General features: G+C 62.5%; 108 protein-coding genes, 2 tRNA genes and 1 riboswitch (2 of these 111 running past the window's edge). Of the genes, 43 read left to right on the forward strand and 67 right to left on the reverse strand.

Features of this window, described 5'->3' with window-relative positions; genetic code table 11:
• From BR24_RS12845 to BR24_RS12855, 3 genes are all read right to left on the reverse strand, one after another.
• Window positions 1-260: the 5' portion of an Hsp20/alpha crystallin family protein gene (locus tag BR24_RS12845; protein WP_496541882.1), read on the reverse strand. Its footprint begins 151 nt before the window's first position; the window shows 260 of its 411 coding nt (coding positions 1-260); the start codon lies at window positions 258-260; its stop codon lies off the left edge, out of view.
• Between the two features lie 151 nt (window positions 261-411).
• The gene (locus tag BR24_RS12850; protein ID WP_496541883.1) at window positions 412-600 is read right to left on the reverse strand and encodes a Trm112 family protein; all 189 of its coding nucleotides are present in this window, start codon (window positions 598-600) and stop codon (window positions 412-414) included.
• A 66-nt stretch (window positions 601-666) separates the two neighbouring features.
• A complete protein-coding gene (locus BR24_RS12855; RefSeq protein WP_496541884.1) occupies window positions 667-1,626 on the reverse strand; it encodes a chemotaxis protein in 960 nt (319 codons plus the stop codon).
• Between the two features lie 119 nt (window positions 1,627-1,745).
• Between BR24_RS12855 and BR24_RS12860 the strand changes: the two genes are divergently transcribed.
• Window positions 1,746-2,618: a PHP domain-containing protein gene (locus tag BR24_RS12860; protein WP_496541885.1), complete on the forward strand. Its 873-nt coding sequence runs from the start codon at window positions 1,746-1,748 to the stop codon at window positions 2,616-2,618.
• Window positions 2,615-3,388, forward strand: a complete 774-nt coding sequence (locus tag BR24_RS12865; protein ID WP_496541886.1) for a DUF362 domain-containing protein — start codon at window positions 2,615-2,617, stop codon at window positions 3,386-3,388. The genes BR24_RS12860 and BR24_RS12865 overlap by 4 nt, the downstream gene beginning before the upstream one ends.
• Before the next feature lie 55 nt (window positions 3,389-3,443).
• Here BR24_RS12865 and BR24_RS12870 read toward each other — a convergent pair whose 3' ends face one another.
• Complete coding sequence (locus BR24_RS12870; protein WP_496541887.1) at window positions 3,444-5,420, reverse strand: methyl-accepting chemotaxis protein; 1,977 nt, start codon at window positions 5,418-5,420, stop codon at window positions 3,444-3,446.
• A gap of 245 nt (window positions 5,421-5,665) precedes the next feature.
• Here BR24_RS12870 and BR24_RS12875 point away from each other — a divergent pair, with 245 nt between their 5' ends.
• Window positions 5,666-7,045, forward strand: coding sequence for a peptidase U32 family protein (locus BR24_RS12875; protein ID WP_496541888.1), 1,380 nt, complete (start codon window positions 5,666-5,668; stop codon window positions 7,043-7,045).
• 754 nt (window positions 7,046-7,799) lie between these two features.
• Here the strand turns inward: BR24_RS12875 and BR24_RS12880 are convergent.
• Window positions 7,800-8,057, reverse strand: coding sequence for a hypothetical protein (locus BR24_RS12880; RefSeq protein ID WP_496541889.1), 258 nt, complete (start codon window positions 8,055-8,057; stop codon window positions 7,800-7,802).
• 147 nt (window positions 8,058-8,204) lie between these two features.
• Window positions 8,205-9,032 carry an alpha/beta hydrolase gene (locus BR24_RS12885; RefSeq protein WP_496541890.1) on the reverse strand — a complete coding sequence of 276 codons (828 nt, stop codon included), beginning with the start codon at window positions 9,030-9,032 and terminating at the stop codon, window positions 8,205-8,207.
• A 151-nt stretch (window positions 9,033-9,183) separates the two neighbouring features.
• Between BR24_RS12885 and BR24_RS12890 the strand changes: the two genes are divergently transcribed.
• Window positions 9,184-9,858, forward strand: coding sequence for a CBS and ACT domain-containing protein (locus tag BR24_RS12890; protein WP_496541891.1), 675 nt, complete (start codon window positions 9,184-9,186; stop codon window positions 9,856-9,858).
• A 179-nt stretch (window positions 9,859-10,037) separates the two neighbouring features.
• Here the strand turns inward: BR24_RS12890 and BR24_RS12895 are convergent, their stop codons facing one another.
• From BR24_RS12895 to BR24_RS12945, 11 genes are all read right to left on the reverse strand, one after another.
• Window positions 10,038-10,682, reverse strand: a complete 645-nt coding sequence (locus tag BR24_RS12895) for a TPM domain-containing protein (RefSeq protein WP_496541892.1) — start codon at window positions 10,680-10,682, stop codon at window positions 10,038-10,040.
• 56 nt (window positions 10,683-10,738) lie between these two features.
• The gene (locus BR24_RS12900) at window positions 10,739-11,506 is read right to left on the reverse strand and encodes a TPM domain-containing protein (protein ID WP_496541893.1); all 768 of its coding nucleotides are present in this window, start codon (window positions 11,504-11,506) and stop codon (window positions 10,739-10,741) included.
• Window positions 11,507-11,521: 15 nt separating this feature from the next.
• Entirely contained in the window at window positions 11,522-12,121 is a 600-nt protein-coding gene (locus BR24_RS12905) for a LemA family protein (protein WP_496541894.1), read from the reverse strand.
• Between the two features lie 107 nt (window positions 12,122-12,228).
• Complete coding sequence (locus BR24_RS12910; protein WP_496541895.1) at window positions 12,229-12,432, reverse strand: hypothetical protein; 204 nt, start codon at window positions 12,430-12,432, stop codon at window positions 12,229-12,231.
• 88 nt (window positions 12,433-12,520) lie between these two features.
• A complete protein-coding gene (gene murI, locus BR24_RS12915) occupies window positions 12,521-13,357 on the reverse strand; it encodes a glutamate racemase (protein ID WP_496541896.1) in 837 nt (278 codons plus the stop codon).
• A gap of 5 nt (window positions 13,358-13,362) precedes the next feature.
• Window positions 13,363-14,409 carry a selenide, water dikinase SelD gene (gene selD, locus BR24_RS12920; RefSeq protein WP_496541897.1) on the reverse strand — a complete coding sequence of 349 codons (1,047 nt, stop codon included), beginning with the start codon at window positions 14,407-14,409 and terminating at the stop codon, window positions 13,363-13,365.
• 61 nt (window positions 14,410-14,470) lie between these two features.
• Window positions 14,471-15,709: an EAL and HDOD domain-containing protein gene (locus BR24_RS12925; protein ID WP_496541898.1), complete on the reverse strand. Its 1,239-nt coding sequence runs from the start codon at window positions 15,707-15,709 to the stop codon at window positions 14,471-14,473.
• 79 nt (window positions 15,710-15,788) lie between these two features.
• Window positions 15,789-16,763, reverse strand: coding sequence for a signal peptide peptidase SppA (gene sppA / locus BR24_RS12930; protein ID WP_496541899.1), 975 nt, complete (start codon window positions 16,761-16,763; stop codon window positions 15,789-15,791).
• An 11-nt stretch (window positions 16,764-16,774) separates the two neighbouring features.
• Window positions 16,775-17,266, reverse strand: a complete 492-nt coding sequence (locus BR24_RS12935) for a hypothetical protein (protein WP_496541900.1) — start codon at window positions 17,264-17,266, stop codon at window positions 16,775-16,777.
• Between the two features lie 110 nt (window positions 17,267-17,376).
• Window positions 17,377-17,991: a YigZ family protein gene (locus tag BR24_RS12940; RefSeq protein WP_496541901.1), complete on the reverse strand. Its 615-nt coding sequence runs from the start codon at window positions 17,989-17,991 to the stop codon at window positions 17,377-17,379.
• A gap of 38 nt (window positions 17,992-18,029) precedes the next feature.
• A complete protein-coding gene (locus BR24_RS12945; protein WP_496541902.1) occupies window positions 18,030-18,452 on the reverse strand; it encodes a cereblon family protein in 423 nt (140 codons plus the stop codon).
• Between the two features lie 37 nt (window positions 18,453-18,489).
• On the opposite strand from BR24_RS12945, the gene BR24_RS12950 reads away from it, so the two are divergent.
• Both BR24_RS12950 and BR24_RS12955 read left to right on the forward strand, forming a co-directional pair.
• On the forward strand, window positions 18,490-18,783 hold the full coding sequence (locus tag BR24_RS12950; protein WP_496541903.1) for a hypothetical protein: 294 nt from the start codon (window positions 18,490-18,492) through the stop codon (window positions 18,781-18,783).
• Between the two features lie 61 nt (window positions 18,784-18,844).
• Window positions 18,845-21,655, forward strand: a complete 2,811-nt coding sequence (locus tag BR24_RS12955; RefSeq protein ID WP_496541904.1) for a response regulator — start codon at window positions 18,845-18,847, stop codon at window positions 21,653-21,655.
• Here BR24_RS12955 and BR24_RS12960 read toward each other — a convergent pair.
• From BR24_RS12960 to ftsE, 4 genes are all read right to left on the reverse strand, one after another.
• Window positions 21,652-22,551, reverse strand: a complete 900-nt coding sequence (locus BR24_RS12960; RefSeq protein WP_496541905.1) for a DMT family transporter — start codon at window positions 22,549-22,551, stop codon at window positions 21,652-21,654. The two genes, BR24_RS12955 and BR24_RS12960, sit on opposite strands and share 4 nt — an antisense overlap.
• Before the next feature lie 92 nt (window positions 22,552-22,643).
• Window positions 22,644-22,916, reverse strand: a complete 273-nt coding sequence (locus tag BR24_RS12965) for a DUF4911 domain-containing protein (RefSeq protein WP_018124207.1) — start codon at window positions 22,914-22,916, stop codon at window positions 22,644-22,646.
• 1 nt (window position 22,917) lies between these two features.
• The gene (locus BR24_RS12970; protein WP_496541906.1) at window positions 22,918-23,793 is read right to left on the reverse strand and encodes a cell division protein FtsX; all 876 of its coding nucleotides are present in this window, start codon (window positions 23,791-23,793) and stop codon (window positions 22,918-22,920) included.
• Complete coding sequence (gene ftsE, locus BR24_RS12975) at window positions 23,787-24,491, reverse strand: cell division ATP-binding protein FtsE (RefSeq protein ID WP_496541907.1); 705 nt, start codon at window positions 24,489-24,491, stop codon at window positions 23,787-23,789. The genes BR24_RS12970 and ftsE overlap by 7 nt, the downstream gene beginning before the upstream one ends.
• Window positions 24,492-24,618: 127 nt before the next feature.
• On the opposite strand from ftsE, the gene BR24_RS12980 reads away from it, so the two are divergent.
• The 3 genes from BR24_RS12980 (at window position 24,619) to BR24_RS12990 (ending at window position 26,457) form a co-directional block, all read left to right on the forward strand.
• Window positions 24,619-25,356, forward strand: coding sequence for a substrate-binding periplasmic protein (locus tag BR24_RS12980; protein WP_496541908.1), 738 nt, complete (start codon window positions 24,619-24,621; stop codon window positions 25,354-25,356).
• Complete coding sequence (locus tag BR24_RS12985) at window positions 25,337-26,086, forward strand: SIR2 family NAD-dependent protein deacylase (RefSeq protein WP_496541909.1); 750 nt, start codon at window positions 25,337-25,339, stop codon at window positions 26,084-26,086. Before BR24_RS12980 ends, BR24_RS12985 begins: the two co-directional genes overlap by 20 nt.
• A gap of 104 nt (window positions 26,087-26,190) precedes the next feature.
• Entirely contained in the window at window positions 26,191-26,457 is a 267-nt protein-coding gene (locus BR24_RS12990) for a Nif11-like leader peptide family natural product precursor (protein ID WP_496541910.1), read from the forward strand.
• Here the strand turns inward: BR24_RS12990 and BR24_RS12995 are convergent.
• The 16 genes from BR24_RS12995 to BR24_RS13070 form a co-directional block, all read right to left on the reverse strand.
• Entirely contained in the window at window positions 26,454-27,185 is a 732-nt protein-coding gene (locus BR24_RS12995) for an ATP-binding protein (RefSeq protein ID WP_496541911.1), read from the reverse strand. The two genes, BR24_RS12990 and BR24_RS12995, sit on opposite strands and share 4 nt — an antisense overlap.
• On the reverse strand, window positions 27,186-27,503 hold the full coding sequence (locus BR24_RS13000) for a hypothetical protein (protein WP_496541912.1): 318 nt from the start codon (window positions 27,501-27,503) through the stop codon (window positions 27,186-27,188).
• The gene (locus tag BR24_RS13005) at window positions 27,493-28,467 is read right to left on the reverse strand and encodes a metallophosphoesterase (RefSeq protein WP_496541913.1); all 975 of its coding nucleotides are present in this window, start codon (window positions 28,465-28,467) and stop codon (window positions 27,493-27,495) included. The genes BR24_RS13000 and BR24_RS13005 overlap by 11 nt, the downstream gene beginning before the upstream one ends.
• Window positions 28,457-29,830 carry an AAA family ATPase gene (locus tag BR24_RS13010; protein WP_496541914.1) on the reverse strand — a complete coding sequence of 458 codons (1,374 nt, stop codon included), beginning with the start codon at window positions 29,828-29,830 and terminating at the stop codon, window positions 28,457-28,459. The genes BR24_RS13005 and BR24_RS13010 overlap by 11 nt, the downstream gene beginning before the upstream one ends.
• Window positions 29,831-29,839: 9 nt before the next feature.
• Window positions 29,840-30,739, reverse strand: coding sequence for a C-GCAxxG-C-C family (seleno)protein (locus BR24_RS13015; protein ID WP_496541915.1), 900 nt, complete (start codon window positions 30,737-30,739; stop codon window positions 29,840-29,842).
• Window positions 30,736-31,482 carry a tRNA1(Val) (adenine(37)-N6)-methyltransferase gene (locus BR24_RS13020; RefSeq protein WP_496541916.1) on the reverse strand — a complete coding sequence of 249 codons (747 nt, stop codon included), beginning with the start codon at window positions 31,480-31,482 and terminating at the stop codon, window positions 30,736-30,738. The genes BR24_RS13015 and BR24_RS13020 overlap by 4 nt, the downstream gene beginning before the upstream one ends.
• Window positions 31,479-33,023, reverse strand: coding sequence for a murein biosynthesis integral membrane protein MurJ (murJ, locus tag BR24_RS13025; protein WP_496541917.1), 1,545 nt, complete (start codon window positions 33,021-33,023; stop codon window positions 31,479-31,481). The genes BR24_RS13020 and murJ overlap by 4 nt, the downstream gene beginning before the upstream one ends.
• 312 nt (window positions 33,024-33,335) lie before the next feature.
• A complete protein-coding gene (gene mutM / locus BR24_RS13030; protein WP_496541918.1) occupies window positions 33,336-34,175 on the reverse strand; it encodes a bifunctional DNA-formamidopyrimidine glycosylase/DNA-(apurinic or apyrimidinic site) lyase in 840 nt (279 codons plus the stop codon).
• Window positions 34,176-34,224: 49 nt separating this feature from the next.
• Window positions 34,225-34,686 (reverse strand): hypothetical protein, encoded by a 462-nt coding sequence (locus tag BR24_RS13035; protein ID WP_496541919.1) that lies wholly within the window; start codon window positions 34,684-34,686, stop codon window positions 34,225-34,227.
• Window positions 34,683-35,864 carry a ChaN family lipoprotein gene (locus BR24_RS13040; protein WP_496541920.1) on the reverse strand — a complete coding sequence of 394 codons (1,182 nt, stop codon included), beginning with the start codon at window positions 35,862-35,864 and terminating at the stop codon, window positions 34,683-34,685. Before BR24_RS13040 ends, BR24_RS13035 begins: the two co-directional genes overlap by 4 nt.
• A 17-nt stretch (window positions 35,865-35,881) precedes the next feature.
• Complete coding sequence (locus tag BR24_RS13045) at window positions 35,882-36,619, reverse strand: DUF429 domain-containing protein (RefSeq protein ID WP_496541921.1); 738 nt, start codon at window positions 36,617-36,619, stop codon at window positions 35,882-35,884.
• A gap of 133 nt (window positions 36,620-36,752) precedes the next feature.
• Window positions 36,753-37,580 (reverse strand): nitroreductase family protein, encoded by an 828-nt coding sequence (locus tag BR24_RS13050; protein WP_496541922.1) that lies wholly within the window; start codon window positions 37,578-37,580, stop codon window positions 36,753-36,755.
• 170 nt (window positions 37,581-37,750) lie between these two features.
• Window positions 37,751-38,347, reverse strand: coding sequence for a hypothetical protein (locus tag BR24_RS13055; RefSeq protein ID WP_496541923.1), 597 nt, complete (start codon window positions 38,345-38,347; stop codon window positions 37,751-37,753).
• Window positions 38,323-39,534 carry a bifunctional phosphopantothenoylcysteine decarboxylase/phosphopantothenate--cysteine ligase CoaBC gene (gene coaBC / locus BR24_RS13060; RefSeq protein ID WP_496541924.1) on the reverse strand — a complete coding sequence of 404 codons (1,212 nt, stop codon included), beginning with the start codon at window positions 39,532-39,534 and terminating at the stop codon, window positions 38,323-38,325. The genes BR24_RS13055 and coaBC overlap by 25 nt, the downstream gene beginning before the upstream one ends.
• Window positions 39,534-40,013, reverse strand: coding sequence for a hypothetical protein (locus BR24_RS13065; protein WP_496541925.1), 480 nt, complete (start codon window positions 40,011-40,013; stop codon window positions 39,534-39,536). Before BR24_RS13065 ends, coaBC begins: the two co-directional genes overlap by 1 nt.
• 14 nt (window positions 40,014-40,027) lie before the next feature.
• Window positions 40,028-40,678, reverse strand: a complete 651-nt coding sequence (locus tag BR24_RS13070) for a hypothetical protein (RefSeq protein WP_496541926.1) — start codon at window positions 40,676-40,678, stop codon at window positions 40,028-40,030.
• A gap of 185 nt (window positions 40,679-40,863) precedes the next feature.
• Between BR24_RS13070 and queA the strand changes: the two genes are divergently transcribed.
• Genes queA through BR24_RS13095 form a run of 5 tightly spaced genes read left to right on the forward strand, consistent with a single transcriptional unit; the run spans window position 40,864 to window position 44,604 of the window.
• On the forward strand, window positions 40,864-41,952 hold the full coding sequence (gene queA / locus BR24_RS13075) for a tRNA preQ1(34) S-adenosylmethionine ribosyltransferase-isomerase QueA (protein ID WP_496541927.1): 1,089 nt from the start codon (window positions 40,864-40,866) through the stop codon (window positions 41,950-41,952).
• A gap of 35 nt (window positions 41,953-41,987) precedes the next feature.
• Entirely contained in the window at window positions 41,988-42,224 is a 237-nt protein-coding gene (locus tag BR24_RS13080; protein WP_496541928.1) for a 4Fe-4S binding protein, read from the forward strand.
• Window positions 42,225-43,289: a 3-methyl-2-oxobutanoate dehydrogenase subunit VorB gene (locus BR24_RS13085; RefSeq protein ID WP_496541929.1), complete on the forward strand. Its 1,065-nt coding sequence runs from the start codon at window positions 42,225-42,227 to the stop codon at window positions 43,287-43,289.
• 2 nt (window positions 43,290-43,291) lie between these two features.
• The gene (locus BR24_RS13090) at window positions 43,292-44,059 is read left to right on the forward strand and encodes a thiamine pyrophosphate-dependent enzyme (RefSeq protein WP_496541930.1); all 768 of its coding nucleotides are present in this window, start codon (window positions 43,292-43,294) and stop codon (window positions 44,057-44,059) included.
• On the forward strand, window positions 44,059-44,604 hold the full coding sequence (locus tag BR24_RS13095) for a 2-oxoacid:ferredoxin oxidoreductase subunit gamma family protein (protein WP_496541931.1): 546 nt from the start codon (window positions 44,059-44,061) through the stop codon (window positions 44,602-44,604). The genes BR24_RS13090 and BR24_RS13095 overlap by 1 nt, the downstream gene beginning before the upstream one ends.
• A gap of 95 nt (window positions 44,605-44,699) precedes the next feature.
• Here the strand turns inward: BR24_RS13095 and ychF are convergent, their stop codons facing one another.
• Window positions 44,700-45,800: a redox-regulated ATPase YchF gene (ychF, locus tag BR24_RS13100; RefSeq protein ID WP_496541932.1), complete on the reverse strand. Its 1,101-nt coding sequence runs from the start codon at window positions 45,798-45,800 to the stop codon at window positions 44,700-44,702.
• A gap of 162 nt (window positions 45,801-45,962) precedes the next feature.
• On the reverse strand, window positions 45,963-47,132 hold the full coding sequence (locus tag BR24_RS13105; protein ID WP_496541933.1) for a methyltransferase: 1,170 nt from the start codon (window positions 47,130-47,132) through the stop codon (window positions 45,963-45,965).
• Window positions 47,133-47,865: 733 nt separating this feature from the next.
• Between BR24_RS13105 and proV the strand changes: the two genes are divergently transcribed.
• Genes proV through proX form a run of 3 tightly spaced genes read left to right on the forward strand, consistent with a single transcriptional unit; the run spans window position 47,866 to window position 50,975 of the window.
• Window positions 47,866-49,068 (forward strand): glycine betaine/L-proline ABC transporter ATP-binding protein ProV, encoded by a 1,203-nt coding sequence (gene proV / locus BR24_RS13110; RefSeq protein ID WP_496541934.1) that lies wholly within the window; start codon window positions 47,866-47,868, stop codon window positions 49,066-49,068.
• A gap of 26 nt (window positions 49,069-49,094) precedes the next feature.
• Entirely contained in the window at window positions 49,095-49,928 is an 834-nt protein-coding gene (locus tag BR24_RS13115) for an ABC transporter permease (protein ID WP_496541935.1), read from the forward strand.
• A gap of 18 nt (window positions 49,929-49,946) precedes the next feature.
• On the forward strand, window positions 49,947-50,975 hold the full coding sequence (proX, locus tag BR24_RS13120; RefSeq protein ID WP_496541936.1) for a glycine betaine/L-proline ABC transporter substrate-binding protein ProX: 1,029 nt from the start codon (window positions 49,947-49,949) through the stop codon (window positions 50,973-50,975).
• A 55-nt stretch (window positions 50,976-51,030) separates the two neighbouring features.
• On the opposite strand, the gene BR24_RS13125 is transcribed toward proX, so the two are convergent.
• Together BR24_RS13125 and BR24_RS13130 are read right to left on the reverse strand one after the other, a co-directional pair.
• A complete protein-coding gene (locus BR24_RS13125) occupies window positions 51,031-51,387 on the reverse strand; it encodes a hypothetical protein (RefSeq protein WP_496541937.1) in 357 nt (118 codons plus the stop codon).
• A gap of 51 nt (window positions 51,388-51,438) precedes the next feature.
• The gene (locus BR24_RS13130) at window positions 51,439-52,713 is read right to left on the reverse strand and encodes a terminase large subunit domain-containing protein (RefSeq protein ID WP_496541938.1); all 1,275 of its coding nucleotides are present in this window, start codon (window positions 52,711-52,713) and stop codon (window positions 51,439-51,441) included.
• A 56-nt stretch (window positions 52,714-52,769) separates the two neighbouring features.
• Here BR24_RS13130 and BR24_RS13135 point away from each other — a divergent pair, with 56 nt between their 5' ends.
• Entirely contained in the window at window positions 52,770-53,696 is a 927-nt protein-coding gene (locus BR24_RS13135; RefSeq protein ID WP_496541939.1) for a tetratricopeptide repeat protein, read from the forward strand.
• On the opposite strand, the gene BR24_RS13140 is transcribed toward BR24_RS13135, so the two are convergent.
• Together BR24_RS13140 and BR24_RS13145 are read right to left on the reverse strand one after the other, a co-directional pair.
• Entirely contained in the window at window positions 53,678-53,875 is a 198-nt protein-coding gene (locus tag BR24_RS13140) for a hypothetical protein (protein ID WP_496541940.1), read from the reverse strand. The two genes, BR24_RS13135 and BR24_RS13140, sit on opposite strands and share 19 nt — an antisense overlap.
• Window positions 53,872-54,279, reverse strand: a complete 408-nt coding sequence (locus BR24_RS13145; RefSeq protein WP_496541941.1) for a hypothetical protein — start codon at window positions 54,277-54,279, stop codon at window positions 53,872-53,874. The genes BR24_RS13140 and BR24_RS13145 overlap by 4 nt, the downstream gene beginning before the upstream one ends.
• Window positions 54,280-54,445: 166 nt before the next feature.
• Here BR24_RS13145 and BR24_RS13150 point away from each other — a divergent pair, with 166 nt between their 5' ends.
• Entirely contained in the window at window positions 54,446-55,642 is a 1,197-nt protein-coding gene (locus BR24_RS13150) for an HD domain-containing phosphohydrolase (RefSeq protein WP_496541942.1), read from the forward strand.
• Window positions 55,643-55,713: 71 nt separating this feature from the next.
• Window positions 55,714-56,475, forward strand: coding sequence for a YbaY family lipoprotein (locus tag BR24_RS13155; RefSeq protein ID WP_496541943.1), 762 nt, complete (start codon window positions 55,714-55,716; stop codon window positions 56,473-56,475).
• 9 nt (window positions 56,476-56,484) lie between these two features.
• Here the strand turns inward: BR24_RS13155 and BR24_RS13160 are convergent, their stop codons facing one another.
• From BR24_RS13160 to BR24_RS13185, 6 genes are all read right to left on the reverse strand, one after another.
• Window positions 56,485-57,651, reverse strand: a complete 1,167-nt coding sequence (locus BR24_RS13160; RefSeq protein WP_496541944.1) for a geranylgeranyl reductase family protein — start codon at window positions 57,649-57,651, stop codon at window positions 56,485-56,487.
• Between the two features lie 6 nt (window positions 57,652-57,657).
• Entirely contained in the window at window positions 57,658-58,440 is a 783-nt protein-coding gene (locus BR24_RS13165) for a tetratricopeptide repeat protein (protein ID WP_496541945.1), read from the reverse strand.
• Between the two features lie 18 nt (window positions 58,441-58,458).
• Window positions 58,459-60,894 (reverse strand): DNA gyrase subunit A, encoded by a 2,436-nt coding sequence (gene gyrA / locus BR24_RS13170; protein ID WP_496541946.1) that lies wholly within the window; start codon window positions 60,892-60,894, stop codon window positions 58,459-58,461.
• Window positions 60,895-60,918: 24 nt separating this feature from the next.
• Window positions 60,919-63,309, reverse strand: a complete 2,391-nt coding sequence (gene gyrB / locus BR24_RS13175; RefSeq protein WP_496541947.1) for a DNA topoisomerase (ATP-hydrolyzing) subunit B — start codon at window positions 63,307-63,309, stop codon at window positions 60,919-60,921.
• Window positions 63,310-64,479 (reverse strand): DNA polymerase III subunit beta, encoded by a 1,170-nt coding sequence (gene dnaN, locus BR24_RS13180; protein WP_496541948.1) that lies wholly within the window; start codon window positions 64,477-64,479, stop codon window positions 63,310-63,312.
• Window positions 64,480-64,621: 142 nt separating this feature from the next.
• Entirely contained in the window at window positions 64,622-65,932 is a 1,311-nt protein-coding gene (locus tag BR24_RS13185) for a DnaA ATPase domain-containing protein (protein WP_496541949.1), read from the reverse strand.
• Window positions 65,933-66,172: 240 nt separating this feature from the next.
• On the opposite strand from BR24_RS13185, the gene BR24_RS13190 reads away from it, so the two are divergent.
• Complete coding sequence (locus BR24_RS13190) at window positions 66,173-67,342, forward strand: homocysteine biosynthesis protein (RefSeq protein ID WP_496541950.1); 1,170 nt, start codon at window positions 66,173-66,175, stop codon at window positions 67,340-67,342.
• 509 nt (window positions 67,343-67,851) lie between these two features.
• Here the strand turns inward: BR24_RS13190 and BR24_RS13195 are convergent.
• Both BR24_RS13195 and BR24_RS13200 read right to left on the reverse strand, forming a co-directional pair.
• Window positions 67,852-67,929, reverse strand: a tRNA-Glu gene (locus BR24_RS13195).
• 51 nt (window positions 67,930-67,980) lie between these two features.
• A tRNA-Lys gene (locus BR24_RS13200) sits at window positions 67,981-68,056 on the reverse strand.
• A gap of 202 nt (window positions 68,057-68,258) precedes the next feature.
• Here BR24_RS13200 and BR24_RS13205 point away from each other — a divergent pair.
• Window positions 68,259-69,524 (forward strand): phenylacetate--CoA ligase family protein, encoded by a 1,266-nt coding sequence (locus BR24_RS13205; protein ID WP_496541951.1) that lies wholly within the window; start codon window positions 68,259-68,261, stop codon window positions 69,522-69,524.
• A gap of 77 nt (window positions 69,525-69,601) precedes the next feature.
• Here BR24_RS13205 and BR24_RS13210 read toward each other — a convergent pair whose 3' ends face one another.
• The gene (locus BR24_RS13210) at window positions 69,602-71,854 is read right to left on the reverse strand and encodes a vitamin B12-dependent ribonucleotide reductase (protein WP_496541952.1); all 2,253 of its coding nucleotides are present in this window, start codon (window positions 71,852-71,854) and stop codon (window positions 69,602-69,604) included.
• 442 nt (window positions 71,855-72,296) lie between these two features.
• Between BR24_RS13210 and BR24_RS13215 the strand changes: the two genes are divergently transcribed.
• The 4 genes from BR24_RS13215 to BR24_RS13230 all read left to right on the forward strand — a co-directional run bounded on the left by BR24_RS13215 (window position 72,297) and on the right by BR24_RS13230 (window position 76,391).
• On the forward strand, window positions 72,297-73,610 hold the full coding sequence (locus BR24_RS13215; protein WP_496541953.1) for an NfeD family protein: 1,314 nt from the start codon (window positions 72,297-72,299) through the stop codon (window positions 73,608-73,610).
• A gap of 14 nt (window positions 73,611-73,624) precedes the next feature.
• The gene (locus BR24_RS13220; RefSeq protein ID WP_496541954.1) at window positions 73,625-74,419 is read left to right on the forward strand and encodes a slipin family protein; all 795 of its coding nucleotides are present in this window, start codon (window positions 73,625-73,627) and stop codon (window positions 74,417-74,419) included.
• Entirely contained in the window at window positions 74,420-75,433 is a 1,014-nt protein-coding gene (locus BR24_RS13225; protein WP_496541955.1) for an NAD-dependent epimerase, read from the forward strand. It begins immediately after the preceding gene.
• 190 nt (window positions 75,434-75,623) lie between these two features.
• Window positions 75,624-76,391: a ParA family protein gene (locus BR24_RS13230; protein WP_496541956.1), complete on the forward strand. Its 768-nt coding sequence runs from the start codon at window positions 75,624-75,626 to the stop codon at window positions 76,389-76,391.
• A gap of 29 nt (window positions 76,392-76,420) precedes the next feature.
• On the opposite strand, the gene BR24_RS13235 is transcribed toward BR24_RS13230, so the two are convergent.
• Window positions 76,421-76,837, reverse strand: coding sequence for a hypothetical protein (locus tag BR24_RS13235; protein WP_496541957.1), 417 nt, complete (start codon window positions 76,835-76,837; stop codon window positions 76,421-76,423).
• A gap of 106 nt (window positions 76,838-76,943) precedes the next feature.
• Here BR24_RS13235 and BR24_RS13240 point away from each other — a divergent pair, with 106 nt between their 5' ends.
• Entirely contained in the window at window positions 76,944-77,861 is a 918-nt protein-coding gene (locus BR24_RS13240) for a ParB/RepB/Spo0J family partition protein (protein ID WP_496541958.1), read from the forward strand.
• 45 nt (window positions 77,862-77,906) lie between these two features.
• On the forward strand, window positions 77,907-78,911 hold the full coding sequence (gene rfaE1, locus BR24_RS13245) for a D-glycero-beta-D-manno-heptose-7-phosphate kinase (RefSeq protein WP_496541959.1): 1,005 nt from the start codon (window positions 77,907-77,909) through the stop codon (window positions 78,909-78,911).
• Window positions 78,912-78,990: 79 nt separating this feature from the next.
• On the opposite strand, the gene BR24_RS13250 is transcribed toward rfaE1, so the two are convergent.
• The 4 genes from BR24_RS13250 to BR24_RS13265 all read right to left on the reverse strand — a co-directional run bounded on the left by BR24_RS13250 (window position 78,991) and on the right by BR24_RS13265 (window position 82,038).
• Complete coding sequence (locus tag BR24_RS13250) at window positions 78,991-79,395, reverse strand: hypothetical protein (RefSeq protein WP_496541960.1); 405 nt, start codon at window positions 79,393-79,395, stop codon at window positions 78,991-78,993.
• 4 nt (window positions 79,396-79,399) lie between these two features.
• Window positions 79,400-79,621, reverse strand: coding sequence for a helix-turn-helix domain-containing protein (locus BR24_RS13255; protein ID WP_496541961.1), 222 nt, complete (start codon window positions 79,619-79,621; stop codon window positions 79,400-79,402).
• A gap of 199 nt (window positions 79,622-79,820) precedes the next feature.
• Window positions 79,821-81,425 (reverse strand): ArnT family glycosyltransferase, encoded by a 1,605-nt coding sequence (locus BR24_RS13260; protein WP_496541962.1) that lies wholly within the window; start codon window positions 81,423-81,425, stop codon window positions 79,821-79,823.
• Window positions 81,426-81,546: 121 nt separating this feature from the next.
• Window positions 81,547-82,038 (reverse strand): MarR family winged helix-turn-helix transcriptional regulator, encoded by a 492-nt coding sequence (locus BR24_RS13265; RefSeq protein ID WP_496541963.1) that lies wholly within the window; start codon window positions 82,036-82,038, stop codon window positions 81,547-81,549.
• Window positions 82,039-82,121: 83 nt separating this feature from the next.
• On the opposite strand from BR24_RS13265, the gene BR24_RS13270 reads away from it, so the two are divergent.
• The 14 genes from BR24_RS13270 to BR24_RS13335 all read left to right on the forward strand — a co-directional run bounded on the left by BR24_RS13270 (window position 82,122) and on the right by BR24_RS13335 (window position 98,294).
• On the forward strand, window positions 82,122-82,964 hold the full coding sequence (locus BR24_RS13270; protein ID WP_496541964.1) for a ChbG/HpnK family deacetylase: 843 nt from the start codon (window positions 82,122-82,124) through the stop codon (window positions 82,962-82,964).
• 11 nt (window positions 82,965-82,975) lie between these two features.
• The gene (locus BR24_RS13275; protein ID WP_496541965.1) at window positions 82,976-83,980 is read left to right on the forward strand and encodes a glycosyltransferase family 2 protein; all 1,005 of its coding nucleotides are present in this window, start codon (window positions 82,976-82,978) and stop codon (window positions 83,978-83,980) included.
• 75 nt (window positions 83,981-84,055) lie between these two features.
• Entirely contained in the window at window positions 84,056-85,447 is a 1,392-nt protein-coding gene (locus tag BR24_RS13280) for an MATE family efflux transporter (RefSeq protein ID WP_496541966.1), read from the forward strand.
• Between the two features lie 376 nt (window positions 85,448-85,823).
• Window positions 85,824-86,489: a DUF3431 domain-containing protein gene (locus BR24_RS13285; protein WP_496541967.1), complete on the forward strand. Its 666-nt coding sequence runs from the start codon at window positions 85,824-85,826 to the stop codon at window positions 86,487-86,489.
• A complete protein-coding gene (locus BR24_RS13290) occupies window positions 86,489-87,709 on the forward strand; it encodes an ABC transporter permease (protein WP_496542009.1) in 1,221 nt (406 codons plus the stop codon). The genes BR24_RS13285 and BR24_RS13290 overlap by 1 nt, the downstream gene beginning before the upstream one ends.
• 152 nt (window positions 87,710-87,861) lie before the next feature.
• On the forward strand, window positions 87,862-88,362 hold the full coding sequence (locus tag BR24_RS13295; RefSeq protein WP_496541968.1) for an SH3 domain-containing protein: 501 nt from the start codon (window positions 87,862-87,864) through the stop codon (window positions 88,360-88,362).
• Between the two features lie 10 nt (window positions 88,363-88,372).
• Complete coding sequence (locus tag BR24_RS13300) at window positions 88,373-89,263, forward strand: M48 family metalloprotease (protein WP_496541969.1); 891 nt, start codon at window positions 88,373-88,375, stop codon at window positions 89,261-89,263.
• 1,019 nt (window positions 89,264-90,282) lie between these two features.
• The gene (locus BR24_RS13305) at window positions 90,283-91,317 is read left to right on the forward strand and encodes an efflux RND transporter periplasmic adaptor subunit (protein WP_496541970.1); all 1,035 of its coding nucleotides are present in this window, start codon (window positions 90,283-90,285) and stop codon (window positions 91,315-91,317) included.
• The gene (locus BR24_RS13310) at window positions 91,317-94,520 is read left to right on the forward strand and encodes an efflux RND transporter permease subunit (protein WP_496541971.1); all 3,204 of its coding nucleotides are present in this window, start codon (window positions 91,317-91,319) and stop codon (window positions 94,518-94,520) included. Before BR24_RS13305 ends, BR24_RS13310 begins: the two co-directional genes overlap by 1 nt.
• A 40-nt stretch (window positions 94,521-94,560) precedes the next feature.
• A complete protein-coding gene (locus tag BR24_RS13315; RefSeq protein ID WP_496541972.1) occupies window positions 94,561-95,058 on the forward strand; it encodes a KdsC family phosphatase in 498 nt (165 codons plus the stop codon).
• Between the two features lie 129 nt (window positions 95,059-95,187).
• Complete coding sequence (locus BR24_RS13320) at window positions 95,188-96,615, forward strand: DNA integrity scanning protein DisA nucleotide-binding domain protein (RefSeq protein WP_496541973.1); 1,428 nt, start codon at window positions 95,188-95,190, stop codon at window positions 96,613-96,615.
• A gap of 99 nt (window positions 96,616-96,714) precedes the next feature.
• Window positions 96,715-96,942, forward strand: coding sequence for a competence protein ComEC (locus BR24_RS13325; protein WP_496541974.1), 228 nt, complete (start codon window positions 96,715-96,717; stop codon window positions 96,940-96,942).
• A 21-nt stretch (window positions 96,943-96,963) separates the two neighbouring features.
• Entirely contained in the window at window positions 96,964-97,983 is a 1,020-nt protein-coding gene (locus BR24_RS13330) for an HD-GYP domain-containing protein (protein WP_496541975.1), read from the forward strand.
• Window positions 97,984-98,153: 170 nt separating this feature from the next.
• A complete protein-coding gene (locus tag BR24_RS13335; protein WP_496541976.1) occupies window positions 98,154-98,294 on the forward strand; it encodes a hypothetical protein in 141 nt (46 codons plus the stop codon).
• Here the strand turns inward: BR24_RS13335 and BR24_RS13340 are convergent.
• From BR24_RS13340 to BR24_RS13360, 5 genes are all read right to left on the reverse strand, one after another.
• A complete protein-coding gene (locus BR24_RS13340; protein ID WP_496541977.1) occupies window positions 98,291-99,316 on the reverse strand; it encodes a hypothetical protein in 1,026 nt (341 codons plus the stop codon). The genes BR24_RS13335 and BR24_RS13340 overlap by 4 nt on opposite strands.
• Before the next feature lie 48 nt (window positions 99,317-99,364).
• Window positions 99,365-100,408: a GGDEF domain-containing protein gene (locus BR24_RS13345; RefSeq protein ID WP_496541978.1), complete on the reverse strand. Its 1,044-nt coding sequence runs from the start codon at window positions 100,406-100,408 to the stop codon at window positions 99,365-99,367.
• A gap of 64 nt (window positions 100,409-100,472) precedes the next feature.
• A complete protein-coding gene (locus tag BR24_RS13350; RefSeq protein ID WP_496541979.1) occupies window positions 100,473-101,396 on the reverse strand; it encodes an HD-GYP domain-containing protein in 924 nt (307 codons plus the stop codon).
• Window positions 101,397-101,552: 156 nt separating this feature from the next.
• Window positions 101,553-102,368, reverse strand: coding sequence for a glycosyltransferase family 2 protein (locus BR24_RS13355; RefSeq protein ID WP_496541980.1), 816 nt, complete (start codon window positions 102,366-102,368; stop codon window positions 101,553-101,555).
• Window positions 102,365-106,477, reverse strand: a complete 4,113-nt coding sequence (locus BR24_RS13360) for a PAS domain S-box protein (RefSeq protein WP_496541981.1) — start codon at window positions 106,475-106,477, stop codon at window positions 102,365-102,367. The genes BR24_RS13355 and BR24_RS13360 overlap by 4 nt, the downstream gene beginning before the upstream one ends.
• Window positions 106,478-106,689: 212 nt before the next feature.
• Between BR24_RS13360 and BR24_RS13365 the strand changes: the two genes are divergently transcribed.
• Window positions 106,690-107,862, forward strand: coding sequence for a pyridoxal phosphate-dependent aminotransferase (locus BR24_RS13365; RefSeq protein ID WP_496541982.1), 1,173 nt, complete (start codon window positions 106,690-106,692; stop codon window positions 107,860-107,862).
• Between the two features lie 80 nt (window positions 107,863-107,942).
• On the opposite strand, the gene BR24_RS13370 is transcribed toward BR24_RS13365, so the two are convergent.
• The 5 genes from BR24_RS13370 to cobS form a co-directional block, all read right to left on the reverse strand.
• Complete coding sequence (locus BR24_RS13370) at window positions 107,943-108,833, reverse strand: universal stress protein (RefSeq protein ID WP_496541983.1); 891 nt, start codon at window positions 108,831-108,833, stop codon at window positions 107,943-107,945.
• A 9-nt stretch (window positions 108,834-108,842) separates the two neighbouring features.
• Window positions 108,843-110,267, reverse strand: a complete 1,425-nt coding sequence (locus BR24_RS13375; RefSeq protein ID WP_496541984.1) for an SLC13 family permease — start codon at window positions 110,265-110,267, stop codon at window positions 108,843-108,845.
• Window positions 110,268-110,314: 47 nt separating this feature from the next.
• Window positions 110,315-110,953: a thiamine phosphate synthase gene (gene thiE, locus BR24_RS13380; RefSeq protein WP_496541985.1), complete on the reverse strand. Its 639-nt coding sequence runs from the start codon at window positions 110,951-110,953 to the stop codon at window positions 110,315-110,317.
• Between the two features lies 1 nt (window position 110,954).
• Window positions 110,955-111,752 carry a sulfide-dependent adenosine diphosphate thiazole synthase gene (locus BR24_RS13385; RefSeq protein ID WP_496541986.1) on the reverse strand — a complete coding sequence of 266 codons (798 nt, stop codon included), beginning with the start codon at window positions 111,750-111,752 and terminating at the stop codon, window positions 110,955-110,957.
• Window positions 111,753-111,873: 121 nt separating this feature from the next.
• Window positions 111,874-111,974: riboswitch (TPP riboswitch) on the reverse strand.
• Between the two features lie 69 nt (window positions 111,975-112,043).
• Window positions 112,044-112,183 carry the 3' portion of an adenosylcobinamide-GDP ribazoletransferase gene (gene cobS / locus BR24_RS13390; protein ID WP_496541987.1) on the reverse strand. Its footprint extends 598 nt past the window's final position, so only the last 140 of its 738 coding nucleotides appear in the window; the start codon falls outside the window, past its right edge; it ends in the stop codon at window positions 112,044-112,046.

Genomic DNA, 112,183 nt, shown 5'->3' on the forward strand with positions numbered 1-112,183 from the left:
CGCTCCTGCCTGAAGTAGCGGCCCGTGGGGGCGGTGCGCTCACCCTTGATCACCAGCGTCTTGTCCGTGAGCGTCAGCTCAATGTCGTCCATGTTCATGCCGGGGATCTCGGCGCGTACATGGACGCTGTCGTCGTCGCTGCTGAGATTCAGGGGCGGATAGCCCAGCCTGCGGGTGTCCCCGAGCCGGGGGCGAACCATTTCCTCGAACAGTTTATCGAGATTGGGAAGAGTCTGGAAGGTGTTGAAGTCCAGTACCATGACTAAAAACCTCCTGCTGTTTGTCTATTCGCTTAACTAGCCATTACAGCGAATCTGTCAACAGGCTGAAGGCGAAAAAATGTGGAGAAAAAGAAAATCCCCCGGCACACTGTGCCGGGGGATTCGAATTCGCTCGCCGGAGCCGGGGCTGTTACGCCTTGCCGGTCCAGTCCTTCTCGGGCACGGATTGGTCCGGCAGCATGATGGGAATATCGTTGCGAACGGGGTAGACGACCTTGCATGCGGGGCACTTGAGGCCCTTCTGCGCGTCCACCGGCTCAACGCCGCCCTTGCATACGGGGCAGGCGAGAACTTCGAGCAGTTCCTTTTTCAGACTCATGGGTTCTTCCTCCTTGCGGGATGATCGGGTCTGCATACACCCTTGCTCCGCGTTGGGCAACATCCCCTAGGTGGAAACCTGCGTCTTGCCGCCGAGCAGCTCGATGGCGATGCCCGCCATCTGGTCCATGTCCGGCTTGGAGACCTGCGCGTCCGCCCGGACGGAGTCGCCCTTGTGGCGCAACTCGTCGGTAATGATGGAGGAGTACAGGATGACGGGCAGGTCGCCCAGCTCATCGTCCTCCTTGATGTTCTTGGTCAGGGTGAACCCGTCCATGCGCGGCATCTCGATGTCCGAAATGACGATGTTCACGAAGTCGGTGATGGGCCGCCCCTCGCTCTCCGCCTGTTCCTTCATCTGATGCAGCTCCTTGAGGGCGTCCTCACCGGTGTGCACCACGCGGGTCAGGAAGTTGGCCGCTTCCAGATTGTTGCGAAGCATGGCGCGGATGGTCGCGGAATCGTCCGCCACCAGCGCCTTGGGAGCACCCTGCGCCTGCACTTCGGCCGTCCATGCCGCCACGCCGGAGCTGGGGTCGAGGTCGGAAATGATATGCTCGAGGTCCAGCAGCTGTATGAAGTGCTCCTGAATGTCCACCAGCCCGATGATGGTGTCCGCGTCGAGGCTGCCCAGCAGGCCCTGCGACGGAATGACCTCGCTCCAGCCCACGCGGTGGATCTCGGTGACGCCCGAGACGAGGAACCCCGTCACGGTCTGGCTGAACTCCGTGACAATGACCACGTCGTCCGGCCCGGGCTTGCGGTCCATGCCGAGCCAGATGGCCAGGTCGAGCACAGGAAGGATGTGCCCGCGCAGAGGAATCGTGCCCAGATAGCACTCGTGCGGGGCGGACTCCGGCGGCTCCAGATCGGGGCTCTCGATAACCTGCATGACCTTGGCCACATTGACCCCGAAATAGCTGCGGACCGGCTTGCCGTCCAGCTCTTCATCTATGCAGAATTCCAATATTTCGAGCTCGTTGGTACCGGTTTCCAGCAGGATTTCCCTCTTGGATTTCTCGGCCATGACGCCTCCATGGTTTGAATTGCCTACACGCCCTCACTACGCCATTGCTTTTTTTCAGGCAATTATTCTCGCAGAAAGGGCCACTTTTCCGTGACGTTGATACGTGATACCGTCACGCCATGAGCATTGATCTGCATACACACACCACCGCGTCGGACGGCACGCTGACCCCGGCCCAGCTTGTGGAGCACGCCGCCGGCGTCGGGCTGGAGGCCGTGGCCGTCACCGACCATGACACGGTGGACGGCATAGAGGAGGCCCTTGAGGCCGGCAAACGTTTCGGCGTCGAGGTCATCCCGGGCTGCGAACTCAGCACCACCTCCCCGCAGGGGTCGGGGTGGCTGCACATCGTGGGGCTATGGGTCCCGTCCGAGCCGCAAGAACTGCTCGACGCATTCGAGTGGCTGCAGAAGGGACGCTACGAGCGCAACCATGAAATAGTGGAAAAGCTGCGCCGTAACGGCATCTCCATCACCTACGACAAGGTGGCCGAGCGCGCCGCCGGGACCATTGGCAGGCCGCACTTCGCGCAGGAGCTGGTGGCGCTAGGCGTGGTCTCCAATCCGGAGCAGGCCTTTCGCGAGTGGCTGGGCGAGCGGGGCAAGGCATACGTGCCGAAGCGCAAGCTCAGCCCGGAGCAGGCCATCGAGACGCTGCACAAGGTGGGCGCCACCTCGGTCTTGGCGCACCCCTACATTCTGGGCATGAGCATGAAACGTCTCGAACAGCTCTGCACGCACCTTCGCGACAACGGACTGGAGGCCATAGAGGTGGACTACACCGAGCACACCTCCCAGCAGCGGGCGGCCTACGGCGAGATGGCTGACAGGCTCTCGCTGATGCGCAGCGGCGGGTCCGACTTTCACGGCGAGGTCAAGCCGCTGGTCAAGCTCGGCACCGGCCGGGGCGACGTGGACGTCCCCTACAGCGTGCTCGAGACCCTGAAGCGCTACCGATCGGAAAAGGGGCTCTGGGTAACGGAGCGGCCATGACCCCGAAAGCCTGCCTCGTTCTGGATCATATCTCCGACGCAGAGTCGGTTCCGGCCGCCCTTGAGGCTTCCGGGGCCGCCGAAGCGCTGCGCGGTCGCGACGCCCTGCTGCTCAAGCCCAACCTCGTGAACGACTCGCCCTTTCCCGTGACCACGCGGCCCGAATTCTGCGCCGAGATCGTCCGCTGGCTTCGCGGCCGACTGGATGCTCAGGTAGTGATCGCGGAAGGCTGCGGCTCATGCTCGCTTGAGACGCCGGAAGTCTTCCGCAGGCTCGGCTACGAGGACATGGCCCGCCGGGAGGGCGTCGAGCTCGTGGACCTGAACACCGCCCCCACCGTGACCCGGAGCAACCCCGACTGCACCGTCTTTCCCGAAATGGAGCTGCCTGAGATGGCCTTCACCCACGCCATCGTCTCGCTCCCGGTGCTCAAGGCACACTCTCTCGCGGGCATTACCGGAAGCCTCAAAAACATGATGGGCTTTCCGCCGCCCTCACGCTATTCCGGCGCGGGGGGCAGCTGGAAAAAGGCCGTGTTCCACCGCCGGATGCAGGCCTCCGTGACCGACCTGTGCCGGTACGTCATGCCCGCCTTCACTCTCATGGACGCCAGCGTGGGGCTTGCCGACTACCACCTCGGAGGGCCGACCCTCTCCCCGCCGGCCGGAAAAATCATCGCCGGGACCGACGCCTTCGCCTGCGACCGCGAGGCCGCCGCACTGCTCGGCAAGAACTGGCGCGACATGGCCCACCTGCGCGACATGCCATAAAAAAACGGCCGAAGGCGTTCGCCCCCGGCCGTTCGTTTCCTGTGATCAATCTTCCCTAGAAGCGTTCGAAGTCATCGTCGTTCGGTGTCTCGTCGTCTTCTGCCGCGGGAAGCGCCCGGACCTGCGTACGGGGCCGGTTTCTCGGGGAATTCGCATCCACGCGGAACCACTCCATGGTGGCCTGAAGCTGCTCGCTCTGTCCGGCAAGCTCCTCGCTGGTGGAGGCCACCTCTTCCGAAGACGATGCGTTCTGCTGAATCACGCTGTCCAGCTGCTGCAGGGCCGTGTTGACCTGCTCGGCCCCGGCCTCCTGCTCTTCGCCCTGCGTGACGATGCCTTCCACGAGTCCGGCGGTTTCCCGGATGTCCGGGACGAGCTTGCCGATCATCTTGCCCGCGCGCTCGGCCACCTCCACGCTGGAGCTGGAGAGCTCCGCGATCTCGGCGGCAGCGGCGCCCGAGTTCTCGGCCAGCTTGCGCACCTCGGCGGCCACCACGGCGAATCCCTTTCCGGCCTCGCCGGCGCGGGCCGCCTCGATGGCGGCGTTGAGGGCGAGCAGGTTGGTCTGCCGCGCGATCTCCTCGATGACGGAGATCTTGTCCGCGATCTGGTTCATGGCCTGCACGGTCTCCTCCACGATGCGCCCGCTCTCTTCAGCCTGCCCCGAGGCGCTGTTGGCGATGCCGCGCGTCTTGCGGGCGTCCTCCGTGTTGCGCTGGATTCCGGCGAGCAGCTGCTCCATGCTGGCGGAGACCTCCTCCACCGACGCGGCCTGCTCGGTGACCCCCTGCGAGAGCGTCTCCGAAGAAGCCGAGAGCTCCTGACTGCCGCTGGCCACGTTTTCGGCTCCGGAGCGGACGCCGGCCACCACGTCGCGCAGCTTGTCCACCATCTCGGCGAGGGAACCGCACATGCGGCCCACCTCGTCGCGGCGGTCCACCTCGATGTTCACGGTGAGGTCGCCCTGCGTGATGCGCAGGACGTTGCCCATGCTCTTGTACAGCTGGCCGATGATGCCTCTGGCGATGATGAAGGCCAGCAGGATCGCCAGCGGCACCGCAACGGCCACGAGGACGAGAACGCTGAAGCGCGTGCTGTCTGCCTCTTCAAGCATCGCGGCGTCGGTCATGATGTTCTCGTTGACCGTATCGCGGATATTCCCGAGCGTGCGCTGAACCTCTGCCAGCGCGGGAAGGGTCTGGTTCGAATAGATGGCGCGCGCCTTGTTCTGGCCTTCCAGCTGTTCATCGTGCCAGGCGATGACCCCGTCCAGGGCTCCGAGCGTTTCCTCGGCCTTGGGCTCGGTGATGTCGTTGTAGATGGTCAGGGCCTGCGGACGGAGGCCGGAGGACAGGGCGCTGTTGAGCGCCACGACGCTTTCATGCAGGGCCTTGTGGGGACTGTAGACGGCGTCGACTCTCTGCGCGAAGACGGGGTGGTCGCGCTTGTACCGCTTCACGCGATCCGAATACAGCCACTTGCCGAGGCCGCACTTCGTGTGGTCAGTCTGCACGTCGGCACGGGTAATCGCGGGATCCAGCAGCGCTTCGTCGACGGCACGCAACCACGCAAGGTGGTCCACCTTCTTTTCCCTAAGGAAGCCGCCCATCTCGCGGTCCACGTTGATGAAATTCTCCTGAAGCAGCACGGCGGAACGGTGCAGCCGGTCATGTGCGTCCTCTATGCCGTCAAGCATGGGCGCTATGGCGGGCACCAGCTCCTCGGCATGCTCCCGGCCCTGTCCGTAATACCACTTGCCGAACCCGCACTTCGACGGATCTGTCTGCACTTCCAGCGTGGTGACGGTGTCGTCGTTGAGAAACTCGTTGACCTTGTTGCCCCAGTTGAGGTGGTCAATGACTTTCTGCAGGAACTCGCCCTTGAGCTTGTTCCCCTGGATGACTTCTTCGGCGTTGTTGACGATCCCGCCGATGCCCGTGACGGAGCGCGTGCCCACGGCCACAAGCATGACGATAAGCAGGCCGAAGCCGATACCGAACTTCCATTTCAGCGAAAGGTCTTTCCAATTCACAAATACCCCCTCCTTTATACGGCAATAACGGCTACGCCCCTAAGCTCTCATTACCGCATTGAGTATAACCAACCATTATAATAATGTATCCTCGCTTTTGGATATGTATTATCTGATCGACCCGTCCTGCGACCAAAAAATCCCCTTCAACCAATATCCAATCATTTCAGTCAGAAAGAGCCTCTGGCGCTCCAGCTTGGATTGCGTTATCAAAAGCCGTCGAACTTGTCACCCATGGAGCCCCGATGAAGCCGCCTCAAAAACACGTCCCGGAACTGCTCGCCCCGGCGGGCAACATGGAAAAACTGGAAACAGCCGTCCGCTACGGCGCAGACGCCGTCTACATGGGCGGCGGCAGCCTGAACCTGCGCGCCGGAGCGCACGGTTTTTCTTTTGAAAAACTTGAGGACGCGCTCAAGCTGTGCCGCGACTACGGAGTGAAGGCCTACTTCACGCTCAACGCCATGCCGCGCGAAGACATGCTGCCCGAAGTCCACGGGTATCTGGAGCGGCTGGAGACCCTGCGCCCGGACGGCGTAATCGCTTCGGACCCCGGCGTCATGGCCATGCTGCGACGCAGGCTGCCGGACATCCCGTTGCACGTCAGCACGCAGGCCAACACCTGCAACTCCGAATCCGTGCGATTCTGGAAGGAGTTCGGGGCGCGGCGGGTGAACGTGGCCCGGGAGGTGCGCTCGCAGGAGCTGTTGCAGATGCTCGCCATCTGCCGCCGGGAGATTTCGGACATGGAGCTGGAAGTGTTCGTGCACGGCGCCCAGTGCATGGCGGTTTCCGGGCGGTGCTACATGAGCGCCTACCTCAACGACCGGCCCGGCAACCTCGGCCAGTGCTCGCACCCCTGCCGCTACGAATACCGCCCCGCCAGCATCAGCGTGGAGGAGGCCACCCGCCCGGGCGAGGACTGCTGGGTGGTGCAGGAGTTCAAATACTCGGACGAGGGGGACACGTTCACCTTCGAGGAGGAGGATGAGTTCACCTTCCACGAGGAGGAGACCGAAGCGCCCGCCGAACCCGCCCTCACGCTCGGCGCTTCCACGGGCGGCCACACGACCTTCTTCGCCGCACAGGACCTGTGCCTGCTGCACTACCTGGAGTGGTTCTCGCGCATGGGGGTGGCGTCCATCAAGCTGGAGGGACGCGGCAAGAGCTCATCGTATCTGGCGCAGGTGGTTGACGCCTACCGCACCGCGCTGGACCACGTGAAGAGCGGCGAGTTCCGGCCGGAGCTATACATGCCCGAACTGGTCAACGCCGCCAGCCGACCGCTGACGACCGGCTTTTTCGACCCCGACAGGGTTGCGCCCATCGCGATGCCGCCGGATTCGGACGAAAAGAGACCCGTGCTCGGCAGGATTGGCGACCGCCGCGAAGACGGCCTCCGGGAACTGGAGGTCAAGGCGAGGTGGGACGCCTCGGAGACGGTGGAGATACTCGTGCCCGGGCTGGAGCGCCCGCAGCTGGAGCCGGGCGACTACCGGCTGGAATCCATGGAAGGTGAAACGCTCGAGGTAGCTCATCCGGGTATGCGGTGCCTGCTGCGTTGTGACCACCCGCAGGTCGACGCGCGCCTGTTCATACGGTCACACCGCGAATCGTCAGACTAGTTTTTCAAACAAAAAAATACGTGCGCCTCTGCCGGAGATCCGGCCGTTTCCGCCATGATGGTCGGGAAACTTCAGCGCACGTTTTCGCGTGTCTTCGGCATCTGGTGCCGGTGTATGGTGTTTTGGCCTTTTATCGAGCTACCCTCCGTTGACGGTTTCAGGTTCCTCTATGTCATGGGCCCTTGTACAATATAAATAAGCATCCTCACCTTCGTGTCCACCCCCTGCATGCATTTTTCTTTGCTTTTGGAAAAAGGCCGAAAAAATGTGCGCCCGGCCGGGTTATCCCGGCAAGTCTCCTTCCGCTGATCCGATCAGCCCTGGAAACCTCTTCTGTGGCGCACTGCGCTTTTTCTTTTACGGGGCGACTCTGTTCGCCGATATGACTCGAACCAGTCGGTGTCGATTATTTCCCCCTATCCTCCGTTTGCGGTTACTGTCCGGTCGGCTGGTGCCGACCCCTCAACCTTTGATTTCAATATAAGTGCGCGGCCCTCCCCTGTCCAGAGAAAACCGCGCACAATTTCAAAATTTATTCTTTTATTTCAGCATTTTCATTCAAGCAAACATCTTATTTTACGCCTGCCTTTTTCGAATGACAAGCACTTCCGGGACCACTTTCCCGGCCGTGTCTGAAAGATTCCGGTTTCATTAAGAAACGGGGAACAATTATCTTTACCAGCCATGCGCCGCGAGCCGGCAGGGATTGCCCTGCCGGCTCGCGGCGCATGGTGAGCGGTTGCGTTGCCGGGGTCTATTCTTCCGCGAACGGATCTGCGATCAGCGCGGCCACCCTGTTCTCGTCAAGGCTGTGCGCGGCCCCGATGGCCTGACCGAGCTGCATGGCCTGCTCGTCCGCGACCTGCTTCCTGGCGGCGATCTTGGCCTCGACGATGGAGGCTGCCTGATCCAGCTTGGCTTCCATGGGGTCGGTGTCCCGCTCCGCGTCACGGTCGGCACGTCCGATCGACACTCCCGCCGTCAAATTGCGAATACTTTCGATTCCATTCATCGCGTAATCCTCCTTGATAGTGCTCCACTACTTTACAAGGGACGTGCCGCAGAACGATTTATGAAATGATTTCAAGGCATGAAACGTGAGCTAGGCAGCTTTTGCATGGTGGAGACAGCCGCAGCGCAGGGCTTCGCGCGGACGAAATCACCGTGACTCGGCATCTATTTCCCGCAGGAAGCGGGCCAGCCCGCGCAGATAGGCTTCCCGCGAGTCCAGATAGCCCGCGTTGTGAGAGCCGTGAATTTCGAGAAAGGACGGCTCGCCCGGCAGGGCTTCCAGCAGCCCGCGCCCGAGCTTCCACGGCACGATCTCGTCGTCGCGGCTGTGGATGACCAGCGCGGGCACGTCCAGCCCCGCGACCTTGGAAGCGGAGTCGTAGCGGAAGCGCGAGAGCAGCCCCACCGGGAGCCATGGATAGTGCGCCTTGCCCACATCCACCATGGAGGTGAACGTGGACTCCAGCACCAGCCCCGCCGGGGAGACCCCTTCGCGGGCCAGCTCCGCAGCCAGCGACACCGCCACGCCGCCGCCGATGGAGCGGCCGAAGAGCACCACGTCATCCGGGGCGAGCCCCGAGCGCATCAGATAATCCCACGCGGCACGGGCGTCCGCCTCCGTGGCCTTTTCCGATGGCTTTCCACGACTCTTGCCGTATCCGGAGTAATCGAAAATCAGCACGGAAAGCCCCAGCTCGCGAAACAGCTTCAGGGTCTCCATGCGGTGCGAGACGTTTCCTGCGTTTCCGTGGCAGAACAGCACCGTGCGCCGCGCCTCGAGGTATGGCAGATGCCATGCGTGAATCCGCGTTCCCAGCCGGTTGGTCAGGTACTCGTCCCGGTACTCCATCCCGTGCGCCGCCGGGGTCGTGACATGCTCGTCCACGGGCTGGAACACCGCTGAACGCTGCGTCAGAAACATGAACAGCACGAAAAAGAGGTACGTTCCCCCGCAAACCAGCAACAGAATCTTCAAAACCGCAAACACCCTTCCTCCACGGATGTATTGGAAAAAATCACAGAATCCCCCTCCCCGAGACTAGCCAATCGCGCCGATAGTTCTTATAAGGAAAAAACTGGCTAGACAGATTGTTCACCCGGCGCCCCGGAACTCAGGAGGTTTCATAATGCTTGTCAAACACTGGATGTCCACCGATGTCGTCTCGCTCACCCCGGACCGCTCGATGATGAAGGCGTCCAAACTGATGAAAGACAAAAACATCAGCAGACTGCCCATCGTGGACGAAACCGGCACGCTCATCGGCATCGTCTCGGACCGCGACATCAAGGACGCCTCCCCTTCCAAGGCGACGACGCTCGATATGCACGAGCTCTACTACCTTCTGTCCGACATAAAGCTCAAGGACATCATGACCAAGAACCCCATGACCATCAGCGCCGAAGACACCGTCGAGAAGGCCGCGGTCATGATGCTCGAGAACAACTTCGGCGGCCTGCCCGTGGTGGACGAAAACAAAAAGCTCGTCGGCATCATCACCGACACGGACGTGTTCCGGGTCATGACCGAAATCACCGGGGTCTACCACGGCGGCGTGCAGGTCTGCCTGCGCATCCCCACCGCGTCCGGCAGCCTCCTGCCCGTGCTGGAATGCCTGCGCGACCACGACGCGCGCGTCATGAGCATCCTCACACAAAACGTGGACGAGCACACCCCCGAAAAAGCCATCTTCATCCGCCTGCGCGACATGGACAAGCCGCACCTCAAGAAGATCAAGGCCGCCATGGCGGAAAAGTTCAACGTCCAGTACTGGGTCACGGACTCGGTCAACCCCGTCGTGTAGCCGGGACGCATACAGCCATCAATGAAACGGGCCGCGTAATATTACGCGGCCCGTTTTTTCTGTCCGGCGCCCGCTCGGGTCCTTCGGCGCCCCTTCGCAGGACAAAAAAACACCCCGCGGCTCGATTCGAGCCGCGGGGTGGCGTCAGCCCTGAAAGGCGATGCGAGATGGAGTTCGCATCAGTGCTTCTGGTCGGTCCCCTCGATGATGAGGTTGGGCAGCTCGTCCGTGTCGTCGTGCTTGATGGGAAACTCCCGGTGCACGATCTCGCCGCAGCGGCGCACGGCCTGACAGATGCCGTCGGCGGGCTTCCCCTGCCTGATGGATTCCGTGACGTCGGCGACCACCTGCTCCCAGATCGCGTTGTCGATCTTGTCGTTAATGCCCTTGTCAGCCAGAACCTGCACCATGTGTTCGTAAACGGACACGTAGATGATGATGCCGGTCTGATCGCGGGTGAGATGCAGGCCGTTGTCGTAGAAGGCGTTCAGCGCGCCCTCTTCCACTTCCTCTTTCATGCGGGCCTTGCCCACGAAGGGCTTCTTGACGGCCGGGAAGCGGCGCAGGACGAAGCGGAACACCATGTTCAGGCCGAGGAATACGGCCAGAAAGGTCCACATGTCGGTTCGTCCCGCCAGCTGGCAGCCCGCCAGCCCCAGTATCATGGCGAAGACCATGGAGCCGAACGACTCGGCGCTGGGGTAGTGATGGCTCTCGTCGGCAATGACCGGGACGATCTCGCCGGAGGTGGTGGTCTCCACTTCCTTGACGCATTCCACGATCTTGGCCTGTTCTTCTTCGGTCAGAAAATGCTTGGCGCTCATTGAAGTTCCTTGCGGTTGTTTGCGGATGCCTGTTTGCGGCCCGAAGTTGCGTGTGCTTACCAGCCGCCGCTGGCGCCGCCGCCACCGAAGCCGCCACCGAAGCCGCCGAATCCACCGCCGCCGAGACCGCCGCCTCCGCCGAAGCCGCCGCCGTGGTGGCGTCCGGAGCCCATCATGCCGCCGAGGATGATCCACGGCAGGATGCCGCCTGCGCCGCCGCTTCTGCGGTAGGCCCTGCGGCTGCCGCTGCGCGGAGTGAAGAGGTGGCTGAGGGTGAAGACCACGATGATGGCCACGAACAGCAGCGGAATGCCGCCACCACCCTTGCCTTTGGAGCCGGGTGATGCCTTGTACTCGCCCTTGACCGCCTGCATGGTGGCGCTGACACCCGCGACGATGCCCGCGTCGAAGTCCCCGGCCTTGAACCGGGGGGTGATCTCGTTGTCGATGATGGAGCCGGCCAGCGCGTCGGTGAGCACGCCCTCAAGGCCGTAGCCCACTTCCAGACGGATCTTCCGGTCCGCTTCGGAGACGATGAGGATGACGCCGTTGTCCTTGTCCGCGTGGCCGAGCTGCCACTTCTCCGCCACTCGGATGCCGAAGCCTTCGATGGATTCTCCCTCCAGCGACGGCACGGTGAGCACCGCCATCTGGGTGGAATCCGAACCTTCAAGGCCCGCGAGAGCGGCGTTGAGCTTCTGCCGCACCTGCGGGGAGAGCATTTCGGCCTTGTCCACCACGCGCCCGGTAAGCTGCGGCACTTCAAGGGCGATGGCCGGGACCGCCAGCGCGAGCATGAGCAGGGCCGAAAGCGCGATTTTCATGATGCGCATTCCGGATTAACCGCCCTGTCCGAAATCCACGGAGGGCGCGGTCGCGGCTCCGGGATCGGCCTGATAGAATTCCTTGCGCTCAAGGTTGAGCAGCATGCTGTTGGTCAGCGAGTTGGGGAAGGTGCGGATGGAGGTATTGAACCGCTTCACCGCCTCGTTGTAGCGCTGGCGCGCCACGTTGATGCGGTTCTCCGTGCCTTCGAGCTGGTGCTGCAGCGCCATGAAGTTCTGGCTGGACTTGATCTGGGGATAACGCTCCACCACGACCATCAGCCGGGACAGGGCCGAGGAGAGCTGTCCCTGCGCGGCCTGAAACTTTGCCAGCGCCTGCTTGTCTCCGAGGTCCTTGGGGGAGATGTTGGTCTGGGTGGCCTTGGCGCGGGCTTCCACGACCGCCGTGAGCGTTTCACGCTCGTGGGAGGCGAAGGCCTTGACCGTCTTCACGAGGTTGGGGATCAGGTCCGCCCTGCGCTGCAGGGTGGCCTCGAGGTTGCCCCACGCGGCGAAGACTTCTTCCTCGTTCTGCTGAATGGAGTTGTAGCCGCAGCCGCTCAGGGCGGCGGTCATGACCATGATGGCGAAAAGCGTACCGATTTTTTTGAACATCGTGTGGTATCCTGGTTAAGCGTTTGCTGGATACCTGTATAAGACCCATGGAGCCCCGGTGCAAGGGGCGGTTTGGTGAAATCGGCCGCGATCCTTCCCGGAACGCGTCACGGTACGGGAACGTCGTGAAGGTTCGCATCCCCGGTCCGTTTTCGCTCACGCCTCGGGGCATCGCCGAAAACAGACTCGTGCGCGTCGGCGAGCAGGTCGGCGTTGGCACTCTTTCCACCTTCAGGATAGACGATGCGGGCAAGGCCAATCCCTGCGACGAACAGCAGGATCAGCACGGCAAGGGCGATGCAGGGCGGCATGGGCGACTCCTTTGTTGAAGGTCTCCATATCCACCTTCCCGCCGGGGGGTGACAAGTCCGCGACTGCGCGGTGACGGTTCCGGAAAATCTACAGGTCCACCAACTCCACGTCCGCTTCGGCGATGCCCCGGCCGAGGAAGCCCGCCCCGGTACGGGCGAAACGAGCCGCATCGTCAGTGGTCAGAAAACCGACCTCGCCGGGCCCGGCGCTCGCGGTGTTCATCGCCAGCTCATCAAGCTGCACGCACACGCTGTGCGCGGCGGTCCGTGCCGAGTCCACGATGACGGCCTCGGGGTTGATCACGTTGCCGATGGCCTGCCGAAGCAGGGGGAAATGCGTGCAGCCGAGCACCAGCGTATCCGGCGCGTCCGGGGTGTTGAAGACCGGGTCGAGATACCGCGCCGCCACCGCCTCGGCGATGTCGCCGGTGTGCCAGCCCTCTTCCGCCAGCGAGACGAACAGGGGGCAGGGGTGGCCCGTGACTTCGGCGTCCGGCCGCAGGGCGAGGATGGCCTCGTGGTAGGCGCGGCCTCGGATGGTGGATTCCGTGGCGATTACCGCGATGCGTCCTGAGCGGGTGGCGCGGCAGGCGGTCTGGGCTCCCGGCTCCACAACGCCGACCACGGGGATGCCCGGGTGCGCCTCGCGCACGGCGTCGAGGGCTGTGGCGCTTGCGGTGTTGCAGGCGATGACCATGAGCTTGACCCCGCGCGAAGCCAGCACGGACGCGGCCTGAAGCGCGTAGCGCGTGATCGTGGCCGGGCTCTTGGTGCCGTACGGCAGCCGCGCGCAGTCGCCGAGGTAGAGAAATTTTTCATGCGGCAGGCGCATGGTCAGCGCCTTGAGCACGGTCAGCCCGCCCACGCCGGAGTCGAAGACGCCGATGGGCAGCTCCTTGTTGTAGTCGATTGCGGTCTTGTTCATTCGCGTTATCGGATATGAAGCGGTTCCGGATGGTTGTCCGCGAGGATTTCGCCGATGACCGCTGCGGTCTCCCCTGCCTCCTCAAGCATGGACAGCGCCTTGGCCAGTCGCTCCTGCGGAACGCTGAGGATCAGGCCGCCCGAGGTCTGGGCGTCGAAGACGAGGTCGTACCTGATGGGGTCGAGCCCCTGCGCGGCATCGGTCTTGATCTTGTAGTAGTCGCGGTTGCAGATGCTGCCGGCCGGGAGCATACCCATGCCCGCCAGCTCCACGGCTTCCGGGATGAAGGGGATTGCGTCGAGGTCGAGCCTGGCGGTAACGCCGCTGGCATCGGCCAGTTCGATGAGGTGCCCGCCGAGCCCGAAGCCGGTCACGTCGGTGGCGCCGGTCAGGCCCAGCTCGGCGATGACCTCGCCCCCGGCACGGTTCAGGCGGGAGGCGATGCGGTACAGGGTCTCTTCCATGGCCTCGCACCCTTCCCAGTCGGCCTTGACCGCGGTGGCCAGAACGCCGGTCCCCACGGGCTTGGTCAGCACCAGCGCGTCGCCGGGGCGCGCGCCCCGGTTGGAGGAAAACCGTTCGGGGTCCACGGTGCCGGAAACGGCCAGCCCGTATTTCAGTTCCGTATCTTCCACGGAGTGTCCGCCCGCAAGCACGGCCCCGGCTTCGAGGATCTTGTCGTGCCCGCCCTTGAGAACCTCGGCCAATATCTCGCCGGGCATGTCCTTGACCGGAAAGCAGACGATGTTCATGGCCGACCACGGCGCGCCGCCCATGGCGTACACGTCGGACAGGGCGTTGGCCGCGGCTATCTGGCCGAAGCGATAGGGATCGTTGACGATGGGCGTGAAGAAGTCCACCGTCTGCACCAGCGCCCTCCCTGCCGGAAAGGTCACGATGGCGGCGTCGTCGTTGTCCCCGCTGCGTCCGGCGAGAAGCCGTTCGTCGGGTCGGCCTCCAAGGCCGGAAAGGGCGAGCTCCAGGTCCCCCGGAGCAATCTTTGCGGCTCAACCGGCCGCGCGGACCGTGTTGACCAGCTTGATCTTCTTCATGAATGACACTCCGTTTATGAAGGGACTTGGTAGCAGAACCCCGGACGGATGGAAAGGGAGGCTAGCGGGCCGCGCCCATGACCGCCGCGGCCCAGTTCCGGGCCTGCGCATACAGGGTCGTGACCCGCTCGGGGCTGAGCTCGAGCGTCTTGATGCGTTGGTCGCAGTCCGCCCAGTACCCGCGCTCGAAGCTGTGCGCGAGCATGAGCAGTTGATGCAGCTTGCTTTTGCCGGTCAGGGCCTTTTTCACGGTCTCGTCCAGCGGCAACTCTTCGAGAACGTCCAGCATCCGCACATCCAGCATGGCGTCCAGCAGGGAAAACAGGCCGATGATGAACATGGGCTCATCTATCTTGCACGCCTCGGATTCACCACAGAGCAACTCCATGAACCGGGCCCGAAGCACCGAATAGTAGGCAAGCTCGGCTCCGCGGGGAGACGGGTTCAGGTCCGAGAGCAGCGCCGAGCGGAGCCACTGGGTGATCTGTCTGGTGCCCAGCATGGAGACCGCGCGGTGCACGCTGTTTATCTTCACGCTCAGGCCGAAGCTGGCGGAGTTGAGGTACCGGAACAGCCTGTAGGAAAGCGAGGGGTCATGCGAAAGGATCTCGGAAATGCGTTCGGGGGAGATGTCGTCCGAGCCGAGCTCCTGCATGAGCTGCATGCGCGATATCTCCCCTGCGCTGAGTTTCTTGCCGCTCACAAGCTCGGGTTTGCTGAAAAAGAACCCCTGAAAAAGGTCGAAGCCCATCTCGCGAAGCGCGTCGAACAGCTCACGCCCCTCGACCTTTTCGGCCAGCAGGGTCTTTCCGGACGGCAGGGAGTCCACCACCTGCCCGATTCGCTCGATGTCGCCATCAAGCCCCAGCACGTCCACCTTGACAATGTCCGCCAGCTCCACGAGCGGACGCATCGCCTCCTCGCCCATGAAGTCGTCCACCGCGATGGTGTAGCCTTCCTTCCTGAGCTCGCGGATCGCGCACAGAACCTCTTCGGACGGGGTGACCGACTCCAGAATCTCCACCACGCCCAACTCCACCGGCATTGCGTATGCCGCCTCGGACATGAGCAGGCTCTCGGGAAAATTCACGAGAAACTTGCGCCCGCCGGGCACTCCGGACGCCGCAGAGGCGATCCCGTCCGCCAGAACCGAATTCGTGGCGGCCTCGTCGTCGATTACGCCCGCGGCCATCGCTTCGGCAGAGTCGCGGAAAAGCAGCTCGTAGCCCCAGACCTCCATGGACTGGGTAAACACCGGCTGCCTGGCCACGAAGACCGCTTCAAACGCGTCCTGCTTCATGAATGATAAACCTCTTGGTCAGGGCTACCACAGGGCGGGCCGGATCGCCATGCCGTTATTGAACAGACTGTTGCCAATCTCAGCGGCTTTCGCCGCCGGTCCAGAGGTAGTGGAAGCCGGACGGCGGCGGCAGGAGATGTGTCACGTCAGCCCCGAAAAGGGACACGGGGCGCGTGGACGCGCTCATGGAGTTGTAGGCCGTATCGTCAGGATACAGGGTGCGCCGGTACGCCACCACCGTCGGGTCGCCCTCGATGCCGCCGAGCTTCGCGGCCTCCTTGAACGCTTCTTCGAGGTGGACGATGCGGTCCACCATCCCCAGCTCGACAGCCTGCCGGGCCGTGAAGATGCGGGCCGTGCGGATGGTCTCCATGGCGGCGTCGGAAGGCGTGCGGCGCTCCCGCACCAGCCCGGCGAACCGGTCGGCCATGTCGTTGATGATGGTGCGGAACAGCTCCTGCTCTTCTTCACCGGCTTCACGAAACGGTGAGCCCATGTCCTTGTTGCGTCCGGACTTGGCCACTTCCACGTTCACGCCCACCTTGTCCATGAGTCCGTGCACCTTGGGCAGGACGTAGATGACTCCCACGGAGCCGGTGACGGTGGTGGGGTGGGCCACGATGGAGTCGGCCGCAAGGGCGGCGTAGTAGCCGCCGGAAGTGGCTGTGTTCATGAGACAGGCCACCACCTTCTTGCCGGTCTTCTCACGGAAACGGGAGATCTCGTGATAGGCGATGTCGCTGGCGGTCACGGTGCCGCCGGGTGAGTCTATCTTGATCACCACCGCCTTTACGGCCTCGTCCTTTTCCGCCACGCGCAGACGGGTGACCAGTTCGTCGATGGGGCTGGGGCGCGGGCCGAAGATGCCGCGCTCGGGCGTGTCGCTGATGAAGCCGTCGAGGGAGATTACCGCGACCTTGCCGTCGGCGCCCTCCTCGAGTACCGCCTCCTTGAGCGGCTGGCCGTTGTCTCCGAATATGCTGACCTTCGGCGCACAGGCGGCGAGGCACAGGGTCAGGGCCAGCGCCGTCACGGCGGCTACGCGGTGGAGCATGATCCCTCCGGCTATTTCTTCTTGGTTTTCTTGCGTTTTTTCCCGGAAGCAAGCAGCTTGCGCAGCTCATCCGCGGCGAGCAGCGGGTTGTGCTCGTGCAGCAGGAACCGTTCGTCGCGGGAGCTGGTCCAGTGCCAGCCGGCGGGCCGCTTGAGAAATTTGGCCCCGCGGCTTTCGAGGTACTCCTCGGCGTCGACGCGCGCGGACTCGTCCTTCAGCTCCTCGGCAACGGCGTCGCGCTGGCGGATCTCCCGCAGCTGCGCGGCGATCTCGTAGGAGCTGCGGATAAAGTCCTCGGGCTGTATGTCGGTCTGTTTTTTCCGTCCCTGAAGATAGCGCTCCAGTTCGGAAAGGTCGGCCTTGAGTTCCCTGATTTCGTAAAGGGCCGCTTCCCGGGCGGCGTTCGACTTGTTGTCCAGGAGCCGGAAGAGTGCGGTGAGCTTTCTGAGCGACATGCGGCCTCGGGGGTTCTGGTTTCTGGGATTGCCGGAACCATATCCCATTGCCGATGCCGCGTAAAGACCGGGACCGTTTCATGCGTGTGGACGCTTCGTGCCGGGAGACGATATCGAAGGGCGCCGAAGGCCGATTGATAAATTAATTCAAGTTGAAGCTAGTCTGACACTGCAACAACCGCCTGTCCGTCCGTGAGTTCGGCAAGGGCGGCCTCCAGCCCCTCCTGCCGCTCCTTAGGCAACCGGAGCAGGAACCCCGCGTCGGCCCCGAAGCGCTCTTCGAGCACTTCGGTTTCGTGCTCAGGAAGCATCCGCTGGAACAGGGTCACCGCGTTGTACGGCATGAGGGCCTCCACGGTGACGGTCTCCACGCGCTCCGTCAGCGGCAGGGTGTCCAGCCCCAGCTTGACCATGCCGGAATAAGCGCGCACCAGCCCGCCGGTGCCGAGCTTTGTCCCGCCGAAGTAGCGAGTCACCACCGCCGCGACTTCGCCAACTTCAGAGTGCAGCAGCACGTTCAGCATGGGGCGTCCGGCGGTTCCGTGCGGTTCACCGTCGTCGCTCATGCCGACCTGGGCGGTGTCCCCGGGCGGGCCTGCGGCGAAGGCCCAGCAGTTATGGGTCGCGTCCGGAAATTCGGCCTTGATTTCATTGACGAACTCACGCGCCTGCTCTGCGGTTTCCACGCGCGCGAGGGTGGTGATGAAGCGGCTGCGCTTGATGGACTCCTCCACCCTGTGGCGGGAAGCGGGAACGGGATAGCGTTTCGACATGGTCGGGAGCATACGGCATTGGCCGTCCGAGGCAAGTCCTAGCCGCCCTCCTCGGGATGCAGGGCGGATGGAATCAGCCCGTAGAACGAGGCGTCGCCCGATGCGAACCGCCAGCCGAGGTGGGTCACGCACGCGCCGCAGACCGCGATCTGCCACGTGTGACCCGCGAACCAGCTGAATTCCGAGACAGCAGGCCCCTGCGTCCCGGCGCCGGGGGCGGACGCGAAGCACCCCAGCTCGAACATGATGCCGTGGGGATTGAAGAAAACGTGCTCGTGCGAGCCGTTGACGCTCATGCGGGCCGCCTCGGAGGTGACGGGATGCCCGCAGACGCGGCACACCAGACGGCGGCCGCCTTCGTTCGTTTCGCCGGGGCCGCTTTCGGGCCGCTCAGTGCGCAAGGGGGCGGTCGGGCCGTCCTTGAGGACGTGAAGCGTGGGGACGGGTTGCGCTTGCAGCATGAGGCCACTATACATGTACCTCGGAGGAGATTCCAGCATGACCGATACCGACGATTTGCGCCGCGACGGCGGCCACCTGCTCCTGTGCGACGCCTGCTGCGACAAGGCGGGCATCCTCAAGGAGGCGCTCAAGTCAGGCGGCTGCACATGCGACGTGTGCGGCTGGGCCTGCAAGTGCTGCCGCGACGACGGCAAACAGTTCGTGAACCGCGTCGCCGTGCGCGTCATTCCGGACGAAGGGTGGGCCGTCCTGCAACGCCGCAACCGCGATTCCCTGCAACCCATCGACTGGGAAGCCCTTTTCATGACCGGGCGAGAAGACCGGAACTGACGGGAATAAATAATGTATATCACCATGGCCCGTGGTATGCTGTGCGGACAAGAGGGTCTGCATGCAGTACAAGTCAACGGCCGCAAGGAAGATAAGCCTTTCCCGAACCTTTCAACTCTTCGCCTTCGGGGCAGCCGTTCTGTCCGTGGCGCTTGTGGGTGCGCTGTGGCTGTATGACGAAGTGCGCTACTTTGAGTTTGACACTGCGCGCAGCAGAGAGGAATACGTCAAGGACCGGCGGGAGATGGTCCGGTCGTATGCCGTGCGCGCGCCGGAGTTCGTGAGCTACAAGTCCCGGCAGGTGGCCCGAGCCATGAAGACCCGTCTGGAAAGCGAAACCGCAACAGCACAGGATGCACTCCGCGCCGTGTGGCGTTCCGGTCGCGGCAGCGTTCCCCGGCAGCGTCTGAAACGGCAGGGCCTCGCCGTCCTGAAACAGCTCGCGCTTCAGGCAGCCCCCCGCTCCGAAGTCGCCATACTCGACAACGCCGGGCGCGTTCTCGCATCCCCCGGCGACCCCTTGCTGGAAGGAACCGTACCGGGTCGCCTCTTCGGCACCGCGGCGGGGCCGATACTGCAACGGGTGAAACAGGCCCCGAACGACGAGGGCTTTGAACTGGATGGAGCGCAGGACGGGCCCCTTGCCGTCCACATCCGGACCTTCGACCCCTTTGGCTGGAGCATAGTCGCCGCCACCCGGCCGGAGAGCCTGCCCGAGTCCGCCCGCAGGGAAATCCTCGGCAGGCTGGCCCTTGTGCGCTTTCAGCAGACGGGGCGGCTTCTGGTTTCCGACGCGCAGGGCAACGTCCTCATGCACGACGGCAACATCGCGGACGGCGATCCGTCCGTATGGGAGCTGCCCGGTCTTTCAGGCCTCAAGTCTCTATGGTCCGACAGCGACGCCTACCGCCCCGAAGAGGAGCGGGTCGTGCTCTTCAACGGCTCTGCCAACGAGTTCACCCGCCTCGTTGGATTTCGCCACGTACCCGAGACCGACTGGATCATCTTCGCCGACCTCTCCCTGGAGGACTCCAAAGCTGCGCTTTCTTCCCAGCACGCCAGAATGCTCGACCACGTGCGCGACAGAATCTGGCACACGCTGGCAATGCTGTTGCTGATTCTCACGCTGCTCTACTTCGGCATCCGGAGCGTCACGAACGGTCTCGGCGCGGCGGTGGAGCGCTTCACGCAGTTCTTCGAACGCGCCGGCACCGACAATGCGACCATCAGCCCGGAGACGATTCCGTTCACCGAATTCGAACGTCTGGGGCACGCGGCCAACCGCATGCTCCACGAGCGGGAGAAGGCGGTTCAGGCCCTGCGCGAGAGCGAGCAGCAGTACCGGGCCACCTTCGAGAACGCCGCCCTCGGCATCGCCCATCTGGATTCCGGAGGCCGCTGGTCGCAGGTCAACGACAGGTTCTGCGAGATGATGGGGCGTCCGCGCGAATCGCTGCTGAACACGCACGCCATGGATTCGCTGCTCAGCGGTACGCCCGGAGCCCTGATGCAGGCATGCGGGGCCCTCACCAGGGACGGCGGCCGCAACGTGCTTGAACAGACCTATCAGCGCGGCGACGGCAGCGTCCTGCACGCCCGCATAACGCTTTCCCCGGTCGACGACACCGGGGCCGGCGACCCGTACTGCATCTGCATCGTGGAGGATATCGGCGAGCAGAAGCTCACCGAGGCCGCCCTTCGGCGCGCAAAGGAGGAGGCCGAGGCGTCGGCGCGGGCAAGGGGCGAATTTCTCGCCAACATGAGTCACGAGCTTCGCACTCCGCTCAACGGCGTACTCGGAATGCTCCAGCTGCTGGAGGACTCCCGGCTGGACGAGGAACAGCTGGAAAACGTCCGGCTGGCAAGGCAGTCCGGGAAGAGCCTGCTGTCCATCATCGGCGACGTGCTCGACCTTTCCAAGATGGAAGCCGGAATGTTCGGCCTGAACAACGAGCCGTTCAGAGTCGCCGAGACCCTCGAAAAGATGAAGCAGACCTTCGAGGTGCTCGCCGAGGAAAAGGGCCTCGCCGTATATTTGCAAATGGACGACTCCGTCCCCGACATGCTCGTCGGGGACGAGATGCGCCTGCGCCAGATCCTCTTCAACCTCGTGGGCAACGCAGTGAAGTTCACGGATGAAGGCTCCGTCGGGATCACGGCCGAGGCGGTGCCCATCCCCTCCGACAGCAGCCGGGTGACCCTGCTGCTGACCGTCGCCGACACCGGTAGCGGCATCCCGGATGACAAGCAGGCCGAAATGTTCCGGGACTTCACCCAGCTGGACGGCTCCCGCACCCGCCGACATCAGGGAACCGGCCTCGGGCTCGCCATCGTCAGGCGGCTCGTGGAGCACATGGGAGGCCACATCCACATCTCCAGCCAGCCCGGCAAGGGGACCGAACTGACCGTGGCCATGCCGCTGGAAAAGGCTACGCCGGCGGTGTCCACCATCGTGACCCCGCGGGGACGTTCTCCCGAGATGGACGGCCTGCGCGTGCTGGTGGTGGAAGACGAGCCGGTGAACGCCAGAACCATCACCCGCCTGCTCGAAAAGGCGGGCTACGTGACTGAAGTGGCTGAAAACGGACTCGTCGCCGTGGAAGCGCTTCGCGAGAAGGCGTTCGACCTTGTCCTGATGGACATCCAGATGCCCGTCATGGACGGCCTTCAGGCGCTCTCGCGCATCAGGACCGACCCGGCGCTGGAGCACGCCTCCCACACTCCGGTCATCGCCCTCACCGCCCGCGCCATGGCCGGCGACAGGGAACGCTTCCTCGAGGCGGGCATGGACGGCTACGTCCCCAAGCCCATCGACCGCACCGAACTTTTCCGCGTCATTGCCGATGTGGTGGGCGCGTCGCCCTCCGGCTAGGCACCCGCGCGCTGGGCCAGCCAGACGCCGAGGAAAATGATGCCGGACGCCAACAGCTGCATGGGCGTCAGCGTCTCGCCGAGTATCACCCACCCGAAGAACGCCGCCACCGCGGGCACCAGATTGATGAACACGGAGGCGCGGCCTGCGGGCAGCTTGCTGATGGCCACGTTATACAGCCCGAACGCGCCCAGCGTGACGAACGCCCCCAGATACGCCGCCACGAGCAACAGGAACCACGGGTCCGGGCCGAGGCCGTCGCGCACGAGCAGGTACAGCCCCGGCAGAAAGAAGACCGCACCCACCGCGTTCTGCACGGCCGTGATGGTCCACGGCCCGTAGCTGGCGGAAAGGCGCTTGACCAGGAGCATGTAGCCCGCCGCGCTGACCATGGCGGCCAGCTCCAGCAGGTTGCCCAGCACCGGATTGGACGCGTTGAGCGAGGCCTCTCCGGTCAAAGTAAGCACGGCCACCCCGACCATGGACAGCGCCAGCCCGGTCCAGCCGCGCGACGTGGTCCGCTCGCCGAACATGACCCCGGCGCCCGCCGCCACCATCAGGGGCAGCGATGCCGAAATCAGCCCGGCCTGCGACGCGGACGTGAACATCAGCGCGTGGGACTCGAAAAAGAAATACAGGCACGGCATGAACAGCGCCATCAGACACAGCACCCGTCGGTCGCCTCCAGTGCGGACCGGCGCGGAGAGGCGTCCGGCAACGGGCGTCAGCACCAGCGTCGCGAGGCCGGTCCGCAGCCACATCACCGCCCACGGATCGAGGATGCCCACCAGATGCTTCATGGCCGCGAACGAACTGCCCCAGAGCAGCACCGCCGCCAGAACAGCCAACGTGGGCACGAGGGTGCCCTCGGGTCTCACCTGCGCATAATCACTCACGATCAGCCTCCTTGAAGGCGACCTCTACCCCGTGAGGGCGAAACTGTCTTGAAGAAAATTGCGGTGCCGGACCATCCGCCTCGAACCGGGGATCAGTCGCGGGCTTCGTGCAGTATCTCGTGCGGGATGGACTCGTGCAGCGAGTCGAGGAATTCACGAAATTCCCGCTCCTGCTGCGGGGAATAGCGCAGCTGCAGCACGCCCTTGTACTTGTCGGCCACGGTGAAGATGCCGAGGTTGTCGCAGGCTTCCAGCAGAAACCGGAACCGCCCGATCTGCGAGGGGTCTATGCGGACGTAGATGCGTGCCGAGCGCTCGGGCGGTGCCGGGCAGCGGCGCTTGCGGGGCTTGTGGCGTTTTTTCATGCTATCTGACGGCCACCCAGCTGGCGGCGAGGGATACGAGGATGACGCCCCCGGCCAGCGCGGCGCACTGTTCCGGCGGCAGGAAACTCACTTCGATGAAGAACGGCGGGACGTTCAGGGCGTCCTTGAGGGTGTTTTGCGCCAGAAGCAGCAGGCCGAGCCCCGCGCCGCTGCCGACGAGCCCCTGCATGAAGCCCCCGGTGAGCAGGGGCCAGCGGATGTACCAAGGGCGCGCGCCCACGAGCGAGAGGATCTCCACCTCGTCGCGCCGGGTCATGAGGGAGAGCTTGATGGTATTGCCCACCACGAGGGCGGCCACGAGGGCGAGAAAGCCGACCACGGGCCACGCCACGGTGCGCGTCAGGGCCACCCAGCTCTGGGCGAGGTCCATCTGCGTGGGCGCGTAGTGCACCTTCTCCACGCCGGGCAGGGATTTCAGCTCCGTGAGCAGCTCGGCGGCCCAGCCCTTCTCCTGCTTGTCCGGCGGCACCTCGAAGGCGGCCAGCGCGGAGTACGGCAGGGGGTTCTGATCCCGCAGCCACGAGAAATCGCCCGACTCGCCGAGTGTCTCGGCCAGCTCCACGAGCGCGTCGCCGGGGGTGAAGGGCTTGAACTCCTTGATGGTCTGCATGTCCCGGATGGCCTTCCATTCACTGCGCACCGTCTCCTGCTTGACGCCTTCGGCCCAGTAGAGCTGGAACTCGACCTGCCCGCGCGTCTTGAGCAGCTGGAGATTCACGTTGTGCAGGGTCAGCAGCACGAAACCGGCCAGAAAGGCCACCATGGCCACTGCGGTGAGCGTGAGCAGGTGGGCAAAGGGGTGGACGATGAAGTCGCCCAGACCGCGCCCGGTGAGCCTTGCGATGCGGCCTAACATGCCTTCTTCTCCGCTTCGGCGGCCTCGGCGGCAGCGGCCTCCTCGGGTTCGAGGATGCGGCCGTTCTCCAGATGCAGCTTGCGCGCGCCGGGAACGCAGTCGAGCACTTCGCGGCTGTGGGTGGCCATGATCACCGAGGTCCCGTAGTTGTGAAACTGCTTGAAGATATCCATGAGGTGCATCGTCAGGTCGAAGTCGAGGTTGCCGGTGGGCTCGTCGGCGAGAATCAGCTCGGGACCGGCCACCATGCTGCGGGCGATGGCCACGCGCTGCTGTTCGCCGCCGGAGAGGGCCTGACAGGGGGTGTAGCTCTTGGCCTCCAGCCCCATGGCGCGGACGATGGCCCGCACGCGGCGCTCCAGATGCTGCCGGGCCATGCCGCGGACTTCCAGGGACATGGCCACGTTGTCGAACACGGTGCGCTCGGGAAGCACCTTGAAGTCCTGAAAGACCACGCCCACGCGCCGCCGCAGCAGCGGCAGCTTGCGCCGCCCCAGCCGGTTCATGTCGAAGCCGCAGACCGTGGCCCGCCCCCGCTTGAGGGGAATCGCCCCGTACAGCAGCTTGAGCAGCGTGGACTTCCCCGCCCCGGAATGACCGGTGAGGAACAGGAACTCGCCTTTCTCGAGCTTGAAGGAGACATCCTTGAGCGCCCACTGGGAACCGAAGGTGTGCGAAACGCGCGTGAGTTCGACCATGCGTTCCCTTGTAGCCTCGAAGCCCCGGTTTGTAAAATGCCGTGCGCCATCGCGCCGCGGCGATCTCGCGGCACTTCTTTGACGCACCTTGCATATTCGGTATATGAAGGTCGCAAATGGAGGAATAATGCTCAAACGGCTGCTCCCCGTCCTTGTCGCGATCCTGCTGGCGCTTCCGGCCCATGCCGGTTCCGTGCGCGTGGCGGTGGAGGACCTCCCGCCCTATTCCAAGTGGAACGGTAATCGCCCCGAAGGGCCGTTCGTGGTTCTGAGCTGGAAGCTGACCAGCTTCCTCGGCGTCTCGCCGGACTTCATCGGCTGTGACCGCGACGAATGCCTCGAGCTGCTGGAGACAGGGCAGGCCGACATTCTCTTCGGCGTGCGACCCCGCCTCGAGCTGCAATCCTTCCTCTGGTTCTCCGACCACCCCGTGGCCCCGCCGCGAGAGACCGCCTTCTGGACGCGACGCGGCTCCGGCATCCGGCTGGAGCGGCACGCTGACCTTTACGGCAAAAAAGTGGGCGTGGTGCGCGGTCTGGCGCTCGCACCCGAGTTCGCCGCCGACCCGAGGGTCGAGCGCTTTCCGCAGGACGACTTGGCCCGCCTCTTCAAGCTGCTGGTGGCCGGCAACATCGACGCCGTGGCGCTGGACGCCGTGCGCGGGAGCGCCGCGCTGGAGCGCACCGGCTTCGGCAAATGGGTGAAGCGCGCGCCCTACTTCCTTCAGGACACCGTGGCCGAACATCTGGCGATTTCCAAAAAATCCCGCCTCTCCACGGAGCGGGAGTACGTGGAGCAGGCGCTGGAAAAGGCGCTCGGCACGCAGAACGATCACGAGGCCGAGAATGTCGAACGGCGCCCTTGAAAACGCGGCCCGGACCATCCGCGACGCGCGCTGCTGCTTCGCCTTCACCGGGGCGGGCATCTCGGTGGAGTCCGGCATTCCTCCGTTTCGCGGGCCTCAGGGCCTCTGGTCGAAGTACGACCCCGCCAAGTTCGAGATGAACTACTTCCGCAGGCATCCCAAGGAATCATGGGAGTTGCTGGTCGAGATTTTCTACTCCCGGCAGGTGGCCTGTCGTCCAAACAGGGCGCACCGGGCGCTGGCGGAGCTGGAGGCTGCGGGCCGCCTCGTGGCGGTGGTGACCCAGAACATCGACGGGCTGCACCAACAGGCAGGGAACACCACCGTACTGGAGTATCACGGCTCCACCTCGCGGATGCAGTGCATGAACTGCCGCCGCAAGTTCCCGACGCAGGGCGTGCGGCTTGACGCCCTGCCCCCGAAATGCCCGGACTGCGGGGGCGTGCTCAAGCCGGACATCGTCTTCTTCTCCGAGGGCATCCCCGACGACGTGCACCGTGACGCCACAACGCTGGCGCGGCAGGCGGACGCCCTCATCGTGGTGGGCACCACCGGCGAGGTCCAGCCAGCCGGGCGCATCCCGTGGATCGCGCACCACAACGGCGCCACGGTCATCGAGATAAACACGCGGGAGTCGGCCTACACCTACCGGGCCACGGACATATATCTGGAGGGCAAGGCCGGGCGGATGCTGCCCATGCTGGCCGAAGCGGTGCTGAAGACGGGCTGACACGGATCTTTCAGGGGCGGGACGAGACGGGAACGGTCGGACGGGACCGGTCCAAGGATGCCCCACGCGGCAACGACAACACCACCTGATACTGGAGACACCTCATGAGCTGGAAGGAAGCCACCCGATTCCTCGGAGACCTGCAGTGCGACGACAGACTCGCCGACGCCGTGCTCGGACAGCGCGACGCGGAGGACATGGCCCGCGCCGCCCGCGAGCTGGGATACAAATTCAACCCCGAGAGCCTCGCCGACACCCTGAGCGCCACCGTGCCGCAGGGGCGGCTGGATGAATACTATCTGGAATCCGTTCCCGGCGGCGGATACTTCAAGCGGTTGTTCGTCCTGATGAAACGGTCCGGCTGGGTCTAGCCGTCCGCTCCCGCGGGGGCGGACTCTGACGCGACATCGGCATCCGTGGCCGTCTGCGCGCCCTCGGCGTCCTTTTCGTGCGTCGTCTTGAGGGTCTCGAGCCGTGCGCCCTTTTCGCGGTCTGGGTGAATCACCACCACGCGGTCCACGGCGTTGCTGAACAGGTCCATGGGGTGGTGGCTGATGACCAGCACCTGCAAATCCAGCCGGTGGGCGATGGCCGAGATCAGCTTCATGAACTTGGGCACGAGGGTCGGCCGCAGCCAGCAGTCCTGTTCGTCCAGCACCAAAAACGGCCGGTGCCGGTCCTCAGGCAGCTGCGACAGGGCAATGAGTCGCAGCCCCACTGAGAGGATGTTGCAGACCGAGCCGCCCTGCCCTTTGAGAATGTCCTCCACTTCGTCGCCGCCACCCGCGTTGTGGATGCGAAAGGACACGTTCAGGCGGCCGTTCTTGACCTCGCGCAACGTGGAGACTTCCCGGTCCTGCCCGAGAATCTCGCGGATGGCGTGGGTCAGGTTGGCCTCGATCTCATCCAGCGCCTTGCCGAACAGGGCTGAGGACAGGTCCTCCAGTCGGGTCGCGGCACGGGGGGCCAGCTCCAGAAACTCCTTTGCCCGGGCTAGCTGTTCGCGCTCCCGCCGGTGCTCGTCCACGCGGGTCTCGCCAAGCGCGGAGAGCCGTTGCAGGCGGCTTTCGAGATTCCTGAGTTCCGAGACGTCCGTCATCTAGCCCTCGCCGCCGCCGAAGCGCTGCTCAACTTCTTCGAGCCCTTTGCGGATGCCGTCCACATGCTTGCGGTATTCAGCGACAACACGCTCGTTTTCCTTTCGTTTTTCATCAAGGATGCGTTGCAGTTCCTCAGGGTCGGCGGTGCCGAACTCCTCGTTCGCCCGCTTCTCAAGGTCCTTGAGCCGCTCCGTGAGGGAGCTGATCTTTTCCTCGGTGCGGATCTTTTTGGTCTCCAGCACCTTATGCTGTTCGCGAAGCTCCGCCAGTTCCTGTTCCAGCGCCTGATCGCGCCGGGCCTTGTCGTCAGCCGTCATGGTTTACCACCTCGCCGTACAGTTCCCAGATGAGCCGCGCCTCGGCGCTCTCATCAAGGTTGTCGTTCAGAAAATCCTTGAGCCCCACGCCCTCGTGCGTCCGCCGCCACGCCAGCCGCTCCAGACCCCGTATGAAGTCGGACCCGTCGGCCTCCTCATGTTCCTCGGGCGGCAGCTCCTGATCCGGGAAGACTTCATCGAAGGGCAGATGCGGTATGACCCAGCGCTCCAGCTCGGCGACGCCCGGCTTCCAGATGGAGGCCACCGGCTCGCGCTCGCGGGAGTTGCGGTTGAAGATCAGCCGCACGATGTTGCCGGGGTTGGCCCACGTTGTGCCGCCCTTGGTCACGCTGGGCTGCGGGCGATGGATATGGCCGTTCACCAGCCAGTCCACGCCGGGGATCTCGCGAATGGCGTTGGCCTTGTCCTCGAAATCCGGAAAACGGATGTTGTGGTGCGTGAGCCAGAGCACGCTTTTCGAGCAGCCTTCTGGGCGGTCGAAACGCTTCGGAATGGCCGTCCCGTCAGGGCTCGCGCAGACAAGGGCCTCGCCGTCAGGGGTTTGCAGGACCAGTTGCGGTCCCTTGTGCTTCATGAGCCTGACCACCCCGGCCTGCTCCAGCACGGCAAGGGACACGTCGTCCGTGAATCGCGACTGGTACTTGTCGTGATTGCCTACCAGTACCCACGGCATGTGCTCGCCCGCGCGCCGACCGAACATGCGGATCAGCTCCACGAGCATCCTGTTGGAGTTGTCGCGCGGCAGATGAAACAGGTCACCCAGAAAAACCGGCAGCAGCTCGCGCCGCTCGGCCTCGTCGAGGCAGGCCTCCACCTTTGCCAGCACCTGCTCCAGATACCCGTCGAGCCGCTGGCCGGGCGGGTTGTCCGCCAGATGCGCGTCCCCGATGAGCAGCAGCCCGTCGGCCTCGATGCGTGGCAGCCCGGAAATGTCAGTGTCCATGCGCACCCCCCGCAGGTCCGGATTCGTGGACGTGCTCGCCGCCGAGGAACTCGCCGGACTCCAGTTCGCCGCCGCACGTGGGACAGCGCCCGATGGCCTCCAGCCGCTCACGCAGGTGCGCCGCGTGCTCCGTCAACTCGCGATGCGCGCCCTTGAGCGCCTCTTCTTCCCGTTCCATCCCTTCGCGGACCTCGCCCAGCTCCTTCAGCAGCGCGGAAAGCGCGCTTTCGTCCTCCGGCTGCGGCGGTTCGCGCAACGCGGAAACGGTTGTGGCATATTCGTTGAGGATCTGCATTTGACCGGAATAGCTCTTCAATTTCGCTGCCGTCCGGCTGAGGTCTGAAAGGTCCTCCACCTGCGGCGGGGCCGCAAGGTCGGCAAGGGCGCGACTGCCGGTGCGGGCCGCTTCAAGTTCGCCCCGGGTGCGGCTCATTTCGTCCATCACCGCCCTGACGCCCGCGGTATCGGCCGGAGTCGGGGGCTCGGCCAGCGGGTCCAGCTTTTCGGCATAGGCGGCGGCGAATGCGCTCCTGTGACGAAGGTCGGCCTGTTCCTCGATGAGCGAGCGAAGCGAATGGAGCGACTCCAACGATGCGGGCTCGCCAAGCTGTTCAAGCAGGGCGCGTTCCCGGTTCGCACGGTCCAACTCCCGATTCAGCCTGTCGTGCTCCGCAAGCAGCTGTTCCAGCGCCGGAATCTCGCGGTTCAGGGCCTGCGAACGCTGCTCCAGTTCCTCGGCGGTTTCCATCATGAGCCGGATGTCAGGCAGCGGGGCCAGCGCGTCCAGTTCGGCTTCGATATCCCGCAGCCGCGCCTCGCGCCCCGCGCTCTCGCGCCGGACCTCCAGCGTGCGGCGTTTGAGCGCGCCCTGCATGGACAGCAGGTGCGCCCCCTCAGAGGACGAGGCCAGAAAATCGGCCACGGCCCTGTCCGGCCTGTTGAGCAGAAAGACGGGCTCGCGCTGGTCGCCGATGTGCACGTCCACGGGGTTTCCGTCGTCCAGATCCACCCGGTTCATGCGCAGCAGGCTGCGGACTTCCTCCGGCACGCCGCCGCGCCCCAGCTTCCAGAAGCTCTCGGGCTCCTCGCTGCCGGGGGCGAGGATCTCGTACCCGGCGGAGGCTTTCTTGCGAATCCACGTGACGCGGTGTCCGTCCGCGAGCACCACGGTGACCCGGGCCTCCTTGGCGCCGTGGCGGATGTAGTGGCTCGGGGTCGGGTTTTCCGCCACGCAGCGAAGCGCCTCCACCAGCGCGGATTTGCCCGTGTTGTTGGGACCGGTCAGCGCGGTGACGCCCGGGCCGAGCTCCAGCTCGGTCCGCTCGTGGGCCATGAAGTTTTCGACGATGATGCGTTCTATCATGCTGCTTTGCTAGGGGTATCTCGGCGAAAGGCGGAGTTCCAGCGCGTAGGCGTACAGCCCCTTCTCGCGCATGCGTTCGTTGTTCTCCCGCCAGCGTCGCTCCAGCGCTTCGGGCAGGCCGTGATCATCGCAGGGGAAGCGGCTGCATTCATGGCAGAACTGCACGCCCTGTTGCCGCACGCAGTCCTTGATGCCGCAGTCGCCGAAAAGACAGCCTTCGCCGCGACACCCGGAACAGGTGCCCTCGGCAAGAAAATCAAGCACGGATGCGAACTCGCCATAGCCTCCAAAGACCGGGTTCATCCCCGCGAACCGCTCGGCATACTGAGCGAAGTTCGACCCCATGGCCTCCTGAAGCGCCTTGGCGTGCCTGCGGATCTCGCTGCCCTCGAAGGCTATGCATTTGCCGCAGTTCAGCCCGCACGGGGCGGTCTGCTCGATGACGGTTGCCATGGGTCCCATACCCGCGTCGGCGAGGACCTCCAGCGCGGTGGACGCGGCGAAGTCGCAATAGTCCCGGCAGAGCTGGCTGATGTTCTCCTCGCGGAAGCGGCGATGTCCCTGCGGGGTGATGAAGTCGCACCCCGTCAGCTCGCGGCAGTTGGTGCTTTGAAATTTGGCGCGGAACCGCTTGAGAAACTCCTGAACCAGCGCGTAGGGCACGTCCATGGTCTGTTCGGGCACGGGCTCGGTCCGTCCGGCGTAAAGCCCCATGCCCATAATGGCGCCGCTGACCGCGCCGCACAATCCGTTGGTGCGCGACATGCCGGAGCAGAACCCGCTCGCCACGCGCTCCATGCCGGGTTCATACCGCCCGCCGACCTCGGCCAGCGCGCGCATGACGCTCTCCGCGCAGTACCAGCCGCCGTCGAAGGACTCCCTCGCACGCTTTCCGGTCCAGTGCATCATGAACAACCCCCCTTGGCGTTGCAGGCGAGAAAAGGGCAGAACTCCAGCGCCTCGCGCGTCATGCCCCCGTTATCGCCATAGAGTACGAGCGGGGACGCGACTGACACCCCTTCGCCCCCGTTCTTTACGGCCTCCACCAACACGATGCCAGCTTCGGCCCGGAGCGTGCCGTGTACCATGATCAACCGCTTGGGCGCCAGCTTCCGGCGGTCCATTTCGCGAAAAAGTGCCGGGAGCCGTTCGGGCAGGAACACCGCGAACAGCCGCCCCTTGGATTTGAGCTGCAGGGCGGCGCAGCGCACGAAATCCGCCAGCGATCCGCCCGTTTCGAACCGCGCCGCGCTTCGCGACTCCCCTTTGCTGACGCGCCCGCGTCCCGTCTCGCGAAACGGCGGATTCATGAGCGCGAAGTCGGCCCGCTGTTCCAGCTCGCGGTAAGCGCGGACATCCGCCTCCACCGGCAGAAACGCGCCAGAGAGGTCGAGCCGCCCGGCGTTGATTCGCGCACAGGCCGCGGCTTCGGCATCGGCCTCAACACCGTGGATCGTCAGGTCGGCGTCCGGGTTGGACAGCAGCGCGGCAATGCTCACCGCCCCGGCCCCGCAGCCCAGATCCACCCCGCTCCAGCCGCGTTTGATGCGGGCGAAGCAGCCGAGCAGCAGGGAGTCGAGCGAGAAGCGGTAGCCGCCCTGCGGCTGTTCCAGCCCCCTGGGGAAATAGGCCCGCGCCTCATCCGGATTCATGAGCGCCCCCCGCTGAAGCGGCGCCGCGCCGAGCGATACAGGTCCGCGAACATGCGGGCCTCGCCCATATCGGTGAGATGCGCCCCGAGAAAATACACGCCCGCCCAGACCGGAATGAAGGCGAGGCTCCACGCCCCGAACCGGCCGGTATACCATGCCCCCGCTCCAATCAGCACCGAGAGCAGGGCGGCCTTGAGCAGCACCGCGCCCTCCACAGGGGCCACGCTGACGCGGCGGCGCAGAAAAATGAACAGCAGCAGGGCGTTGACCAGCGAGGCCGCGCTGACCGCAACGGCCAACCCAACGTGCTTGAGCGGGAACATGAGCCACGCGCCGAGGCCGATGTTCACGAACAGGCACAGCACCGCGATCTTCACCGGAGTCTTGGTATCCTCAAGGGCGTAGAAGGCCGAGACGAGCGGTCGGGACAGGGCGATGAAGGGCAGCCCTGCGGAATAGGCGATCAGGGCGGACGCGGTGGAACTCACGGCTTCAGGACCGAATCTGCCGTGGCCGAACAGCACGGAGATGACCGGTTCGGCAAGGGCCATCAGCCCGGCGGCGGCAGGAAGCGCGATGAACACCGTCAGCCCGTTGGCGGAACGCAGCGCGCCGCCGAATTCGTCCATCTCCCCTTTTGCGGCCAGCCCGGCCAGGCTCGGAAGCGCCGCGGTGCTCACGGCAAGGCCGAAGACACCGAGCGGGAACTGCACCAGCCGGTCCGCGTAATAGAGGTAGGACACGCTGCCCGTGGGCAGGAACGAGGCAAGCAGGGTGCCGAGCAGGATGTTAAGCTGATAGACCGCCGCACCGAAGACGGTGGGCAGCATGAGCAGGCCCATGCGCCGCACGCCCGGATCGAACAGGGACCAGCGTCCGCGCCTGCGAAAGCCGATGCGCGACAGCGCCCCCTGCTGCATGAGCAGCTGGGCCGCGCCGCCCGCCAGTACGCCGTAAGCCATGCCGTAGGCCACGTTGTAGCCCGCGTAATGGCTTATGAGCGCGGCAATGATGAGGGCCACGTTGAGCACGGCCGGGGCCAGCGCAGGGGCCAGAAACCGCTGGTGCGAGTTGAGGATGCCCATGCACAGGGCCACCCCGCAGATGAAAATGACATACGGAAAGCAAATGCGCACCAGCGAGACGGTGGTGGCGAACAGCTCGGAGTCGTCCGCAAAACCGGGTGCGATGGCGAGAGTCACCGGTCCGGCGGCCAGCTCCACCGCTACGGTGAGCGCGCCGAGGATGATGCCCAGCCAGACCATGGCGGATCGTGCCATCTGCTGCGCGGCTTCATCCCCCTCCTCCTCGCGGACGCGCGAATAAACAGGGATGAAGGCCATGGTCAGGGAGCCTTCCCCGAACAGCCGCCGCATGAGGTTGGGAATCCTGAAAGCCACGAAAAAGGCATCGGCAAACATGCCCGCCCCAAGGGCGAAGGCCACGATGAGATCCCTAACAAACCCCAATATTCGCGACCCGAGGGTGGCGACCGCCACCACCGAGGCGTTTCGTGCTATCTGTCGGCCGTGTTTGGACACCTTGAACCCGCTTTTTCATGCACCCTGAAATCGTTGGCACTTTTCTCGGCACCATTTTCAAGACATTCTATTGAAATTTTCTACATACAGACATTGCTGACTTTTCTTTTGCTCATGCAGCATTTGACGGCTTTTTCGCCACCCGTAGACCAGAAAACATTTTTACGAACAAATTCAAATTGTTGTTTCATAACCACTGGTCCGAGATTGGTTCGGTCGTTCGGAGACGTTTCTTCCTTTTCGTGCCACGCGACGAAAGAGAGTCTCGCCGGCGACCGCAAATCATGTTGTTGAAGTCGATTGCGGTCAGCCTCAACGGCCGTCTTTCTGGCAGTCCGGACAGTAGGTGGAGGTCCTGCCCGCCACGGTGGAGCAGGTCAGGCACCCGCCGCAGCGCGGGCACGGCTGTCCTTTCTTGCCGTAAACATTGAAACTGTTCTGGAACGCCCCGGCGTCGCCGTCCGCGTTCACGTAATCCCGTATGGAGCTGCCGTTTTCTGCTATGGCCTGCGCGAGAACATCCTGAAGGTGTCGGAAAAGCTCAACAAGTCTCGATTCCGGGACATCGCAGGCGCGCACCGCCGGTCCCAACTCGGCACGAAACAGCGACTCATCCGCGTAGATGTTGCCGCAGCCCGCCACCACGGTCTGGTCCAGCAGCAGCGCCTTGACGCGGGCCTTGCGCGTGGCCACGGCGCGGGCAAGCGCTTCCGGGGAAGACTCCAGCGGCTCAGGGCCGAGGGAGGCGTAAAACGGCCACCGGTCCACCTCGTCCGGCGTCAGCGCCACGATATAGCCGAAGCGGCGCACATCCGCAAAGGTCAGCACCGAACCGTCGTCGAGGGTCATGATGACGCGGTCATGCTTGGCCCCGGGCCGTTCACAGCCGCACTCATGCACCAGCCGCCCGGTCATCTTCAGATGCACGCCGAGCAGCAGCGGACCGACGTCCGGGCTTTCCAGATCGGCAAGCAGCAGCTTGGCGCGCCGACGCACGCCCAGAACACGGGCGCCGAGCACCCGACGGCGGAACTCGTCCTCTGGCTGACGCAGGGAGGTGGGCCACGGCACGTCAACGCGCTCCACCGTCCGTCCGGGCAGGGAGCGGTTCAGACCGCGGGCGATGACTTCCACTTCGGGCAGTTCGGGCATGAGCGTTGACTACCTCAATTCCTCGGCGGGGAAAAGGTGGAGAACCCGGCTAGAAGAGATCCGCAAGCGCCTGCTCCGCAGCCTCCGGTGACGCTGTGACCCAGTAGATCAGATCGCCCCGGAAGAACACGAGGTGTCGCTTGCCCATGCCGGTAAAGGGATAAACGGGGACGCCCTCGTATTCGAAGCGTTTCATGTAGGAAAATGGCGACTTGGGATTCTCGAACATGAGGTGCACCATCTTCCCGGTCTGGCGCCGGGCCTCGCGCCCGTCCTTTGCACGGGAAATCCAGACCTCGGCCGCTCCGTCGCCGTATCGGGCAACTGCCACGGCTTCTGCCTTGATGCTCTTGCCGTGCAGCCGGTTCATCTCCTCGGCCGCATCAGAACCGCTCTTGTAGTTTGAAAGCTCCATCCCGGCCATGGTCTGCGGGAAGTACTGACGCATCTCGTCCTGACAGGCCACCAGCGTCAGCATGACCAGCACGATGAAAAGTGATTTGCGAATCATTTATTCTGCTCCTTGGAATTGCGGCTGCCGAGCGGACCGAAGTCAAGGGTATACTCCTCGCCGCCCAGACGGGTGGTGAACATGAGGCTCGCGTCGTTGTCGTGGGCCTTCTTGCCCGCGCGGTGGATGTCGAACAGTTCCTTGACCGGGATCCCCTGCGCCTCAACGATGACCATGTTGGGCCGCAGGCCGGAACGGTAGGCGCGCGAATCGCGCTTCACGGACTCCACGTAGACGCCCCTGGCCCCGCGGACCAGCGTCGCACCGAGGCGGCTCTCGTAGGAGCTGGGACAGTAGAAGGAATAATCGCCGGCATCGGGGTCGTACTCTCTGCCGCGCCACGGCATGACGGTCATGACCACGGCGTCGGGGTCAAGCATGCGGATGCGGTCCGGGATGCCCCAGCCGTATTCCACGTGACCGCCCCCCGCCACCACGACCACGGGCCAGTCGTAGCGCTCGTGCAGCCTCACGGCCTGTTCCGCCATCATGGAATCCCAGACGGACTGGATGTAGAGGAACCGCTCCGCGCGCTCCTCGTCCGCCTCGTCGCCGCTTTCGTGCAGGGCGAGCACCTCCATCAGGGAGTCCCGCTGCTCCTGCGGCGGCATGACGACCTCCTCCGGCATGTACGAGGCCTCAAGGGAGTCGAGGCTCTCCACGCCCTTCTCGCTCACCTTGCGGACAACGTCCGGCGGAACGTTGATGCCCGCCACCGGCAGACACCGCTTCTCGGCCAGCTCGAAATGGCCCCGGAACAGCTCGAAGGGATAGCCCCAGCGCTTTTTCCAGTCCAGCTCCTCTTCGAGCGCCTCAACACGGACCTGCCCCTTGCCGAAGTCGTCCAGCACGGGCTGCTTGTCGACGCCGATCATCTCGAGGCCGAGGGAGATCCCCCGCCCGTTGCGCGAGAGTCCCTGCAGGAGCGCCTGCTGCATCTTGTGGTCGCAGGCGTTGGTGTGCCCTTCGCCGATGACCACGTAGTCCGCGCCTTCCAGTCCTTCCACAACGGTCTGCAACGGCAGGCGGCTGCCGTCCAGCGCCAGAAAGTCGCCCTTCTGGGGCGCGAAATTCACATCCATCTCCGGCACCTCGGGCGACCGCGGGCCCACGGCGCACCCCGTGGCCGCGAACACGGCCGCGGTCAGCATAATCACGGTTCCGATCACGCGTTTCATCGTATTACCATCCGTATTCATGCCGCGTCTTCAGGCGGCGTTTCAAAGTCGTGATACCAGATCGCCATTGGCAGCCCCACCTGATCCTCAGGTGGATTCTCCGGCAGCGAAAGAAGGTCACCACCGGAAGCCCTGGCCGTGAGCGCCAGCATGAGCGCATCCACCACGTCGTCGCAGGCGAGGGTCTTTGCGGTATAGCGGGAACAGGCGCCCTTGAGGAACTCCTCGGCCTCCGGCATCAGGTCCTTCATGAGCGTCAGCCGCTCCAGAAAACCCAGCGGATGCTTCTTGTACCATGTTGCCGGCGCCCCGGACGCAAAGCGGAAGGCCACCTCCGGGTGCGACTCCCGGATGATGGCGCGGGCGGCCTCGTCCCGCCGCAGCAGTCCGTCCAGCTCCCGGATGCGCGGTGCGATCATCCACGCCTGCTTGGAGAGCCCCTTGCCGGTCTGATCACGGGTGATCGCGGCGGCCTCCTCGTAGGACTGCGCATAGACCGCGTCCCGGACCGGGCTGTTGAAGATGCTGGAGCGCCGCTTGCCGAGCATGGAGCGGGCGACCCTGTCCGCCTCGCGGAATGGGTGCTCTCTCCAAGGAAGTCCAACAGGCATGTCCACCAACACGCACTGTGCATCGCGCAGTGCCTCCCAGCAGCCTTCCATGGTGTTGTGGACGTTGCTGTCCGGGTTGCCCTCGTCATCGATTGTGACCGCGACCCACCCGGCCCTGCATCCGTCGATACCCGCGTATTTCATGCCGATCATCATAACCACCCATACGCACGGCGCAAGAAAAACGCGAATTTTGCACATCCGTGCATCCCGCAAAGCAAAAACGCCCCGACCGCGACGAAGCGGACGGGGCGAAGCAGGGAATGGAAACGGTCTGCTAGCCGGTGACGCGGTTCACGTTCACCGCGCCGTCGCGCTGCACCAGACGTGGGTAGCGCACGGCGGGCTTGCCGAACATCAGGACATACCCGAGCTCGTGATCCTCCGGGATTCCGAAGGATCTGTAAACGTCCGGCGCGAAATGCAGAAATGCCCACTTGGCGAACCCGCACCACAACGTACCCAGCCCGAGGGCGTTGGCCATGACCTCGAAGGTGGTCAGGCCGATGTGGGTGTCGGCGTTGCCCGCCGGGGCGTTCTTGGGGGCCGAGGCGATGAGCATGTGCGGCGCTTCGCGGAAAATGATGTCCTTGCCGTCGTCCCAGCAGTCCACGGCCATGGAGAAAAACTCCAGCCCTTCCGGGATGGTCTCCGCATCGCGGTGTCCACGGATGGCCTCGTAGGTCCGCTCCGCGATGGCGCCCATCACCTTCGGATCGTCCACCAGCGTGTAGAGCACGCTCTGGTGGTTCTTGCCCGTGGGCGCATAGGACAGGACCTCCATGAGACGCGAAAGGGTCTCCGGCTCCACGGGTTCCTGCTTGTAGCGGCGAATGCTGCGACGAGACTTGATGAGCATCTCCACGTTGTCCGGGTCCGGCTCATAGCCGTCGAGCGTCTCCGCGTCATCCGGATCGAACCCTGTGAGCGACAGCGCGCCGAACTTGCAGACCGTCATGCAGTGCTGACAGGCGAAGCATTGCTCCTGCATCTCCTGCGGCATGTACGGAAGACCTTCCTCCGGCATCCGGATGAAGTACATGGGGCACTCCTGCACGCACTCCCCGCAACGGGTACACTTCTGCGCGTCTATTCTGATATCCATTTGCGCTCCTTTGCTTGCGTAGGTTTTCCCTTTCCTACCAGATGGTATTCCCCGCGCAAGTAGGCACGATTTTGTTGGGTAGTTCCCTCGGAGAAACCAAGCGCCAATGGCAGGTTCTCACTTCCGCGTCGACTGCGGGGGCAACAGGGGAAAAAGGGAGGCGGGTCGGATCAAAAACGAATGGCCGCGAGCCGGTCCAGATGCTGTAGGCGTTCGTGCGGCAGCATGGGGCCGAGCTCGTCGAGGGACGGGAGCACGTGCAGCGTGTAGGGGGAGAGGTTCACGGTCTGCTGTCCCGCGTAGTCCGTACAAAGGACTTCCGCGGCCTGCTGCCCGAGACAGACGATGTCGCTGGCGCCGAGGCGTTCGATGCCGCTCCAGAAGGCGGCCGGGTCGGGAACGATGTCCCCCCCGTCGGGTAGCCCCACGGGCAGAAATCCGGAAGACCCTTTGGGCCAGCGCAGGTGCGCGATGATCTGGCGCAGCAACTGTCCGCGGGCCGGATCGGCCTGTCCGCTCAGGTCGAAGCCGAGCTGAAAATAGGTCCAGACAACCTTGGGCGAGGCCGGCGACTTGGCGAGCACGGCCTCCCACGCTTTGGAAAGCTCTACGCGCGCCGGGGCTTCACCGGCCCCACGCTGCTGCGCGCCGCACGAATCCGCGGCAGGGGCATCCGCTTTTCCGGAAGGAAGCAGGTACTCCAACCCGGCGGAATGCCACGGCCTCAGATGCTCCGGTATGTTCAGCCTGTCGGCAGCAGATCCCATAAACGCCACGCCACTTCGGTTTTCGGCAACAGGGGCCATGTCTCGCGTCGACCATCGGCACAGGCCACGAACATTTCATTGGTACGGGTGCCGAAGCCGCTGCCTGCGCTGTCGATGCGGTTGGCCGCGATGAGGTCGAGGTGCTTGCTCTCCAGCTTGCGAAGGGCCTCGGGGCGCGGATCGCCGGTTTCGGCCGCGAAACCGATGAGCCGCCGCTCGCCCTTGTCCTCGCCCATGGAGCGCAGGATGTCGGGGTTGGACTCGAAGCGCACCGTCAGTTCGCCGGAGCCGGACTTCTTGAACTTTTCGGTCCCGTGCGGCACGGGCCGGAAGTCCGCCACCGCGGCGGTGGCCACGCCCACGTCCGTATCGGGCCACAGGTCCATGCAGGCCTGATGCATTTCGAGCGCCGAGCTGACGGGGTGCACCGCGATCGACTCGGGAAATTCCATGTCCACCGGCCCGCGCACCACATGAACGTCAGCGCCGCGGAGCCACGCGGCCACGGCCATGCACGCGCCCATGGTGCCGCTGGACGGGTTGGACCAGAAGCGCACGGCGTCCCACTGCTCGCGGGTGGGGCCGAGGGTCACCAGCACGCGGGTGCCGGCCAGATCCTTTTCCGTGAGCATGCGCAGGATGTGCAGGTGGATGGTCTCCACGTCGGGCATCTTGCCCTTGCCGGTGTCGCCGCAGGCCACGTTGCCGGAGACCGGCTCCATGCATTCCCAGCCGTCCTCGGCCAGCCGCGCCCAGTTGCGCTGCACCGCCGGAGAGGCCCACATGGCCGGATTCATGGCCGGGACCGCCAGCTTGGGGCCGCGAAAGGCCATGGCCTGACAGGAGAGCATGGTATCGGCGATGCCGCCCGCAACCTTGCCGATGATGTCCGCCGAGGCCGGGACCAGCGCCAGCGCGTCGGCCACCTGACCGGGCTCGAGGTGCGCAAAGGAGGTGTCCGGACCGGCGTCGAACATGCCCTGATAGACCGGGGACGCGCCCAACGCCTCGAAGGAGAGCGGGGTCACGAATCTGGCGGCAGCATCCGTCACGGTCGCCGAGACCGAGCAGTCGGACTCCTGAAGCGAGCGCAGCAGCTCCAGCGACCTGAAGGCCGCAATGCTCCCCGAAACCCCGAGATGCACGCGGCGGCCCATGAACCCGCCGAAACGGTAGTGTTCGCGCATTAGTCCTCTAAATCGGAAATGGAGGGCGCCGAGGAGTCGGCTTCCTTGGCCTCCACCGCGAGGATGGTCACCTTGGCGCTGCCGAAGGTGTCCTCGATCTGAATGATGCAGCTCTTGTTGAACTTCTCGAAGGACAGCACGGAGATTTTGCCCTTGACCGAGGCGATCTTCTCCCAGTTGTCCTTGGCCATGTTGTTCAGGAAGAAGCGGATGAGGTCCTGAACCACCACGCGGCCCTTGAACTTCATGATACCGGCGCGGAACTTGCGGTTGTCGAGGGTGTAGGACTCCTCGTCCACATAGTCCAGCTCGCGCGGGATCAGGATGTCCTGAAAATCATAGTAGTAGTTGGTGTCCGTGTACTCGGTCTGCGAGCCGGACTCCCCCGGCGCGCCGCCGCTGCCCGTGGACTTGGGGGCGCAGCCCGCGAAGAGCCCCAGTGCGGCGACGATGATGCAAAACTTGATGAGATGGCGCATGACGCTCCCCGTCATTAGGAGTTGAGGTCGGATTTAAGACGTTCGATCTTTTCCTGAAGATGCTTTTCCATGTCCCGGCGGTCCCGTCGCAACCGCACCAGCTCGGATTCGAGGGTCTGGAGCTTGGCCTTGATGTCGGAGGTGTCCAGCGAGAGGCTCATGGCCGTCTCCTCCAGCTCCCGGTCCTTCTCCTCCAGACGCTGCCAGCTCTCGAGGACGTCCTGCGGCAGCGGCTCGGCCTGCGGCAGCTCCTTGAGCCGCTTCTGGCTGCGGGCCAGCATCACGAAGGCGGTCTTGAGCTTCTGCACGTCTTCCTGCTGGCGCTCGATGAGCCGCCGCTGGTCCGCCATGGTCTCCATGCAGTCCGCCACGCGCTCCATGATGTCCGAAAAGGACTGCGCCAGCTCGCCCGACTGGGCCGAAGGCGACGGAACGCAGGGTGCGGGCTGAGACCCTTCCACCTCCACGGTCCGGGGCAGCTCCCCCCTGAGAATCTCCTCGATCTCATGGGTGACGCGGCCTTCCGAGTACAACTGGGAAATCCGGTTGAAGACCTGCACCGACTCCTCGGGATACTTGGTGACACGGCCGACCTTTGTCCCGCAGAGAAAATCCTTGAACAGCGTGGCGTAACGCCGCGCGGTTGGAGCGGGGATCCGAGTCATCCGGGATATCTCCGATACCGATAACAGATTCATCTGTTTCAAATACCACGATTGCGCGTAATTTCAAGGGATTGGAACACACCCGACTCCGATTTCCGCAACGGATTGGAATCATGGGAAAATACCTGTGCTTGCAAGGGATTGCAAAGGGAAATAGTATCTGCTCCCCCATTGGGAAAAACACCATGAGCAAAATACCCGCACAATACGATCTGAAGAACTATCGCTTCGACCTGCCCGAGGACCGCATCGCGCAGCAGCCCGCCCAGCGCAGGGACGCGTCGAAGCTGATGGTGCTGGACAAGGACACCGGCCGCCGCACCGTGGCCGACTTCACGGACCTGCCGGACTTCCTGCCCGAAGGGGCGCTGCTGGTGGCCAACAACTCGCGCGTGATCCCGGCCCGCGTCTTCGGCACCAAGCCCACTGGCGGCAAGGTGGAGTTCCTTCTGCTCACGCCGCTGCCGCGCATCATCAGCGCGGAAGGCGCGTCCGGCTGGAAGAAGGCCCGGGTGCAGGGACTGCTGCGCGCCTCCAAATCCCCAAAGCCGCGCGACCTCATCACCTTCTCCGACGACCTGCGCCTCGTCCCCAAGGAGCGCGGCGACTTCGGCAAGTGGGTGGTGGAGATCGAGTGGCGCGGCGACCTGGAAACCGTCCTTGGCCGCATCGGCTGCCTGCCGCTGCCGCCGTACATCACGCGCCCCAGCGACGAAAACGACGCGGAACGCTACCAGACGGTCTACTGCCGCGGCGACAAGGCCGGCTCGGTCGCCGCTCCCACGGCGGGCCTGCACTTCACCCCCGACGTGCGCCGGCGCATCGAAGCTGCCGGGCATCGGTGGGCCGAGGTGACGCTCTACGTGGGCTACGGCACCTTCAGCCCCGTGCGCGAGCGCGACATCCGCAACCACCTCATGCACTCCGAATACATCGAAGTGCCCGCCGAGACCGCCGAGGCCGTGCGCCGCGCCAAGGCCGAAGGCCGCCCGGTGCTGGCCGTGGGCACCACCAGCGCCCGGACGCTGGAAGGGATGTACCGCGAGGCCGGAGACATCACGGCGTTCAAGGGCGAGACCGACATCTTCATCACGCCGGGCTATGATTTCAACGTGGTGGACTGCCTGTTGACCAATTTCCATTTGCCAGAATCAAGCCTCATTATTATGGTGTCTGCCCTAGCTGGAAGAGAACCCGTCATGGATGCCTACAAGGACGCACTGAAGCACGGATTTCGCTTCTTTTCATACGGTGATGCCATGCTCATCCGATGAGCTGATGTCGCACAACGCAGCGCAAGGAGTTCGCTATGTCCCGAATCGCGGTTCAGGAAGACAGGTGCAAGGGGTGCATGCTCTGCTCCACGGTCTGTCCTGTCCAGATCATCGTTCAATCCGACCGCTTCAACCAGAGCGGCTACAAAGTGGCCGAAGTACCTGATGCGGAAATGGAAAAGTGTACGGGCTGCACATCCTGCGCCCTCATCTGCCCGGATCTCGCCATCCGGGTCTACCGAACCCCGAAAAAGAAGAAGGGGGACGAGTAAATGAGCAAACCCGATAGAATTTTCATCAAGGGGAACGAGGCCGTATCCCGCGGAGCACTGGCCGCCAAGTGCAAGTGCTTCTTCGGCTACCCCATCACCCCGCAGAACGAGATCCCCGAGTTCATGAGCTCCGAGCTGCCCAAGGCGGGCGGCGAGTTCGTGCAGGCGGAATCCGAAGTGGCCGCGGCAAACATGCTGCTGGGCGCCGGAGCATGCGGCGTTCGCGCCATGACCAGCTCCTCCAGCCCGGGCGTGTCCCTGAAGCAGGAGGCCATCTCCTACATGGCGGGCTCCGAGACCCCCGCCGTCATCGTGAACATGAACCGCGGCGGCCCGGGACTCGGCGACATCGGCCCGGCGCAGGGCGACTACTACCAGTCCACCCGCGGCGGCGGACACGGCGACTACCGCCTGCTTGTGCTGGCCCCCTCCACCGGACAGGAAGCCTACGACATGACCATCGAGGCGTTCGCGCTGGCCTTCAAGTACCGCAACCCGGTCATGGTGCTCGGCGACGCCATCCTCGGCCAGATGAAGGAACCCATCATTCCCTGGCTGCCCGAGGACGCTGTCGAGGAAGCGGGCGAGGACTGGCGCCTCGACGGGGCCAAGGGCCGCGAAAAGCGCCTGATCAAGTCCCTGTTCCTCGAAGAGGGCGCGCTTGCCGGGCAGAACATGAAGCTGCAGGACAAGTACGACGCCATGAAGGAAGAGGCCGAGGCCGAGCTCTTCGACACCGAAGACGCCGAGCTCGTGGTCTGCGCCTACGGCTCCATCGGCCGCATCGCCAAGAGCGCGGTGCGCAAGATGCGCAAGGAAGGCAAGAAGGTCGGCCTGTTCCGGCCCAAGACCCTCTACCCCTTCCCGGAAGAGCCGCTGCTGGAAATGGCAAAGCAGGGCAAGCGCTTCCTGACAGTCGAGCACAACCTCGGCCAGATGGTGGACGACGTCCGTCTGGCCATCCGCACGGTTGCCGATTCGGACTTCTTCCCGATCTACCCCGGCAACCTGCCCACCCCGGACGATTTCGAGGAACCCATCCTCAAGAGCCTGGAGGGTAAATAACCATGTCCGAAATGAACGAAAAACTCGTTTTCGACCGCCCCGAATCGGTCATAGACAGGCCCACCCACTACTGCCCGGGGTGCCACCACGGCGTGGCGCACCGCATGGTGGGCGAACTGCTGGACGAACTCGGTCTGCGCGAGAATTCCATTCTCGTGTCCTCCATCGGCTGCTCCGTGTTCCTCTACAACTACCTGAACGTGGACGCCGTGGAAGCGCCGCACGGCCGAGCACCGGCCGTTGCCACCGGCGTGAAGGCCGCCCGCAAGGACAACTTCGTCTTCGCCTATCAGGGCGACGGCGACCTCGCATCCATCGGCATGGCCGAGATTCTGCACGCCGCCAACCGCGGCGAGAAGATCAGCGTGGTCTTCGTGAACAACACCGTTTACGGCATGACCGGCGGCCAGATGGCTCCCACCACGCTCATCGGCCAGCGCACCACCACCTGCCCGTCAGGCCGCTGCCTGGAGCACGAGGGTGCGCCCATCCGCATGACCGAGATCATCGCCTCGCTCGGCGGAACCGCCTATGCCGCGCGCGGCTCGCTGGACAATGTGAAGAACATCCGCACCGCGAAGAAATACATGCGCAAGGCGTTCGAGTGCCAGACGCAGGGCAAGGGCTTCGGCTTCGTGGAGCTGCTCTCCGCCTGCCCCACCAACTGGAAGATGGACCCGATCAAGTCCAATGAGCGCATCCAGACCGAGATGATCCCATACTTCCCGCTCGGCGTGTACAAGGACACCGACGAAGGAGGTGCCTGCTAATGTCCCGCTATCTCGACACCATCATCGCAGGCTTCGGCGGCCAGGGAGTCATGCTCATCGGCAACCTGCTGGCCTACGCGGGCATGCAGGACGGCCTGAACGTGACCTACATCCCGGTCTACGGCCCGGAAATGCGCGGCGGCACCGCCAACTGCACCGTTGTTCTGGCCGAAGAGGAGATCGGTTCCCCCATCATCCGCAGGCCCACCAGCCTGATCATCATGAACCGCCCCTCCCTCGACAAGTTCCAGCCCCGCCTGCAGGACGACGGCATCTGCGTCGTCAACTCCTCGCTGGTGGACATGGAGTTGGCCGACACCGACCGCCTGAACTGCCTCGCGGTCCCGGCCAACGACATCGCCGACAAGCTCGGCAACACCCGCATGGCCAACATGGTCGCCCTCGGCGCCTTCATTCAGGCCACGCAGGTCATGCCCATCAACGTGGTGCAGGACGCGCTGGAGAACGTCATCTCCGCGCACTACTCCCACCTGATCCCCAAAAACGCCGAAGCCCTTCAGGCCGGCGCGGATCACGTGAAATAGCACCACCCGGCATACAGAAACGACAAAGCCCCCGTGGAGAACCACGGGGGCTTTTTATATATGCAAACCCGGAAAGGACCGGGATCGTAGCGAAGCTAGACGTTGAACAGGAAGTGTACCACGTCGCCGTCCTTGACCACGTACTCCTTGCCCTCCACGCGCAGCACGCCTTCGGACCGGCACTTGGCCTCGGAGCCGCAGCGCACGTAATCCTCGTAGCTGATGACTTCGGCGCGGATGAACCCGCGTTCGAAGTCGGTGTGGATGACGCCCGCGGCCTGCGGCGCCTTGTCGCCGTCATGGATGGTCCAGGCGCGGACTTCCTTTTCCCCGGCGGTGAAGTAGCTGACAAGGCCGAGGGTGTGGAACCCGGTGCGGATGATCTTGTCCAGACCGGCCTCGGTGACGCCGTAGGACTCCAGAAACTCCTCGTACTCCTCGTCTTCGAGGCCCACGAGTTCCTCTTCCATCTTTGCGGAAATCTTGACGAACTCCGCACCGCGCTGCTCGGCCAGCTCGTTGACGCGGCGCACGTGCTCGCCGTCCTCGGCAAGGCCGTCCTCATCCACGTTGGCGCAGTAGATCATGTTCTTGGCCGTGATGAGGCGCAGTTCATCCAGCAGGGCCTGAATGCTCTTGTCCTCGAGGTCGGGATAGGTGGCCGCGAGTCTGGTTTCGCCCAGATGCTCCAGGAGCTTTTCGGCCGCGGTGATGAGCGGAGCCAGCGACTTGTCGCCCTTGAGCTGTTTTTTCATGCGCTCAAGGCGATTTTCCAGCACCTGAATGTCGGCGAGGATCAGCTCGGTCTCGATGATTTCGATGTCGCGGATGGGGTCCACGTCACCGGCGACATGCATGACGTCGTCATCCTCGAAACAGCGGGCAACGTGCAGGATGGCCTGCGTCTCGCGGATGTTCGCGAGGAACTTGTTGCCGAGCCCTTCGCCCTTGCTGGCGCCTTCGACAAGGCCCGCGATGTCCACGAAGTCCACGGTGGACTGCTGGACACGCTGCGGTTTCACCAGCTCGGCGAGCGTGTTGATGCGCTTGTCCGGCACCGGCACAACGGCCTTGTTGGGCTCGATGGTGCAGAACGCGTAGTTGGCGCTCTCGGCGTTCTGGGCCTTGGTCAGTGCGTTGAATAGCGTGGACTTGCCGACGTTGGGCAGGCCGACGATGCCTATGCTCAAGGACATGTGCGGGGTTCTCCTGATAGATGATATTGGGCGGTCCCCTTTCGGGACGGCGTTTCTCTACAACGCATCGGCCCCGGTTGCAAGGGCCGCGTCGCCATCCTTCCCCGCCGGGACGTGCCCCCTGCCCGACGGCTGCGCGGGCAGGGGCGCCCTTATCGATAGTCACTTCCTCATCCACGCCATGTATACGGGATCACTTACACCACGGGTTTCCAGAAAGTGACGGTCACCCTGCGGTCTCCAGTCGTTTCTCATGCTGATGGCGCCGTGCTCGCCGTCGAATCCCGCCCGACGCATCATTTCATGGACCAGCCCGATCCGCTCGAATTCGTTCAGGTCCACCCAGCCGCGCACGGCCTTGGTGGGGAACCAGCGGTTGGACATGCCCACCAGCAGCACCCCGTCCGGACCGAGCAGTTCCCGCACCGAGGTCAGCACCGCCACCGGGTCGGTGAGGTATTCGATGGACAGGGAACAGACCACCGCGTCGTACTGTCCATTCAACGGAATGGACGAGTCGCGGTTCAGGTCGTGGATCTCGTATTCGTTCAGCAGCGGATTGGCCGCCATCTCCTCGGCGTTCAGGCCGAGCCCGGTAACGTCGATATCCAGATCCTCAGGCAGATGCGACTGCATGCTGCTCATCAGGTCGAGCACGCGCATACCGTTTTTCAGAAAACGCCGGTACATGCCCCTGAGATTTGTCGAGGCCTGCTCGTCGATGTGTCCGATCATGCGGGGCTGTGCGTAGAAGGCCGCATCGTCGTCATCGCTTCTGCAGAAGAAATCATCGTCGAAGAATTCGGTGGGACGGCCACGCAACGGGGCCTGCATTCCGGGTCCGCCGTAGCAGATTTCCTCGGGCCAGTGCATGAGACTGCCGCCGGTGTCACCCTGCTTCTCCTGAAGCCGCGTTATGGCCGCCTCCACCTCCAGCGGTCTGCCGGCAAGGGGGTGGTTGAGATCAACGGTCATGGTTTCGCCGTCGAGCTCCAGAATTCGGAACGGGGTGATCGTACTGGAATACACTCCGGGCAGGCCGGAGAGCATGCCGAGTGGATAGAATCGCCCGGCTTTCGGGGTTATGCTCCTCCCTGCCAGACTTCGCTCCCGGAAGCGGGAAACAGGAAGATGGAGAACCTTGTCGGGGGTGTGCGGATCGATCAGTTCACCGGGGCAATACTTCTCTGACGCTGTTTCGCCGGGACAGCACCCCTGCAGCTTTTCCGCCAGTGCGGGAGGAAACACGTCCCTCCACGCATTGACCCTGCGTCCGAGAAAACGATCCTCGAATGTCGCGTCACCCTGCTCCCAGCGCAGGGTAAATTCCATGGATGCCAATGAATTGTCGCAAAATCTCGTCAACGTCTCCTTCTTTGCTCACTCTGAATTGAGTTCAAAGGTTCAACAAATCATGTCCCGTTACGTTTTTTGCCTGCTATCAGAATAAGTGATCGGAAAAGTTTGTCCAGTCCCGGAGCCTCCAATTCCCTACCGGGCGCTTCGGAAAACGGGGCCAAAAATGTCGCCTCTGACATGCTTGACGAGTGAACACCTTTTCAAGCGATTACGGCAGTTTGTTGCATTTTAACCTGCAGTAAAAACCTATTCCCGCATTGTGTCGTTTTTGCAAACTTACGGGGAGCAACTTTGATCGACAGGTGATGCATTTGACAATTAACGTCAACTGCACTATACCTCTAGAATCCAAAGCCTCGCAAGCAACTACTCATTTCAATGTGGATAGCACCATTTTTTGAGCTTTTAGTAAATTAAAGTATCATCAATTGTGTTCTCTGCAAAATGACTGCATCACTGGCTTCAGTGCTGTTGAAAATCGAATAGTGCATCTTTCTGCAATGTAGTACCGTTTTGAATCGCGGCACTGCATTTTCCAAGTACGGATACCCTGACGACGGACCATTTCGGACATGTCGGAAGAGGGGGGCCGTTTTTTCCGGCGGCAGGGCTTCATAGCCGGCGGCAAACACGGCCCGACAAGCGGCACGCCGTCCCCGCAGACAGGACTCGTCGTGCTTGGCTCATCAAACGATCGGGAGTGAAAATGGAAAAGATTCGTGTGGAAAACCTCTCCAAAATCTTCGGCTCCAATCCGCCAAAGGCCCTGCGGATGCTGGAGAAAGGGTTCACCAAAAGCGAGATCCTCGAGGAGACCGGGATGACCGTCGGCGTCAACAACGCCTCTTTCGAAGTCATGTCCGGTGAGATCTTCGTGGTCATGGGGCTTTCCGGTTCGGGGAAGTCCACCATCGTCCGAATGCTCAACCGCCTCATCGAGCCCAGCGCGGGCAAGGTCATCGTGGACGGACAGGACGTCACCGCCATGAGCGAGGACGAGCTGGTCAAGTTCCGCCTGCACAACATGAGCATGGTCTTTCAGTCATTCGCGCTCATGCCGCACCAGACCGTACTGGACAACGCCGCCTTCGGCATGGAGCTGGCCGGAATCGACAAGGCCAAACGCCGCGAACGCGCCAAGGAAGCGCTGGCGCAGGTCGGGCTCGCGGGATGGGAAGAATCCTATCCCAACCAGCTCAGCGGCGGGATGCAGCAGCGCGTGGGCCTCGCCCGCGGACTCGCCGTTGACCCGGACATCCTGCTGATGGACGAGGCGTTCTCCGCCCTCGACCCCCTGATCCGCACGGAAATGCAGGACGAGCTGCTCAAGCTGCAGGAAGAACACAAACGCACCATCGTCTTCATCTCGCACGACCTCGACGAAGCCCTGCGCATCGGCGACCGCATCGCCATCATGGACGGCGGCAGCGTCATCCAGGTCGGCACCCCGGAAGACATCCTGCAGAACCCGGCCAACGACTACGTCCGCGCCTTCTTCCGCGGCGTGGACCCCACCAACGTCATTTCCGCGGGCGATATCGCTCGCGACACGATCCCCACCCTCGTGCTGACCAAGGAAGGCAGTCTGCGCACCACCCTCGAGCTGCTCAGCGGCAGCGACCGCGACTTCGGCATCGTGCTCGACGCGCGCCACAAATATCTCGGACTCGTCTCCACGGACTCCGTGCGCGACGCCATGGAATCCGGCCGGAAGGGACTCAAACAGGCCTTCCTCCAGGACGTGACCGCAGTCAACATGCAGGACTCCATGCAGGAGCTGTTGCCGTTCCTGGCATCCAGAGGCTGGCCCGTGCCCGTTGTCGACGACAACAACGACTACAAGGGGGTGGTTTCCAGAAACCGCTTCCTGCGCACGCTTCACCGAACCGAAGAGCAGATTGACCAGTAGGCTGCCCAAACAAAGGACAAGCAAGCATGTTTGAACAACAAGTCATCCCTCTGGACAGTTGGGTCAGCCAGTTCGTGGACTGGCTGGTCAATAACTACCGCGACATCTTTCAATCCATCAAATGGCCGGTGGAACAGACCCTCAACGGGTTCGACGCAGGCCTCAACGCCCTGCATCCGCTGATCATCATCGTGCTGGTGGTACTGGCCGCGTGGCGCTTCTCCGGCTACAAGCTGGCCGTCTTCTCGGCGGTGACCATGGTCTTCATCGGCCTGCTCGGCCTGTGGCGGGAATCCATGACCACGCTGGCCATGGTCCTGTCCTCGGTGCTGTTCTGCACCATCGCGGGCGTGCCGCTTGGCATCGCCGCCGGACGCAGCGACAAGTTCGAGGCCGGGATACGGCCCGTGCTCGACGCCATGCAGACAACCCCCGCGTTCGTCTACCTCGTGCCCATCGTGATGCTCTTCTCCGTGGGTAACGTGGCGGGCGTTCTCGCGACCATCATTTTCGCCCTGCCGCCCATCATCCGGCTGACCAGCCTCGGCATCCGCGGCGTTCACCCGGAGCTGGTGGAAGCGGCGCAGGCCTTCGGGGCCACCAGAACGCAGGTGCTCATCAAGGTGCAGGTGCCCCTTGCCCTGCCCACCATTCTGGCCGGCCTGAACCAGACCATCATGATGGCCCTTTCCATGGTCGTCATCGCCGCGCTCATCGGCGCGGGCGGTCTCGGTTCTCCGGTCATCCTCGGCCTGAACACGCTGGACATCGGCCGCGCCGTTGTCGGCGGACTGGGCATCGTCCTCATGGCTATCGTGCTCGACCGGATTACCCAGTCGATGGCGAATAAGAAATCCTAAACAGAACAGGAGGCTCAAATGCGACTCAAACAAGCACTCATCGCGATTCTGTGCGTGGCCGTTTTCGCCACCGCCGCCGCGGCTTCGGACATGAAGCCGGGTGAAGGCGTGACCGTCAAACCTGCGCGTGCCACATGGAACACCGGCTTCTTCCAGGAAGCCCTTGTTCGCCGCGGACTGGAACAGCTCGGCTACGACGTCCAGCAGCCCAAGGACCTGCAGAACCCCATCTTCTACAAGTCCGTCACCTTCGGCGACGTGGACTACTGGGCCAACGGCTGGTTCCCCAACCACAACAGCCAGGTTCCCAGCAACTTCGACGAAAAGGCCCAGAAAGTCGGCTACGTCGTGAAGGCCGGTGGCCTGCAGGGCTACCTCGTCTCCAAGAAGGAAGCCGACAAGCTCAACATCAAGTCTCTGGAAGACTTCAAGCGCCCCGAAGTGAAGGAAGCCTTCGACATCAACGGCGACGGCAAGGCCGAACTGACCGCCTGCCCTCCGGGCTGGGGTTGTGAGAACATCATCACCCATCACATGAAGACCTACGACCTCGGCGACCACATCAATCCCATCAAGGCTTCCTACGAAGCCGGCATGGCTTCCGCCCTTGGTACCTACAAGAGCGGCGGTCCGGTGTTCTTCTACACCTGGGCCCCCAACTGGACCATATTCAAGCTGAAGCCCGGCGAAGACGTGGTGTGGATCAACGTGCCCGAAATCAAACCCACCGAAGCACAGGCCCCGGCCGAAGACCGCATGACCGTCTCCGGCATCAAGGGCGCCGTGTCCGACCCGGTAAAGCTCGGCTTCGTGGTTTCCGACATCCAGATCGTGGCCAACAAGGAGTTCCTGCAGAAGAATCCGGCCGCTCACAAGTTCATGCAGGAATTCACTCTCCAGCTTGAAGACATCAACAAGCAGAATACCCTGATGAACGAAGGCGAAAAGTCCGACCGCGACATCGCCCGTCACGTTGACGACTGGATCGCCAACAACCAGGACAAGTGGGACAGCTGGCTCGAAGCCGCCCGTCAGGCCGCCAAGTAGCCGCACCATTCCTGTACGCATCAAAGCCCCCGCCTTTTGGCGGGGGCTTTTTTGTTCACACCTCCAGAGCTGCCGTCTGGATGACCGCGTGCCCGCCGAATCCGAACAGGCGCACGAACCGGGGCCAGCGCGGGTCGGGCTCAGTCCCCTGCTCCGCCTTGAAGCCGAGCAGCCGGGTCAGGCCGCGCCTGCGGGCCTTCTCCTTGACCCGTTCAATATCGGTGCGCATGGACCGCAGCGTCTGCGGCCCCCAGCGGACCGCCTCCAGATGCATCTCCATATCCTCGCCCGACTCGGCAAGAGCCAGCCACGCATACAGTCCTCGCTCGTCTTCGGCGCGGTACCATTCGTACCGCTGCCTGTGCGCAAATTCCCTGAACGGGGGCGGCACCTGTTCCTGCCGAATCAGCATGAATCCTCCGATCCGCATTGCGGTTGCTTGTCGTTTCCCTCGCGGATCCGCTCATGACGCTTCTCCGAAGGGATTGTAGTCGTTTGCGGTCCTATCCGGGCGCGCTCGTCCGGACGGCTCTCGGAACCCCACGGCGAAGTAGCGGAAAGCGTCCACGGCGTGGCTGGTCCAGTCGTGCACGGGGCGCGGCATGAAATCTCCGGCCCGCTCGTTGAACTCGCGCCGGTAATGCCGCAGGGCGTCAATGCCCGCTTCGCAGCGTCCGGCGTCGAACCGGAAGCGCGGCAGCATCTGCCGAACCGCGTTGATGCCGTCCTGCACCGGAATGTTGGGGCAGATGTCGAAGCGGATTCCCAGCCGCATGGCGGTCTCCAGCCGGGAGCGGCCCGTGCCGAGCTCGCGCACACGGATGTCGTGAGGCGCGATGTGGCGGCCGTACTTGTAGCCCTTTGCGTCCAGCACCTTGGCGTAATGCTCCAGACCCTCGCCAGAGGCCTCGTAGTAGTCCACGGCGCGGTACTCGCCGCCGGGGGCGGCCTGCACGAACCAGATGGACGTGGAATCGCTCATGCCGAGATCCCACGCGGTGTGCACGGGCATGGTGGGGTCCACTGGAACCGCACCGACGCGGCCCTCCCGCTCCAGATCGCCAAGCAGCCCGCCGAAGTAGGCGCCACGGATGGCGGCCGTGAAAGAACATTCGAACTCCTGCTCGTACTCTTCCGGGCTCATCTCCCTCCGCGCCGCGGCCAGCTCGTCGGGATGCAGCACCCCGGTCTCCGAAGCACGGTACATGGCCGTAAACCAGTCCTCGTCGGCGCCGGCCCGGTTCCAGAGCTGATACAGGGCGTTCTTGCCCTGCGGCGTGCCTATGAACAGCGCCCAGCCCCGGCGGTCGGACAGCGCGGGGCGGACCACCTCGCTCCAGACGCGGTAAGGCATCTGCGCCACCTCGTCGAAGACCACCGCGTCCAGATACAGGCCGCGCAGGGAATCCGGGTTGTTCGCTCCGAAGAGCCGGATACGCGAACCGTTCTTGAAGTCGGCCCGCAGTTCGGACTCGTTGAACTTCACGTCGCACCCCTCCAGCCCCACGCCGCAGAAGTGCTTCAGGTGGTCCCAGACCACCGCCTTGGCCTGCTTGTAGAGCGGGGCGATGTACGCGCCGCGCCAGTCTGGCAGTTCGGTTTCCCTCGCCTGCCGTATCAGCCGGTTCACCGAAAGCACCGTCTTGCCGAACCTGCGGTGGCAGACCAGCACGGAGAACCGCGCGAGGCTCTCTTCGATGGCCGCCTGATGCTTCCGGGGTCGATATAATTCTTCCATTGCTTGTCGTTCCTGTTCGCATTGACGTTCGCTTCGACCGGGAGTATCCCCGACCGATGATCGCTCGTGTCGTTCTCATCACTCTCGTCTCTGCGTCGCTTCTTTCCGGCTGTGCGGTGTCCCGCATCATCGACAAGGGCAAGGTAGAGCACCACCCCATGACGGATCAGGACCGCAGGGAGGCCACCGCCTCCCAGAAGGTGAGCGAAGCGCTCTCCCTGTTCCACGACGGGGAGTTTCTCGACCCGCAGGGCGCGGTACGCACCCTCGGCGAAGCCGTGGAGCTCGACCCCGACAACTACGACGCGCACCTCTACCGAGGCCTCGCGCTGGCGCGGCTGGGCGAATACGACCGCGCGGAACGCGACCTGATGCGCGCCGCGTCCCTCAAGCCCTCGGACGCCCGCTCCCGCTACCTGCTGGGCTATACCCTCTGGCAGGCCGGTCGGCCCCGCGAGGGCATCCACGCCCTCGACGAGGCCATCTCGCGAAACACCTCTCTCACGCAGGCATACACGCAGCGGGGTGCCATCCGCGCTGAGCTGGGCGAGCACGAAAAAGCCGTTGAGGATTTCCGTCAGGCCATGTCCCTGTCGCCCGGCGATTTCGATTCCCGCTTCCGGCTGGGGCAATCCAGCCTCGCCCTGCAACGCTATCAGCAGGCCTACCGGGCCTTTTCCGGCGCCGCGTCGCTTCGGCCCGACTCCGCCCCGGCGTTCGAAGGCCGCGCACGGGCCCTGATGGGACTGGGCCGCTACGCCGACGCCGCGCGGGACCTGCACTTCGCCCTCTCCTCCAACCCGGACAACCCGGATCTTCGCGCCCTGTATGCCCGCACCCTCGAGCGGTCCGGCGACACCGGCGGCGCGATTCGGGCCTACCGCCGCGCCGCGGCCGGGTATCGAAAGAACGGGAGGCAGGAGGACGCCGAACGCATGGACGAGACCGCCCGGCGGCTGACGGATCAGCGCAAGACATCGTAGATGACCCGCGCCGCCACTCCGGTGACGCAGGCCATGCAGCCCCAGACCATCCGCTCCTGATGCGTGTGGCAGCGCCGCGTTTCGTTGATTTCGCGGATGTCCTCCTGCACCGCCCGGACGCGCTCGTCGATGCGCACCAGCAGTTCCCGGACCTCGCGTTCCATATCGGCTGCGCTCATGACCCGCCTCCGATTGCGTCCTTGAGGCCCCGCGCCATGCCCGGCAGGTAGTCCCCCAGCTTCTTCACGCCCAGCACGGCCGCCACGATCCAGAAGGTGATTTCCAGAAACCACGCAGGCAAGCGCTCCCACGCCCCGATGACCCGCGCGGCCTCGTCCGGAAACACGCCGCTCCAAATGAAAAATCCGATCCACGCCAAAAACAGGATGTCATCCTTCCATCCAGCATTTTCAAGCTGGCGCATCTCCCATTCATGATTGAACTCCCGGTCACTGGAGGCCAGCCGCATCCGGTTTTCCATGACCTTTTTCTTGAGCTCCTGCCGCTGCTTCAGATGTCCGGCCACCCCTTCCACCACGGTGGAGAGCAGCCCGCCGATTGCCGCCACTATTCCCACGGCCATTTTTCTTTCTCCCTGTCGCAAGATGAAAACGGCCCTCCGGCGTCACCAGTATGGCACGGGTTTCCGGTCCCGGGCGCAAACGGAGCCTCCACGGGCATGGCAAGGGCGTTATTTCGGGTTGACAGGGATTTGCGTAACCGGACATTCTTTACGCGGAGACGAAAGCATGGACCTGAAAATCATCGACCTGACGGCAGGCATTTCCCACGCGCTGGACCTCATCAGTCCGCAGGTGGTGGGCCATCACAGCCGTACCGCGGAAATTGCCGCCACCCTCGCCCATCAGCTGAACTTCACCGGGCAGGACCTGACGGACCTCTTCGTGGCCGCGCTTCTGCACGACATCGGCGCCTTCAGCCGCAAGGCCCGCCTCGACGCGCTGGATTTCGAGACAAAAGACATCCACCACGCGGAGACCGGCTGGAGGCTGCTGTGCGACGTGCCGCACATGGCCCGGCCCGCACGCCTCATCCGGCTGCATCACACCCCTTGGGACCAGATCCCCGAGGACGTTCCGGCGGACGAAGCGCTGCTGGCAAACGTGCTCAACCTCGCGGACCGCGTTGACGTGGCCCACCTTTCGCCCGATCTGCTGCCGCGCCTCGACCGCCTCGCCGGAACCGCCTTCGCACCGCGCGTCGTGGACCTGCTCTCGCCGGACGTACTCGCCATGCGAGAGAAGCTGCTCGCAGACGAGGGATACACATGGCTTCGCCGCGTGGAAAACCGCATCATCCCCTCGAGCGACGTGGTCGGCTTCTGCGACGCGTTTTCCCACGTCATCGACTTCCGGAGCCGCTTCACCGCCACGCACTCCTGCGGGGTCTCCACCATCGCGCAGGAACTTGGCAGGCTCACCGGCATGACCGAGGACGAACTTCGCCTCCTGAAGCTGGCCGGGCTGCTGCACGACCTCGGCAAGCTGGCCGTCCCCTCGGAGATAATCGAAAAGCCCGACATGCTCACCGAAAGCGAGTTCGAGATCATGCGCGGGCATACGCTGGTGACGGAAAAGATTCTCGGCTCCGTGGACGGTCTCGGCGATATCTGCCTCTGGGCCAGCCAGCATCACGAGCGCCTCGACGGTGGCGGCTATCCCCACGGGCTGGCGTCCGAGGAGCTTTCCGAGGGCTCCCGCATCATGGCCGTGGCCGACGTGTTCACCGCCCTGACGGAAGACCGCCCGTACCGCTCCGGCATGGACAGGCACGCCACCATTCAGGTCCTCGAGGGCATGGTGGAGTCCGGCCTGCTCGACGGCACGGTCGTCAACCTTTTGCAACAGCAGTTCGTGTCCATCAATGACTTGCGCGTGCTCTCACAGGAAAAGGCGCTCTCCCGTTTCAAGGCTCTGGCTGCTTAAAAACAGCTCGTCGTTCCCATGCTCGAATCATCGTGGTATCCATTGAGCATCACCAATTACAGGAGACCGCCATGAACCGCATTGTCACCATGCATCGTCTTTCGGCACTGCTCTGCTGCGTGCTGCTGACGGCCTGTGCCGTCAAGTCCCCGCAGCCGACGGAACCTGAGGATTTCACCGCCCGCCAGTGGCGGCTGGAATCCATCGGGGAGCGTCCCGTAATCGACTTCAGCAACACCACCATTTTTTTCGGCCGCGACGGGCGGGTCTCCGGCAGCGGCGGCTGCAACGCGTACTCCGGCAAATGGGAGCTGCGCGACGGCAAACTGCATATCGGTCCACTTGCGGCCACCATGGCCCTGTGTCCGGCTGAGGCCGTCAATGAACAGGAATCCCGCTTTTTCCAAGGGCTCGCCAAGGCAGAGTCCGCCTCCGTCCATCCCGAGACCGGAGCTCTGCACATATTCATGAAAGGGGAAGAACAGCCCATGATCTTTCATGAAATCAAAAAGGATGCCGTGGTGAAGGGGGCGCTGACCTATCGCGAACGCATCGCCCTCGGGCCGGACGCCGTGGCCATCATCCGGCTGCTGGACGTGTCCCGGCAGGACGCCGCCGCTCCGGTGCTTGCCGAGCAGCGCATCGAGAACCCAGGGCAGGTGCCCATCCGGTTTCACCTGGAATACGACCCGAAGCTGATCAAACCCGGCATGCGGTACGCGATTCGTGCGGAAATCCGCTACATGGGCAGGCTGATGTTCACCACCACGGAACACCACCCTCTGCCGGAAGACGGCGGGCCGGTGGATATTCTCCTGAAAATGCCGCGGTAGGGCTGCGGATCAGGAAGAAGGCAGCCGGAAGTCCCAGCTGGTTCTGCGGAAGGTGCGGTAGGAGCGCTTGCCGTGCACCACGTCGCCGAGGATGCCCGCGAACGCCCGCAGGATCAGGCCGAATCCGCCGTCACCGGCGAGTCTGAGCCCCTTGAAGACCTGTGTGCGGAGCCTCTCCGAGCCCCGGAGTTCGGGAATAATCTCGCGGTTCAGCGTTTCCCTGTAGGCCTTGGCCGCGGGCATGATTCCCTGCCTTTGTTCATGAGCCGCCAGCCCGGCGCAACGACCTGAGGCCATGGCGAAAAAGAGCCCTTCTCCGAACAGCGGCTCCACTATGCCCGCGGCGTCGCCCGCGAGGAGCACCCGGCCGCGCGCCGGATCGGAGAGCCAGTTTCCGTAGGGCAGGGGATGTCCGCGCATTCCCCGGACATTTTCCGGGTCAACCCCGAGAAAATTCAGGTATTCCTCAACATTTTTCGTAAAAGGTCGCTTGCCGCGCCTGAGGCCGCACATGCCCACGAGCACGCGGTCACTGTTCGGGAACACCCAGCCGTAGCCCGCGTCGAGAAAACCGATGTAGAGTTCCGGCCTGTCCAACTGCCCGGGCCACTCGTCGCGTGGAACATACCCTTCCATGGCGGGGGCCAGATAGCGTTTCCAGCGGCGCCGGGAACGCACCGCGTCCGGCATGCAGCGCCGCACCGTGCTGCTGACCCCGTCCGCCCCGAGCACCACATGCCCGTAGATCGTCCCCAGCGACGTCCGGACGGCTCCTGACTCGTGATCGCACCCGCAGACCCGGCAATGATCGAAAACGCGAACACCGGCCGATTCTGCGGTTCTGGCAAGCAGGGCGTCGAACGCCTCGCGCCGGATGAAGTGGAAGGGGTGGGAGAGCCTGCCCTCGGCCAGCAGGCGCTGAGGACTGCGGATGCCGTACTCGTCCGAGACGTGGCAGAGAGCGTCGGCGCGCCGCAGCGCCTCCTCGTCCAGCCCGAAATGCTCGTCGAGCAGGCGCATGGATTTCCATGTGAGCAGGCCGCCGCAGAGCTTGCGCCGCGGGTGGGCCTCCTTTTCCAGCACGGCAACGGAAAGACCCTGTCGCGCCGCGGCGAGGGCCGCGGATGATCCGGCGGGGCCTCCGCCGCAAACCACAAGGTCGTACCGTGCTTTCATGGCTGCCTACTTCAGATTGTCGAGTCTCGTCTCTATGACCAGCGGGTTGGGGTAGGTGTCCTTGATGGACATCAGCAGCTCCCGCGCCTTTTCGAAATTATGGTCATGCTCGTACATGTCGGCGAGGATGAAGATGCCCATGGCCTTGAGCTCCTCTGAAGCTCCCTCGAGGGCGAGGAGCTGATTCACGGCCTTCTTCACCTGCGCCCAGCTGTTGATGAAGCTGTAGCTCTGGGCCAGTTCGTACAGGCAGCGGGCGCGCTGCCTTGTGTCCGTGGCGCTGCGGGAGCAGTCGTCCAGCGTTTCGAGCACCAGATCGTAACTGCCCCTGAGCCGGTAGAGGCGGGCCAGCTGCAGCTGCGCGCGCACCTTCCGTTCCGGCAGGTTCTGGCTCAGACGAAGCGACTTCTCATAGGATTCCAGCGCCTTCTCCGGCTTGCCGAGCTGCTGATAGAGCTCGCCCAGCCGGTACATGATGTCGCTGGCCTCGGCCTTGTCGGCCCCCTGCTCGAGATACATGGCCTCAAGCAGCGCCACCGAGCGGTCGAGGTCGGCCTTGATGTTCAGGGCGATGTCCAGCAGGCGGCTCCAGGCCTCCTTGCGGTGCTTGCCCTGCGGCTCGAGCTGAAGATACCGCTCGTACCCGGCCTCGGCCTCCAGAAAGAACCCGTTGTCGAAGCTCTTTCTGGCGTTTTCCAGATCCTGCTCGCCGGGGCTCGCCCCGTTGCCGCATCCGAAAAGCCCGAGCAGGGCGATGAGAAGAAGGGCCGGCACGAAGCCGGCCCTCATGAATCGTCCTATCACCGATTATTCCTTCTCGTCGATTTCCGAGTCGCGGACAAAGTCGAAGCCGACCACGTGCCCCTTCTCGTCGAGCCGCACGAGGCGCACGCCCTGCGTGGCGCGGCCGCGGGTGAGGGTTATCTCGCCCACGCTCATGCGGATGATCTTGTTGTTGGACGTCAGCAGGATGACCTCGTCGGTCTCGTTCACGAGGCTCGCGCCGAGCACCTTGCCGGTCTTGGTGGTCAGGCGCATGTTCAGGATGCCCTTACCGCCCCGGGACTGGATGCGGTACTGATCGATGCCGGTGCGCTTGCCGAAGCCGCCCTCGGAGATGGTCAGCAGCTGGTCGCGGTCGTCCTCTGTGGTGACCACGGCGGAGACCACGCGGTCTCCCTCGCGCAGGGAGATGCCCTTCACACCGGCAGCGGCGCGGCCCATGGGGCGTGCGTCGCGGATGTTGAAGCGGATGGCGGTTCCCTGCTGCGTGGCGAGGATGCAGTCCGCGTCCGGGCTCACTTCCATGACGCTGAGCAGCTCGTCGCCGTCGCGCAGGTTCACGGCGCGCAGGCCGGAGGCGCGGCAGTTGGCGTACAGGTCCTGGCTGGAGCGCTTGATCATGCCCTTTCTGGTCACGAACAGGAAGAAACGGTCTTCGGAGAGTTCGCGCAGGCTCATGGCCTTGGCCACGTACTCTTCCTTCTCCAGCGGCAGCAGGTTGGCGATATGCGCGCCCTTGGCGTAGCGGCTGCCCTCGGGCACCTGATGCGCCTTGATCTTGAACATCTTGCCGTGGTTGGTGAACAGCAGCAGCCACTGGTGGTTGGTGGTGAGCAGGAAGTTCTGGATGAAGTCCCCGTCGCCGGTCTGCACGCCGGAAATACCCTTTCCGCCACGGCGCTGGGCCTGATAGTTGGAGAGCGGCGTGCGCTTGATGTAGCCCTTGCGGGACAGCGTCACCACCGCGTCGTCGTCCGCGATCAGGTCCTCGATGTCTATTTCGGAGGGGTCCTGGTCCAGCAGCTCGGACTTACGCGGCGTGGCGTAGTTGTCGTAGATGCCCTGAAGCTCGTCACGAATGACGCCCTTGAGGACCTCCTCGTTCTCCAGAATGCTGATGTAGTACTCGATCATCTTGAGCAGCTCGGTGAGTTCCTCCACCAGCTTGTCGCGCTCGAGTCCGGTGAGCTTCTGCAGGCGCATGTCCAGGATGGCCTTGGCCTGCACCATGGAGAGCTCGAAGCGCTCGATGAGGTTGTTCCGGGCCTCTTCGGGAGATGCGGACCCGCGGATCAGGCGTACCACCTCGTCGATGTTGTCCACCGCGATCTTGAGCCCTTCCAGCACGTGGACGCGCTTTTCGGCCTTGTCCTTGTCGTACTTGGTGCGGCGGATGATGACTTCGCGACGGTGATCGAGGAAGTGGCTCAGCACCTGCTTGAGGTTGAGCAGCATGGGGCGGTTGCCCACGACGGCCATCATGTTGATGCCGAAGCTCGTCTCCAGCGGGGTGAACTTGTACAGCGCGTTGATGATGATGTCGGCGATGGCGCCGCGCTTGAGATCCATCACGATGCGGATGCCGGTGCGGTCGGACTCGTCGCGCAGGTCGGTAATGCCGTCGATCTTCTTCTCGTTGACCAGCTGGGCGATCTTTTCCACCAGCGTGGACTTGTTCAGGGCGTAGGGGATCTCCTTGATGACGATGGATTCCCGGTTGCCCTTGCGCTCCTCGCGTTCCACCACGCCGCGGATGCGGATGGAACCGCGGCCGGTGTGGTAGGCGTCGATGAGGCCCTTGCCGCCGTAGACCATGGCCCCGGTGGGGAAGTCCGGCCCCTTGATGTACTGCATCAGGTCGCCCACGGTGCACTCTTCGTTGTCCAGAAGGTGCATGGTGCCCTTGATGAGTTCACCGAGGTTGTGGGGCGGGATGTTGGTGGCCATGCCGACCGCGATGCCCGCCGTGCCGTTGAGCAGCAGGTTCGGGACCTTGGTGGGCAGCACCGCCGGTTCCTGCAGGGTGTTGTCGTAGTTGGGGCGGTAGTCGACGGTGTTCTTTTCGATGTCGGTCAGGAACTCGCCGCACAGCTTTGCCATGCGCGCCTCGGTGTAACGCATGGCCGCCGCGGCGTCGCCGTCGATGGAACCGAAGTTGCCCTGTCCGTCCACGAGGGGGTCGCGCATGGAAAAATCCTGTGCCATGCGGACAAGGGCGTCATACACGGCCGAGTCGCCGTGCGGGTGGTATTTACCGATGACGTCACCGACAACGCGGGCCGACTTCTTGTACGGCCGGTTGAAGGTGTTTCCGAGGTCGTGCATCGCATAGAGGATGCGGCGGTGGACCGGTTTCAGCCCGTCGCGCACGTCCGGAATGGCGCGTCCGATGATGACGCTGAGCGAGTACTCGAGATAGCTCTTCTTGAGTTCGCTTTCGATGGAAATGGTGTTGCTCATGTCGTTCTCTGCCTTTTCCGGTGGCTAGATATCCAGTTCCTGCACGCTGAGTGCGTTCTTTTCGATGAATTGACGGCGCGGCTCCACTTCATCGCCCATGAGGTCGGTGAAGATGGCGTCGGCCGCTGCCGCGTCCTCGATGGACACCTGCAGCATGGTGCGCTTCTCCGGGAGCATGGTGGTCTCCCAGAGCTGGTCGGGGTTCATTTCACCCAGACCCTTGTAGCGCTGGATCTGCCAGCCGCGGTGCGCTTCCTCGATGATCGTGTTGTACACGGCGAAGATATCGGCCACCTCGCGCACCTCGTTCTTGATGTGCAGGGTGAACTCGAATTCGCCGAACGCTTCGCGAAGCTCGCTCATGGCCTGGAAGGAACGCTTGTAGACCTTGGAGTGGAAGAACTCCATGGCCATGCGATAGCGGTGGCCGTTCTCGTTTTCGAAAACGATGTAGGTGCGTTCCTTTTCGGCCTCGTAGTCATGCTCGGTGATGATATCCACCTTGAAGCCGCGCGCCTCGAAGGCCGCCTTGAACTCTGCGGGATCGTGCGTCTCGAAGTGCGTGTACTGGATGCGCTCCGGGAAGTAGATGAGGGCTGAGAACAGCTCCTCCTCGATGCCCATGTTCGCGGCCTCCTCGTACTTTTCCTTGAGGAAGCGGATGGTGTTCAGCGTGGCGATGAGCGGCTCTCCCTCCACGGTGCGGCCGCTTTTGGTCACGAGGCTCAGGCTGTCGCGCACCTGCTCCAGCAGGAAGGTCTCCAGATCCGGCTCGTCCTTGATGAACCGCTCGAACTTGCCGCGATGGGCGCGGAACAGCGGCGGCTGGGCGATGTAGAGGTGACCGCGGGTGATCAGCTCCTCGTACTGGCGATAGAAGAACGTCAGCAGCAGCGTACGGATGTGCGAGCCGTCGACGTCGGCGTCAGTCATGATCACAACCTTGTGATAGCGCAGCTTGTCGTAGTCCTTCTCGTCGTCCTCCGTGCCGATGCCGATGCCCATGGCCGTGATGAGCGCGCGAATCTCCTTGTTGGAGAGCATCTTGTCGAAGCGCGTCTTCTCCACGTTCAGGATCTTGCCTCGAAGCGGCAGAATGGCCTGATGCTTGGGATCGCGTCCCTGCTTCGCGGAACCGCCTGCCGAGTCACCCTCGACGATGAACAGTTCGGAGAGGGAGGGGTCCTTGGACTGGCAGTCCGCCAGCTTGCCCGGCAGGGAGTTGTCGGAGAGCGCCCCCTTGCGCCGCACGAGATCCCGCGCCTTGCGCGCCGCCTCGCGTGCCCGGGCCGCATCCACCACCTTCTCGATGATGGCGCGCGCCTCCTTGGGGTTCTCCTCGAAAAAGGTGTTGAGCTTCTCGTACACCAGCCCGGAAACGAGCCCGGTGGCTTCGGAGTTGCCCAGCTTGGTCTTGGTCTGGCCTTCGAACTGCGGGTCGGGCAGCTTCACCGAAATGACCGCGGTCAGCCCCTCGCGCACATCCTCGCCGCTCAGGCGCTTGATGAGCTTCTTGGGCAGGTCCGCGTTGGTGATGTAGTTGTTGATGGCCCGTGTCAGCGCGGTCTTGAAGCCGGCAAGGTGCGTTCCGCCCTCGACCGTGCGGATGTTGTTCGCGAAGGTGTACGTGTTTTCCTTGTACGCCGTGGTGTACTGGATCGCGAACTCCACGATGATGTTCTCCGCCTCGCCCTGACCGAAGATGATGTCTCCGATGGTGGTCTGGCTGGCGTTCAGGTTCTCCACATACTCGATGATGCCGCCGTCGAAACGGAAGCTCTCGTGCTCGTCGCTGCGCTCGTCCTTGAACTCGATTGTCAGGCCGGAGTTCAGGTAGGCCAGCTCCTTGAAACGCTTCTTGAGCACGTCGAAGTCGAACTTGTTGACCTCGAAGATATCCTCGTCCGGGCGGAACCGCTGCGTGGTGCCTGTGGAGCTGGCGTCGCCGATTTCCTCAAGGCCGCCAACGGGAGCCCCGCGCTCGAACTTCATGCGGTAGGTCTTGCCGTCGCGCTTGACCGTGGTCTCCATGAACTCGGAAAGCGCGTTGACGCAGGACACGCCGACGCCGTGCAGGCCGCCGGAGACCTTGTACGAGTCGTTGTCGAACTTGCCGCCCGCGTGCAGCGTGGTCATGGCCAGCTGCACCGCCGGAACGCCTTCCTTGGGATGGATTTCCACGGGAATGCCGCGGCCGTTGTCCGAGACCGTGCACGAGTTGTCCATGTGCAGGGTCACCTTGATCTTGTCGCAGTGCCCGGCCATGGCTTCGTCGATGGAGTTGTCGATGACTTCATAGACGAGGTGGTGCAGGCCACGGATGTCCGTGGACCCGATGTACATTGCCGGACGTTTCCGGACCGCCTCGAGTCCCTCGAGAACGGTAATGCTTTCCGCGTTGTACTGGTTGCTCATTTAAGCGTTTTCCTCGGTGTAGTATGTCTCTTCCTGAATCATCATGGGCATCACAATGACCTGGTAGTCCGGATCGTCTTCGCCGGTCACGCCGCAGGGCGCCTCGGTGCCGGTGAGCGTCAGCGTCACGTACTCGGAGTTGAAGTGATTCAGGATCTCTATCAGGTTCTTGGTCGGGAACGCGATGCGCTCCAGCGTTCCGGCATACTCCGCGTCCAGCGACTCGCGCGCGGTGCCGGTGTCCTGCCCCTGCGCATGCACGGTCACTTCCGTGGCCGAGAGGTTGAAATACGCGCAGCGGTTGGAGTCCGTGTTGAACAGGTGGATGCGGCCCAGCGCGTCCACCACCTCGGCGCGGTTCACCTTGATCCTGCTCACGTCGTCGTCACCCAGCTTGGCAAGGAAGCTGTGGTAATTCGGATACTGGTAGTACGAAAGCGGCAGGGTGAAGGTCTCGCGCTTGTCACCGGTCCGGAAGAACAGCCGCTTGTCGGAGATGCTCATCTCGATCTCCTCGGCGGTGAGCCACTTCTTGAGCTCGGCAAGGTACTTGCGCTGGATGAGCACGCCGTCTTCCGGGAGCATCTCGTGGATGTCGTCGTTGACGAAGCGGAACATGGCGAACTGGTGCCCGTTCAGGCCGCAGGTCTCGATGAGCTTCTCACCATCCACCTCACGGGGAGCCATGTACAGGCACGCGATGGCCTCCATGGAATCCTCCTCGGAAATGCAGAACGCCAGCTTGTCGATCATCTCGTCCAGAAAATCCCCGGACCAGAACACCGACCCGTCTTCCGGGTAGGAGGAGAACTTCTGGAACCACTCCGGATCGTTTACCGGAAACTTGTACTTCCTTGAGCCCTGTTCCACAAGCACGTTCTGATTCTCGCCGTCAGTCTTGATGACGAGCTCGCCCTGATTTCCACGGAGCTGCCTCACCAGATCATAAAAGGCGCGCCCCTGAACTCCCGCCAGACCGTCCTCGGTGATCTCGGCGGGGTATGACCCCATGAACTCCAGGTTGGAGTCCGTGGACATTATGTTCAGGGAACCGTTCTCGCAGTTCAGCCAGATGGTTCTCAGGAAAGCGGCTCCCGTCTTGGCGGGAATGATGTTGGCCGATTTCTGGAGACCTTCGATGATCTCATCCCTGTTCACTCTTAAAAACATATTGTTTTACTCCTTCATAGAAGGTTTTAATAGCCTCTGAACCTATGTGACTAACTACTTCAAGTGTTTGTTTTGGCTTGAAAAAATCTGAACACTTGGAGTGACCCCGCAAGCACACAAACGACAGCCGAAAGGAACATGCTCATCGTCCCGCAGTATGCCGACACTTATTCTTCAACATTTTCAACACCTGGTTCAAATCGTGGTCATCTTTCCGTAATTGATTGATTTTTTTTACCGAGTAGAGAACCGTGCTGTGGTCTTTTCCGCCAAAAGCACGTCCGAGGGCAGGGTAGGAGATGCTCAAAAGCTCCCGACACAGGTACATGGCAATCTGCCGCGCCTGCGCTACCGGCTGGTGTCGCTTTGACCCGGTAAGTTCCCGCACATTCAGATTATAATGCTCACCGACGACGCCCATGATCTGCTTTGGGGTCAGCTCGTCGTGGGCCTTCTCCTCGGTGTTGTTCAAAATGTGCTCGAAGTCCTTCTGGGAGAGGTCCTTGTGCACCAGTTCCCGAAAAGCGAACAACTTGAGCAGGATACCCTGAAGATAACGGAAGTCGGTGAACCGCTGGGCCAGCGTGAGGATCTGCTCCTTGGTCAGCGGCAGCTTCTTTTCCCGGCACTGCTGCTGGATGTAGCCCACGCGGATTTCCAGGTCCGGCTCCTTCAGAGTGACCACCAGCCCCCAGCCCAGCCGCGAGTGCAGATTGGGGTCGAGGAAGTCGAGACTGGATATCTTGTCCCGGCATCCCAGCACCATCTGTTTCCTGTTTTCATAAAAGTGGTTGAAAATGTTGATGATTTCGTTCTGCAGTCCCGGATAGGCCCGGATCTGCTGGAAATCGTCAATGAACAGGAAGTCATGGCCGAAGAGGTGGTTTCGCGCCCTGACCGAGTCGCCGCCGAAGCGCACGTTGAACATGGTATGCAGTTCATCCATGTTCGAAAGATGGATGGCCGAGCTGTCGTGGTGTTTGCTTATCTCGTTGGCGACCGCCTTGAGCAGGTGGGTCTTGCCCGACCCGTTGGGGCCGCAGATGATGAACGGGTTGAACAGCGATCCGGACTGCTTGGCCACTTCCTTGGCCGAAGCCAGCGGGAAGTAGTTCTTCTTGTTGATGAGGAACGTGTCGAAGGTGAACTGGCTGTCGAAGGGGAAGTCGATTTTCTTGACCACCGGCTTGTGGGCCGGCGCCGCGCTCGTTGCCCCGACCGGGGTCCCGTTGGAGTAGTGCACCTCGTAGCCGGTGCCGAGGTACAGGTTGAGCTGGGCCTCGAAGCGGTCCTGAATGGAGCCTTCGAACCATTGCGCGAAGAACTGGTGGGGAAACTCCACCGTGACCGCCCGGTCCTCTTCCGAAACGAAGATTCCCAGAGGGTCGAACCATCTCGTCAGTTCGTCTTCCGAGCAGGTTTTCCTGAAGTGCGTGCGAAGGGCCTGTTTCACGTTTTATCCGATGCGAGAATATGCTGTTTTCAAGTTTTTGGAATTAAAGAAGAAAAAAGTGCTTTATTAACAAGGGTTCCACATGACCCGAGCACCTGTGGGTTATAGCGTATTTTGCCTCTAATGCCAAGTCGTGCCGCCAGATCGGGACGGACAAAGTGTTTGATTTGCGCCGCGTTTTGAGCCAGTATTCAAAGTCTTGCGCCGCACGGAAAAACAGCGGCAAAACGGAGGAATTGAATGGGTACTCACAAAGTCACCAAGACGATCACGGAGATCAACGATCGCATCCGCAAGGGTAAAGCGGTCGTTCTGAACGCAGAGGAGATGACCCGGCTTGTCCAGAAGGAAGGCAAGGTCAAAGCCGCCGAACAGGTGGATGTCGTCACGACGGGAACGTTTTCCCCGATGTGCTCCTCCGGCATGCTGTTCAACATAGGACAGCAGCCCCCGGTCATGAAGGTCTCCCGAATGTGGCTGAACAACGTACCCTGCTACTCGGGGCTGGCCGCAGTCGACGCTTACCTCGGCTGCACCGAACCCAGCGAAGACGACCCCCTCAACAAGGTCCACCCCGGACGCTTCACCTACGGCGGGGGACACGTCATCGAAGACCTGCTGCGAGGCAAGGCCGTGCACCTGCGCGCCAAGGCCTACGGCACCGACTGCTATCCCAGAAAGGAGCTCGCCAAGGATATAACCCTTGCCGACCTTCCCAATGCATGGCTCATGAACCCGCGCAACTGCTACCAGAACTACAACTGCGCGGTGAACCTGACCAGCAGGACAATCTATACCTACATGGGCCCGCTCAAGCCCAACTGCAATAACGCCAACTTCGCCACCGCAGGACAGCTCTCGCCCCTGTTCAACGATCCGTACCTCAAGACCATCGGGCTCGGAACACGCATCTTCCTCGGCGGCAGCGTCGGCTACGTCATCGGATCGGGCACCCAGCACAACAGCAAGCCCCCCCGCAACGAACGCGGCATCCCCACATCGCCCTCCGGCACCCTCATGATCAAGGGCGACATGAAAGGGATGAACCCCCGCTACGTGCGCGGCATCAGCTATGTCGGCTACGGCAGCTCGCTCAACCTCGGCGTCGGTATCCCCATCCCCATCCTCAACGAGGACATCGCATGGTACACCGGCGTCCCGGATTCCGAGATCCACATGCCCATCAAGGACTACGGCTACGACTACCCCAACGGGCTGCCGCGAGTCCTCGGCTACGCCACCCTCGAAGAACTCAAGGCCGGCGAGATCACCGTGAACGGCAAGAAAACCCCCACGGTGCCCCTCACCAGCTACCCCATGTCCCTCGAGATCGCCAACGAACTCAAGAAGTGGATCGAAAACGGCAAGTTCCAACTTACCGAAGCACAGGAAGAAATAACCAGCCTGTAGCTTCTAGCCGGCACCAATGACAAAATGAAAAGGCCGCCCATTATTGGGCGGCCTTTTTTGCCTCCGGCGGCTCTCCGAGGGCTTAAGAACCCTTTTGCAAAAGGGTTCTTAAGAATCTCCCTAAAACCTTTGGATTGCCAAGCCACACAGGGTTTTCCGAAAGCTTTGGCGCGTAGGCGGCTTGGCGGTTTTGGGGTGAGGGGAGAAGAGCGGGAATTCATGAGAGAAAGTACCCTCACACCGGATTAATCGATATGTTGGCCCTGAGGTCCAATACAGCTTGAGTAGGTTTGAGTGGTTCAGTCAAAAATGGAAAAAACAGATTCTCGTCCGCATGGTTGCAGCTTGTACGCGATTTGTGCGGTCGCAAGAACCCGAAAGCTGCAACCATGCGGACAACTCAGGGATTCCAAAGGGGGACCGCCCCTTTGGTCCGCCTGAAGGGCCCGCCGGAGGCATCATGAAAAAAGGCTTACGTTTCACGCGAAACGTAAGCCTTTGAATTGTCTTGGCGTCCCCAAGGGGATTTGAACCCCTGTTAACGGCGTGAGAGGCCGTCGTCCTGGACCGGGCTAGACGATGGGGACCCGGAATGAAAAATGGCAGCCCGGTTCGGGCTGCCATTGTCACTTGTGCTGTGGTGGGTCGTGTTGGGCTCGAACCAACGACTCTCTGCTTAAAAGGCAGATACTCTACCAACTGAGTTAACGACCCAAGCTCGAAGGACTGTTTTGATAGCTATGCGAGTCTTCGCTGTCAAGCGTAAATTTTTCATGCAGCGATTTTCTTTTTTGTGACATTCTAACTTGTTGGTTTTGCTGAAAATGTAAAATTTTCCTTGCCAAATGGGTTTGCGGTGGTATAATCCCTATCCTCCGCGAGAAATCACCCATATCAATATTAGGAGTACGATTCCATGACCAGGAAAGACCGTACGGAAGGTATCTACAGCAGACGCGAGGTGCTGGACGAGTCTGAACGCAGGCAATACTGCCTGTTGCAGCTCAAGGAGCTCCTGTCCTATGCCTACCGCTACTCCGAGGACGTGAAGAAGCGGTTTGACCGCGCGCAGTTCAACGTGGACAAGTTCCGCACTCTGAACGACCTCAAGCATATTCCCATCATAAAGAAAAAGGAACTGATATTCCTTCAGAGCATGGGCCCGCGTCTTGGCGGCCTGCTGACCAAGGATCTCGGTGAGCTCAACCGCATATTCCTTTCTCCGGGACCGATCTTCGATCCCGAAGACCGCACCGAGGACTACTGGGGGTGGACCGAAGGGTTCTACGCCGCAGGCTTCCGTGCCGGTGACGTGTGTCAGGTCACGTTCAACTATCACCTTGCTCCGGCGGGCCTGATGTTCGAGGAGCCGCTTCGCGGCCTCTCCTGCGCGGTTGTTCCGGCCGGCCCGGGAAACACGAACAGTCAGATCGAGATCATGCAGAAGTTGCGTGTCACCGGTTATGTCGGCACCCCGAGCTACCTGATGCATCTCGCCCAGAAGGCCGAGGAGTCCGGGCTTTCGCTGCGCAAGGACCTGTTCCTTGAGACAGCGTTCTGCACCGGTGAGAAGCTCTCCGAGAAGATGCGCAGCGCGTTGGAGAAGAAGTTCGACTGCATCATGCGTCAGGGCTACGGCACCGCGGACGTCGGGTGCATCGGCTACGAGTGTTACCACAAGAACGGCCTGCACCTTTCCAACCGCGCGTTTGTGGAAATCTGTCATCCTGACACTGGCATTCCGCTCAAGGATGGCGAGGTCGGCGAGATTGTGGTGACGGCCTTCAACAAGACGTACCCGCTGATTCGTCTGGCGACCGGTGATCTCGGTTACATCGACCGCACGCCGTGCCCCTGCGGACGTACCAGCCCGCGCCTTGGTGGCATTGTCGGCCGCGTGGACACCACTGCCCGCATCAAGGGCATGTTCGTGTATCCGCATCAGGTGGAGCAGGTCATGGCCCGCTTCGAAGACGTCAAGCGCTGGCAGATCGAGGTCACCAACCCCGGCGGCATCGACGAGATGGTTCTTTCCATCGAGGCCGGCAGTTTCGATCAGGAAGAAGAGCTGCTGCACCTCTTCCGCGAAAAGATCAAGCTCCGTCCCATCCTCAAGGTGCTCGCTCCGGGCTCGCTGCCCCCTCAGATTCGTCCCATCGAGGACAAGCGCACCTGGGATTAGCCCCAAGAGTAGCAACGACACGAAAAAGGCCGGAAAGATTTTCTTTCCGGCCTTTCTTTCGTTCGTATTCCGTCAGGCTAGCCGCACTTGCTGAAGCCGCAGCTTTTGCAGATGTGGCAGCCTTCCTCGAAGATCAAGGCTTCGCCGCAGTCCGGGCAAACCTCGCGGGTCAGGCTGGTGACGCCGGAACCCACGGTCTCTCCCTTGAGGTAGCGGTTCTCGAAGACCCACGCGATGGCGTCCGGGATGGACTGCACCATCTTCTTCTTGATGAACTTCGGGTTGTCGCCGCCGATGCCCTTGAGCTGGGCCACTATATCGCGGACGTCCACGCCGGAACGCAGTGCCAGCGACACGAGGCGGCCTATGGCCTCGGCCTTGGCGGTGATGGACCGGCCCGACTTGCCTATGGTCGCGAACACCTCGAACGGGCGGTTGTTCACTTCATTTACCGTGAGGTACAGATCCCCCAGTCCGGTTTCCACTTTCTGGGTGAAGCCGTAGATCACATCCGGGCGGTCCTTGACGATGCCGCGCGGCGCGTTCCCGTTCTGGCCTTCGGATTCCTTCTTTTCCTCGCCGTCGCCGGTGCAGAGAACCTGCAGCTGCTTGCAGCCGTCGCGGTACACGGTTACGCCCTTGCAGCCGTACTCGTAGGCTTTCCAGTAGATGTCCCAGATCTCTTCCTGCGTGGCCTCGTTGGGCAGATTGACCGTCTTGGAAACCGCGTTGTCCGTGTATTTCTGAAAAGCGGCCTGCATCTTCAGGTGCCACATGGGCGCGATGTCCATGGCGGTGACGAAGACGCGCCGGATGTCCTCGGGCAGGTGTTCCATGGTCTGTATGGACGCACCCTTGGCCACCTCTTCCATGAGCTTCTCGCTGTATGCTCCGGCCTCCTTGAGTGCTTCGGCAAAGTAGGGGTTGCTCTCCATGAGCTTGTCGCCGTCCATGACGTTTCTCACGAAGCTCAGAGCGAAGAGTGGTTCCACGCCGGACGAGCAGCCCGCGATGATCGACAGGGTGCCGGTAGGGGCGATGGTTGTGGTGGTGGCATTGCGGTAGGGGCCCAGATTGGCCTTGCCGAAAACGGAGTCATCATAGGCCGGGAAGGGGCCGCGCTCCTTGGCCAGCAGCTTGGATGCGCTTCTTGCTTCGTCGCGGATGAACTTCATCACCGTCTCGCCAAGGTCCGCCGCCTTTTGTGAATCGTAGGGGATTCCCAGCCGGTAGAGCAGGTCGGCCCAGCCCATGACGCCGAGGCCGATCTTCCGGTTCTTGCGGACGTGTTCGGTTATCTGCTCCAGCGGGTATTGGGAGGCGTCGATGACGTTGTCGAGAAACCGGGTGGAAAGGTGGATAACTTCCTTGAGTCGGTCGTAATCGACGGTACCGCCGTTGTCGTCCGCCCTGTAGCACAGGCCGAGGTTGATCGAGCCGAGGTTGCAGGCCTCGTAGGGCAGCAGCGGCTGCTCGCCGCACGGGTTGGTGGACTCCATCTCGCCCTGTTCCGGGGTAGGATTGTCCCGGTTGATGCGGTCCAGAAAGACGATCCCCGGGTCTCCGGACTCCCAGGCCTTGCGTACGAGAATGGAGAACACTTCGCGCGCGTTGAGGGTTCCCGTCACTTCTTCCGTGTTCGGGGCCACGAGGTTGTATTCCTCGTTGTTCTCGACCGCTCGCATGAATTTTTCCGTCAGGGCAACGGACAGGTTGAAGTTGTTCAGTTCCCCGTCGCGTTCCTTGGCCTTGATGAAATCCATTATGTCGGGATGGTCAACGCGCAGGATGCCCATGTTGGCTCCGCGGCGCGTGCCTCCCTGCTTGATCTGCTCGGTGGCGCAGTTGAAGATCCGCAGGAATGACAGCGGCCCCGACGCGACTCCACCCGTTGAGCCGACAACCGCGTCCGCAGGGCGCAGCCGAGAGAATGAGAACCCGGTTCCCCCGCCGGATTTGTGGATCATTGCCGCGTGCTTCACCGCATCGAAAATGCCTTCGATGGAGTCTTCCACAGGCAGCACGAAACATGCGGCCAACTGGCCGAGGCGTGTTCCGGCGTTCATGAGGGTAGGGGAGTTTGGCAGGAACCAGTATCCCGTCATCAGGTCATAGAATTCCCGGCTCAGGGTCCCGGCGTCATATTCTGATTTCTCGTACTTCGATTCCTCCGCTGCAATGGTCGACGCAACCCGCCAGAACAATTCCTTGATGGTTTCATTGGGATTCCTCGCTTCATCCTTGTTCAGGTATCGGCGCGTCAGCACCACGTCGGCGTTCGGATTGATGTTCGGTTCCGGCAGATTTTCAGGCATCGGTATCGCAGCCATCTTCACCCTCTTTTGCAATTATTCATACGTGTTGTATTGTTTATGGAAACGCCCTCGGGCAATGTAATTAGAGTTTGTCTAGACTACCTCAGTCGGGGGTTTTTGTCACAGCCTAATTTGTGAATAGCGCTTGATCCAAAACTAGTAATTATTCCTGTTATATAGTTCTCTCACTACCAGATCTATTCCTCATCACTCCTTCAAAAAAGTCAACTCCTCGTGGCAAAGCCTTTTTTGATACGGCGTTAAATCATTATATTCCAGTTTGTTAGTTTCTTTATGAACAAATGTAGCTATTTTATGTTCGTAAACTGTCATTTCCTTGTTCGTTAAGGTTCATAACCTCAAATGTTTCCCATGAAACATTTTTGAGGGACCTCCGTAATCATGTGCTTTCCTTCTTCTGCCGCTTATGCCAACAAGGAAGAATCGGAGGTCTTTCATGATCCGTCTTTTCACTTTCATTATGTTGGTGTTGCTTGTGTTTCCTGTCTCGGCATCGGGAACTCCTTTCCGGGTTCTCCAGGTCAACTTCGAGGGTACCGTCAGCCCTGCATCGGAGGAGATGCTCTCAGAGAGCATCTCTTATGCTCAAGACTCCAATACGGATTTGATCCTGCTTCGCATCGACACTCCCGGCGGGTTGGGGCAGTCAATGCGCTCAATGGTCAAGAGCATCCTCAATTCGCCGGTTCCCGTAGCGGTGTGGGTCGGTCCTGCCGGTGCCCAAGCTACCAGCGCCGGGGTCTTTCTTGTGGCTGCCTCCGATGTGGCGGGCATGGCACCTCAGACAACCATCGGAGCGGCGTCCCCGGTCAATGTCACCGGCGACGACATCCAGAAGACCATGCAGGCCAAGGTTGAAAACGACTTCATCAGTCTGGTCCGCGCTGTTGCCGCTCGGCGGGATAGAAATATCGACTGGTATGCGGAGTCGGTCCAGTCAGCTGCCAGCATCACCGCTGCCGAGGCGCTGGAGAAGAATGTGGTGGAATATGTATCGCCCTCAGTGCAGGATTATCTCGCCGATATGGGAGAGGGCGGTTTCACCCACGACGGAGAAGCGGTGTCCTTTGCGGGCGATCAGGTCGTGCTGGAAACATTCGAACCGGGATTCAGTTATTCCATCCTTTCATGGATGCTGCATCCTCAGATCGCCTACTTCCTGTTGCTCGGCGGGATGATCGGTCTTTTTTTCGAAATTACGCATCCCGGAGCCATCTTCCCCGGCGTTCTCGGCGGCATCTGTCTGCTTATGGCCCTTTATGCCCTCTCCGTGCTCCCGACCACGGCGGCCGGCGTTCTGCTCATCCTGTTTGCGCTCGTGCTGCTCGGGCTGGAGGTGGCCATAACCAGTTACGGTCTGCTTACCGTCGCCGGCGCGGTCGCGCTCTTCATGGGCGGCATGCTGCTCTTCCGCGATCCATATGGATACCTCCACATCCCCACGTGGCTGGTTCTTGCTCCGTCTCTTGTGTTTGTCGGCTTTGCCTCACTCATCATCTGGCTCATCGTCCGTTCCAGAAACACCCGGTTCACGTCCGACAGTGATTCCATCGTCGGATCGGAAGGTACCGTCATTTCATGGGATAACGGACACGGGCAAATTCGGGTACGAGGCGAAATTTGGCACGCCACGGCCTCTCAGAGCGATTTTAACCCTTCTCGCGATGCGCGGGTCAAAATTGTCTCCAGAAACGGTCTACGGCTCGAAATTGAGCCTTTGGTCCCGGAACCCACGAATGCCAACGGTTAACAAAGGAGTACGTCATGTACACGATCCTTCCCATCGTCGCACTGGTTATTCTTTTCCTCGTTGCGGCCTTACGCGTCCTCAATGAATACGAACGCGGCATCATCTTTCGCCTCGGGCGCTGCATTGGGGCAAAGGGCCCGGGCCTGATTATCCTGATTCCGATTGTTGATAAGATGGTCAAAATCTCAATGCGCATTTTCGCGCTGGACGTGCCCAATCAGGACGTCATCACCAAGGACAACGTCAGCGTGAAGGTGAACGCCGTCGTTTATTTCCGGGTGGTGGAACCGGTCCGGGCCATCCTCGAGATCGAGGACTATATGTTTGCCACCTCGCAGCTTGCCCAAACGACCCTTCGTAGCGTATGTGGTGGCGTCGAGCTTGACGATCTTCTGTCCCATCGGGACAAGGTCAATTCGCAGATACAGGCAATCCTCGATGAGCATACCGACCCGTGGGGCATCAAGGTGACCACGGTGGAAGTAAAGTACATCGATCTTCCGCAGGAAATGCAGCGCGCCATGGCCAAGCAGGCCGAGGCCGAACGCGAACGCCGGGCCAAGGTCATCGCGGCGGAAGGGGAGTTCCAGGCAGCGGACAAGCTCTCTCAGGCGGCGGACATTATCTCCCGAAATCCCGAAGCGCTTCAACTGCGCTACCTTCAGACACTCAGGGAGATGACGTCGGACGGCAAGGCTTCGTCCATAATTCCCGTACCGCTGGACATACTCGGCATACTCAAGCCCGATGCGCTGACAAAGCGTAATACGGATAACGAAACGAACACGCCAAACAACACGGAAGAGTAGATGAAGATTCTCGTCACCGGAGCCGCTGGTTTCATCGGGTTCCACCTTTCCAAACGCTTTCTGGACATGGGCCACGAGGTGGTCGGTCTCGATATCGTCAACGACTACTATGACCCCGCGATCAAGTGGGATCGTCTGAAGATTATCAGCGAATATCCGGCATTCAAGCACGCGCAGATCGATTTGAGCGACAACGCCGCCATGGAAAAACTCTTCCGCGAGGAGCAGTTCACCCATGTGGTCAACCTCGCCGCTCAGGCCGGTGTGCGCTACAGCATCGAAAACCCCCGGGCCTACGTCGACTCCAACCTCGTGGGCTTTGCCAACATCCTTGAAGGATGCCGGCACAACAAGGTCGAGCACCTTGTCTATGCATCTTCCAGCTCAGTCTATGGCATGAACACCAATATGCCGCTTTCCACGCACGAAGCTGTCGATCACCCCATGTCGCTGTACGCCGCCACCAAGAAGTCCAACGAGATGATGGCTCACTCGTACAGCAACCTTTACGACCTCCCCACCACCGGGCTCAGGTTCTTCACCGTGTACGGGCCGTGGGGCAGGCCGGATATGGCACTGTTCCTGTTCACCAAGAACATTCTCGAAGGCAAGCCCATCAACGTGTTTAACCACGGCAAGATGCGGCGCGACTTCACCTACATTGACGACATCGTTGAGGGCGTAGTCCGCGTCACGCAGAACACTGCCGCGCCGAATCCGGACTGGGACGGTTCAAATCCGGATCCGGCCACCAGCTCGGTCCCGTACCGGATTTACAACATCGGCAATAACAACGTTGTTGAGCTGACCCGTTACATCGAGGTGATCGAGGAGTGTCTGGGCAAAAAGGCCATCTACAACATGATGCCCATGCAGCCCGGCGACGTTCCGGCAACCGAGGCGGATGTGAGCGACCTGCAGAAGGACGTAGGGTTCCGCCCGGACACGAGCATCGAGGTCGGCATCAAGAACTTCATCGACTGGTATCTCGACTATTACGGCAGGCCCGAATAGCTCTCCGCAGACAGTCGATCATCATCGTCATCACCGGGAAAACCGGCCTTCGGGCCGGTTTTTTTCGTTTGTCGTGATCGTTTTTCTTGCCAACTTTTCCTGGAGCATCTAAGGAAGGGAAGGACTCTGTTTCGATGTTTCACGTGAAACAATCCGGCCGGAAGCTCGAATTTCCAGAAGGAGGCGTCAAGTGGCAAGGCGAATTGTTGTGGCAAACCAGAAAGGCGGTGTCGGTAAGACAACGACGGCAATCAACCTTGCCGCGTCTCTGGCGGTGATGGAAAAAAAGGTGCTCGTCGTGGACTGTGACCCTCAGGGGAACGCGTCCAGCGGGCTTGGATTTTATCCCGGTGACCGTCGGGACAACATCTACAGCGTCCTCTTCGATGTGAAGGATTCCCGTAAGGCGGTGTATGAGACCAGTGTTCCGTTCATGGATATTCTTCCGGGGACACAGGATCTTGTTGGGGCGGAAGTGGAACTGGTGGATAAGCTCGGCCGAGAGTTCTATCTCAAGGAGTTGCTTGATACTCTTGATGATGATTACGAGTTCATCATCATTGACTGTCCACCGTCACTCGGGCTTTTGACCGTGAACGCTCTCTGCGCAGCCACGGAGCTGCTCGTCCCGTTGCAGTGCGAGTATTACGCACTAGAGGGTATTGCGCAGTTGCTTATGACATACGAGCTGGTGAAAAACCGTCTGAATCAGCAGCTTGGAATGCTGGGTGTGGTGCTGACCATGTATGACGCCCGGAACAGGCTCTCGTGGCAAGTGAAGAACGAGGTCCGAAAAGCGTTTCCGGAACATCTCTTTGAGGTTATCGTGCCGCGAAACGTACGACTCTCCGAGGCACCGAGCTTCGGCAAACCCGTCATCAATTACGACATCAAGTCGAAAGGCGCCGAAGCCTACCTCGCTCTGGCGCAGGAAGTTTTCAAAAAGACGGCGAACTAGAAAAAGGGGAGGTGACCTCCCCAGCATTGTTAGTAGCGGGCTTCGAGGCGTTTGTCCTTGTCCTGAAACGGCTTGCACTCGGTGACGATTTCATCTTTGAAATGCTTTTTGAGAACCTTGGCCCGGCACTCCAGACAGGTGAAGGTGACCATCCCGCCGAGGGTAGCGGAGCTGAGCAGGAACTTGCGCGGCTCGTCCTGCTGCCAGTCCGGAGTGGAGCTGCCGCAGCATTCGCAGTGGACATGCATGTCGGGCTCGTAGTTGAAGTCCCAATACTCCTTGAGAGTTTCCCACTCGTGGAGCGGTTCGGGAGCCTGAGCGGGCTCTTCCCTGATGCCGAGAAGGTTTTTGACTTTGTCCCCGACGCTCTGCCAGGCCTCGGCCGTGAGCAGGCAGCCGATGAGATTGCCGTCCTTGTCGAATAGTTCGCGGACATGATCGTTCATGATGGATCCTTTTTGAGATGACTGTCTTTAATGAATTGAATGGATATATAGGCGCTTGTCCGGAACTGGGCAAGAGCTCGCGCCCGAAAATATGGAGGAATGTGCCATGAGTTCGATGCAGAAAGGACTTGGTCGCGGACTGGACGCCCTGCTGGGCGGTGTGCGCGAAGATCAGGAAAAGGGAGTGGAAGCGGCTTCCGTGACCATGGTCCCGGTCGAATCGGTAATCCCGAACCCCAACCAGCCGCGCAGAGAGTTTTCCGAAGAGGCTCTGAAGGATCTGGCCGAATCCATCCGTAGTCAGGGTGTGCTTCAGCCCGTGCTGGTGCGGCCTGTCGGTGATGATCGCTATGAACTTGTCGCCGGTGAGCGTCGCCTGAGAGCCAGCAAGATAGCCGGGCTGCGGGATATCCCGGCCCTGATCAGGGAGATGACCGATCAGGAGAGTCTCGCGGTCGCTCTCATCGAGAACCTGCAGCGCGAAGACCTGAACCCCGTGGAAGAGGCGTTGGGCTATCAGCAGCTCCAGGGCCAGTTCGGGCTGAGTCAGGAAGAGCTTTCGCAGCAGGTGGGCAAGAGTCGTTCGGCGGTAGCCAACGCCCTCAGGCTCCTGAACCTCCCGGAAGCGATCCGCAGGGATATTTCCGAAGGGAACCTCTCCGCAGGGCATGGCAGAGCGCTCATGGCGGTTACCGATGCCGAAACCCAGACGGAGTTGCATAAAAGGATTCTGGAAAACGGATTGACCGTTCGTCAGGCCGAGGCGCAGGCGGTGTTCTGGAAGAACAACGGAAGACTGCCGGGCGCCGGCGAGGACGTTTCCACGAAGAGAAGCACTCCCACGAAAGCAAAGAGCGAGCCTGATCCGGTCGTGAGCACAATTCAGGAGTCCATAGCCGATTCGCTGAATGTTGCTGTTACGATGTCCGGCAGCCAGAAAAAAGGCAAAATTACGATCAAATATGAGACCGAAGACGATTTGCGGTCCCTTGTGGATATGCTCGGCGGTGATTGGCCGCAGTAGCGGTGTGATGAGTCGCTGATCGTATAAAGGAAAGAATCACGAACCATGCGAGAAGAACTGAAGCAATTGCTGGGCAAGGTGGCGGGTCGACGGGTACTGATCCTCGGCGACCTGATGCTCGACCATTATCTGACCGGTTGTGTGGAGCGGATTTCTCCGGAGGCCCCGGTGCCCGTGGTGCGGGTGGAAAAGGAAACGCACGTGCTCGGCGGCGCGGGCAATGTCGCTCGAAACATTGCCGAGCTCGGAGGTCAACCGGTTCTGGCAGGAATGCGCGGTAAGGACATCCACGGGGAAACCCTGACCAAACTCTGCAACGATACCGGACTTGAGACCCGGCTTGTCGTCTCGGAGACCCGTCCCACGACCATCAAGACCCGGGTCCTGGCCAGCAATCAACAGATAGTGCGGGTGGACCACGAGGAACTCGGCAACCCCACATCGGCAGAGCTTGACGAGCTCTTTGCAGACATTGCGGAAGACTTGGAGAATACCCCGGTCATTATTCTTTCGGATTACGGCAAGGGTCTGGTCTGCCGCGAACTCATGGATCGCCTGTGGTCCGCATTGGAGTCTTTGGAGAATAGGCCGCTGGTGCTGGTCGACCCCAAGACCGTCAACTACGACTTCTATCAGGGTGTGGACCTGCTGACCCCGAACACCAAGGAAGCCGGGGAGGGGGCCGGAATGCACGTCTCCGGCCGGGACCAGGCCGTTGAAGCCGGGAAGAGGCTCTTCGACAGGCTCGAGTGTCGCCATCTCCTGGTAACGCTCGGTCGCGACGGGATGGCCCTGTTCCATGACCGTGAAACCGTCCACCATATTCCCACGTTCGCCCGCAACGTCTTCGACGTTACCGGTGCCGGAGACACGGTCATTGCGACGCTTGCACTCGGCCTCGCAGCAGGTGGTGATCTCGTGGCGGCCGCTACGCTCGCCAACCATGCGGCGGGCATAGTGGTCTCGCGCATCGGTGCCGCAACGGCTACGCCGGGTCAGATTCTTGAGTCCATAGACGGCCTGCCGGAGATTGAATCCGAACGAATCTGATTCATCTGTTTCGCCACAGAAAAAGGCCGGGAACAGAATCCTGTTCCCGGCCTTTTCTTTCGACGTCTGCCGAAAGGGGTTACTCGTTGACGGCGAGCTTGCGTTTGACGTGTTCGCTGTTCTCTGTATCGCGGGCGTTCTCGGAGCGGACGGCGTGTTCGAGCAGCTCGAAAAGAATTTCCGTAGGAAGGTCGAGTTCCATGCAGCCGTTGTCCACGCGGGTGTACTCCTCACCGGGACGGATGCTGTAGGCACGGCGCTCGCGGGCGTGACCGATGGCGGAAATGATGCTGTAGGCGTAGGAGTCGGATTCGTCGCGGTAGAGCTTTTCCATGGTCAGCATGCCGGTATCGTCGTTGAAGTACATCTCCTCGTCGACAAGGCTGCCGGTGATGGAGATGTTCTTGCCGAAGTCGTTGGGCAGGGTGATGTCCAGGACCAGTTGCGTTCCGGAATCAGTGCCGGGCATGGGCTTTCTCACCATAAGGCTACTCCTTGTCGATGGGCAGTTTCAACTGCTGCGGGCCGACCGGTTTCTTGCGGCGTTTCTGCGGAACAGACTCCTTCCAGCCCTCTTCGATGAAAGCGTTCAGGCTCTCTTCAGGCACCCGCCACTGGTTGCCGATCCGAATGGCCCTGATCTTTCCGCCGGTTACCAGGCGGTAGGCAGTGCGATAATGGACGCGCAAGATCTCGGCGACTTCGTTCACAGTCAGAAGTACGGGTCTCTTGCTTGTCGAATCCATAGACCGTCTTTGCCAGCAGGTTCATTGACTGAACATCCGATGACACAGTTTGTCAGAGCTTGTCAACAAAGTACAACGCAGTTCAACAAGTCTAAAAAACATCTAGAAAAAACCCCCGCCGGAGGCGATCCAGCGGGGGCTGAAGTCTATCTTTCTGATCTTGTTAGTATCTGCCCTTGTGGGAAGGCCAGTAGCCATTGAAGCCTTCACAGGTATACACGGTGAAGGTGCGTGCGGGCTGATCATTGAAAGTGGTTGAAATGATGATGGGATTGGACACACTGTCAAACATGTCGCGAATTTTTTTCGGTGCGGACCCTTGTTCGCGCTTCTGGACGAAGAGCGCGTCCCAGCCGACCTTGTCCGAAGGCCCCTCCCAGAGGTCGTATTGATTCATGCGGCGGTCATCAATCCAAGCGCAGTAGGTGCGGGGCTGGCCGGGGGTGTAAAAGGCCGTCGCACCGGTCATGTCGTACACGTCGGAGAAAATGAACACCTTGTCCGGATCGTTGAAGTGGTCATCGCGAAGGAACTCGATGGCGTGCCCGAGCTGATTCCACCCCTTGAGGCGGTTGGTGATGTTGATCTCCGGCGGGATGGGAAGGTGCGGGGAGAGGTTCACGATCAGGAAGAACAGTACCGAGAGGCCCATCACGAGGTTGCGCATGCCGGTCCCCTTGCGCCGGCGAACGAATCCGGCGAAGGCGTATGCCGCGAGGATCGAGCCGGACACGTAGCTCACGGTGGTCCAGTTGGGGTGGACCTGCGCGTGGAAGCTCCAGAGCAGGAAGAATATCCACATGGGCCAGAAGAAGACCGCCAGAAGAGTGGCCTGCCGCGCGTTCAGCCGAGGCGCTTCGGACTCCACGAGGGAAGGGCGGGTGTCGAAATAGCGAAACACCGCCGAGCCGCCCCCGATGAGCGCGAAGATCATCCACCACGGGGTGGCCAGCCCGAACTGGGCCCCGATGTATTCGGGGAAATGATCGAATCGTATGAGCTGAGAGGCCTGCTTGCCCTTGAGGCCGATGAGATAAATGACATGCTTGTACCCGACAAAGTCGTTCTGCATGTTCCAGATGAGCGTGGGCAGGAACCCGATGATCACGCCGACTGCGAGCGCGATGATCAGCCGCGGCCAGAACCCCTGCGGGAGCATGCGGCGCCAGCGCAGAAGCAGACCGTAGATGATGCTCAGGCCGAGGAATCCGAGCATGGTGTATTTGGCGAGAATGCCGAGGCCGAAGCAGACGGCCATGATCACGAAGGGAAGATTGTTCACGCGCGTGTGCATGGCGGGCAGGTTGCCCCCCGGATTGGACGCGGCGTAGAGGCTGAACATGGACGCGGCCCAGAAGAACACGAACGAGTTGTCCGTGGTCATGAGGATGCCGAGCGCCATGAACAGGGGCATGGTGGTCAGCACGAAGACGGTGAGCAGCCCCATGCCCGGGCGGTTCCACAGCCTTGCCAGCCCGAAATACATGACGGCCTGGGTCATGGCCAGCCCCACAATGGAACCGAAGCGGACCCCGAGCTCGGTGTCGCCGAACACGCCGGTCCACGCGGCGATGATCCATGCGATGAGCGGCCCCTTGGAATAGTAGGTGAGCTGTAGATTACGGGTCCAGTCCCAGTAGTGCGCCTCGTCCTGAACCAGATTGAGCTGGCCGCTTGCCACGAAGTAGAGCCGCACGGCAAAGGTCGCGGCAATGAGCAGGAAGGCCCACAGGCCGGGGCGAGTCCGGAATGAGTGAATGATGCTCACGAAGACGCTCCGCTGAAGTGCTTGGTGTTTGTTGTTGAATGTTGCGTATGCCGCCGTCGTCCCGGATGAACGGGACGAAGTGGGGCATGGATACCCCTGATGGACCGACTTGGCAACCGGCTTACTCGTCCAGCACGTCCGCGAGCACCAGAATCTGCGACTGTCCGTCGGCCTCCAGCGAGGCCCGGATGCGCTGGAGCACGCGGCGAAAGTACCGCACATCGTTGACGGAAAGCCCGGTTCTGGCGACCGCGTCGAGGTCGCTCAGGGCGTTGTCCGCCACCTTGATCATTCTCCGGCCCTCGTCTGTAAGGTGAATGACGGTCGTGCGACGGTCCTGTTCCGATCGCTCGGCGCGGGTGAGACCGTCGCGCAACATGCGGGCGAGGGTGCGCGAGAGAGTGGACTGGTCAAGGTCCAGGCGGGCCAGAAGCGTCTTCTGGGAGCTGCCGGCTTCACTGTCCAGGGCCTTGAGCACGCGAATGTATCCGGGATTGCAGCCATAGGGGGAGAGACGCGACGCAAGCGCGTCACGGTACGAGCGTCCGAGCAGGTCGAGCGCATCGAGCAGAGGGGCGTCCGGGGCGTCGGATTTGAATATATGGTCGGCCATGAATCGGTATGTATCAGTAGAGAGGCGTGCGGGCAATGCAATTGGGCCTTTACGGAAAAGGGCCGAGAATATAGATATCCGTCATGCGAATCGTGGTGAATGTGGACGATGCCGGGCTGCATCCGGCGGTGAACCGGGCGGCTGCCGAGCTCGCGCAGGCTGGAACCGTCAGCTCCGCAAGCGTGCTGGCCAACGGCAGGCATGTGCGCGATGCTGCGTCAATGCAGGGGCTCGGACTGGGTGTTCACCTGAATGTGCTGCGCGGCAGGCCGCTGGGCGACCCTGACGAGCTGAACACCCTCGTGGACGAGGACGGCATGTTTCTGGCCGATTATCCGCGGCTGTTCATGCGCTACGTCACGGGCAGGGTCGATCCCGAGCAGGTCTACGCCGAGTGGTGCCTGCAGTTGCAGCGGTTGCTGGACCTTGGCATGAAACCGGACCATATCGACAGCGAAAAGCATGTGCACGCCTGGCCCACGCTCATGGACGTGGCCGGAAGGGTGGCGCGGCGTTTCGGCATCCGCCACATGCGAAAGCCGCTGGAGTGCGGCAGGCTCATGCGGCTGGACCGCGGGATGGCCCGGGTGCGGTTTCTCAACATCTGCTCGTTTTTCCGGAAGGAGCCGGAGGCCATCGTCACTCCCGACTCGCTGTGGGGCATCTCCGATCAGGGAAATCGCCTCACCCCGCAGCGCTTTGCGGCTCATGTGCGCGGCAACGGGCTGAATACCCCGGAGACGGTGGTGGAAATCTGCTGCCACCCCGGCAACGCCCTGCCCGAAGATCCGGAGCTGGATGCCGATTACGGTCGGATGCGCGTGGACTCGCAGTGGAAAGCGGAGTATGAATCCCTGTCTTCGCACGAATGGAAGGACGTTTTTGCCCAACTCGGCGCCACGCTGGTGCGGTTCGGCGAGCTATAACGGAGCGACACGTGAACGAGATAGAAGTCAGCATAGTCACGCCCATGCACAACGAGGAGCTGTGCATCGAGGAATTCTACCGCCGTACCGACGCCGCCATGCGCAAGGCCGGGTACAGCTACGAGATAGTTCTGGTCAACGACGGTTCCACCGACGGCACCGAGCGGCTGCTGCGCGAAATCTGCGAAAAGGACCCGAAGGTGAAGGGCATCAACCTTTCCCGCAACCGGGGCCAGTGCACCGCGCTGTATGCCGGGCTGCAGAACAGCAGAGGCCGCTGGGTGGTCATCATGGACGGCGACCTGCAGAACCTGCCCGAAGAGATTCACCTGTTGGTGGAAAAAATCAAGGAAGGCTGGGACGCCGTCTCCGGGCAGCGGGTGAACCGTTCGGAGTCTCGCTGGCTGAGGCTGCTGCCCAGCCGCATCGCCAACTGGATGATCCGCAAGGCCAGCGGCTGCGAAATCTACGACATGGGCGGCTTCTCCTGCGTGAACGGCGACATGGCCCGGGGCCTGCACCTGCGCGAGGGGCACCACCGGTTCATCCCGGCGCTCATCTACCGCATCGGCGGCGCGGTTACGGAGATTCCCACCACCTGTCCGCCGCGGTTTGCGGGCAAGAGCCATTACGGCCTGTCGCGGATCGTGGACGTGCTGTTCGACATCGTGACCATCTGGTTCCAGAACGCCTTCAAGCAGCGCCCGGTGTACCTGTTCGGCCGCATCGCGCTGGCGTTTTTCCTGTTCGCCTCGCTGGTCATGGCCTGGGTGCTGATCGAAAAAATATTCATGGGCGTGGACATGGGCACGCGGCCGCCGTTCTTCGGGGCCATCCTGTTCTACATCGCCTCCCTCGGGTTCATGTCCACCGGGTTCATCCTCGAGGCCATCGGCGACACCATGGACACGGTCATGCAGACCCGCCCGTACGTGATCCGCGAAATCCTCAACGGCGAATGTCCAGCCGAGGAGGGAGACCGCGAACCGCCCCTATCCCGAGAATCGGATCGGTAGGACGATTTTCAGGCGGGGACTGCGGACCCCGCCTTTTTTTATCCCGGAAAACCAAACACATGAAACGGGAACGCCATGATACTGCCCTCAGTCAAACGCTGGAACCAGCCCTACGGATACGCGGAGGCCCTGCGCATCGGCCTGCCGCTGGTCATCAGCATGGCCTCGACGACGCTCATGATCTTCACGGACCGCATCTTTCTGGGGAGGTACTCCGTGGATACGCTGGCGGCCTCGTTTCCCGCCAGCATCATGTACTTTCTGTTCTACTCGTTCTTCCTCGGCACGCTGGAATACGTGAGCGTCTTTGTAGCGCAGTACGTAGGCGCGGAGCGCAACGAACGGGTCGGGGCCGCAGTCTGGCAGGGCCTGTACTTCGTGATACCGGCCGCGCTCATCATGAGTTTCATCGGCGTGTTCTGCGATCACATCTTTGCGCTGGCGGGACACGCGCCGACCGTCAGGGCGCTGGAGACGGCCTACTTCGAGACCGTGGCACACGGCAGCTTCTTCGGGTTCGCGTCCATCGCGCTGTCGTGTTTCTTCTCGGGCAGGGGGATCACCCGGCCGGTGATGGTGGTCAACATGCTCTCCGCCGCCGTGAACGTTCCGTTGAACTATGCGCTCATCAACGGATACTTCGGCTTTCCCGAGCTGGGAATCCGAGGCGCGGCGCTGGCCACGGTGGCGGCCTACTTCGTCAACTTCGCGGCCATGGCGCTGCTGGTCTTCCGCTCCCGCCACGAAGAGCGCTTCGGGATTTTCTCGCAGTGGCGGTATGCCCCCAGACTGTTCCGGCGGTTCATGAAGTACGGTCTGCCGGGCGGCGCGCAGTTCTTTCTGGACATGCTCGCCGTGTCCTACTTCGGCATCGTGGTGGGCTGGTTTGACAAGGCGGAACTTGCGGCTTCGAATATTGCCATCGGCATCGACACGCTGGCCTTCCTGCCTGCCATCGGCATGTCCATCGCCGCGAGCGTGATGACCGGTCAGGCGATGGGAGCAGGAAGACCGGAAAAAGCCGCCTACGGCATGCATTCCGTGCTGCATCTGACGCTTGCGTACATGAGCTTCATGGGGTTGCTGTTCGTGGTGTTCCCCGGATTCTTCGTGGACATGTTCCGAAGCGGCGACCTGAGCGCGCAGGAGTGGGCCTCGGTGCGGGAGACCGGGGTGGTGCTCATGCGCTGGGTTGCGGCCTACACCGTGCTGGACGCGGTGGTCATGACCCTGGTGGGCCTGCTCAAGGGGGCCGGCGACACCCGGTTCATCATGAAGGTGATGGGGACCGCCTCCATTTTCGGCATGATCCTGCCGCTGACCGTGTTGGTGAAGGGCTTCGGCTTCGGCGTGCAGACAGCGTGGGCTTGCCTGTTGCTGTACGTTGTGGTGCTGACGGTGGTATACACCGCCCGCTACCGGCTGGGCAGCTGGCGTGAGATTCGCATAGTGGACGACGACTCCTGAGGCTCGGCAGGGTCGCTATTCGGCTGAGACGGGGACGGCGGGCAACCACGCTCCGGAAAGTCGTCGCCGATTCACGCACCGGCTGTTGCCGTCCCTGCCGCCGTGGGGTACGGTGCTGCTTTCATGGACCGGTTCTGACGCGGCCCGAAGCGGCGGCACGTATGCAGAACATTTGGAGTCACTTGATGATCACGGACGGCATCAGCGCGGCCGTGAATGACGCGACGGCCTTCCACGTCGAGCGGAAAGCCAAGCTCCACACGCTGTTCCGGATGTCTCATGCGCTTGCGGCGCGTTGCTGCAACCGGACCTCGAGCTCATTGCGGAACGTTGAACTTGATATGGGTGATCACAACATAGTCACGGAGCCTCAGGCATGAAGGTCAATCTGGTCATAGCGCGGTATCGAGAGGACGTGAGCTGGGTCTCCCGGCTCGGGTACCCGGCGACGGTCTATGACAAGAGCGGGGAAGGCCTGTCCGGCGCGACCCCGCTGCCGAACATCGGGCGCGAGGCCCACACCTACCTGACGCATATCGTGAGGCATTACGAAACGCTCGACGGCCTGACGGTCTTTCTGCAGGGCGACCCGTTCGACCACCTTTCGCAACAGGGCGGAACCGTGGACGATCTGGCGGAAATCATAGAGGCATACGCCGCAAAGGGGCGGCCATTCGGCGGATTCGCGTGGTTCAGGCTCGAGTGTGACGGGCTGGGCAGACCGCACGACCTGCGCAAGCCGGAAAACGAGGGGCGCTGGCCCGGCTGGGGGCGCGACATACCGGTGGCGGAGACCTTCGGAAAACTGTTCGATGGGCCGGTCCCGGAGCGGTTCGTGGCCCGGGGGGTGACCGGCAATTTTGCGGTGACGGCGGAGCGCATCCGCACTCGTCCCAAGACGTTTTACGAATACGCGCTCGCCCTTGTGGAAGCCGACCCGCAGGACCGGTTCAACACCGGTCACGCCTTTGAACGGCTCTGGCATCTCGTCTTCAACGGCAACACCGCCTGGAACCGGTCCCGGTACCATCCGGAGGCATGATGCGGATGCCCCTGAACCTGCGCATCGCCCTTTCCTCGTTGGCCGCCCACAAACTGCGCGCGGTGCTGGCCATGCTCGGAGTGTTCCTCGGCGCGCTGGCGTTCACCGGTGTACAGAATATTTCGCAGATGATGGTGCGGCAGGCCGAGATCGAGACCGAGAAGCTCGGCCCGAATCTCTACGCCGTGGTGGCGGGCAAGGTTCGCTTCCGCAGAAGCGGCGGGGCGCGCATCAGCACCTACCACCGCAACTTCACGGTTTCCGACGTGCGCGCGCTGATGGCCGGCGTCCCGTCGCTGCTGGACGCAACCCCGTTCATCGTCAACGCCATGCCGGTGCGTGGAGGCGGAGAGGCTACCACCGCACGGGTCACCGCCGCGTGGGAGAACTTCCCGCAGATCCGCAGCTTCGGACCGGACATCGGACGGTTCTTCACCGCCGCGGAAGTGCGTGACGCCGACAAGGTGGTCGTGCTCGGCCGCAAAGTCGCCAAGAGGCTCTTCGGCTCCGCGCGGGGGGCCATGGGAGAGATGGTCTTCATCTTCCGGGCCGGCTTCCGGGTCATCGGCATCATGGAGGCCAAGGGTCGCGATATCTCCGGCGACGATCAGGACGAGATTCTGCTCATGCCCCTGACCACATACATGCGCCGCGCCAGCAATCAAGACTGGGTGGACGGGGCCTTCATCACGCTGGCCGACTCAGCTGACCGTGGAGTCGTGGACGGCGCGGTGGAGTCCATCCTGCGCAAACGCCACCGCATCGGCCCCGGCGAAGAAGACGACTTCGACACGCTCACCGCCCGCGACACCATCCAGCTGCAACAGCAGGCGCTGGATCTCATGCAGACCCTCGGCGGCATCGCCTCCGGTGTCTCCTTTGCCGTGGGCGGCCTCGGAATCCTCTCCATCATGGTGCTCGTGGTGCGCTCGCGGCGCGTGGAGATCGGTATCCGCAGGGCTGTCGGCGGCAAGCAGGGAGACATCGTGCGCCAGTTCCTGTTCGAGGCTGCCGTCATGTCAGGTGTCGGCGGCAGCGCAGGGGTGCTGGTTTCGGTCGGAGCGGCCGCTCTCGTCGCCCGCTTCGGCGGGTTCCCCTTCATCGCCGACCCGTTCGTGGTCGGCGGCACCCTCGTCTCCAGCTTCCTGCTGGGTATCGCCGCCGGCGCCTATCCCGCATGGCAGGCCGCCAGAATCCAGATTCTGGACGTATTGAAGTAACTACCCTGAATCAAATACGTTCGCACATTATATGGCGGACCATACAAGTTGTATGCCCTGCCATGTATCTCGTGCAAAGAGAGCGGCGAGGGTATTGCATTCCGTTGGCGGTGAGCTATACTGAATGCTCTCAGCAAGGAGATGATAGCCTCATGAAACGAATCGCCGCACTATTTCTGTTTACGGTCCTGTTCGCAGGGACCGCGTTTGCCGCCCGCTATGTCTGGGTCGCCTCGGAAGGAACGGAGCTCCGCAGCTCCCCGAAAGGCGGTTCCGAAGTCGTGAGCAGCCTCCGGCTAGACGAGCGCCTTTCCGTTCAGGACAAATCCGGCCGCTGGTACAAGGTCAAGAGCGACTCCGGCCGAAGCGGCTGGGTCTATCGAGGCAAGATCAGCTCATCCAAGCCCGAGCGTGACGCCTCCAAGGGCGCCCCCGGTCTTTTCGGCAGCCTCGACTCGGACATCGAATCCGGCAGGGCCAGCACCGACCGCGCCATCAGAGGGCTGTCCCCCGAAGCCGAAGCCTACGCTGAAAGCACAGGCACCCCCGAGTCCTATCAGAAGGCCCTCGATTCCGTAATGGAACGCAAGATCACCCGCGACGATGTTCGCGAGTTCCTCCAGCGCGGAAAAATCGGCGAATACGCCCAGTAGGAGCGAGAACATGAACAGAAGAAAAGTCATCACCCTTCTCGCCGGAACCATGGCCGGTCTCTCCGCAGCCCCCGCCCTCGCACAGGGCAACCTCTTCGACGCCCTCAGCAAAGGCCTGACAAAAGAAGGCTCCAAGGAACGAAAGACCCTCGAAGGCATCGGCACCATCCTGCGCGGCGCACAGGGGCTCGACTACGAATCCGAACTCGCCCTCGGCGAAAGCCTCGCCCTCGAAGGCTTCCAGCGCTACGGAATGCCCGTGGAAGATGAACATGTGCAGCGCTTCGTCAACCTCATGGGCAAAGCCGTCGCCGCCAACTCCACCCGACCGGACATTCCCTACCACTTCGTCGTGGTGCAAAGCCCCCTCATGAACGCCTTCAGCTGCCCCGGCGGCATCGTCTTTCTCTCCTCCGCACTCGTCAAAGCCCTCAAGACCGAAGCACAACTGGCTGCAATCCTCTCCCACGAAGTAGGACACGTCGCCGCCAAGCACGCCGTTGAATCCATCCAGCAGGCTCAACTGCTCCAAGGCGTGACCCAGATCACCACCGCCAACATGAACAGCGAAGAAGGAAAGAAGTTCAAGAAAGCCGTCTCAGGCATGAAGGAAACCCTCTTCGATACCGGCCTCAGCCATCAGATGGAATTCGAAGCCGACCGGCTCTCCATGCAGACCGCCTATCGCACCGGCTACAGCCCCAAAGCCATGTACGAAGTGCTCGAAATCCTGCAAAAAAACCAGTCCGGAGCCACCGTCAAAGGCTCCTGGTACGGAACCCACCCGCCACTCAAGCAAAGACTGGCAAAACTCCGGGTCGAACTGGAAAAATACCCCGACTGGAAAGAACTCCGGACCTCCACCGGCAGACTCGGCTGGTACCAGAAAAGAATTAAGTAAATGCTGCCCCCGGCGGGCAGGGGCTCCGCCCCTGCACCCCGGCAAAGGGGCGGGCCCCCTTTGCAATCCCCGGGTTGTCAGCGGAGTTGCAGCAGCCGGGTTCATGCGGCCGCAGAACTCGCGTTCATGCTGCAACCCCGCTGACGGGGATTTACGTTCCGTGCGTCTTGGCTGACGAATTTTGTTAGCCAGGTTCGTCAATCGGAACGTGTTCGGTGCACAGATTCCCTCACCAGAACTCCCAATAAACCATCCTGTCCCGCTACCCAAGTGTCGCAGCAATGCCTCCGGCGGGCCCTTCAGGCGGACCAAAGGGGCGAGCCTCCTTTGGAATCCCTGATTTATCAGCGGGGCTGCGGCGCAGGGTTCATGCGACCGCACAAACCTCGTCCATGCTGCAACCCCGCTGACGGGATTTTGGTTCCGGGCGTCTTGGCTGATGGGGATTCATGTGTGAACTTCTCGGTTCATCAGTTCTCCCTCTAAGCGCTTTCCGTCCCTTATGACCAGCGACCGCCGTTCGCCCCTGCCAAGCCGCCTACGCGCTGAGGCTTTCGGAAAGCTCGACGCGGCTTGGCAAGCCAAAGGTTTTTGGGAGATTCTTAAGAACCCTTTTGCAAAAGGGTTCTTAAGCCCCCGGAGGGCCTTCGGAGGATTCCTTAACGTCATCCGACGACACTTGTCAGCGAGCATCAAAAAGCGTGACCGGCGTTTACACATTCGCCAATGGTTGCTAACGGCAAATCATGACCCAAAAATAGTTTATGAGCGGGCATATGCGAAAGCGCGTGGTGCTCCGAGATGGTATATGGGCGGGCCGTTGGCTTGTGACTGTGCTATGGTCGGAGCCAGTAGGATCTGCATGGAGCGGGCAGGTTGTTGTGTATCCGATTATCGGGGCTGCGAAAGGGTGTGCCTGAGCCGGTTGTTAACGTGCTATTTCAGGGGCGTGGATGATGCCGAAGCTGTGGTTGTTTGCATTTGTGGTTTTGTTTTTGGCTGTCGGGTGCGGCGGGGATATGCCTGCCGAGTCCGGTGAGCATCGGGAGGACGGCGAGCGTGTGGCCGCCATTGAGGAGGGGGTGGACGAGGCTGCTGAGGGGCCTCGGGGTGAAGTGGAGACGTTTTCTGCACGAAAGGCTGCGCGCGAGGCCGTCCTTACGGGGTTCACCCGTGCCCGGAATACCATGACGCTGGTGGCGGAGGTGGACGGACGTGTGGAGAGAGTTTTTGCGGACGTGGGTGATAGCATTGGCGAGGACGGGCGTTTCGCGGAGCTTGACGACACGTTTGTGCGGCTTGATCTGGAGAACAACCGTGCGGAGCAGGGGCGGTTAAAGAGCGAGTTGGCGTATCATCGCAAGGAGATGGAGCGGTATCGGGAGCTGGTGAAGGGACGAACTGCGGCGCAGTCTACTTTGGATAACAACGTGCGCGCGCATGACACGACGCTTCAGCAGCTCAGGGCGTTGCAGGTGGAGGAGCGCAGGCTTCAGGAGCGGCTGGTGCGGCATATCATCAAGGCCCCGGAGGGGTGGAAGGTCAAGCATCGGGAGTTGGAGCCGGGGGAGTGGGTAACGCGCGGGCAGACTGCGGCGACGCTCGGCAATTATTCAACGTTGCTGGTGCCGTTTGCCCTGAGCAGGCGCGAGTTTTCCGCTTTGAAGAAAATGGGTGAGGCCATCGAGCTGCGTCTGCCTGATGAGGGTGGGGCGGTTACGGCTCGCGTGGAACGGGTTGCGCCGGGGTACGATCCCGAGACCCGCAAGATCAACGTGGACCTTGAGATAACATCGGGGGACATCTCGATGCGCGGGGGCATCCGTACGGAATTGGTGTTGCCGTTGCCGGATCCGGGAGGGGCGGTGCTGGTGCCGCGAACCGCGTTGCTCAAGGCGTATGAGGAATTCTTTCTGGTCCGGCCGGAAGGGGGGCGTGTCCGGGTGGTGCTGCTGGGTGGCGGTCCCGGGGGCACGGTCAGAGTCTCTTCGCCGGACGTTCGCCCCGGCGACCGGTTCGTGGTCGCACCTGACGGCGGCGGGGGGCGTGGCTGATGGCCTCTCGGAGCACACCCCCCGGCCCGGTCAGGGCGTTCATCGCCATGACTCTGCGGCAGAAGGTTTTCGTGAACCTCGTGTTTGTCATGCTCATGGTCGTGGGTGCGTTCTGTGTGCTGGACCTCGCGGTGGAGCGGTACCCCAACGTGCAGATGGGCAAGGTGGTCATCTCAGCGTATCTGCCCGGAGCCAGCCCCACGGAAGTGGAGGCGCTCGTCACGCGCAAGATAGAGGATTCACTGGATGATCTTGAGCATGTGGAGTACGTGCGTTCCCGCTCGTACCGTGAGCGTTCGAGCATCATGGTCAAGTTTCTGGACGATACTGATTATGACGCTCTGTATGACGAACTGCGCTTCAATGTGCTTTCAATACAGAACGACCTTCCGCAGGAGATGGACCCTCCCGAATTTACCGTCATCAACGTGGACGAGTGGCTCCCGGTTCTTTCGGTGAACCTTGTGGGGGAGCGGTCCAACCGCGCCCTGACGCTGATGGCGGAGGAGATCAAGATTCCCCTTGAACGGATAGAGGGGGTCAAGGAGGTCAGCATTGAGGGGGAGTACACCCGTGAGTTCCACGTGGTGCTCGACCCCGAGAAGATGCGGCGCTTCGGCGTAACCTTCTACGAAGTTTCCTCGGCGCTGGATTCCGCGAACGTGTCCATTCCTGCGGGTGATTTCGTCAGCGATTCCGGCGAGTACGTCATTCTCGTGGACGAGCGTTTCCGCTCGCGCGAGCAGGTGGCGCGGACCGTGGTCCGCAACGACGCGGACGGGTCCTTCGTGCGGGTGGCGGACGTGATCAGCCGGGCCGGGCTGGATTACCGGGATCCGTTCGTCATCACCTCGGTCAACGGCAAGGATTCGGTGAGCGTCAAGGTGGTCAAGACCGCCGAAGGCAACGCACTGGACATCGACGAGGCGGTGCGGCGGGTGCTGGAGGATTTTCGTCCCGAGCTGGAGGCCGAGGGGGTCGAGGCGGTGGTCACGCAGGCTCAGCGGGCCTATATCGACGACAGCATCAGCACGCTGGGGTCCAACCTGTTGGTGGGTATCGCGCTCGTGTGCATCACCATCTGGGTGGTCATGGGATTCCGCAACGCCATGCTGACCACCGTGGGGGTTCCGTTTGCCTTCCTCGTGACCATGATCATCATGTGGATCACGGGCAACTCACTGAATGAGATAACGCTTTTCTCGTTCGTGCTCGTCAGCGGGATCATTGTCGACGACGCCATCGTGGTGGTGGAGAACATTTACCGGCACGTGCAGGAGGGCAAGGAATTGCGCGTGGCGGTCATCGACGGCACCAGCGAGGTGTTTCTGCCCGTGGTTGCGGCCACCTCCACAACGGTTGCAGCGTTCCTGCCCATGCTGATCATGACCGGTTCCACTGGCGAGTTCTTCGCGCTGGTACCCAAGGCGGTGACCTTTGCCATCGCCGCATCCCTCATCGAATGTCTGATCATCCTGCCCCTGCACGTGCTGGACTGGCCCGGAGGCCGTAAGCTGCGCAGGCAGGCGCATGATCACGCCGTGTCCGACGACCCGGCCTTTCTGGTGCTGTTGAGGAAAATCGTGGACAGAGTGCTGTTGTTCTGTCTGCGGCACAAGGTCCTGAGCCTCGGGGCAATCGGGCTGGCGTTCGCAGCTGCGCTCGGGATTCTGGGTGTTTCCATGTCCGGGGCGATACCCCTTATCAAAGTAAAGTTCTTTCCGGACGATTACCGTGTGTATTACGTGAGCGTGGAGGGGCCGGTGGGTACTCCAGTGGAAGCGGTCTCGGAGAAGGTCAAGGCCATCTCAAAAGATATACGCGCGCTCGGCGACGGGGTGAGCAAGTCCTGCACCGCGCTGGCGGGGACGGATATCAACGAGGACTACGAGAACATTTTCAGCTCAAACCTCGGCATAGTCATCGTGGAGCTGCCGGACCGTCCTGATCAACGGTTCCCGGACAATCCCGACAACAACCCCCTGCTGCTGTTCGAGTGGATGCGAGACAGGCTCGCGCAACACAAGCAAGGGGGGTGGGAGTATCGCATCTGGCCGCAAAAGGACGGCCCGCCCACGGGCAAGGATGTGAACATACGGGTGCTCGGGCCTGACCCGGCCTCGGTGCGCGCGCTCAAGGACGAGGTGCTCGGCTGGCTTGTGAACAATGACTCCATCGCCCCGTACCTCGTGAATCTGGAGACGGACACCGGTACGGACAACCGGATATTCCGCTTCGTGCCCGACCCGGAGCGGGTGCATGAGTACGGCCTCACCAAGCGGCAGGTGGCGGCGCTGGCCGGGAGTGTACTGGACGGGCGGTTCGTGGGCGAGTTCCGCATGTCGGACGAGGATGTGGACCTGCGGGTGAAGATCGACCCCCGGCATCTGGAGAACCCCTCGAACGCACTGGACATCCCGGTGGTGGAGCATTCGAGCGGCCCGGTCCGGCTGGGCGACCTGTGCGAGGTCTTGACATACCGTGAACCGGGCCAGCGCAACCGGTTCGAGGGGCTGCGGGCCATCACGCTCACCGCGAACATCAAGCAGGGCGCACCGGTGACCACGGCCAGTATCGTGCATGACACCCGTCAGTTCTATGAGAGCGTGCGGGAGGGGTATCCCGGCGCCACCGTGAACTTCTCGGGCGAGTTCGAGAGCACTGGCAAGTCGTTTCGTTCGCTGGCGTACGCGTTCATGATCGCCATCCTGGTTATCTACACCATCCTCGCCTGTCAGTTTCAGAGCTACACCCAGCCGCTCGTGATCCTTTCAGCGGTGGTCTTTGCCCTGACCGGTGTGGTCTGGGGCACGTTCCTGACCCGGTCCCTGTTCACCGTGAACAGCTTCGTGGCCACGGTGGGGGTGACGGGCGTCGTGGTCAACGACTCGCTTGTGCTGCTGGACTTCATCAACAAGCTCTACGCCTCGGGGCTGTCGAGGACGGAGGCGCTCCGGGAGGCGGTCCGCATCCGGCTGCGGCCCATCCTGCTGACCACCCTGACCACCTCGCTGGGGCTCTTGCCAATGGCGCTCGGAATCCCTTACTACTCACTGGTCTGGGGGACCATGGCCACGACCTTCGTCACCGGCCTGTGTGTGGCGACCACCCTGACGGTGTTCATCATCCCCGTGCTCTGGGAACTGCTCACGAGAATGCACGAGTGGTACGAAAGAAAGCGCGGCACCGAGAGCGAAGCGTGACCGGACCGCAACGACCGCAACAATCCGCAGGAGCCTGCTTGTGACTGACAGGAAAGAGCTTTCCGGCCTCAGCCCCTCCGATCTGGACCTGATCGTCTACGACTTCGACGGGGTCATGACGGACAACCGTGTCCACGTGCATCAGGACGGGCACGAAACCGTGACCTGCAACCGCGCGGACGGTATGGGCGTGGGCATCATCCGCAAGCTGGGGGTGCCGCAGATTATCCTCAGCACGGAGCGAAACCCCGTGGTGCGGGCCCGCGCCGACAAGTTGGGGATTCCGGCCGTGCATGGGCTTGAGGACAAGCTCACGGCGTTGAAGGAGCATCTGGGGCAGAACGGCTGGCGCATGGAGCGAACCATGTTCGTGGGCAACGACGTGAACGACCTGTCGTGCCTGCGGGCCGTGGGATATCCGGCCGCCCCCGCGGACGCGTGGACCCGGGCGCGCGAGGCGGTCCGGCATGTGTTCGATGCGCGCGGCGGTGAGGGCGTGGCGCGAGAACTGGCTGAAATCCTTCATTCCAACGCCTGATGCGTGCACTGACGGGGCTGGAGCGGCGACACCCGGCAAGGCGCCCGAAAGCGTCCCCGGTCTGGACATAATCGCCGATTCGTCCTAGTGGATTGTGAAAAGGCATTCGGCCTGAGGGGAGGGGGGACGATGTCGGACAATTCGTTCGAAAGCGTCTGCATTTTTCACATTCTCGACGGACTGCGCGAAGGGCTTTCCCATTTTTCGGGGAACAGCCGCGCAGCTCTCGTCTATGCCCCCCGCATGGACTCCCCGCCCCGCATCTACGATCCTCAGGGACTGCTCCGGGGACACGAACCCCGGCTGATGGAGCACTACCTCGGCTCCGACGCGTGGCGGGAAACCGAATGCACCTCCTCCGACGTGGCCTTTCTTGACGAACGCGAATACAAGGACCTTCAACTGGCGGGCATCATCCCCTTCGGCGGCCGTTCCCGCGCCGTGCAGTACCAGATGTGGTTCACCGAGGAGCACCCGGACATGTGCAGCCTCGGCCCCACCCGGCGCTGGATGGAGTACGCTGTGCGCCTCTTCGCCCAGAACTACGAGCTCCGCAACGTGATGAACGTGGATACCGCCGGATACGTGCTGCAGAACTGCGCGTCCCACGCCATCCGCGACTACATCGTGGATGCCCGGAGCGAGATGGGTTTTCTGGACAGCAGTATCCGGGTCTATCCTTTCCTCGACGCGGTGCTGGGCATCTCCCGCACCAAGGAGGAGGGCGCGTGGCCCCGCGGCCGGCTGGTGGTGGTCGAGCCGAACGATCTGGGCCTTGTGCGGTTCATCTGCCGTTTCCCGAAGAACGAGCGGCCCCGGCTCACGGACTTCAAGCATGTGAGAAAGATGCTGCAGGCCGTGGAGTATTCCGGGCGCGTGCTCGTCTCGGACGGCAGCGACATCGTGGGCATCGCCATCGGCTCCGTGCCGGGCGCCTATCTGGCCGCGCAGTTCGGCGGCAGCCGCGGCTCGCTCATGCTCAGGGACGAGCAGGTGTGCACCTTCACGGACGGAAATTTCCATTCCCGCAATCTCAAGGCGAACCTCGTGCAACTGGAGGAAATCCTTCTGGAGTCGCGTCTTGAGATGGAGTCCCAGCATCAGATGATGCGGCTGGTTCACGCTCTGGTGAACCGGGTGCGCGACCGCCGCCACGGCTGCACGCTGATTCTCGACCTCGGGCACATGCTCGTGCCCACGGCGGGGCAGCGCTTCGAGGTGCCTCCCGATCTGCGCGAGCCGGGACAGATCAAGCTGGCCTGCTCGCTGGCAAAGATCGACGGAGCCCTGCATATCGGAGCGGACCTCAAGCTGCACGGTTTCGGCTGCCTCATGGACGGACGCAGCGTGCCGGGCGAGAACCGCGGGCGAGGGGCGCGGTTCAATTCGGCGCTTCGCTTCACGGCGGAGAACGAGAACCTCGTGGTCATCGTGGTCTCGTCGGACAGGCCGGTCTCGATCATCCAGAACGGCATCGAGTTGACGGCGGCCTGCGACTGGCGTCAGATGGCGGGCTGTCCCACGCCGCCGCTTCTGGCCGACTGGTTGGAGGACTGATTGCGGATGATTGCTGTTGAGAAGAATTCGGGCGGATATTTTCTTTGTTTGCAGTATAGTATCGGCGTCACGAACGCTTGCGCTTTGATGGAGTGATCGGTGGGCTGGCTGGGTGATCCTCTGGTCTGGGTGCTGTTGTTGCCGTCGCTTGCGGCTTCGGGGGTGCTGGTCCAGATGGTGCTCGGACTGTTCACGTGTTGCGGCACGTTCCGGTTTCGCGGCAGGGCGGTTCACCTTCGCTGGTGGACGATTCCCGCGGGGCTGGGCGTCAGCGCCCTGTGCTGGGGCGCGTTGGCCGCGTACCTGATGATCGGCCCCCGCAGCTGACGGGGGACGACGGAGAGCCTGATGAGAAGCGACGCCGAAGACTACCTCGACAAGGACGAGATTCCCGAGGACCTCAATGTGGAGGAATTCAACCAGATCGGCCCGGCCGTACTCAGGGCACAGCCCAGAGGGCCCATGCCGCTGAACCTCTACCGATACCGCAAAAAGCTGAATTCTCTTGTAAACGTCTACGCAGCCGGGGCGGCCATGCCCCCTGACCATCTGGAACACCTCGTTCATCTGGCCGACCGCGGCCGCCTGTTCTTTTCCCGTAACGATCAGGAAGTCTACGCCCGTTGCGCCGCCTCGGATCCCGACGCGGCGCTGGACGACCCGAACCTCACGCCCGAGGATCTGGCCGGGATTCTCGTTTCCGAAATAGCCTGCCGCCAGAAGGACCTGTTCGAGCACACCATGGTGCCGCAGCTGGAGCGGCTCACGCAGGTCGTGGACAGTCTTGCGGTCTATGTGGGCGTGGACTACGACAACATCGACCATCTGGTGAGCGTGTCCCACCGCAACCGGGACCGCGAGCGGCAGCGGGTCAACGCGGGCATCATCGCGCTGGCCATCTACCTTCAGCTCAACCGTGACAAGGTGGTCATCGAGAATCTGGCGCCGGTATGCCTAGGCTTCTTCCTCTACGACATCGGCATGAGCCGGGTTTCCCGCCTGATGACGGAAAAGACCTCGCAGCTCAGTGCGACCGAGCGCCGGAAGCTCAAGGAGCATCCCAAGGACGGGCGCATGATTCTGGAAAAGCTCGGGCTGGATTCGGAAGAGGTCCTCGAGCCGTGCCTGCAACATCACGAACGCATCGACGGCAGCGGCTACCCCGGTCAGCTCAAGGGACGCGACATAGGCCTGTACGGGCGGATCGCGGCGGTGGCGGACTCCTTCTGCGCCATGGTCACGGACCGGCCTCACTCCCGGCGTCGCAACACGGTGGAGGCGGCGGTGGAGCTGCTGAAGATGGACAGGGCCTACGATCACCGCGTCTGCCGGGCGCTTGTGGAGTATCTTCAGGGCATCCCCGGGTAACGCGATCGTCGCTTTTGCCATGCGGTCGACATCAAGCGCCTTCAGGGGACGGGGTGCGCCGGGGCGAAAAGGGGTTCGCCGATGAAAAGCGTCATTGAACAAGCAAATGCCGGTACCGAGGCCGTAACAATGGCATGAGAGGGTGGTCTCTCCAAACAAGGAGAGAAACCATGTTCATTCGATTGAAAGAATACACGTTGCCCGCGATCTGCCTGAACCCCGCAATGGAGACCCGCCGCATGGCCGCGGTGGCCGGCTGCGCCCTGGGCGCCATGTGCCTGATGCACCTTGCGGTGATCCTGACCTTTTAACCGCGCCGTCCCTTCAGGAGAATCGCCGCCAGGAGCGCCACCGCGACGCCGGCGGCCGCGACTGTCAGCGGGCTGCCCTCGTCCGGCTGCGGCGCATCCTCCGGCGCGTCGTCCACGCTGAGGGCGCGTCCCCGGGGCTCCCGGGGCAGGTCCCGCTGAACGAGCGGCGGCACGGCGCGCACCCCGGACCGGGGGTGTTCGAATAGCGCCCTTGCGGCAGCCCTGCCGTGCGCTCGCCAGTCCGTCACGGCGGCACCCGTCATTCCCGGAACGAACGGGACGTCTTCGCCCGCGAAGACCGGCACGGGGCTTTTCCCCACGACCGCCTGCGTCAGTCCGGCGACGGAGTCCTCTGTCGGGTAGCCCAGCAGCAGAAGGCTCGACCCTGACGGGGCGTTGGCCGCGATGCGCAGTATCTCATGCCGCCTCAACAGTCCCTCGCGCCCCTTCTCGTATCCCGGAAAAATCAGTTGCGCCCGTCCCATGTACGGTCGAAAGCGTTTCGCCGTTGTCCGGCGCAGGGCGTGCGCCCTCCGGCCGGTCCCGGTGAAGACTATGAGCGTCGTCGTGCCGGGGGCGGCGTCGAAGACCATTTTCACTGTTTCGGCTGCCGTGCCGTTGTCGGCGGTCGCGAAGGTCTCGGGCAACGGGGCGTGCCTCACCAGACTGATGGGGGAGTCGAGGGGGGCCAGCGGTCGAAACATGCGAACGAAGGAGACCGCCGGTTCGCCCACGGCTATGATCCCGGCTCCGGCTGCGTCGGCCCGCGAGCGCAGGCGCTTCCACGCGCCGAGGGCGTCCTCCTCGTCGGCTTCCGGTCCGAGGCCGAGGTACATGCTGGTGACGGGGAGCTCGCTACTTTCGCTGCGCACGCCGTGGAGAAGGGCCGAAGCCCCCGGCGGCGGCTCCGTGCCGGAGAAGAGCACCAGAATCCCGTCATGTTCGCTCGGAGCGCACCGGCCTGCGGACGCGGTCGAGAGAAGCACTGCGGCGAGGGCGAGGAAAAGTGTGAGTATTCGCAATGGCATGGCGGTGGAGAGGGCGTTTCCCGAAAGGGCGGCGTCGTGGAATCAGTTGACCACGTGGGTGACCACCATGTTGCGGCCCGATTCCTTGGCAAGGTACAGGGCACGGTCCGCGGCGCGCAGGAGGTCGCTGGCCATCCAGCCCGGCTGGATGTTGGCGACGCCGATGCTGACCGTGAAGGAGATCTCGCCGCCGTCGTAGCCTTTCACCGAGGGGGTGAACCGGGTCTGCTCCACGTCCCGCCGGATGGCTTCCGCCTTGATGGCGGCCTCGGATGCGGGCAGTCCGCGGGCGACCACGACGAGCTCCTCTCCGCCGTAGCGGGCCGGAAATCCGTCGACCAGCATGGCCTGCGAGGAGACCACGCTCGCCAGCTCCTTGAGCACTTCGTCGCCCACCTGATGTCCCAGAGAGTCGTTGACGCGCTTGAAGTGGTCCACGTCGATCATCATCAGAGCCACCGTCTCGCCCGTCCTGTGGAAATTCTCGGTCATTTCCTTGATGTGCGCGTCCAGCGCCCGGCGGTTGTGAAGCTGCGTCAGGAGCGGGTCGAAGCGCGCGGTGTGCTCCAGCCTGCGGGCGCGCGCCTGCCATTCGCTGGCCTCGTCGCGCAGCTCCTGAATCAGCGTCTCGAACTGTTTCCGCACCTGCGCGAGGATCTGCTCGCGCTCCTGTTCGCGCTCGATGACCTCCTCGGTGTCCCTGCGGGCCTGATCCAGCTTGCTCTCGCGTCTGTCGTCGGATTTGCGCATGGCTTCCATGGTCTCGCGCATCTCGTCCAGAAGGGCGGCCGTGGAGCGCTTTTCCGCTTCGAGCGCCGAGCGGCTCTCACGGGTCACGATGTTGTCCCCGATGAAGCGGTTCAGCCGCTCCAGAACCTTGTCATACCCGTGGTCCGAGAAGTCCCGTGTGGCGATGTGACCGAAAATGTCCTGCTGAATGGCGACCTTGTCCTGCTCCGTGAACACGGAGAGGTCGCGCACGAGGTTTCGCACGAACAGGACCACGGCTGTCCAGTGAGGGTCGTCCTCGATGCCGAACTTGCACAGGAGATCTTTGAAGGCTGTACCGTTGGGGCTTGAAACCATATTCACCTCTGGATGATGGGTCTGTTCATTGAACATACCCGAACTGGGGAGCAGGGCAACCGGATTATATGATTTCCGCTCCGCCGAGAACGGCCACGAGGCGCTTGAACACGGTCATGTCGAGATGTTCGCGCATCTCGTGCCGCATCAGCGTGAGGGCTTCGTAGGGGGCCATGGCGTCTGCGTAGGGCCGCGCGGTGGTCAGGGCGTCATAGATGTCGGCAACGGCGATGACCCTGACCGGCAGCGGGATGTCCGGACCGGAGAGCCCGGCGGGATACCCGGAGCCGTCCATCTTTTCGTGATGAAAGAGGATGCAGTTGATGGTGTTCTGGCTCAGGGGCAGGCGCGAGCACATGGAGATGCCGTGGGTGGGGTGGTTCATGATTTCGCGGCGCTCGTCCCGGGTCAGCGAGCCGCGCTTGTTCAGGACCTTTCGCGGGATGCGGGTCTTGCCCACGTCGTGCAGCAGCGCGCCCAGCCCGCATTCGAAGAGCTCGTTCTCGTCCAGCGAAAAGGTGTTCAGAATGGTGACGGTGAAGATGAAGACGTGCATGCAGTGCGTATACGTCTTGTAATCGTGAGAGATGAAGGGGGCGATGGCGGACAGCGAGCCGTTGTGCGCCAGAAAGTCGATGCTGTTGGAAACGATGGACCTGACGCGCTCGAAGTGCGCCCGCGGCAGCGTGGCGGGCAGCTTGCTGACGAAGATGTCCTGCACCACCGCCGAGGACGCCTCGTAAAATACCCGCGACCTTTCCGACGCGGGCAGTGTCTCATCCTGAAGGATGCGCCCCAGATTCTCCTCGACGTAGGCGTCGTAACGGGATTTCTCCCCGCTCTGGACGTACACCTCCCTGACGCCGTTGCCGTGGAGGCGGCTGCGATGCCGTTCGGTGAACATCTGGCCGGACCGCGTGTACAGCACGAAGTCTCCTCCCTGCCACAGATACACCGAAAAGGTGCCCATGGTGTCAGGAAAGAGCATGACGGGCGATACTGGAAAGAATGAAACCGGCCGGTCAGCCGTTTTAGCCGAACTCATGCTTCGGGCATAGTACAGAAGAGGTTGAAAGCCAAGCCGAACCATGGGCAATCGGCTGTTTTCTCGTGAAAATAGCCGGTCCTGTCGGATGGCTGTCGATTATCCTGTTTTTTCCAACAACTTTTCAACATGGTGCCTTCCGGGGATGATGCCTCTGGGGAACGGGATGGCCCACGGTTCGCCGGCGAGCACGCCTCGCGCCCAGTGTCGGGTGGCTGCGCTGAAGAATTTCTCGTTTTCCCGCACGATGAGCGCCTTGGCGCGTGCATCGTTTTCGCGGGCCGTGAACGAGAAGTTCTCTCCGTGCACCATGTGGACATACAACGCCGAGGCGACGCGCAGAAACGAGGCACCCGAGAGGGCGAATTGAATCCACAGGTCCCAGTCCTCGTAGTCCGTCCCCGCGCGGTAGCTTTCGGTCCGTTCCCACGCGCTGCGGCGCATGACCGCGGTGGGGGAGAGGATGTTCTGCGAGGCCAGCAGCTCTGGGGCGAAGGGGGGGAGGGACACCTCGCGGGGGGTGTTGGCTTCCACCATCACGAAGTCCGTGTAGGCCACTCCCTTGTCCGGGTCGTCGTCCAGCCCGGCGAGACAGGCGGCAAGATAGCCCGGAGCCAGCAGGTCGTCCGGATCCACGCACAGCAGATACTGGCCGCGTGCCTCGGCAAGGCCCCGGTTGCGGACGTTGCCGGGGCGACCGTCGCGGATTCCCGAGAGCACCTCGAACCGCTGCGGGCGCAGGGCCTCGAAGTGGGCGGCCTGACGCAGCGAGTCGTCTGTGCTGCCGTCGTCCACGAGGATTATCTCGACGATGTCCATGCCGAGGGTCTGGCTGTGCAGGCTGCGCGCCAGACGCTCGAAGTGGCGGCCGTAATTGTAATTGGGAATGACGATGCTCAGTCTTGGGTCTTTCATGGCTCCTCCCGGTGGCAGTCCGGGAAGAATCGTATCAGCAAAGAGACAATGCGGTCCAGTTCAACGGGCTTGGGCAGATACTCGTTCATGCCCGCCTCGATGAAGGACTCCCTGTCGCCATGCATGGCGTGGGCGGTCATGGCCACGATGGGGATCAACGGGTCGATGCCGCTGTCGGGATGCGAGCGCCGGATGCGTCTGGTGGTCTCCACCCCGTCCAGGGTGGGCATCTGCACGTCCATGAAGATCATGTGGTAATCGTTTTCCTTCATCATCCTGATAGCCTCCAGACCGTCGGCGGCGGTGTCCGCCTGATGCCCCAGCTTGGCGAGCATCTTCACGGCCATGGTGCGGTTGACGCGGTTGTCCTCCACTACCAGCAGGCGCAGCCCGGTTGGCGCCCCGGGCAGCTCTTCGCTGGAGGGCCGGCAGACGGTGGCGTGCACCTTGGCGTGGAAGTCCATGGCGAGATACAGCGACGTACCCTGCCCTTCGGCGCTGTCCACGGCGAGCGAGGCGCCGAGAAGGCTCACGAGACGCTTGACGATGCCGAGGCCGAGCCCGGTCCCTTGATGGCGTCTGACGTAGGAGCCGTCGGCCTGCGTGAAGGGTTCGAAGATCATGTGCTGCTTGTGATCGGGGATGCCGATACCGGTGTCGGCGATGATGAACAGCAGGCGGACCGAGCTGTCGCTCTCCCGTGTCTTGCTCACGCAGACCCGTACGCTGCCGGCATCCGTGAATTTGACGGCGTTGCCCACCAGATTGAACAGCACCTGCCGGAGTCTGGCCTTGCCTCCGACAACGTGGCGGGGCACGTCGTCGTCAACGTGCAGGGACAGGTCGATGCCCCTGTGCCTTGCCTCGTCCCGGAAGGGGAGCACCGAGTCTTCCATGAAGGGGCGGAGCTCGAATTCCTCCTGAAGCACTTCAAGCCTGCCCGCCTCGATCTTGGTGAAGTCGAGAATGTCGTTGATGATGGACAGCAGGTTGCGCCCGGACGAGAGCGCGGTGTCCACATAGTCTTTCTGTTCCTCGTCCAGAGGTGTGGTCTGCGCGAGCTGCAGCATGCCGAGCACGCCGTTGAGAGGGGTACGGATCTCGTGGCTCATGTTGGCGAGGAACTCGCTCTTGCTGTGGTTTGCCGCCTCGGCCAGTTCCTTGGCCGCCATGAGGTCGTGCTCATGGCGTTTGCGGGTGATGGCCAGCGCGGTCTGCTCGGAGACCGCCAGGAGCAGGGCGGCGTCGCGGGCGGTGAAGTGTTGCGGGTCTGTGTAGTGCTGAACGGCGATGACCCCTATGGTCCGCCCGTCCACCTTGAGCGGCACGCCGAGCCACACCAGAGACGGGGTGCCGATGATGGCCTCGTCAGGCCAGTCGTACGTATGGACGAACTGCGCTCTCGACAGCACCTCGGCTCCGCCGGCGAGGGGCTTGTCCTCGCCGAAGAGACGTGCGGGCATGTTTTCTCCGGTCAGGAGAAGGGGGCGCCCGCTACGGATGACGTGTGCTGAGAGACTGTATTGAGAGGCATCGTTGAGCGGGTGCACCGTGCCGAGGTAGTCGTCGTTTTCGTCCTCGAAATACACGAAGCGAAACGCCTTTTCGTCGTCCTCGGTCAGGGCGATGAACATGTTGTGGGCGTCCATGTACTCGTTGAGGGCGTTGTGAATCCGCTTGTAAAGCGCGTCGAGGTCGCCGGAGTCGCTGACCGCGTTGGCGATGCGGTAGAGCAGGGCCGCCACGGTCTCGTTGTGGCGCCTCTCGGAAATGTCCATGAAGGTCCAGATGACCCCCTTTTCCAGATCGCCGGGATCGAGCGCCTTTGCCTGGAGGTTGCACCAGAAAAGCGAACCGTCGGAGCGGGCCAGCTGTTTTTCGGACTGGTAGCGGCCGTCTTTGCGCAGGGTTTCGTATATCTCTTTTCTGAGCTCCTCATACTGCCCCGGGTCCGGCAGGAAGGTTGCCGGGCTGCGGCCCTTGAGCGCGTCGACTATGTAGCCGAATGTCTGGGCGCCCTTGGCGTTGATGCGGGTGATGCGCCCCTGACGGGTCATGCCGATGCCGATGAGCGAGTTCTGGTACAGGGTCCGGGTTTCGGTGAGCGCCTCGCGCAGACGGTGTTCGTTCTGCTTGCGCCTCGTGATGTCGCGGATGATGGCCATATATCCGTAATCCGCGCCGTCCTGCGCGTCCGCGATGGAGGAGAATGACATTTCGCATTCCAGCGGCGTGCCGTCGCGTCGGGCCAGCGTCCACTCGCCGCTCCAGCTCCCCTTTCGGGCGAGAGCGGGCCCCATGGTGTTCAAAAGGGTGCGGTGGCTGTTGCCGGAGACGTGGAGCACGGAGGCGGATTTTCCAGCGTCCTCTTCCGGCCGTAGGCCGAAGGTTCGGACTGCGGCGCTGTTCATGGCCGAAATGGTGTAGTCGCGCTCGAACAGGAGGATGGGGTCCGGCGAGCTGTCGAACAGGGCCCGGAAGCGCTCCCTGCTGCGAGACTCCTTGATGCGGGCGCGCTCTTCCTCGGTGACGTCCTGAATGACGACGACGGCGTGCGTCGTGCTTTCCCCGTCGTTGAAGGGAAGAAATTCGAATTCGTAACAGCCCGCCTGTTCCGGCAGGAGGGGCAGCCAGCTTCGCACGGTGGCGGAGCGCCCCTCGAAGCAGCGGGCCAGATGCGGGTGGACCATGGTCCTGAACGCCGCAGAGGTCCAGAGGTTCTGGACGTGCATGCCGTGCACGTCGCCGGCGACGTGCACGGCCTTGCGAAGCGCACTGTTGGCCGCCACAACGGTCAAGTCGCTGTCGAGCATCATGATGAAGTCGGGCGAGGCGTTGGTGATGGCCTCGAAATGCCGCAGTCGCTGTTCCATCTGGATACGGTCGGTGATGTCGGCGAACGAGATGAAAGCGGCCTCCCGGCCGTCCACGTTCGTGAGGTTCGCCGTGGCCAGCGCCCAGAACCGCCTGCCGGTGTAGCTCCTGAGTTGAACCGCCTCCGACTCGAAGCTCCCCACCTCCCTGAGTCGGCCCATGAGTCGCTCCCTTTCCGACAGGGAGACGTAGAACCCCTCCGTGGTCATTTCCCACGGCGTGTTCGCGGGCATGTCGAAGGCGTCCAGCGCCATGCGGTTGGCGAAGAGCAGCGCCCTGCTGTCGATATCCACGAGCACGGCCGGCAGGGGGGAGTGCTCCATGAGCTCCCGGAGTCGCTCCTCGCTTTGCCTGAGCTTGCGCTCCATCTCCCGTATTTCGGAGATGTCGGTGCCGGTGCCGACCATCCCGGCCACCTCCCCTTTGTCATCGTAATAGACGGCCTTGCGCACGAGCAGTTGTACCGACTGCCCATCCGGAGAAGGTATGGAGGTCTCATACTGTTGAACCTCCTGCTCCCGCAGGAGTGTCGCATCCTTCTCGCTCAGTTCCGCGCCCTTGTCTTTGAAAAGACCGGCCACGTCCGAGCCGATGACCTCGCTGCGAGAAAGCCCGAACTGTTCAAGAAAGGCGTCGTTGCAGCCCACGTATCGCCCTTCGGCGTCCTTGATGAAGGTCGGGTTTGGCAGGGCGTCCAGCACAGTCTGAAGAAATGTCACCTGATTGGAGAGAGCCTGTTCAGCCCCCATGCGTTCGCGTATCTCCTGCTGAAGCCGTTCGTTGGCCTGCGTGAGCTGTCGATTGTATTCATGCTCCGCGTCGCGCAGCTTCTGCATCTCCCTGTTGCGCTCCATGAGGTACCGCGTGCGCGCCACGGCCTTGGCAATGACGCTCTCCAGCTCGCGGGAAAAGTCCGGCCCCTTGATGACGTAATCCCATGCACCGGCGCGGATGGTGCGCACGGCCTCCTCTGCGCTCTTTTCTCCGCTGAGCATGATGAACGGAACATCGGGCGCACGGGACGAGAGCCTTTCCACCACCTCAAGTCCGGAAATGCCGGGCAGACGCAGATCGACAAGCACCAGCGAGTACCTGTCGGGGTCGAACCGGTCCACGCCCTGCTCGCCGGTCTCGACCTCCTCTACGGTGTAGCCGAGGGCCTGCAGCCGCGCCGCGAGCAGCATGCGGAACCTGAGGTCGTCGTCGATGATGAGGATGGTGATTGAATCTTGCATAGGATATAGAGCTTTAGCCGATTATTACCCCAAAAAAGAAACGCAGGCTATATTGGCTGATGAATTTCTAATGCAAATAAACAATCGCGAGCAGGGAAGGGCGGGCCTCAAAACCTGCACAAAGCGGATTTACGATCGTCCCGTTTTTCCATACAAGGACTCGGAGGCGAGTAGTTGCACAGGGATGAATTTCCAACATTTCGAGAGAAGCGATGCGTATTTCCGAAAGACTGTCCAGACTGAAGCCCTCGGCCACCCTGGCCGTGAACACCAAAGCTCAGGAACTTCGTGCGCAGGGGCGGGAGATCGTCTCTCTCGCGGTGGGGCAGCCGGATTTCGGCACGCCCTCGCATGTGGTCGAAGCAGCCAAGGCCGCCCTTGACGAAGGGTTCACCCGCTACACCCCGGTGCCGGGCATCCCGGAACTCCGCGAGGCCGTTGCCGACTACTACGGCCGCTTCTACGGCATCAGCGCCGAACAGGAGAATGCGATAATCTCCAACGGCGGCAAGCAGGTGCTCTACAACCTGCTCATGGCGCTGGTGAACCCCGGCGACGAGGTGCTGGTTCCGGCCCCGTACTGGGTCAGCTATCCCGCCATGATAGAGCTTGCAGAGGGCCGCTGCGTCACCGTGACCACCGAGGCCGAGAACGACTTTCTGGTGAGCGTCGAGGGGCTGGAGGCCGCCCGCACCGAGCGCACCCGCGTGCTGATCCTCAACTCCCCCTCCAACCCCACGGGCTGTTGCTACACGCAGGAACAGCTGGACGGGATCGCGCAGTGGGCGCTGGACAACGACGTGTTCATCATCTCCGACGAGGTCTACGACCGGCTGGTCTACGCTCCGGTGGAGCCCGCCACCCTCGCGCGGTTCTGGCAGGCCCATCCCGAGAGTTGCGCTCTGGTGGGCGCCCTGTCCAAGAGCTTCTGCATGACGGGCTGGCGCATGGGCTGGGCCCTCGCAGCCGAGGAGCTGGTCAAGGCCATGAGTAAGATTCAGGGCCAGTCAACTTCCAACGTTTCCTCCTTCTCCCAGAAGGCGGCCGTGGTGGCGCTGGCCGGGGAGTGGGACATCGTCGAGGACATGAAGGAAGCCTTCATGCGCCGCCGCGACATCGCGCACGAGATAATCACCTCGTGGGGCGCGCCCTGCCCCAAGCCGGACGGCGCGTTCTACCTCTTCCCGGTGCTGGACGCCTTCTATACCGAGGACGCTCCGGATTCCGCCGCCATGTGCACAAAGATTCTCGAGGAGGCCGGCGTGGCGCTGGTGCCCGGCTCTGCCTTCGGCGACGACCGCTGCATCCGGTTCTCCTACGCCGTGGACGACGACACCCTGCGCGACGCCCTGAGCCGTGTCGGCAAGGTGCTCACCGGTAAATAACCCGGTCCGCGATACGACAATGAAAAACGGGCCGCCCCCCTTGGGAGCGGCCCGTTTTTCATGGTGCACGATCGCCGGGATTATCGAATGATCATCACGGATATAGGTGCGTTTTCCATGACTTTTTCAACCATGGTCCCGCGTAGCTTGCCCACGGGGGCGGGCAGGGCCACGAGGGTGTAGTCTTCGGCCGCCGCGAGCACGGCTTCGGCGGAATCCTCCACCTCGAAGGCGGAGTGGATGGGGGGGCTGTCCAGCGGCAGGGCTCGCCGCGCCTTCTCGATGACCTCCATGCCCGCAGTGCTCGCGACGGAAAGGGGGATGCCGCAGGCTCGGGCGATCTTGGTCAGCCGGGGCAGGCATCCGGCGGCGAGGCCGGAGCCGTCCAGCACCGCGAGGATGGCCCCTTCGGTCTTGAGGCGGCGGGCGATGATGATGGGGCACGGCAGCCGCTGGGCGATGCGGTAGGCCATGGGCGTGGCGGAGACGAGCTTCTTCAGGCCGGTGGGGGTTTCGCCGGGGGCGCCCACGATGGCTATGTCCACATCCTCGATGTCGCACTGTTCGGCGATCACGCCGGGGATGTCCGTGCCGCTGCGCAGGTGCAGGGCCACGATCCCGCCGCAGGGCGTGTTGTACGAGACCACATACTCGCCCGCCGGGTCGCCCGTGATATCCCGGTGCTCCCATTCGCCGCCCTGTCCGGGGATTTCTCCGAGTTCGGCGAAGATGTCCCGGGCCTTCTTGAGTCGTTTGAGTCCGGGCAGCTCCAGTCCCCAGCCGAGCATCTGCTCGCGGGCCACGCGAAGTTCCAGCCCGCCGGAGTGCAGGCCGCTGTCAGGTTCGCGAACGGTGAGCAGGGAGGTGTCGGTGCACTGGCGGCGGCTCAGAAGGGCCGCGAAGGCCAGCGCCTCGTACGCCTCCGGCCCCCCGCCGATGCTCACGAGAATGTTCATGGTGTCTTTGTGCATGCTGTCTCCTCAACCTCCCAGAAGCGGCCAGTAGAATTTCGCAAAGATGATCAGGATAACGAAGGACATGAGCGCCAGCCTCCAACCCGCCCTGAGAAAGTCGGTGCTCGCCAGATATCCCGATGAGCGCACGATGGCGCTGGCTGGCGTGCCGATGACGGTCAGATAGGCGAAGGACGAGGCCATGGCCGTTATGAAACCGGCGGCAAGCGGGTTGGCCCCCGCCTCCACCGCTATGCTCAACACGATGGGGCCGAGAACCGCTACGGCCGCTCCGTTGGACATGGTGTTGGTCATGGCGGTGGTCAGGAGCATGATGCAGGCCAGCAGCCCGATGCCCGACCCCAGCCCGACGGGGACGGCCAGCTTGAGAAAGCCCGCCGCCACCCATGCGGCCGCGCCGGTCTCCTGCATCTGCTGGCCAAGGGATATGGCGGCCCCGTAGAGCAGCACCACGCCCCAGTTCACGCCGGAGTTGAGGTCCTCCCAGCGCACCAGCCCGGCAAGCAGGAAGCAGGCGGCCCCGGCTATGGCGATGGTGCCCATGCCCACCTCGGTGGAGAAGAGTATCCACGCGGTGAGCGTGAGCAGGAAAATGGCGATGGTGGCGTAGTGCCTGCCCTGAAGCGAGCCCTGCTTGCCCACCTGTTCCCGCAGCTTGCGCACGGCGCGCGAGAGGTCCTCGGAAGGGGCCGGGAAGGTCCGGCGCAGGATCCAGTGCATGAAGGGCAGCTGCACGAGAAAGACGGGGTAGGCGAAGAGCATCCACTGCCCGTAGCCGACGTCGTAAACAGCCGTGGACGGGTCCGATGGCCTGTAAAGAAAATCGGCCCAGTATTCGATCATGATGGCGTTTCGCGCTCCGCCCGAGGGGGTGCCGATGCCCGCCATGCAGCAGGCGTAGGAGATGGAGAACAGGAAGAGCAGGCCCAGCCTGCGCCTGCGCTCTTCGTCCTCCTCCGCGAGCTGGATCAGGGTCAGGGCCACGGGGAGCATCATGGCGGCCACGGTGTGCTCGCCGATGAACGAGGCCAGCAGGCCCGAGACGAGGGATATCCCGAAGGCGATGCGGTAGGTGTTGGTGCCTGTGGCCTTGACGATGACCAGCGCGAGCCGCTTGTCCAGCTGCTGCTTGACCATGGCCACCGCGAGCATGAGCGAGCCCATGATGAACAGCACCGCGTCCTTCATCAGGCTGCGGGCCACATCCGAGGAGTCGAGGCCGAGCAGAAATATCTGCCCCAGCACGATGAGCAGCGCCACGGAGGGCAGCGGCACCGGTTCCTTGATGAAAAGGGTGGTGGTCGCGAGCGTCATGACCAGCACCTTCCAGCCCGCGGACGTGAGGCCCGGGGGGACCGGCAGGAGCAGGAGCACGCCGACGGCGGCGAGGGTGATGAGCAGCCAGCGCTTGTCGTAGGCCCAGTGGATCATACCGGGTCTATACACGCTTCGGCGCGTTCATGCCAAGGGAGAGGGCGTTATTCCTTTACCTCGGCAAAGGCGCGTCGCAGCTCGCGGGCGGCTTCCGCGGGGTCGGGCGCGCGGCAGATGGCGGAGACCACGGCCAGCCCGTCGGCCCCGAGGGAGCGCAGCCGCCCGGCGTATTCCGCGGTGACCGAGCCGATGGCCACGGACGGGTGCCTCGTCATGGCCCTTCGCCGCGCGAAGCCCCCCAGCCCGAGCGGTTCCGAGTGGTCCGCCTTGGTGTTGGTGGGGAACACCGGTCCGAGCCCCAGATAATCCACGTCCAGCATTTCGGCCTCAAGCACCTGCGCGTCCGTGTCGATGCTCAGGCCGATGATGGCGTCAGGTCCCATGAGGCGCCGGGCGATATCCACGGGCATGTCGGACTGGCCCACGTGCACTCCGTCGGCTCCGACGGCGAGCGCCACATCGACGCGGTCGTTGATTACCAACGGCACTCCCGCAGGGGCGAGGATGCGCTTCAGGGAGCTGGCGGTTTCCAGATATTCACGGGTGGAGACGTTCTTTTCCCTGAGCTGAACCATCGTCGCGCCGCCTTCCACGGCGAGCCTCACCACCTCTTCGAGGGGCCGCTCCCCGCATGAGAAGCGGCCCGCGACGAGATAGCAGGCGAGGTCGAAACCCCGTTTCATGCTAGTCCTCCGCGATAAGGCGCTGATGGATGTCCTCGGCGACCTTCTCGCCGGAGAGCAGCATGCCGCCGAACACCGGGCCCATGCGGTAGGAACCGAAGGTGGCGTTGGCGGCCATGCCCGCGACCCACACGCCGGGGAAGACCTCGCGGGTGTGGTTGACGGTGTTGGTCTCCGCCACGTCGGCCCACATGGACTGTTCGCCCTCGATGGAGCCGGACGGGGTGTTCAGGGTGATGTCGTTCTTGCGGCACAGGGTCTTGAGCACCTCGGTGTCGTGACCGGTGGCCTCCAGCACGTGCTTGCAGTGGATGACCAGCGGGTCCACGTGCAGCCCGGCGATCTCCACGGGCGAGGAGTTGATGACCAGACCGTTGACGCGCTTCTGGCCGTTCTCCTCGCGGATGCAGACGTCCTCGACGCTCATGCAGTTGAACACGCGCATCCCGGCAATGGTGGCGGCGGAGGCCAGCGTGGTGGTGGCGGTGACCGCGTCGCAGGTCCAGTATTCGTCTTCCCAGTGCTTCATGGGGACGCCGATGTCTTCGAGCACGTGCTTGGACTCGTCCTGCACCACGATGATGTTCCAGGTCATGCCGCCGCCCCACATGCCGCCGCCCAGCGAGAGCTTGCGCTCGAACATGGCGACCTTGTGGCCCTTCTTGGCGAGGTTCATGCCGGCGGTCATGCCGGAAGGGCCGCCGCCGACGATGGCGACGTCGAGCTCCAGCGAGTCGCGGAACTTGTTGTAGTACTCGGTGATGATGGCGTCAGAGATGACTTTTTCGTTGAGGGACATGCGTTTCCTCCGCTTGCGGTTTGTTGCGGTCGGCGCGATCCGAAAGGCGCCGACCCCCTTTTGGCAAGGAGGCACGAACGTCAGGAGTGTCTTGAGAAGATGTCCCGTTGCCGGACGGCGCGGGACAGGGCTTCCGATTTCCCTACGTCAGTGCGAACTGAATCAGGTTCCAAGGGTATGATCTCAGCCCCGGCACGCGCCGGGACACCCCTATCGGATCGAAAACCTGTCTACCGCAAAGGACCGCCGTTCGCAAGGGGGGATTGATCGAACAATCAAGAGCAGGTGACTTCAGAGGACCGCAACAATGCCGAGCAGGCCGCACAGTTCGCCCAGTACGATGCTCGCTCCCAGAAAGTCCCCGTTGCTGCCGCTGACGTCTTTTGCCAGCTTGTGCAGGGGGATGAGCGTGATGATCATGAGAGCGGCGG

The sequence above is a fragment of the Pseudodesulfovibrio halophilus DSM 5663 genome (assembly GCF_059568665.1).

Bases quoted from the DNA above. Each gene is read 5' to 3' on its own strand.
- BR24_RS12955 (WP_496541904.1), top strand. From the start codon at position 18,845: ATGCAGTACAAGTCAACGGCCGCAAGGAAGATAAGCCTTTCCCGAACC.
- BR24_RS13375 (WP_496541984.1), bottom strand. From the start codon at position 110,267: ATGATCCACTGGGCCTACGACAAGCGCTGGCTGCTCATCACCCTCGCC.
- BR24_RS13350 (WP_496541979.1), bottom strand. From the start codon at position 101,396: ATGCTCTTTCCTGACACCATGGGCACCTTTTCGGTGTATCTGTGGCAG.
- BR24_RS13300 (WP_496541969.1), top strand. From the start codon at position 88,373: ATGAACAGAAGAAAAGTCATCACCCTTCTCGCCGGAACCATGGCCGGT.
- BR24_RS13205 (WP_496541951.1), top strand. From the start codon at position 68,259: ATGACCAGGAAAGACCGTACGGAAGGTATCTACAGCAGACGCGAGGTG.
- BR24_RS13005 (WP_496541913.1), bottom strand. From the start codon at position 28,467: ATGGACACTGACATTTCCGGGCTGCCACGCATCGAGGCCGACGGGCTG.
- BR24_RS13250 (WP_496541960.1), bottom strand. From the start codon at position 79,395: ATGGTGAGAAAGCCCATGCCCGGCACTGATTCCGGAACGCAACTGGTC.
- BR24_RS12935 (WP_496541900.1), bottom strand. From the start codon at position 17,266: ATGGGATATGGTTCCGGCAATCCCAGAAACCAGAACCCCCGAGGCCGC.
- BR24_RS13240 (WP_496541958.1), top strand. From the start codon at position 76,944: ATGAGTTCGATGCAGAAAGGACTTGGTCGCGGACTGGACGCCCTGCTG.
- sppA (WP_496541899.1), bottom strand. From the start codon at position 16,763: ATGCTCCACCGCGTAGCCGCCGTGACGGCGCTGGCCCTGACCCTGTGC.
- BR24_RS12965 (WP_018124207.1), bottom strand. From the start codon at position 22,916: ATGAAAAAACGCCACAAGCCCCGCAAGCGCCGCTGCCCGGCACCGCCC.
- BR24_RS13355 (WP_496541980.1), bottom strand. From the start codon at position 102,368: ATGAAAGACCCAAGACTGAGCATCGTCATTCCCAATTACAATTACGGC.
- BR24_RS13090 (WP_496541930.1), top strand. From the start codon at position 43,292: ATGTCCGAAATGAACGAAAAACTCGTTTTCGACCGCCCCGAATCGGTC.
- BR24_RS12910 (WP_496541895.1), bottom strand. From the start codon at position 12,432: ATGCCGCCCTGCATCGCCCTTGCCGTGCTGATCCTGCTGTTCGTCGCA.
- BR24_RS12970 (WP_496541906.1), bottom strand. From the start codon at position 23,793: ATGTTAGGCCGCATCGCAAGGCTCACCGGGCGCGGTCTGGGCGACTTC.
- BR24_RS12945 (WP_496541902.1), bottom strand. From the start codon at position 18,452: ATGCTGCAAGCGCAACCCGTCCCCACGCTTCACGTCCTCAAGGACGGC.
- BR24_RS12865 (WP_496541886.1), top strand. From the start codon at position 2,615: ATGACCCCGAAAGCCTGCCTCGTTCTGGATCATATCTCCGACGCAGAG.
- BR24_RS13130 (WP_496541938.1), bottom strand. From the start codon at position 52,713: ATGGAAGAATTATATCGACCCCGGAAGCATCAGGCGGCCATCGAAGAG.
- BR24_RS12875 (WP_496541888.1), top strand. From the start codon at position 5,666: ATGAAGCCGCCTCAAAAACACGTCCCGGAACTGCTCGCCCCGGCGGGC.
- BR24_RS12990 (WP_496541910.1), top strand. From the start codon at position 26,191: ATGAGCTGGAAGGAAGCCACCCGATTCCTCGGAGACCTGCAGTGCGAC.
- BR24_RS13370 (WP_496541983.1), bottom strand. From the start codon at position 108,833: ATGCACAAAGACACCATGAACATTCTCGTGAGCATCGGCGGGGGGCCG.
- BR24_RS13125 (WP_496541937.1), bottom strand. From the start codon at position 51,387: ATGCTGATTCGGCAGGAACAGGTGCCGCCCCCGTTCAGGGAATTTGCG.
- BR24_RS13225 (WP_496541955.1), top strand. From the start codon at position 74,420: ATGAAGATTCTCGTCACCGGAGCCGCTGGTTTCATCGGGTTCCACCTT.
- BR24_RS13070 (WP_496541926.1), bottom strand. From the start codon at position 40,678: ATGACTCGGATCCCCGCTCCAACCGCGCGGCGTTACGCCACGCTGTTC.
- BR24_RS13050 (WP_496541922.1), bottom strand. From the start codon at position 37,580: ATGGATATCAGAATAGACGCGCAGAAGTGTACCCGTTGCGGGGAGTGC.
- BR24_RS13320 (WP_496541973.1), top strand. From the start codon at position 95,188: ATGTCGGACAATTCGTTCGAAAGCGTCTGCATTTTTCACATTCTCGAC.
- BR24_RS13140 (WP_496541940.1), bottom strand. From the start codon at position 53,875: ATGAGCGCAGCCGATATGGAACGCGAGGTCCGGGAACTGCTGGTGCGC.
- BR24_RS13035 (WP_496541919.1), bottom strand. From the start codon at position 34,686: ATGATTCGCAAATCACTTTTCATCGTGCTGGTCATGCTGACGCTGGTG.
- BR24_RS13000 (WP_496541912.1), bottom strand. From the start codon at position 27,503: ATGACGGCTGACGACAAGGCCCGGCGCGATCAGGCGCTGGAACAGGAA.
- murI (WP_496541896.1), bottom strand. From the start codon at position 13,357: ATGAACAAGACCGCAATCGACTACAACAAGGAGCTGCCCATCGGCGTC.
- BR24_RS12950 (WP_496541903.1), top strand. From the start codon at position 18,490: ATGACCGATACCGACGATTTGCGCCGCGACGGCGGCCACCTGCTCCTG.
- rfaE1 (WP_496541959.1), top strand. From the start codon at position 77,907: ATGCGAGAAGAACTGAAGCAATTGCTGGGCAAGGTGGCGGGTCGACGG.
- BR24_RS13150 (WP_496541942.1), top strand. From the start codon at position 54,446: ATGGACCTGAAAATCATCGACCTGACGGCAGGCATTTCCCACGCGCTG.
- BR24_RS13335 (WP_496541976.1), top strand. From the start codon at position 98,154: ATGTTCATTCGATTGAAAGAATACACGTTGCCCGCGATCTGCCTGAAC.
- BR24_RS13215 (WP_496541953.1), top strand. From the start codon at position 72,297: ATGATCCGTCTTTTCACTTTCATTATGTTGGTGTTGCTTGTGTTTCCT.
- BR24_RS12850 (WP_496541883.1), bottom strand. From the start codon at position 600: ATGAGTCTGAAAAAGGAACTGCTCGAAGTTCTCGCCTGCCCCGTATGC.
- BR24_RS13015 (WP_496541915.1), bottom strand. From the start codon at position 30,739: ATGATGCACTGGACCGGAAAGCGTGCGAGGGAGTCCTTCGACGGCGGC.
- BR24_RS13010 (WP_496541914.1), bottom strand. From the start codon at position 29,830: ATGATAGAACGCATCATCGTCGAAAACTTCATGGCCCACGAGCGGACC.
- gyrB (WP_496541947.1), bottom strand. From the start codon at position 63,309: ATGAGCAACCAGTACAACGCGGAAAGCATTACCGTTCTCGAGGGACTC.
- BR24_RS12985 (WP_496541909.1), top strand. From the start codon at position 25,337: ATGTCGAACGGCGCCCTTGAAAACGCGGCCCGGACCATCCGCGACGCG.
- BR24_RS13145 (WP_496541941.1), bottom strand. From the start codon at position 54,279: ATGGCCGTGGGAATAGTGGCGGCAATCGGCGGGCTGCTCTCCACCGTG.
- ftsE (WP_496541907.1), bottom strand. From the start codon at position 24,491: ATGGTCGAACTCACGCGCGTTTCGCACACCTTCGGTTCCCAGTGGGCG.
- BR24_RS12900 (WP_496541893.1), bottom strand. From the start codon at position 11,506: ATGAAAATCGCGCTTTCGGCCCTGCTCATGCTCGCGCTGGCGGTCCCG.
- BR24_RS13155 (WP_496541943.1), top strand. From the start codon at position 55,714: ATGAACCGCATTGTCACCATGCATCGTCTTTCGGCACTGCTCTGCTGC.
- proV (WP_496541934.1), top strand. From the start codon at position 47,866: ATGGAAAAGATTCGTGTGGAAAACCTCTCCAAAATCTTCGGCTCCAAT.
- BR24_RS13115 (WP_496541935.1), top strand. From the start codon at position 49,095: ATGTTTGAACAACAAGTCATCCCTCTGGACAGTTGGGTCAGCCAGTTC.
- BR24_RS12940 (WP_496541901.1), bottom strand. From the start codon at position 17,991: ATGTCGAAACGCTATCCCGTTCCCGCTTCCCGCCACAGGGTGGAGGAG.
- BR24_RS13220 (WP_496541954.1), top strand. From the start codon at position 73,625: ATGTACACGATCCTTCCCATCGTCGCACTGGTTATTCTTTTCCTCGTT.
- BR24_RS13065 (WP_496541925.1), bottom strand. From the start codon at position 40,013: ATGCGCCATCTCATCAAGTTTTGCATCATCGTCGCCGCACTGGGGCTC.
- BR24_RS13040 (WP_496541920.1), bottom strand. From the start codon at position 35,864: ATGAAACGCGTGATCGGAACCGTGATTATGCTGACCGCGGCCGTGTTC.
- BR24_RS12880 (WP_496541889.1), bottom strand. From the start codon at position 8,057: ATGAATGGAATCGAAAGTATTCGCAATTTGACGGCGGGAGTGTCGATC.
- BR24_RS13285 (WP_496541967.1), top strand. From the start codon at position 85,824: ATGAAGGTCAATCTGGTCATAGCGCGGTATCGAGAGGACGTGAGCTGG.
- BR24_RS13020 (WP_496541916.1), bottom strand. From the start codon at position 31,482: ATGAATCCGGATGAGGCGCGGGCCTATTTCCCCAGGGGGCTGGAACAG.
- BR24_RS13045 (WP_496541921.1), bottom strand. From the start codon at position 36,619: ATGAAATACGCGGGTATCGACGGATGCAGGGCCGGGTGGGTCGCGGTC.
- BR24_RS13290 (WP_496542009.1), top strand. From the start codon at position 86,489: ATGCGGATGCCCCTGAACCTGCGCATCGCCCTTTCCTCGTTGGCCGCC.
- BR24_RS13095 (WP_496541931.1), top strand. From the start codon at position 44,059: ATGTCCCGCTATCTCGACACCATCATCGCAGGCTTCGGCGGCCAGGGA.
- BR24_RS13160 (WP_496541944.1), bottom strand. From the start codon at position 57,651: ATGAAAGCACGGTACGACCTTGTGGTTTGCGGCGGAGGCCCCGCCGGA.
- BR24_RS13235 (WP_496541957.1), bottom strand. From the start codon at position 76,837: ATGAACGATCATGTCCGCGAACTATTCGACAAGGACGGCAATCTCATC.
- BR24_RS12895 (WP_496541892.1), bottom strand. From the start codon at position 10,682: ATGAGCGCCAAGCATTTTCTGACCGAAGAAGAACAGGCCAAGATCGTG.
- BR24_RS12995 (WP_496541911.1), bottom strand. From the start codon at position 27,185: ATGACGGACGTCTCGGAACTCAGGAATCTCGAAAGCCGCCTGCAACGG.
- BR24_RS12980 (WP_496541908.1), top strand. From the start codon at position 24,619: ATGCTCAAACGGCTGCTCCCCGTCCTTGTCGCGATCCTGCTGGCGCTT.
- BR24_RS13190 (WP_496541950.1), top strand. From the start codon at position 66,173: ATGGGTACTCACAAAGTCACCAAGACGATCACGGAGATCAACGATCGC.
- proX (WP_496541936.1), top strand. From the start codon at position 49,947: ATGCGACTCAAACAAGCACTCATCGCGATTCTGTGCGTGGCCGTTTTC.
- BR24_RS13360 (WP_496541981.1), bottom strand. From the start codon at position 106,477: ATGCAAGATTCAATCACCATCCTCATCATCGACGACGACCTCAGGTTC.
- BR24_RS13305 (WP_496541970.1), top strand. From the start codon at position 90,283: ATGCCTGCCGAGTCCGGTGAGCATCGGGAGGACGGCGAGCGTGTGGCC.
- coaBC (WP_496541924.1), bottom strand. From the start codon at position 39,534: ATGCGCGAACACTACCGTTTCGGCGGGTTCATGGGCCGCCGCGTGCAT.
- BR24_RS12890 (WP_496541891.1), top strand. From the start codon at position 9,184: ATGCTTGTCAAACACTGGATGTCCACCGATGTCGTCTCGCTCACCCCG.
- BR24_RS13265 (WP_496541963.1), bottom strand. From the start codon at position 82,038: ATGGCCGACCATATATTCAAATCCGACGCCCCGGACGCCCCTCTGCTC.
- BR24_RS13210 (WP_496541952.1), bottom strand. From the start codon at position 71,854: ATGGCTGCGATACCGATGCCTGAAAATCTGCCGGAACCGAACATCAAT.
- BR24_RS12855 (WP_496541884.1), bottom strand. From the start codon at position 1,626: ATGGCCGAGAAATCCAAGAGGGAAATCCTGCTGGAAACCGGTACCAAC.
- gyrA (WP_496541946.1), bottom strand. From the start codon at position 60,894: ATGAGCAACACCATTTCCATCGAAAGCGAACTCAAGAAGAGCTATCTC.
- BR24_RS13105 (WP_496541933.1), bottom strand. From the start codon at position 47,132: ATGGAATTTACCCTGCGCTGGGAGCAGGGTGACGCGACATTCGAGGAT.
- BR24_RS13310 (WP_496541971.1), top strand. From the start codon at position 91,317: ATGGCCTCTCGGAGCACACCCCCCGGCCCGGTCAGGGCGTTCATCGCC.
- BR24_RS13365 (WP_496541982.1), top strand. From the start codon at position 106,690: ATGCGTATTTCCGAAAGACTGTCCAGACTGAAGCCCTCGGCCACCCTG.
- BR24_RS12860 (WP_496541885.1), top strand. From the start codon at position 1,746: ATGAGCATTGATCTGCATACACACACCACCGCGTCGGACGGCACGCTG.
- BR24_RS13295 (WP_496541968.1), top strand. From the start codon at position 87,862: ATGAAACGAATCGCCGCACTATTTCTGTTTACGGTCCTGTTCGCAGGG.
- BR24_RS13280 (WP_496541966.1), top strand. From the start codon at position 84,056: ATGATACTGCCCTCAGTCAAACGCTGGAACCAGCCCTACGGATACGCG.
- BR24_RS13330 (WP_496541975.1), top strand. From the start codon at position 96,964: ATGAGAAGCGACGCCGAAGACTACCTCGACAAGGACGAGATTCCCGAG.
- queA (WP_496541927.1), top strand. From the start codon at position 40,864: ATGAGCAAAATACCCGCACAATACGATCTGAAGAACTATCGCTTCGAC.
- BR24_RS13165 (WP_496541945.1), bottom strand. From the start codon at position 58,440: ATGAGGGCCGGCTTCGTGCCGGCCCTTCTTCTCATCGCCCTGCTCGGG.
- BR24_RS13135 (WP_496541939.1), top strand. From the start codon at position 52,770: ATGATCGCTCGTGTCGTTCTCATCACTCTCGTCTCTGCGTCGCTTCTT.
- BR24_RS12905 (WP_496541894.1), bottom strand. From the start codon at position 12,121: ATGTTCAAAAAAATCGGTACGCTTTTCGCCATCATGGTCATGACCGCC.
- BR24_RS12925 (WP_496541898.1), bottom strand. From the start codon at position 15,709: ATGAAGCAGGACGCGTTTGAAGCGGTCTTCGTGGCCAGGCAGCCGGTG.
- mutM (WP_496541918.1), bottom strand. From the start codon at position 34,175: ATGCCCGAACTGCCCGAAGTGGAAGTCATCGCCCGCGGTCTGAACCGC.
- BR24_RS13385 (WP_496541986.1), bottom strand. From the start codon at position 111,752: ATGTCCCTCAACGAAAAAGTCATCTCTGACGCCATCATCACCGAGTAC.
- thiE (WP_496541985.1), bottom strand. From the start codon at position 110,953: ATGAAACGGGGTTTCGACCTCGCCTGCTATCTCGTCGCGGGCCGCTTC.
- BR24_RS13085 (WP_496541929.1), top strand. From the start codon at position 42,225: ATGAGCAAACCCGATAGAATTTTCATCAAGGGGAACGAGGCCGTATCC.
- BR24_RS13080 (WP_496541928.1), top strand. From the start codon at position 41,988: ATGTCCCGAATCGCGGTTCAGGAAGACAGGTGCAAGGGGTGCATGCTC.
- BR24_RS13055 (WP_496541923.1), bottom strand. From the start codon at position 38,347: ATGGGATCTGCTGCCGACAGGCTGAACATACCGGAGCATCTGAGGCCG.
- ychF (WP_496541932.1), bottom strand. From the start codon at position 45,800: ATGTCCTTGAGCATAGGCATCGTCGGCCTGCCCAACGTCGGCAAGTCC.
- dnaN (WP_496541948.1), bottom strand. From the start codon at position 64,479: ATGTTTTTAAGAGTGAACAGGGATGAGATCATCGAAGGTCTCCAGAAA.
- BR24_RS13345 (WP_496541978.1), bottom strand. From the start codon at position 100,408: ATGGTTTCAAGCCCCAACGGTACAGCCTTCAAAGATCTCCTGTGCAAG.
- BR24_RS13270 (WP_496541964.1), top strand. From the start codon at position 82,122: ATGCGAATCGTGGTGAATGTGGACGATGCCGGGCTGCATCCGGCGGTG.